Origin of the sequence: Neoactinobaculum massilliense (genome assembly GCF_900604955.1) — a bacterium.
Classification (GTDB): Bacteria; Actinomycetota; Actinomycetes; order Actinomycetales; family Actinomycetaceae; genus Neoactinobaculum; species Neoactinobaculum massilliense.
On record NZ_UWPE01000001.1, the window covers coordinates 978,292 to 1,093,634 of the forward strand.

Below are 115,343 nucleotides of genomic sequence, written 5' to 3' on the forward strand. Positions count from 1 at the left end.
AGGCGGTGCCGGGCCTGCGCGCCTACATTCATCTGGAGCCAATTTCGGACCCGCTCTCCTACCAGGACATTCCCGAAGGCTTCGTGCCCATCGACGGCCAGCCGGACACCCTGTTCCCGGCGGCCTCACGCGTGCACTAGCACCTCCCTCAGCCCCGATCAGGGCCACGGTTAGCGCAGGAAACGCTTGAGCTCCTCAAGCGAGGCTGCATCATCGGCCGCGGGCGCCCCACCGAGGGCACCGAAGCTGCCGCCAAATGCGCTTCCCTGCCGGGTGCGCTGTGCAGCCGCTTCGGCTTCCTGCCGGGCACGCTTGGCAGGGTTCCCGGAACGGCCCTTCTTATTGCCGCTGCGCTTGGCCGCGGCCCGCTTAGCCTTGCGGGAGCCGCCACCGTGTCCACCCGGCATACCGGGATAGCCCTGGCTCATGCGGGTCATGAGCTTGGAGGCTTCCTCAAAACGCGTCAGCAACTGATTGATTTCCGGCACGGACGTGCCAGAACCGGCGGCAATACGCTGGCGGCGGGAGCCATTGAGAATCTTGGGTTGCTGACGTTCCGCGGGCGTCATCGATTGAATAATCGCCTTGACGCGACCAATTGAACTCTCATCCCACTGATCCAGCTGCTTACGGAATTGCCCCATACCCGGCAGCATGCCCATGAGCTTCTTGAGTGAGCCCATCTTCTGGATTTGCTCCAGTTGGACCAGGAAATCCTCCAGGTCGAAGCGGCCCGAGGCCATCTTGGACTGGATATCCTGCGCCTCGGTTTCCGTCCAGGTCTTTTCGGCGCGCTCGATGAGGGAGAGAATGTCACCCATATCGAGGATGCGGCCGGCCATGCGGTCCGGGTGGAACTTTTCAAAATCGGTGAGTTTTTCACCGGTGGAGGCGAACAGAATGGGCGCACCGGTGACGCCTCGTACGGACAGCGCAGCACCACCGCGGGTATCGCCATCCAATTTGGAAATGACGACGCCGGTGAAGCCCACCCCGTCCCGGAAAGCGGTGGCCGTGTTCACGGCGTCCTGGCCCACCATGGCGTCGATGACGAAGAGGATCTCATCAGGATGTACGGCGTCGCGGATATTGATGGCCTGCTGCATCATCTCCTGATCCACGCCGAGCCGGCCGGCCGTATCCACCACAACCGCACCAAAGCCGTGCGCCTCCGCGTAGGCGACGCCGCTGCGGGCCACGGCCACCGGGTCACCAACGCCATTACCCGGCTCGGGGGCCCACACTTCTGCGCCGGCACGTTCGCCAATAACCTGGAGCTGTTGAACAGCGTTGGGGCGCTGCAAATCTGAGGCCACGAGGAGTGTGCGGCGGCCGCCGTTGCCCAGCCACTTCCCCAGCTTGCCGGCCAGGGTGGTTTTGCCGGCGCCCTGCAGGCCTGCCAGCATGATGACGGTGGGGCGCCCGTGCGCCCAGTTCACGTCACGTTCCTCGCCGCCCAGCAGCTCGATCAATTCCTCATTGACGATTTTTACTACCTGCTGGCCAGGATTAAGGGCTTTGGACGCCACCGCCCCGGTTGCCTTTTCCCGCACGGAAGCGGTGAAGGAGCGCACCACCGGCAGCGCCACATCCGCGTCAATGAGGGCGCGCCGGATTTGGGCGACTGTCTCATCAACGTCCGCCTTTGTGAGGACGCCTTTGTTGCGCAAACCCTTGAATGCGCCGGTAATACGGTCAGAAAGCGAATTGAACAATAGTGTGCCTCTCGTCAAACTCCGTGTAGTCTAGCGCGGCGCAGCAGCGGAACGTGTGCGCCGTTTCGCGCCACCGATTGCACGCCTCGTCGCACGATCCCGGCTGCCCTTAGCCCAGCAGCGCATCCACGAAGTCTGCGGGGATGAAGGGCGCGAGGTCATCCGGACCCTCGCCCAGGCCCACCAGTTTGACTGGTACGCCCAGTTCCTGCTGCACGCGGATAATGATGCCGCCCTTCGCCGTGCCGTCAAGCTTGGTGAGCACGATGCCGGTAATACCCGCCACCTCGCCGAATACGCGGGCCTGTTCGAGCCCGTTCTGGCCGGTGGTGGCGTCAATGACCAGCAGGACCTCGCGCACCACGGACTCGCGCTCCATGACGCGCCGGATCTTCCCCAGCTCATCCATGAGGCCCGCCTTGTTCTGGAGGCGCCCAGCCGTATCAATGAGCACCACGTCCGCGCCCGCGGTACGTGCCCGGTGGACGGCGTCGAATGCGACGGAGGCCGGATCCGCACCCTCACGCTCCGAGCGCACCACTTCCACACCCACGCGGCTCCCCCACGTTTCCAGCTGATCCGCAGCAGCCGCGCGGAACGTGTCCGCAGCGCCCATGAGGACTTCCTTGCCGTCCGCACGCAGCAGGCGCGCAAGCTTGCCCACCGTGGTGGTTTTGCCGGTGCCATTAACACCCACGGCAAGGAGCGATGCGGGCAGGTGCGAACCGTCCTCGCCACGCCCGGGATTCAGGTGCAGGGACCGATCCATGTTCATGTCTACGCGGCGCCGCAGTTCCTCGCGCAGGATCTCACGCACGCGCTCCGGATCCTGCGTGCCGTCCACCTTCGTGGCCGTGCGCAATGCCTCCATGATGGAATCCGTGGCCTCAAGTCCCACATCGGCGCCGAGTAGCGTGTCCTCGATTTCCTCCCAGTCCGTCTCCGAAAGGTTGCCGCGGGAAAGAATATTAAGAATCGCGTGGCCGAATCCGCCGGACCGAGCCAGTCTCCCCCGCAGGCGTTGAATGCGCGTACCGGCGGCTTCCGGCTGTTCCTCTTCGACGGCGGTGGCACCCGCGTCCTCGCTGATCCGCTCACCACCCGGCGCGGGCGGAAGCCTATGGGAATTGCGCGCGGCGATCCAGGCGCCGAAGGCCGCCACCACAACGATGACGGCAATAATGATTAGTGCAATGATCTGACCGGTCATGATCCCAGTTTCCCAGGATTCTGTGCCGAACGCCACTAATTAGCGCGGTTATCACCAAGCGGTGGGAACTTCACGGTGGCGTTTGGCCGCCATGGCGCATTCGCCAGCTCCTCCAGGTGGATGCGGCGAGCCACTCGCGCTTGCTCGGGCTCGGCACTCTCCTCCGCCGAATTTCCAGCCGGCACCGCCTCGGACGGCAGAAACTCGGGCTCATCCTGAGCGGTCACGGCGGGCTTTTCACTCACCACCGGGGCAGCGACATCCACGGCGGGTTCCGCCACCGGCCCATCCGGCGCCGTCGTCGTGCCGGAGGCAGCAGCCAGGGAGCGCCGGCGTCGCACCGCCTCTTCGCGGAAGCGCTCGGAGACCGCACGCATGCTATCCGTGAACGCCTGGCTCTCCGAACGAATTCGGTCCCAGTTCTCCTCCACACCCTCCGGGGTGAGGTAGGCCTCCGAATCGGCGGGGAAACTGGCAAATACGGAGCCCACGCGCTCCTCCTCCACCACCACGGAAAAGTCATGGGTGGACAGGCCCTTATCGCGGGCCTCTTCGATGGCCGCGCGCGCGGAATTGCGGGAGGGCCGAGCAACAAAGTAGAGCAGAAGGATGGCACCCACCACGATGATAATGAGCAAAAGAATAGCGAAAATCATAATTCGTTCCGGCTAGCGGACCTCCTCCTTTCGTAGCTCGGACAAACGCTGGGACACCACGGTGGATACTCCGTCCTCACGCATTGAAACTCCATAAATCGTATCTGCAGTTTCCATCGTGCGCTTCTGATGCGTAATGACTAGCAACTGTGATGTCTCCTGCAATTCACGGAAAATACGCAGTAGGCGCGTGAGGTTGACATCATCCAGGGCCGCCTCCACCTCATCCATTACATAGAACGGTGAAGGACGGGCGATGAACGTGGCCACCAGGAACGCAATGGCGGTTAGCGAACGCTCACCGCCGGATAGCAGGGACAGGCGTTTGACGCGCTTTCCCGGCGGGCGTGCCTCAATCTCCACCCCCGTGGTGAGCACGGAATCCGGCTCGGTAAACACCAGGCGCCCGCGGCCCCCGGGGAAAAGGACGCCGAATACGCGCTCGAACTGCTGGGAAACATCCGCGAGCGCCGCCTTCATGATGCGCTCAACGCGATCATCAATATCTCGGACAATGCCAAGCAAATCCGCGCGGGTTTGCTTGAGATCCGCAAGCTGCTCAGAGAGGTATTTGTTGCGCTCCTCCAGGGCGGCCTGCTCCTCCAGGGCCAGCGGATTAATGCGTCCCAGCTTGTCGAGTTCACGTTGAGCGGTTGCCAGCCGCTTTTCCTGTTCGGCGCGCACGTAGGGGCGGGCGGTGCCATCCTCCTGGGGAACCTCGCACAGGGGGCCGAATTCCGCCATCAATGCGTCCGCGTCGGTACCGAGTTCTTCGGCGGCGCGGGCGGCAAGCTGCTCGAAGCGAAGCTGGTGGGTGGCACGGGCGAGTTCGCGCTGGTGAGCGGAATCATCTAGGCCGCGCCGTTTTTCTTCAAGGTCTGTGAGTGCACGCCGCTTCGTGGTGAGCGCGGCGTCCTGCTGGGTGCGTCGCTCAGTGGTGGCCGCACGACGGCGCTGGGTGTCCTCACGTAGCGCCGTGGATGCGGCGAGGGCGCGTCCAGCCAGCGTGCCAATGCGGGTGAGGGACGCGAGCGTGTGTTTGCGGTGCGCGGCTTCACGTTCTTCCCGTTCCTTGCGTTCGCGGGCACGTTGCGCGGCCCTATCCAACGAATCTGCCCGTCCGACGACGCCGCGGAGGCGCTCCTCGGCTGTACGCAGCGCAAGCCGAGCGTCGGTTTCTGCCTTTCGGGCCACCCGGCTGGATTCGGCCGCTCGCGTTCGCTGACTGTCCAGCTCTTTTAGTTCGGCCGCTCCGGCCTCCGGATCAACCTCGGCCTGCTGGCTGGCACGCAGCGTGTCCAGTTCGGCTACACGACGGGCACGATCCGTGGCGATGGCGGCCAGCCGGCTTGCTGAGCGTTCCTCGTTCTTTTTGGCGGCGGCAAGTGATTGGCGGGCGGCGCCCAGTTCGGCCGTGGCGGCGGCAGCGGCCGCATCCCGGGCGGCCAGCTCCGCTCCGGTGCGATCAAAGGCGGCGCGGGCGGATTCTTCGGCCGTGTGCGCATCCTCCAGTCGGCTAGCCGCCAGTGCTGCGTCCGCCTCGGCGTCCGCGAGTTCCTTGGTGGCGTCATCTAAGGCGGTGCGGCGAGCCAGTAGCGAGGCCGCGGACGCCTCGCCACCGCTCACCCGTGTCCGGGTGAGGAGCGCGCCGTCCTTGGTGGCCACGGACGGGGCACCGTGTTCGATGAGGCGCCGGGCCGTCACCAGGTCCTCGGCCACGGCGGTGCCGCGCAGCATGGCGCGCAGCGCGGGGGCGGCCGGACCGCTGAGGTGGACGGCGTCGAGGGCGGGCCGGGCCGCATCGCCTGCGCCTACCTCCGCGAGTGTCACCTGCAACGCGGCGTCGCTCGCGTTATCCTCCGCCGCGTCCTGCCTGCTATCCGCTTCTATACCGGGCTTCTGGTCGGTCACGGTGATCTCGAGGTGGCCGGCCGCTTCCACCGCGGCCGCGCGTAGCAGGTCCACGGCGGTTTCCAGCCCAGTACTCACGCCGGAGGCGGCACCGCCCAGCGCGGTCTCTATGGCGCTCTCCCAGCCGCGCTCGGCCACAATCGCTTCGCTCACCGGCGTGGCGCCGCGGCTGACCGCCCACGCGCTGGCATCCTCGGGTGCCAGCGACAGCTTGAGCGTATCCGCGGTGGCCCGCAGCCGGGCCACGTTTTCTCGCGCCGTGCCCGCGGCCTCGCGCGCCGCGCGCAGCGCCTGCGTAGCCTGGGCAAGCTGGCGCGAGGAGGCCTCATGCGCGGCGGTACCGGATTCGTCGTCGCCCCGCGCCACCGCCTCCTCCTCTAACGCCGCAACGCGCGCCGCGGCCTCTGCGGCACGCTGACCGGCGGCCGTTTGCTCGGCGGTAACCCGCGTCGCTTCGTCATCGAGCGCCTCCAGGCGGGAGGTGGCGGAGGCGATTTTCCCGGCTAGCCGGGCGGCATCTTCGCGCTGGTCCGCAAGCGAACGGGACAGATCCGCATGGCGTCGTTCGGCTGCCCGCTCGCCGCGCTCCGCTTCTTCCCGGGCCGATTGGGCCGCGCTCAGTGCGTCCGTGGCCTCCTCGGTGCGCCTTCGTAGTGTTTCTTCTTCGTCGCGGGCCTCCCGGGCACGCCGCTCCAGCTCCGCGGGGTCCTCCCGCTGGGCGCCTTCCGCGCCGCGGGCGCGGAGAGAATGCTCCCGCTCCGCCGCCAGGTTAGCCAGCGAACGGAAACGTTCTTCCAGTGAGGAAAGCCGCTCGGAGGCGGATATTAGGTCCGATAGTTCGGGAGCCAGCCGTGCCGCCTCATCTTCCAGCCCGGCAATCTCCGTGCGTACCGTCTCCAACGCCGCCGTGAGCGCCGTACGCTCCCGGGCCAGCTTGGCCGCATCGGCCTGCCCGGCATCGAGGCGCGCCTGCGCCTGCGCAATGTCATCGGCGAGTAACCGGGCCTTGGCATCGCGTACGGTGGCCTGCACAATGCCGGCCCGCCGAGCTGCCTTCGCCTGCCGTGCCAGCGGCCCGAGCTGCCGGCGCAGCTCCTTGGAGAGGTCCTCCAGACGGTCAAAGGTGGCCTTCATCGAGTCCAGCTTGTGTAGCGCCTTCTGCTGACGCCGCCGATGCTTGAGCACGCCGGCCGCTTCTTCGATAATGCCGCGGCGCTCCTCCGGTGTGGCAGTGAGCACCTGGTCAAGGCGCCCCTGCCCAATGATGACGTGCATTTCTCGGCCCATGCCGGTATCGGAGAGTAGTTCCTGAATATCCAGCAGGCGTACCTGGTTGCCGTTGATCGCGTATTCGCTGCCGCCCTCGCGAAATAGGGTGCGGGAGATGGTGACCTCGGAATACTCGATGGGGAGGGCGCCGTCGGCATTATCAATGGTGAGCGATACCTCCGCGCGTCCCAACGCCGGCCGGTTGCTGGTGCCGGCAAAGATGACGTCGCTCATAGCGCTGCCGCGGAGGCTCTTCGCACCCTGCTCGCCCATTACCCACGCGAGCGCGTCCACCACGTTGGATTTTCCCGAGCCATTCGGCCCCACGATCGCGTTAATGCCCGGTTCAAAACGAAGGGTCGTTGACGTGGCGAAGGACTTAAACCCACGCAGTGTCAGCGACTTTAAATGCATACGCAGATGTTACCGCGGCTTGGGCACATTCCTGCCATCAGTGCGACCGCCCACGGCAGGGATCCGTGGCCGTGTTAGCGGCGTCGACGCCGGCCGCCCACGCAAGCCGGTCCCGCCCACCCGAGCAGGTCCCAACGTGCGCGTGACGGCGTCGAACCCTATTCAGCACCATCCGGGGCGTGCTTCCCCATGACACGCCGAGCCTCCCCCACCAGCTGGATGGAGCCTGTCACCACCACGATGGGCTCTGTCATGGACTCGTTGCGCTCGCCCGCCTCAGCGAGACCAGCGGCCGTATCAATGGCGCTGAGCAAATCCGCCTCCGTGCGTACGCGGTCCTCACCAAATACGCCGCGCGCCACCTCCGCCAGATCCTCCATGTCCATGGCGCGAGAGGTCCACGGCATACCGGTGATAACCACCTGGTCAAGCACGGGCTCGAGCTCACCGAGGGTGCCCTCCACGTCCTTGTCAGCCATCATGGCCATAACGCCCACGCGATTACCCGGGTAGTACTCCGCGAGCGCGGCCGCCGTGGCCCGGGCACCATGCGGATTGTGGGCGGCATCGACCAGCACGGTCGGCGAGGAACGTACCACTTCCATGCGCCCCGGCGAGGTGGCGGCCATAAGACCGTGCTCCACGATGTCGCCCGGCCAGGACGCGCCGCCAAAGAACTGCTCCACGGCCGTGAGGGCCAACGTGGCATTTTCGCCCTGATAGACACCCTTCAGGCCGAGGGGCACATCCTCGTACCGGGCAGCAGGCGTTTGAATGCTGACTAATTGTCCACCCACCGCGGTCTCGTGGGAAATGACCCGCATATCCTCGCCGTAGAACACCACGGATGCCCCCACCTCATGGGCGCGCTCGAGGATGATGTGCTCCACGGATTCCTTCTGTCGGGCGGACACCACCGAGGCGCCGGGCTTAATAATGCCCACTTTCTCGCGCGCAATCTCCTCCACCGTGTTGCCCAGCCACTGCTGGTGGTCCAGGTCCACGGGCGTGAGCACGGCGACCTCACCATCGATCACATTGGTCGCGTCCCAGCGGCCACCCATGCCCACCTCAATGACGGCCACGTCAATCGGCGCATTCGCGAACGCCCAGTACGCCATGACCACGAACACCTCGAAGAAGCTAAGCCGCGGGCCGCCGGCGGCCTGGGATTCGCGATCCACCTTCTCAATGAACGGGGCCACATCCTCCCAGGTCGAGATGAAATCTGCGCGGGAGATGGACTGCCCATTGATGGCAATACGCTCCCGCACGCTCTCCAGGTGGGGTGACGTGAAGCGACCGGTTTTCACGCCGCGCTCACGCAGCAGGGATTCAATCATCCGCGCCGTCGAGGTTTTCCCATTCGTGCCGGTGATGTGAATGGCATGGAACATAAGCTGCGGGTTCCCCATGATGTCCAGTACACGGCGCACGCGTTCCAGGCTGGGCTGTACCTTGTGCTCGGGGGCACGGGAGAGAATGTTCTGGTAGATGGCCTCCACCTTCGCATCCAGTTCCGCCCGGTCCGCAAGTTCATCAATGGGTTCCGGAGCGGGCGCATTGATGACATCCTCGATCACCGTGGGATCCGGGCCGGCGAAGAGCGGTGAGCGGATGGCATCCTTGAGCGCCCTGTCAAAGCGCTCATCTTCCTCGCGTTCTGCCGCGGTGCGCCCCTGCGCATCGATACCGAATTCGTCGATGCCATCATCATCCGAGGTATCCATTTCCGGGTCCGGCGTGAGTTGCATATTCGGGTCCGGCAGGAAATCTCGCTCCGGATCCCGGGGGTACGCGCGCCTCTGCTGACCGGGCGTAGCCTGTTCTGGCTGGGACTCCTCCGGAATCCCAAACGCATTGTTGCTCACCTGTTCTCCTCCCCGGCGCGCCTTTCGCGCCGAACACGCAACGCGGCCGGCTGCGGGATTCTTCCCGTACCGGCCGCATTTTTATCGTACGACGCCGCCGCGGTCCCGGTCGCAGAACCAGGCGCGTACGAGAGCGCATCCCGGCACCCGGGCCGGGATGCGCCTGTGCTACCTCAACGGCTCAACGAGGGCGTGAATCTCGTCCTCATTGGAGTGCCCGGCGCTCGTCTCCGCATCGGCTGCCGCCTCCACGGTGGCCTCAAGCGCGAGTGTCTCGTGCTTGATGAGGTCCAGATGGGCCTCAACATCCGCCACCCGCGCGGCGGGCACGGTGAGGTGCAGGCGGATACGGTCAGCCACATTGAGGTCATCAGCCTTGCGCTGATCCTGTACCACGCGTACCACATCGCGGGCGTAGCCCTCGGCTTCCAACGCCGGGGTGAGCTCCGTATCCAGGGCCAGATAGGAACCGGATGGCAACTCCGTGGCAACGAGGGTGGGATCCTCGGTGGACACCCGCGTGGTCAGGTTGTACTGGCCGGGCTCAAGGATCACCGGCGGCTCCCCCTCCAGCTGCACCCGTCCGCCGTCCAGCATGGTCCACTGCCCCGCCTTGGCGGCCTTAAACAGCTGCGAGGTGCGCTTGCGCGCCTCGGGAGCCAGTTCCCGCGGTAGTACGGCCAAATCGCGGGAGAGCTCCATGCCGGAGTGCTCCGCGTCCACCAGTTCCACCTTCTTGACGTTCACCTCCGAAGCGATGAGGTCAAGGTAGGGGCGCAGGTCCAGCGTGGTGACGATTCGCATGGCCGCGAGCGGCTGGCGCACACGCAACGAGTGCGTCTTGCGCAGTGAGTGGGCGGCGGAGACCACCGCGCGCACCTCGTCCATTTGCTCGCGAAGCGCCTCATCCCGCCAGTTTTCCGGCAACTCCGGCCAATCCTCCAGGTGGACGGAACGCCCACCGGTGAGTCCCTTCCAGACCTCCTCCGCAAGAAGGGGCAGGAAGGGCGCCACGGCGCGCATGAATACCTCCAGCGCGGTGTAGAGCGTGTCGAAGGCAACCGAATCCTCATTCCAGAACCGGTCACGAGTGGTACGCACGTACCAGTTGGTGAGTAGATCAATGAAGCCGCGCACCTTGTCCGTGGCGGAGAGGATGTCATAGGCATCCAGATCCGCCCGCAGCCCGTCCACCGTCTCTCTGAGGGAGGCGAGCAGGTAGCGGTCCATGATATCCAGCCCGCTCGTATCCTCGCCCACGCGCTGCGCCCGGTACCCCTCACCCTTGTTCGCGGCGTTCGCATAGAGGGCGAAGAAGTAGTAGGCGTTCCAGATGGGGAGCAGCACCTGACGGACGGAATCTCGCAGGCCCTTCTCTGTCACCACCAGGTTGCCACCGCGCACAATCGTGGAGCTCATGAGGAAGAAGCGCATGGCATCGGACCCCACGGAATCGAACATCTCATTGACGTCCGGGTAGTTGCGTAGCGACTTGCTCATCTTTTGACCGTCATCACCCAGCACAATGCCGTGGGACACGGCGTGCTGGAACGGCGCGCAGTCGAACAGTGCGGTGGAAAGCACGTGGAGCGTGTAGAACCAGCCGCGGGTTTGCCCAATGTATTCGGTGATGAAGTTGCCCGGGAAATGATCCTCAAACCACTGTTTGTTCTCAAACGGGTAGTGCACCTGCGCGTAGGGCATGGAGCCCGAATCAAACCAGCAGTCCAGCACGTCGTCGATGCGGCGCATAACGGACTTACCCGTGGGATCATCCGGGTTGGGCCGGGTGAGTTCATCAATGTAGGGGCGATGGAGGTCCACCTCCCCGCTCTTGGGGTTGATGGGCAACCGTCCGAAATCGCGCTTCAGTTCCTCGAGCGAGCCGTACACATCCGTACGCGGGTAGTTCGGATCATCCGAGCGCCACACGGGGATGGGGCTGCCCCAGAAACGGTTGCGGGAAATGGACCAGTCACGCGCGTTCGCGATCCAGTTTCCCCACTGCCCGTGCTTGAGGTGCTCGGGCGTCCAGGAGATTGCCTCGGCGGTTTCCACCATGCGATCACGGAACTGAGACACCTTGACAAACCAGGAGGTCACCGCCTTGTAGATGAGCGGATTACCGCACCGCCAGCAATGCGGGTAGGAGTGCACGAAGCTCTTTACCTGGATAAGCTTGGCGCGCTCAGCCTCCGGGCGGCGAGCGATCGGGCCCGTTTCATCGCGCAGATCCCGGATAATCGGGGCGTTGGCGTCAAACACCTGCAGCCCCGCGTAATCCGACACCTCAGAGGTGAGAATGGCACCCGCGTCCACCGGCACAACAGCCTTAATACCCGCCGCGTTACACACATTCATATCGTCCTCACCGAAGGCGGGGGCAATATGCACCAGTCCGGTACCGTCCTCAGTGGTGACAAAATCACCGGCGATGATGTGGAAGGCCTTCGGCCCGGGCGCGACGTCATCGGGCCGTCCCACGAAATAGTCAAAAATTGGGTGGTAAGCGCGGCCCACCAGGTCCGAGCCCTTGAGGCGTTCCAGTACCTCGGGGTTCTCACCCAGTTCCTTCGCGTAGGCTCCCAGCCGCTCAGCGCCAATCACCACACGCTCACCGGCCAGCTTCCCCTCCGCGGGTTTGACCACCACGTAATCAATGTCCGGACCCACCGCGATGGCGAGGTTGGAGGGAAGCGTCCAGGGCGTCGTCGTCCAAATAAGGGCGTACTCCCCCGTTTCCAGCCGCAGCCCAACCGTGACCGTGCGGTCCTGGCGATCCTTATAGACGTTGTCGTCCATCTTCAGTTCGTGATTGGACAGCGGCGTCTGATCGTGCCAGCAGTACGGGAGCACGCGGAAGCCCTCATACACGAGGCCCTTCTTGTAGAGCTCCTTGAACGCCCAGATCACGGACTCCATGTAGGTGGAATCCAGCGTCTTGTAATCGTGATCGAAATCCACCCAGCGCGCCTGGCGGGTCACGTAGTCTCGCCACTCCTGGGTGTACTTGAGCACGGAGGTGCGGCAAGCCTCGTTGAACTTTTCAATGCCCATCGCATGGATCTCATTGGTGGAGTCAATGCCCAGTTCGCGCTGCGCCTCAAGCTCCGCCGGAAGTCCGTGCGTATCCCAGCCGAAGCGCCGCTCCACGTGCTTGCCGCGCATGGTCTGGTAGCGGCCCACCAGGTCCTTGACGTAGCCGGTGAGCAGGTGGCCGTAGTGAGGGAGGCCGTTGGCGAAGGGCGGGCCATCGTAGAAGACGAATTCATTGGAGCCGTGCTCGCCGGGATCGCGATGATCCACGGAGGCGCGGAAAGTGCCATCTTCCTGCCAGAACGCGAGCGTTTCCTCTTCCAGCTTGGGGAAGGAAGGGGAGGCAATGAGCTCGCCATTGCGGTGGAGGGGGTAGTGCTGAACCACGTGTACTCCTCAACAGTTTGGACATCTGCCGAGGACGACTTTCGCCGCGGTACCACCTCGTTTGCCATTGCTGGCCACTCGTCTGGACGGTAACGAGTCCATCCGCCCGGTTCTACTGGGGCTTTGCCATACGCCGCCCGTTCTTCCGGAAGCTCCCCGGGGATAACCGGATCAAAGCTTTGCTTCAGTGTAGCGTTTTGCGGCCCGCGAGCGTGTGGCGCACGTGGCGTTTTCTACCGGCGCGGCGGGCGTCAGCGTTTTGTATGGCGGTCGCGTTCCCGACGACGCCGGCGCGCGCGAGTTGTCTGAGGTGACGAGGTGCGTTCCACCGACCGGCGCCTTCGGCACCGTTATCCCGCACGGATGCGAAAAGCGGGCTCGCACTGTGCGAGCCCGCTTGACTGTCGATACAGACGGCGCCATACAAAGAGCTGCGCTCCAACCCACTACGGCAGCCGGGGCACCGCTACGCAACGGCGTCGTAACTAGGCGGCGAGCGCCTTATCGGTATGCGCCTCACCCTCCACGGCGTCCGTGGCGATGGTGAGGTCCCGATCTACGGTTTCCGGCGCCCAGATGGAGGCCAGGAGCGTGCATAGCATGGTGAAGCCCAGGTAGATGGCCAGCGGAATCCAGCTTCCAAACTGGAGCAGCAGCCAGGAGCACACCATGGGGGCGATGCCGCCGCCGATAAGCGAGGAGGCCTCGCGCGCAACGGTCACGCCCGCGTACCGGTAGCGGGTGCCGAATAGCTCGGGGAAGTAGGACATCTGTACACCCACGTTGCCGTAGGCCGCGAAGATGTAGCCGAGTACCACGGCCAGGCCCACCAGCAGGGTAGAGCCCGTGCTCAGTAGCCCGAAGTAGGCGAACGGTAGCACCACGCCCAGCGCGGCGATCAGCAGGTACACGGGTTTGCGGCCCAGGTGGTCAGAGAGCGCGCCCCAGCAGAACGCAGACACCATACCCACCACGGCGCCAATCAGCTGAATGTCCGTAATGGCCGAGCGCGGGAAGAAATCCTCGGTGCCGGCCACCACCACGGTGGTGGTCACGAAGGTGACAAAGAAGGTCTGCACCGCGTAGGAATTTGTATTCGGTCCCCAGTTCATGATGGCCACCTGGAGAATGCGCTTCCAGCCGTACTTAAGGGACTGCGCCACGGGCGCCTGCTCGCGGTGCTCCTCCCCGGCAGACTGCTTAAGCTCAGAGAACACGGGAGATTCGGCCAGGTGGCGCCGAATGAGCCAGGCGCCCACGGTCACAATGATTGAGAACCAGAATACGATGCGCCAGCCCCAGGCCAGGAATGCTTCCTCCGGCATGATCCACTGGACGAGAGCGAATACGAAGGTACCAACCACGGTGCCGGCGGCCGCACCCACCATCACCGAGGAGGACAGCCGTCCACGATGCCCGGGGCGTCCCGTCTCCGTGAGGAGGGTTGCCGAGCCGGATTGCTCAGCGCCCGCGCCGAGCCCCTGCAGAACACGCAGCACAAACAGCAGAATCGGTGCCAGCACACCCACCTGAGCGTAGGAGGGCAGCACGCCGATAAGGAAGGTAGCCGTTCCCATGAGCGCGAGGGTCATGACCAGCACCCACCGCCTCCCCAGCTTCTCGCCGTAGTGGGCGAAAATAATGCCGCCAATGGGGCGGGCGAAGAAGCCGACGGCAAATCCAGCGAAGGAGGCGAGGGCGCCGGCTAGCGGGTCCGAATCCGGGAAAAACACGTGCGGGAATACCAGCGCGGCAGCCAACCCGTAGGCGGCAAAATCAAATTGCTCCAGCATGGTGCCGACGCCGCCGGCAATTGCCGCCGTGCGAATATTTCGATTGGAGCGGGCCTCAGAATAAGCTTCAGCCACCGAATTGGGCGTGGTGCTCATAGGATCCTTTCGGAGTTAAAATCCTGTACCCCGCGGGCGCGGCGCGTGGAGCAGCTCGCGTGAGGGGTGACGCCTCGAAATAACCCGAGGCCTTATCGAGGATAATAAGTTACGGAACATATTCCAGGACCGTTAGTCGGTTCTGCCGGCCTCATCGCCGCCTACCTTTTTATGGTGTTCCTGCTAGCCCATCGCACTAGCCACACGCCCCACGGCCCGGCCCGGCGAGCGGCATCGTTCTCACTCCCCATCCGGCTCCCAGGCCCATACCCGGCCGGCACGCCGCCCGGAACGTGCCGGCCGCAACAGCCCCACAACATGCGTTGCACCACAATGACCCGGGTAGAGTTCCACGCATTTCGGACGCACTTCTCACGCGCCGCGGATTGCAGCTACAAAGGAGTATTTTCATGCGTAAACAATTCATTGCGGCGGCAGCCGCACTGATGCTGAGCTTGGCGGGATGCGCGGGAGGCAATGGTGCCGGGAGCGCATCGGCGTCGGCGGATCCGGACGCAACCGTAGCGATCGGCTTCCTTCTGGAGCCCACGGGGCTCAACCCCACCTCGGTGGCCGGCGCCGCCGTGGACCAGGTACTGGTGGACAACGTGTACGAGGGCCTCACGCGCATCAGCGACGATGGTCAGGTGCAGCCGCTGCTGGCCAAGAGCTGGGAGGTAAGCAAGGACGGCCTCACCTATACGTTCCACCTGCAGGAGGGCGTGAAATTCCACGATGGCTCCGATTTTGACGCGCAGGATGTGGTGAGCTCTCTCACGAATGCGGCGGCGCCCAATTCACTCAATCCGGACGCGAAATTGCTCAGCGCTTTTAAGAGTGCCCAGGCCGTGAATACCCATACCGTCACCGTCAGCCTCTCCAAGCGAGACTCCACCTTCCTTGAAACGCTGGCACGCCGGGGCGGACTCATTATTCCCTCAGATAACAAGGTAGACCTCGCCAAGAAGGACAACGGGACCGGCCCCTATACGCTCGGCAAGTGGACCACGGGCAGCTCTATCGAGCTCAATCGCTTTGACGGATACTGGGGACAGCCCGCCAAGAACAAGGTGGCCCTCTTCCGCTACTACAAGGACCAGACCACGGCAGCGAACGCGCTTTCCTCTGGTGAGCTGGATATTTACACCCAGTTCGATTCCGATCTCATCAAGCGCTTCCAGAATGATCCAAATGTGACCACCACGGAGGGCACGGACCAGGCGTGGATGACGCTCGCCTACAACGACGCTCAGCCGCAGCTGGCGGATCAGCGCGTGCGCGAGGCCCTCCGTGAGGGCGTAGATAAGGACGGCCTGCTCAAGGTGCTGGACTCGGCCTATGAGCGGATCGGCTCCATGTCTAACTCCGGGGATCCCTGGAACGATGATTCACTCCTCAAGATTGACGCCTACAATCCGGATCACGCCCGCCAGCTGCTCAAGGAGGCCGGGGCGGAGGGCCTCACGCTCACGCTCAAGGTGCCCACGGTCTACTCCCCGTCCATCGCCGAGTACATTCGTTCCCAGCTTGCAAAAATTGGTGTGACCGTCAACATTCAGTCTATGGAATTCGCCTCCTGGCTCACCGATGTGTATCAGAACCGCAATTTTGACATGACGATGGTGCTGCACACGGATCCGTGGACACTGACCTACTACGCAAACCCCAATTACTACTGGGGATACAACAGCCAAACGGTGCAGGCGGCCGTCACCGACGCGCTGGAGGCGGCCAGCACGGAGGAGCGCAATACCAAGCTCAACAAGGTTGCGCATCTGGTCTCTGAGGACGCCGCCTCCGACTGGCTCTACTCCCCGAAGGCCGTCACGTTCTCCGTGGCGGGCGTCAGCGGTTTCCCGGTGAATCGGACCACCGCCTTCTATCCCGCAGCCGGCATCGAGGTGGCGCGGTAGGGTGCGAGGCCGAGGTGCCGCCTCGTCCGACGTCGGTACGTTACGTAACGTCGGTGCGCCACGTAGGACCGCGGCACCGGCACGGTTACTCATGCACTGCACGAACGCTCACATGTTGTGTCGGACCCAACGGCCATAATGTGAGTGCAGCATACGGACGCGCGAGGAGAGCTCATGAGTAACGTGCCTCAGACCGTGCCGGAGGATCACTCCCCCGGCACGGCGCTGGAAACCCCTGCCAGGCGAGAGGAAAAACTGGCCCGCACGCACTCCCGGTCCTGGAGGATCATGGCGTCCAACGTGGGCTGGGCCATCGTGGCCGTTTTTATCGCCTCCCTGGTGATCTTCTTCGCTCTCCATATCCTCCCGGGTGATCCCGCCTCAATTTTGGGCGGCACGGACGCCACCCCGGAGCAGATTCAACGTATTCGTGTGAAGAACGGGTGGGACAGGCCCATCATCATTCAGTACCTGGCCTGGCTAGGCGGTGTACTCACCGGCAACTTCGGGTCCTCACCATTCTCCGGGCATTCGGTCACCGCGGAGTTAGCCCAGAAACTTCAGATCACACTTCCACTGGCACTCATGGCGCTGGTAATGGCCGTGATTCTGGCACTCCTGGTGGGCGTATTTGCGGCCGCTCATTCCCGGTCTGTGTGGGGGCACGTGGTTTCCTGGCTTTCCCAACTGGGCATTGCGGTGCCCACGTTTGTGCTCGGACTGGCGCTCGTCGTCCTGGTTGCCATTCCTTCCGGTGGCGCCATTCCGGCAACAGGATTCCCGCGCACCGGCTGGGCAGATCCGGGTGCCGCACTCCTATCGCTGCTCCTACCGGCCATCACGCTGGCTATTCCCATGGGCGCGGGGCTCACGCGATTCGTCCGAAGCGCCGTGCTGGAGCAAATTTCTCAGGATCACATGCGCACGGCGCTGGCACAGGGCACCTCGTGGCACCGCGCCGTCTGGGCGCAGGCGCTGCGGAATGCGTGGCTCCCGATTATTGCCGTCGCGGCATTGGACGCCGCCGGACTGCTCATGGGCACCGTCGTGGTGGAGCAGGTATTTGCGCTGCCCGGTGTGGGGCAGTCAATCGTGGCGGCAGTATCTAACCGCGACATTGTCACCGTACAGGGCTTCCTTATGGTTCTTTCCACGGCCATTATCGTCATCATGCTGCTGGCGAATCTGCTCGCCCGCCTTCTTGACCCGCGCGTGAGGATTCAATCGTGAGAACACTCCGCAACCTTCTTCGAAACCCATCCGGGGCAATCGGCGTCGTACTCACGGGGCTGCTCCTACTCGCGTTCCTTCTCTCCTTCCTCTGGACCCCGTACGGCGTAGAGGACGTGGATCCGGCCGCCTCGTGGGCGCCACCGTCCACCCAGCATCTCCTGGGCGCCGATAACCTGGGCCGCGATGTTTTCTCCATGATGCTGGTGGGTAGCCGCGTGACGCTGGAAATCTCGGTGGGGGCGGCACTGATTGCACTGGTTCTCGGCCTGCTGCTCGCCTCCGCGATCGTCTACACCCGGCGGCCGTGGAGCGTGCTATTCGAGCGGCTCACGGATGTGGGGGTGGCCTTCCCCATCCTCATCGTCGCGCTCATCATCGTCACCGCATTCGGCGGATCCACCGCCTCCTCGATGGTGGCCATCGGCCTGGGATCCACACCATCGATGGCCCGCGTGGTGCTACCGGAACTTCGCCGCGCCACCAAGGCGGATTACGTGCTGTTGGCCGCCGCCAGCGGAGCCTCACGCCCGTGGATTCTCTGGCGCCATATTTTCCCTGATCTCACCCCCACCCTCATCGTGGCCGTCACCCAGATCATGGGGACGGCAGCGCTCGCGGAGGCCGGGCTCTCCTATTTGGGCCTGGGCACGCCGCCGCCCACACCGTCATGGGGGCGAATGCTCTCCGCCTTCCAGCAGTACATCTATACGCGCCCGCAGGTAATTTTTGTGCCCGGCCTGGCCATTGTGGCCGTCATTATTGGCTTCAATCTCCTGGGCGATGGACTCAGGGATGTCCTGGACCCGAGGAGTAAAAAGTGAGCCTCTTGACTGTCAAGAATCTGCGCGTGGCATTTGACGGGCAGGAAGTGGTGCACGGCGTCTCCTTCAGCATCGAGGCAGGCGAACGCGTGTGTCTGATTGGCGAATCAGGCTCCGGGAAATCGGTGACCGCGCTGGCCATTGATGGTCTCCTCCCGCCCAATGCCAGCGTGGAGGGATCCATCACCCTCGGCGGCGACGAACTCCTCGGTGCCGGCGAGCGCACCATGCTGGGGGTGCGTGGAAAACGGATCGGCTTTGTATTCCAGGAGCCGCAGACGGCCCTCAACCCGGTGGTACGCATCCGCACCCAGTTGGTTGCCGCGCTGCGTAACCATACCCATCTTCCCCGTTCCCAGTGGCGCGAAACGGCGGTGGAATTAGCGCAAAGCGTGGGTCTCCCGGATCCGGAACACATCGTGGATCGCTACCCGCATGAGCTTTCGGGCGGGCAGCGCCAGCGCGTGGTCATTGCCATGGCCATGAGTGTCCATCCCGAACTACTCATCGCGGATGAGCCCACCACGGCGCTGGATGCCACCGTCCAGGCCCGTATCCTGCGCCTCATGATGGCCTCTACCGCTCAGGCGCACACGGCCATGCTCATGATTACGCACGACATGGCGGTGGCCGGGCAAACGGCCACGCGCCTGCTGGTTATGAAGGATGGACGTGTCATTGAGGCGGGAACCACCGCCGAGGTGCTCCGGCACCCGCAGCATCCCTACACCGCAAACCTTGTCAACGCCGCCCGCACCCTGAGCCTGAGTTAGGAGAGCCCATGGATCTATTCACCCTGGAGCACGTCTCCAAACGCTACGGGGATACCGTGGCGCTGGCCCCGGTGGATCTCACGGTCACCGAGGGCCGTTCGCTCGGCATCATCGGAGAATCAGGCTCGGGGAAAACCACTCTCACCCGGCTCATGCTTGGCCTCTCCGTCCCCAGCTCTGGCACGGTGCGCTATCTCGACCAGCCTGTGGTCCCGGGCCGCTATGGCCCCAGCCGCCTTCGCCGCGAGGTGCAGCTGGTGCTTCAGGATCCGTTCGCCTCGCTCAACCCGCGTATGACCATCGGCCAGATCATCGCTGAGCCGCTCCGTCTCCTTCACGTTCCCGGGAACCGGCGTGAGCTTGTCCGCCGCGCCATGAAGGAAGTGGAACTCGATCCCGCGTGGGCCTCCCGCTACCCGCATCAGCTCTCGGGTGGGCAGCGTCAACGCGTGGCCATCGCCCGCGCCATTGCACCGAATCCGCGCGTGCTCATCGCCGATGAGCCCGTCTCCGCGCTTGATGTCTCGGTCCGCGTCACCATCCTCGCGCTACTGCGAAGCCTCAAGGAGCGCATTGGCCTCACCCTCGTTGTTGTCTCCCATGATCTGGGTATCGTGCAGCATCTGTGCGAGGAGACCATGGTGCTGGTGTCGGGGCGCTGCGTGGAACGTGGCACCACGGATCAGATTCTTCATCGCCCCGTTCATCCCGCCACCCGTGAATTGATCGCGGCCGTTCCGTCCCTGCCGCTATGACGCTGTTTAACGTGCACACACTGGCGGGCATGCGCGTGGCTAATGGCGTGCTGGCGCCGCATTCTCTCCTGCGTTCGTCGGCACCGTTTCGCGGCGGCAACAACGTCGATCCTCTACTGGCCGCGCGGGTGCACGGCATCGTCGATCTGCGCGATCACGCCGAGGCCGCCGTATCAGAACCGTGGGATCGCAGCCGTTTCGACGTGCGTGAAGTACCCGTATTCGCCGATCAGCTGAACGCGGTGGCGTGGGAGGGACTACCGGACCTCTACCGGATTATGACCATCGGGTTTGGTGCCCAGTTAGCCCGAGCGGTGGACACGGTGGCGGAACTGGCCGCTCACGGCGCCGTTCTCATTCACTGCACGGCCGGGAAAGATCGCACGGGCGTGGTGACGGCTCTGATTCTTGCGCTCCTCGGGGCGGATCGGGCCGCCATTGAGGACGATTACACGTGCTCCACCGGGATGCTCGGCGCGGACTACCTGGCGGCGCTACTTGGCGGCGGTGAGATTCCGGGCGAAGCTGCCCACCGCGCCTGCGTGGCCCCGCTTCCTGCGCTCCATGCCGCGCACGACGTCGTTGCGGCCCACGGCGGAACGCTCGCCTACCTGCTGGCCCACGGGTTAGATAGGGACACACCCACCCTGTTACGCGAGCGGCTGGTGGTGGACACCGGCACGGCTGAGGAAGCCCCGCGATAGGCTGACGGCGTGAAAAAGTCCTGGTTCTTTGTGCCGCTGGCCTGTCTGCTCGCGGCCTGCACGCCCGCGACCGGCGGCACGTCGGCGTCCACCAGCGTGTCCCCCACGACAGCTAGTGCAACGTCCACCGCGGCGTCGCCCGCAACGCCAACGCCGGTACCCACCACAGCGGGTGCCGCGCAGCTCGTAGCATCAGTGGCCCCCGCCGAGGGCGGCGGGGCTGCCGGTAGCTACGGCTACACGGTGACGCTCACCAACCGGGGCGGCGAAACAGCCACCATCATGGCGCCCGTCATCGCGTCGCTGCGTGACGCCACGGGCCGCAATCGCTCAAATACGGTGACCCTCGATTTCACGCGGGGCATGCCCACCGCCACCGTGGCGCCCGGCAGCTCCGTGAGCGCCACGCTCATTGTTACCAATGCTCAGAACGTGGCCGATTGCAATCCCCGTGTTGCCTCCAGCCTGGCATTGGAATCCGCATCGGGTACGTACTCGGCGTCGCTGGATGGCCTCAATGTCTACGGGTGCTGGGGCGGCATCGGGGATCTGCTTTCCGCGCCCGCGCAGTAGCACCGCCGTCCAGCCCTACTTGCGCGCCACGGTCCACGAGTTTGCCTGCGCCACGGGACGAATCACCAGCGAATCGATGTTCACGTGCTTCGGACGCGTGAGGGTCCACGCAATGGCATCCGCAATGTCCTCAGCCACCAGTGGTTCGGCAACACCCGCATATACCTTGGCCGCGGCCTCCTCGCTGCCCAACCTCCGTTTGGAGAACTCCTCGGTTTTCACCATTCCCGGGCGGATTTCGATGAGGCGCACGGGTTCACCCACCAGCTCAATGCGCAGGGTGTCCTTAATCATGCGTTCGGCATGCTTGGCGGCCGTGTAGCCGGCCCCGCCCACGTAGGTTTCCTGCGCCGCGGTGGACGTGACAAACACGATGTCGCCGCCCTGCTTGCGCAGCCCGGGCAGCAGTGCCCGGGTCAGTGCCACCGTGGCGAGCACGTTAATGCGGTACATCTCCAGCCAGTCGTCCAGCCTGGCTTCTGCTACCGGGTCCTGGCCGCGAGCACCACCCGCATTATTCACCAGCGCGGTGATTCCGCCCCCATTCAGTACATGGGCCACCAGCGCATCCACATCCGCCTGAACCGTGAGGTCGGCCGGAAATATGTCCGCACCCGTCTCCGCCGCCAGTTTCTGAAGTCGGTCCGCTCGCCGCGCGGTGGCGATCACATTGAAACCCTCAGCCGTGAGCCTGCGCGCCGTCGCCTCACCAATTCCTATACTCGCGCCCGTCACCAGGACACGTCCGCGCTCCGCCATGATTCCTCCTTCGCCTTGCTGCCCCCTATCCTGCCAGCCCCGCACGGGCCGTGGTGCGGGGTACCCGGGTCACGCGGCGTGGGTGCACGCCGTGGGTGGTCATCACGCGGCGCGCACCATCGCCGCCGGCCTGGCCCCACGGCGCGCCCGGCGTTAGTGTGTCGCCATGATCGGATTCATTGGTATTGGGCATCTGGCCGGCTCGATCGCGCGCGGCCTCATCGAAGCGGGTACGCCCGCGGATTCCATTCTTGTTACGGCGCATCACCGCTCCACTGCGGAGGCCTTTGCGGCCCAGACCGGCGTTCTCGTAGCACACTCCAACACGGACCTTGCCGAGCGCTCGGACATCATTGTCCTCGCCGTTCCGCCGAAAACCGTCCCCGGCGTGCTTGACGAGATTCGTGCCGCCGCCCCGCACGCGGTCCTCGTGTCAACGGCGGCCGGCGTGAGCATCGCCTCCATGGCCGGGCACCTCGAGCCCTCTCAGCGCGTGGTCCGCTCCCTGCCCAACGTGGCCGCCAGCGTCCGCCAGTCCATGACCGCTTTGGCTCCCAATTTCGACGACGCCGCTGCCCTCGCCCCCGTACGCGAACTCTTCGAGGCCGTGGGTGCGGTTGAAGTGGTGCCAGAATCCCAGTTCGCTGCGTTCTCCGCCATCGCGGGATGCTCTCCGGCCTTCACGTTCACGTATATCGATGCCCTCGCCCGGGCAGCCGTCAAGCACGGCATGACGAAGAAGGTGGCCACGCGGGTGGCGGCGCAGGCCGTGCTCGGCGCCTCCACGATGCTCATGCAATCGGACGCCTCGGCCGCTGATCTCGCGGATACCGTGCAGTCTCCGGGCGGCTCGACGGTGGCGGGCGTCGTGGCGCTGGAGCAGGCTGGTTTTGGCGCCGCCACCGTGGCGGGCGTTGAGGCCTCCATCAAGCGCGACGGCGAATTGGCGTAAGGCGGGCTGCGTACGGCGTCGTCGTCCCACAGGCTTCGACGCCGACCGCCCACACCCCGGCCGTGCTCACCTCCACGTCACGAAGCACCGTTCCCTCCCTGGAAACGTGTAAGAATGGCGCCATGACTGATTTCACCGAAAAATCCGCACTCCTCGATCACACGGAGGTACCGGATCGCGCAAGCCTGGAGGGCCTCGAGGATAAGTGGGGCACCAAATGGGACGAACACCAAACCTACGCATTCAATCGTGATGTGAACCGGGAGGACGTGTATTCGATCGATACGCCGCCACCCACGGTGTCCGGCTCGCTCCACATCGGCCACGTATTCTCCTACACGCATACGGACGCGATGGCGCGTTTCCAGCGTATGCGCGGCAAGGATGTGTTCTACCCGATGGGGTGGGATGACAACGGGCTCCCCACGGAGCGTCGCGTGCAGAACTACTACGGCGTACGGTGCGATCCGTCACTCCCCTATGACCCAGACTTTGTGCCGCCGCACGACGGCGGGGATGGCAAGTCCATCAAGTACCGGGATCAGCAACCTATTTCTCGGCGTAATTTCATTGAGCTGTGCTGGAAACTAACCCGGGATGATGAGAAGCAGTTTGAGGCGCTGTGGCGCCGGCTGGGCCTGTCCGTGGACTGGGCGCAGCGTTATCAGACCATCGGCGAGAAGGCGCAGCGCGTAGCCCAGCAGGGCTTCCTCCGTAACCTGGAGCGCGGCGAGGCGTACCAGGCGCAGGCTCCTGGCCTGTGGGATGTCACTTTCCAGACGGCCGTAGCACAGGCAGAGCTCGAATCTCGTGAGTATCCGGGCGCCTACCACGCGCTCGCATTCCACGCCGAGAATGAGGATGTAGTGATCGAGACCACGCGTCCCGAGCTGCTGCCCGCCTGCGTGGCCCTCATCGCCCATCCGGATGACAAGCGCTATCAGCACCTGTTTGGCACCACCGTGCGTACGCCTATCTTCGGCATGGAGGTGCCGGTGCTGCCCCACCCGCTCGCGGAGATCGATAAGGGCGCCGGTATCGCCATGTGCTGTACGTTCGGCGATGTCACGGACGTGACCTGGTGGCGTGACCTCAAGCTGCCGCTGCGCCCGGTACTGGGCAAGAACGGACGGATTCTGGCCACCACACCGGAGTGGATTCAGGATGCCCACGGCCGCGAAGTGTACGAGGAAATGGCCGGGAAAACCACGTTCTCGGCCCGTAAGGTACTGGTGGACGCGCTCAAGGAGTCCGGCGAAATGCTGGGCGAGGCCAAGCCCACCTCCCGTATGACTAACTTCTTCGAGAAGGGCGATAAACCCCTCGAAATCATTCCGTCCCGCCAGTGGTACATCCGCAACGGTGGCACCTCCTATATTGAGGAGAACGGAAAGGAACTGCGCGCGAACCTCATCGAGGAGGGCAACACGCTGGAGTTCCACCCGGACTTCATGCACGTCCGCTATGACAACTGGGTGAATGGACTGAACACGGACTGGCTCATTTCACGCCAGCGCTTCTTCGGCGTCCCGCTCCCCGTGTGGTACAAGGTGCGCGATAACGGGGACGTGGATTACGACGCCGTCCTGGTCCCCACCGAGGAGCAGCTTCCGGTGGATCCGACGGTGGATGTGCCGGCGGGATATACCGAGGAGCAGCGCGGACAGGCCGGCGGTTTCGTCGGTGAAGTAGACATTATGGACACGTGGGCCACCTCCTCGCTTTCCGCGGAGATCGCCACCGGGTGGCTGACGGACGATGATCTGTTCAAGAAGACCTTCCCGATGGATGTGCGCCCGCAGGGCCAGGACATTATCCGTACCTGGCTGTTCTCCTCGGTGGTGCGCTCCCACCTCGAATTCGGTGGCACGCCGTGGAAGCACGCGGCACTGTCCGGCTGGATTCTGGATCCGGACCACAAGAAGATGAGCAAGTCCAAGGGCAATGTGGTAACCCCCATCGGCCTGCTGGATAAGCACGGTGCCGATGCGGTGCGCTACTGGGCGTGCTCGGCGCGCCTGGGCGTGGATGCCACCTTCGATGAGCAACAGATGAAGATCGGGCGCCGCCTGGCTCTCAAGGTGCTCAACGCCTCCAAATTCGCCTTCTCCATGGGTGGGGATCAGGTGGATCTGGATGCCTCACACGTGACACTGCCACTAGACCGCGCACTGCTGGCCCACCTGGCGGATGTGGTGGATGAGGCGACAGCCGCGTTCGAGGGCTACGATCACACCCGCGCGTTGGAGGTCACCGAGACCGCGTTCTGGACCTTCACCGATGATTACCTGGAGTTGGTCAAGGACCGCGCCTACGGCGAGGGCGCGGGTGCTGATTCGGCGCGCGCCGCCCTGGCCATCGCCGTGGATACCTTCGTGCGTCTCCTCGCACCATTCCTCCCCTACGCCACCGAGGAAGTATGGCATTGGTATCGCACAGGTTCCGTGCATCGCGCCCCCTGGCCGGCCTCCGCGCCACTGCGCGAAGCCGGCCAGGGTGAGGATCCGGCACTGCTGGACGGTGCCGGGCAGGCACTCACGGCACTGCGCGGAATCAAGAGCGCCAATAAGGTGTCTCAGCGCACCAGTTTCGCCCATGTCACACTGAAGGTGCCGCGCGACCGCATGGAGCTGCTGGAGGCGGTACGCCCTGATCTGGTGAGCGCGGCGCATGTCCGTGACGCACTCACTTTCGAACCGGCGGACGCGGAAGCGCTCACAGCCGGCGACTACCTTCTGGATCCGCCGCAGCCGAAGAAGCCGCGCGAGAAGAAGTAGGGCAAGCATGCTCGGATGACGAAAAGTGGGACGTATCTACTCGGTGCGTCCCACTTTTTATACCTGTGGCGCTATCCTGAACCTACGCAACCGTAACTTAGCGGTCCCGGCACCCATCGTGTCGGGGAGGTGAAAGGCAACCATGTCAGAATACAAACGGCCGGTCAGCTTCCGACCCGGAAAAGTGCACATTACGGATGACATGACCATTCCGTGGCTGTTCCGGAAGATCGCCGCGGAATCTCCCGACCATGTAGTTATTAACGTCAAATCCGAGTACGGCCAGTGGGTGCCGATCACCTGGAGCATGTTCGCGGAGGATATTCGCGCGGTGGCGCGCGGGCTCGTGGCCCAGGGCATTCACCCGGGCGAGCGTATCGCGATCATGTGTCACACGCGCTACGAATTCTCCCTGCTGGATCTCGCCTGCTGGTCGGTAGGTGCGATGCTGGTACCGATCTACGAGACGGACCCCACCGAGGAAGCCCGCTTCATTATCAACGATTCCCACCTGGAGATGGCCTTCGTTGAGGACCAGAACATGTACTCCACGCTCGCCCCCATGCTGGAGGACGTGGACTTCTTTAAGCGCATTGAGGTCATCAACGATGATGCCCTCACGCGCATTAAGGCGGCTGGTTCCGAGGAGCAGGACGCGGAGATCGATCGGCGTATCGCCGCCATGAAGGCGGATGATCTGGCCACCGTTATTTACACGTCAGGCACCACGGGGCGTCCCAAGGGCGTGATGATTTCTCACCGCAACATGCTTCAGGAAGTGTTCAACGGCCCGCTCGATACGGACCTAGGCAATGTGGTGGATACCGGTCACACGCGTACGCTCCTGTTCCTCCCGATGGCGCATGTATTCGCCCGCTTCATCAACCTGGTGTCCATCTACACCGGTGCCGTGGTGGGCTACGCGTCGAACGCGCGCACGCTCATCAATGATATGCAGACGTTCAAGCCCACCTACGTGCTGGCCGTGCCGCGCGTATTTGAGAAGATCTACAACGCGGCGGACGCCCAGAACACCGGCTGGAAGCAGAAGTTGTTCCGCTACTACGCGAAGGTAGCGATTCGTTATTCTCAGGCGCTGGACACGAAGGAGGGCCCCTCCCCCGCACTTAAAGCTGCCCACGCGGCTGGCGAGGCACTGGTGTACTCCATGATCCAGTCTCTGTTTGGCGGCAACCTCACCTACTGCGTTTCCGGTGGTGGCCCGCTGGGCCAGCGCCTTGGCCACTTCTTCCGCGGCGCCGGTATCACGATTCTGGAGGGCTACGGTACCTCTGAAACCTGCGCTCCGGCGACGGTGAACCTCACCGCCGAGCAGCACATCGGTTCCGTTGGACCCGCCTACCCGGGCACCTGGGTGGGTATCGCCGAGGATGGCGAGGTGCTGGTGAAGGGCGATTCGGTCACCACGGGCTACCTCAATGATCCGGAGGCCACGCGTGCCGCCTTCACGGAGGATGGCTGGTTCATGACGGGCGATCTGGGCCGCCTCGATGAGGACGGCTACCTGTGGATCACCGGCCGAAAGAAGGAAATCATCGTGACGGCCGGCGGCAAGAACGTGGCCCCGGCTCCGCTTGAGGACCGTCTGCGTGGGCACCCGCTCATCTCCCAGGTGGTGGTAGTGGGTGACAAGCGCCCGTTCATCGGCGCGCTGGTCACCCTGGACGCGGACATGCTGCCGGTGTGGCTGAAGAACAAGGGCATTGAACCCATGTCCGTCGATGAGGCGCGTCAGGATCCGCGCGTGCTCGCGGCGCTCGATCGGGCCGTGAATTACACGAACCAGATCGTCTCCCGCGCCGAATCCATCCGCAAGATCGTGATCCTGCCGATGGACTTCACCGTGGAGAATGGCTACCTCACGCCGTCGCTCAAGGTGAAGCGCAACCTGGTGCTGCGCGATTTCGCGGACGTTATCGACAACGACATCTACGGCGAGAAAAAGAGCAGCCTGCAGGAAAAGTAGTGGTGCGACGCCGGGGCGGCCTATCCGCCCCGGCACGTTTTTCTGTTTATCCTGCGCGGGCAGAACGGTCGCCCCCAGAATCGCCGCACCCGGACGACGTCGTTCAGGTACGCCCCCGCTACTAGGCGCGCTTACTTCCCACGGTGCCGAGCATTTCCACCGCGGCCTCCCCGCGCACGGCATCGCCTGTTACCACGACCTCCGAGATGTCGCCACGGCTGGGCACCTCAAACATCGGGGCGGCTAGCACGCGCTCGAGAATGGAGCGGAGCCCACGTGCGCCGGTGCCGCGGGCCATCGCCTCCTGCGCAATTTCGCGAAGCGCATCCTCCCGGAACGTCAGCCGCACCCCGTCCAGTTCAAAGAGCTTGACGTACTGCTTGACCAGGGAGTCCTTAGGCTCGGTGAGAATCCGTACCAGATCATCCTCATCCAGCGCGTTAACGGTGGCGACCACGGGCAGGCGTCCCACCAGCTCAGGAATAAGGCCATATCTGTGCAGGTCCTCGGGCTCTACCTCGGCCAGCAGGCGCGGAGAGGCCTCGATATCCCGTAGATCGCTGCCAAAACCGATACCGCGCCGGCCTATCCGCGTGGAGATGATTTCTTCTAGCCCCGCGAATGCACCCGCGCAGATGAACAGAATATTGGATGTGTCGATTTGGATGTAATCCTGCTGGGGATGCTTGCGGCCGCCCTGCGGTGGAACAGCGGCCACGGTGCCCTCAATGATTTTTAGGAGCGCCTGCTGTACGCCCTCCCCCGACACGTCACGTGTGATGGAGGGATTCTCGGATTTACGGGAAATCTTATCGATCTCATCGATATAGATAATGCCCATCTCGGCGCGCTTCACGTCATCATCAGCCGCCTGAATGAGGCGAAGCAGAATATTCTCCACATCCTCACCCACGTAGCCGGCCTCCGTGAGCGCGGTGGCATCCGCGATAGCGAACGGCACATCAAGCATGCGCGCGAGAGACTGCGCCATGTAGGTTTTACCGGTACCGGTGGGGCCCAGTAGAAGAATATTGGACTTGCCGAGGTGAACCTCCGCCTCCCCGGAGTGTGGTTTGGCAACCTCGCGGAGCCGCTTGTAGTGGTTGTACACGGCCACGGCGAGCGTACGCTTGGCGGCCTCCTGGCCTACCACATACTCGGAGAGGAACTTATAAATATCCTGCGGGGTGGGAAGGCTGCCCAACGAGAAATTCGCGGATTCTTCCTTCCCCAGTTCCTCTGCAATGATCTCGTTGCACAGGTCAATGCATTCATTGCAGATGTAGACGCCGGAGCCGGTGATGAGCTTCTTGACCTGACGTTGTGACTTCCCGCAAAACGAGCACTTCAGCATGTCCGCGGCATCAGCAGTTCGCGCCATAATCTCCTCTTCCCGGCCGCGCCCCACATGGACGCCCTTTCATTCCACACCTTTTTCGCCGCGGCGTCACCTATCAGTTCCGGCGTGTGCACAGCGCGGACGGATGGGGATCTGTGCACACCCGCACGGACGGCACTGACAAGACACGCCCCGTCATTGCCCTCCTTCGACCCTGCCCCGGCTATCCGGGCGCGGTAGAGCCTTATCGGTCGTCTCTTGCGCGTCCGTTGGGGTGGCTCCGCGCACGGTAGGGCCACCTCGGGGAACGCTACATTGACGACCTCAAAACCGGGGTCGCTCCCCGCGCGGCGAGCCACCCTCGCGAGCAGCCCGTTCACCGAAGCGCGATTCGTAACTATTTGCGCGCGGCGGGCCGGGCCGTCAGTTGACGGTGGGCTTGGCGGTAATCTGCTTGGCTCCCTTGCGAGAAGCCAGTACCTGATCCACCAGGCCGTAATCCTTTGCCTGCTGAGCGGTGAGGATCTTGTCACGCTGAATATCCGCCCGCACGCGCTCCGGATCCTGACCGGAGTGGGCCGCCAGCGTGTTGATGAGCCAGTCCGTCATGCGGTCCACTTCATCGGCCACAATCCCAATATCCGTGGCCTGTCCCTGCATACCCTCCATGGCCGGCTGGTGGATAAGCACCCGCGCGTTGGGAAGAGCGAGGCGCCGTCCCGGAGCACCAGCCGCCAGGAGTACCGCCGCGGCCGACGCCGCCTGCCCCAGCACCACGGTTTGGATCTCGGGCTTGATGTACTCCATTGTGTCGTAGATCGCGGTAAGAGCCGTGAAGGAGCCGCCCGGCGAGTTGATGTACATGGTGATGGGTGCATTCGGATCCTGCGCCTCCAGCACCAGGAGCTGCGCCATGATGTCATCGGCCGAGGCATCATCCACCTGAACACCGAGGAACACGATGCGATCCTCGAAGAGCTTGGCGTAGGGATCCTGCCGCTTGTAGCCGTAGGGGGTGCGCTCCTCAAAGTTGGGAAGCACGTAGCGGGATTCCATCCGCGGAGCCACTCCGCCCGCGAGGGGACGAACCACGCCCATTGCGTTGAGATTGGTCATTTAGTTCTCCTCCTTGTGCGTGCCGGAGGGCATATTGTCGCTGGGCTGGATAATGTGGTCGATGAACCCGTAGTCCAGTGCCTCCTGGGCGCTGAACCAGTGATCGCGATCCGAGTCCTTGAGGATCTCCTCGAGGCTGTGGCCGGTGTGCTCAGCGTTGAGCTGCGAGAGTTCTTCCTTCATCTTGAGGATGAGGTTCGCATTGATGCGAATATCGGCGGCAACGCCGCCGGCACCGCCCGAGGGCTGATGCATAAGTACACGCGTGTGCGGGGTAATGTAGCGCTTCCCCTTGGTGCCCGCGGACAGCAGGAACTGTCCCATCGAGGCCGCCATTCCCATCCCCACGGTCACAATGTCCGGACGCACCAGCTGCATCGTGTCGAAGATGGCCATGCCGGCCGTCACCGATCCTCCCGGCGAGTTGATATAGAAGTAAATATCCGCATCCGGATCCTCAGCGGAGAGGAGCATCATTTGCGCGATGATCTGGTTTGCGTTGTCATCCTTAACCTCTGATCCGAGCCACACGATGCGGTCTCGGAGCAGGCGCTGGTACACGGAGTCCGTGAGCCCCATGCCACCGCCCTGCATATCGGCCATGCGAGGTGCACTAGTCATTGAAATCCTTTCCGTGGCGGGTGGGCCCGCATTCCTGTGGAGTCCCCAAACTCCGCGCCGTCCCACTGACTCTAACGGGCGCGAGCCGCGTTTCATCCTGCGGGGCGCTATTTTTCGCTGTTGGCACATGGCAAGGCGGGGAGGAAGTAGCCTTCCTCCCCGCCCGCATGAAACCTGCCGTTAGGCTAGCTTCTCCAGCTTCTCAATGAGCGTCTTACGCGCCTTCCCCGCCTTTTCGGCGGCCAGCACACGCTCGCGCTCCGCGGCATCCGCATCCTGCGCGTACGCCACTACCTCGTCCACCTTGTGATCCGAGGGATCAAACGCAGCCGCTTCGGCGTCGGACGTAGCATCCTCAGCCTTATCGGCCCCGGCGGCCTTCGCGGAAGCCGACGCCGTGAAATCAGGATGCTCTACTTCACCTTCGGGACGCTCCCCCACCACGGCGGCCACATCCACCTCGTTGCCATCCGTATCCTTGACGGTGGCCAGACGCAGTGCAGCAATGAGCGCCTTACCGCGAGCGAGCTCACCGGAGAATACCGGGAGCTGACCCGTCTGGACCGCGGCATTGATGAACTTGTTCGGGTCCATGCGGTAGTTCTGGGCCTGCTGAAGGAGGAACTGGAACAGCTCGTCCTGGTTCACCTGAATATTGAACTTCTCCGCCATGACATCCAGCATCAGCTGGCTACGGAGATCATCGGCGAGCTGGTCGCGGATCTCTTCACCGTGCTTATCATCGGCCTCCAGACCGTCAGCCTTGAGGTGCTGAGCCACCTGGTCGTCAATGATCTTCTTTGAGAGCGGCACATCCACGGCCTTGTTCAGCTGCTCCAGAAGGCCGTCACGGGCCAGCAGGATCTGGGCCTGCTCGGCGTCGCTTTCTGCCTTCTTGCGCAGATCCGCACGCAGCTCATCCATGGTGTCAAACTCGGAGGCCATCTGAGCGAAGTCGTCGTCTGCCTCGGGCAGCTCCATCTCCTTAACGCCCTCAACCGTGAGCGTCACTTCGGCCTCTTCGCCGGCGTGATCCCCGCCCACCAGCTTGGTGGTGTAGGTGGTGGTTTCCCCGGCCTTCATGCCGGACAGCTGCTCATCCATACCGTCCAGCATGTTGCCCGCACCGATGGTGTAGGAAACGCCGGACACGGAGTCAACTTCTTCGCCGTCAATAACCGCCTTGAGGTCGAGGGTGACGGAATCGCCATCCTTGGCCTCGCGCGTGACGGGCTTGAGCGTGCCGAACCGCTTACGCAGATCCGTGAGGCGCGCCTCCACGGCGGAATCCTCTACCTTCGCCGGATCCACTTCCACCGTGAGGGTGGCGGGATCCGGAATAACGATGGCCGGCCGCACATCCACGGTCACGTCAAAGCCGAAGGCTTCACCGGAGGTACGGGATTCCGGCACGCTGGTGACGTCCACCTCGGGGGTACCGAGCGGATGCAGATCATTGTCCGTCAGCGCCTGCTGGTAGTAATGATCAATCGAATCATTCACGGCTTCCTGCACAATGGTGCCGTATCCGATCTGCGCCTCCAGCACACGCTCCGGCACATGCCCGCGGCGGAACCCGGGAATCTGTACCTGATTGCCAATCTTCTTGGCCGCCTTATCAACTTCGGGCTGGAACTCGTCGAGAGCCACTTCCACGGTCAGCTTGACCTGGGTGGGCTCGAGCTGTTCGTAAGAGCTCTTCACTTGCGCCTCTCCACTCACACTGGGGACTACTATTGTCCGATCGATTCCGCGGCAATGCCGCCTTCCTGCGCCCGCGCTGGGCGCGGACATACGGGGTAATCTTACACGCCGGCGCGCCGCCCTGAGCGCGGAAAGGCGCACATTCCTCGCCCGGTTGCTAACGCTCCTCTTTCCGCATGGCACGTAGAGGGTGCTCCCCCACGTTTCCGGGCCGTCCTGATAGTCCCACGCCCGTCCGGAAATGCTCACTAGCCTACAAATGTGTAGTGGCGTCGGTGCCGCGGAATCGGGAGGAGACGGGTGTCAAAAAGGTTGACGGTGGGTGACATCATGGCACTCCCGAGCTTCTCACGGTGCCGAGTGGTGGCCGGCATGGACAGCCTGGACCGCCCGGTCGATTCCGTGACCGTCGCCGACATCCTTGATATCGCGCACTGGTTGAACACGAATGATTTTGTGCATTGCGTGGGGCGTGTGGTGGCGGGCCTGAGCCCCGAGGAAACCGAGCGCACCCTTCTCACCTGGGTGAAGAGCCTTATCGACGCCGGCGCTTCCTGCCTCGCTATCAAACTGGGCCGGTACATCGACGAAATTCCGCCCTCGGTTCTCGCCCTTGGTAATGAGCGCCACTTTCCTATTATTACGCTCCCGGAAGACGCCACCCAGGCCAGCGTGACCGGCGCGATTTACGGTGCCCTCGTGCGGTTAGAAACCGAGGCATCCACCACGGATGACGCACAAACACGCCAGGTCTCCCAGCTTCTTGAGTCGCTCTATTCAGCATCAGAGGTAGGCGAGGTCCGTTCCCTCGCGGCACAGCTGGGACTCGGCTCCCCTTCGTCGATCGTGGTGGGTTTCATCATGCCGCGAACCGTTGGCGCCTTTCAGCTATCGGAGGCGGACGTCCACCACGTGAGGTCATACATTGAGGAGCACGCGGATGCTGGTATCAGCACCTACGTGGCACGCGTGAATGCCGGCATCGGACTGCTCTGCTTCCTCAACGACGCCGGTGCCGGTGGCGAATCGTCCTCCCCCGCGGCCGGTGGTCCTGAACGTCTTCAGGGTGCTATTGCGAAATACTCCTATATTCTCTCGGCGCTCGACTCCGAGGAGCGGCCGGCCATTATTGCCGGTATTGGAACAGTGGCGAATGGTATTGCAGGCATGATTGACTCCGCCCGGCGCGCACGGGAAACGATCACAACCATGCGTAACGTAGGGCTCAAGGGGCCGGTCATTGCCTATAACGAACTCGGCAAATATGCGTTACTGGCGCTGCTATTACGCGATCCGGAAGCCTGCGCGGATTACGTAACAATGACCATTGGGCCGCTGCTGGAGAAAGACCGCAATTCGGGTACGGATTGGACGGAAACGCTACGCGTCATGCTGGAGGAGAACATGTGTTTCCGCTCCGCAGCCGGGCGTCTCCTCATGCACCCGCACTCGGTCCGCTATCGGATGGAAAAAATATCTGACCTTATCACCGTGAGTCTCACTACCTTCGACGGCAAGGCCGCCGCCTGGGTGGCACTCCAACTAGCTGAGCACCTGGGCCTCACCTCGAAGCCTTAAAAACCGGACACCGCTTAGTAGGTCACGGCGGGTGGATCAATGATCCACCCGCCGTGATATCGCACCTAGGCCCGAGCCTGCGGAAGGTGACCCTCCAGGAACGTCACCAGTTCATGCTCCACATCGGCACGAGATTCCGGTTCGTTGTGCACCTCGTGACGCATTCCCGGATAAACCCTCGTTCGTATATCCCACATACCGTGCTTCCACATGAGATTTGCAAGGTGGTAGGCGCCCTCACCATAGTTGCAGACGGGATCCTGGTCACCGGCCACAATAAGAACCGGTAGATCCACCGGCAGTGTATCCGCATAGTTCTCGGCGCCCACGAACTGGTAGAGCTGGTAGAAGTCCAACTCAAAGCGTTCGCTGGTCGCTATACCGGCGTTATCTAGCGGATCAGCCAGGGAATCCATAACGATGGGCAGATAGGAAGCCATCCACGAGCTGGGGTGAGCATTCTTCCCGTAACGCTCGGTCCACCCGGCAAATGCCCGGAATAGTGGAGAATCCAACCTAATGGGCTGCTCGCCGCCCGATTCCTTCACGGATTTCTCAAGATCCTCCACAATATCCAGGCTCACACCGGGCATCTGTTCCGCAACGCCGCATAGCACGAGTCCGTCCATGTCAGCCCCGTACTCAGCCGTGTAGGCGCGGGCAATCATTGACCCCCACGAGTGCCCAAACACGAAGAAGGGCAGCTCAGCATGGTCTTTGCGCACAATGTCCGTGAGCGTGCGCTCATCATTGATATAGGTTTTCCACCCCGTTTCGCCTGTATCCATGATGGTGTGGTTCATCTGGGCTGTCTTTCCATGCCCTACATGATCATCCGCAGCTACGATAAAACCGCCTCCGTGAGGGTTTGGATCATATGCGCATAGCGGCGGGAATGTTCGCCAAATCCGTGAATCACCTGAACAATGCCCACGGGCGCCTCAACCGGGTAGTAGATCCACCCGTACACCGAGTCCCGCTTGTTGAATGAGGGAAACGTTACTTCCTGCAATGCCATAATTCGCTCCTTAGAGCACTTGAGAGCACGTGCCACCTACCCAACCTGCAGGCGTTAGCGAACTCGCCACCCTGCATTGCGATGACCATAACACCGTCGAAGGATGCACATATCGTTCTGCGCATGCTCGGAAGCTGCACGTTTGCTCACCGAGAGTAGCCCGCACCAGGACCCGTCACGCGACCGGCACACTCACCCGCGCGGCGCCTTCCTTTTCCCGCGCAAGTGCGCCTCGGCGGCATCGATGCTCGCCCACCCGTATGCACGGACGGTCGCGTCTAATTGTTCAATCACCAGGTTTTCTCCACTATCAAAGGCATCCTGTTCCCGCTTCACGAGGAGCCTCAGCGTGCGTGCCGAGAACGTGGAGTATTCCCCCTCCAGGTAGGTTTGCGCGCTGGTCTCGGGATCTCCTTGGCGGCCCGTGAGCGGACGGCCGCGCCCTCGGAGCAGCGGATATTTTTCTGCCGCTTCTCGATCCCACACCAGGTGTAATGCCGCGAGTTCGTGGACAAGGCTCTGCACCTCCTCGCTCACCGGCGGCAGTAGGTGAGCAATCTTCGCGTACTCTTCCGGGAAGGTGACCTGCTCCATTCGGCCGTATTTCTCCGTCATGAGGTTGCGCCCCATCGCCTGTGCATCCCGGAGATCCTGCAGGTAGCTTTCGAGCACCGCGTTGTTCCACGTTGCCGCCTGCGCCTTCCGCATAATCTCAAAGGTGCCCCGCTGCGATTGACAGTCGGCCGGCCCACCCTCATTGGGCGCCGTAGAGAACATGTCCCATTCAATATCAATAACCTGCTCCAGCAGGTCTGGGTCTAGTTTTTCCATGAGTTCATCTCCCGTAGGTCCGGTTCAATGATGAGGGAGCGAATGGTGCGGGCATGGTCCACGAGGAAGTCACCCTTCCGGTCCGAAAGCCCCTGCACGCGGAGCTCCTGCACCACTAGCGCCGAAATTTCCTCAATTTCCCGGGTGGCCGACGGCGCCCCAAATGCTTCCGCAAGAAGTTCGGCTACCCGGAGGCCGCCAATTGGCAGTTCCCGCAGTGCCCGGTGTGCCCACTTGTAATAGGGGGTATAGCGCCTATTGAGTAGGAACATCATGGATATGGCCGCCTCCGCGAACCTCGCGAGCGCCAGGTTGGCCGCCACCGGCTCCCCGTGCCGGAGGCACCGACCATAGTTGTACTGGCCCGCCTGTCCCATAATCAACGCGCGTTTTTCAATCAACTTGCGCCGAACGTCGTCGGGATAAAAACCGGAGAGCACCTCCCGGTACCGCGTGAACCTGCCCCCGCCGTCGTAAAACACGCGACCATTCGTGGCCGCCGCCAGGTTGTGCTCGGGGATCGCGTACCACTCCTGCCACGTGTGCGGAGCGAATTCGGTACCGGTGTAGCGAGAGTAGAAGGCGTGTATCTCGTGGCAGTCGATACGCTGGTTGTCCTCCAGATGCACACTCGCGGCCACCCGCTCCGCAACCGCTCCCGTGCCTTCCGGATACCAGACCACCAGGCGGGTCTGGCTATCGTGGTCGGCGGACACGGCGTCGTCGTACCCAAACGCATCGGACCCGTCCCCTACCAGCCCGACGGCCAGGTAGGGGTAGAGGTCCGGGAGATTCTCGGAGAGCTCACGCTGGACATCCAGCATCCACCAGGCTTCGGCGCGCTCTAGCCCCTGCACATAGTCATCCACCGCTAGGCCTCCTCTAGGAGCGAGCGCGCATAGGCGAGGTTTTTGGCTACCACCCGCGTATTTGAGCCATCGGGACCAAACATGGTCACGGCTTTCGCGTACACCTTCTCGAATTCGTCCACGGCCTGCTCCGTTTCGCCCAGGCGCAGGTGGATGGCCGCGAGGTTTTGCAGGGCGCCGACGGCGAGCATGGAGTCCGGCCCGGCCACTTCGTTGTAGATGCGCAGCGCCTTGTCCGTGTTGTCTCGTGCGGCCTCAAGCTGCCCCTGCTGGAGATTGACGGAGGCCATATTGGCGTAGGTTGTGGCAATTTCGTTGCGGTGCTCGCTGCCCGCGAGGCGTTCCAGGGCCCGGTTGAAGTAGTCGAGCGCCTCGTCAAAACGGCCCTGCTGGCGGCGAATAATCCCCAGCGTATTGAGCACGGTGACCGCAAGCACGTGCTGCGGGCCGACGGTACGGGTGTAAATCTCCAGAGCACGGCGGCAGTACTGTTCCGCCTCCTCGTATCTCCCCGTCATCCAGTAGAGACCAGCAATATTGTCCAGCACGGTGGCAAAACTGGGATCCGCCGGGCCAAAACAGCTGGCCGCCTCCTCCTCCACCTTCTTGTAGGTTTCCAGCGCGTCCTCATAGCGGCCGAGATTGCGGTACAGCGCGCCCAGTTGGTCAAGCGCCTGCACGTACTCCGGACTCTCTCCGCGCCCGCAGCACATGTATTCGTAGGTTTCTACCAGCTGACGTGCCTTGGGAACCATGTCCGCGAAACGGTTTTCCCGCGCGAGGGTATCGAGCTCCTTTCGAAGCTCCGCTACTCGAGTATCCGACATATTGTTTCTCCTTTGAAACTAGCCAGCGCCGCGACTGCGCCCCGCCAGCCTGATCGGCCCATGGTGGGCCGCTAGAACGGGGTGTCATCACCCACGTAGGCGCGCAGCCCCTTGGCCCGGAGCCACCCGCCAATCTCGTCCATATGCTCCGGCGTGGGGGACTTCATGTCCTTGGCGCGGTATACCATCCCCAGCTGGTCATACTTGGAGGCACCGAGCCGGTGGAACGGCAGAATATTCACTTCCTTCTGCCCAATGGACCGTATGAAATCTGCCGTGGCATCGATATTCTCCCGATCGTCGTTGAATCCCACGATGATGGGGATGCGAAGAATCTGCCGCAGTTTGCCCTCGTGTGCCATATCCGCGATGCGCCCGATGTTCTCCAGAATCACCCGGTTCCCCATCCCGGTACCCTCGCGATGCTTTGCGGGATCCATGTGTTTAATGTCGTTGAAGGCGAAATCGACGTGCTCGTAGATGGGCTCCAGGTGCGCCCACGGGGCCTGCGACGCCGTCTCGACGGCCGTGTGAATGTATGACTCCTGGCAGCGGGTGAGGAGGTTGACCACAAAACGCCACTGCATGGCCATTTCACCGCCCGAGAGCGTCACGCCGCCACCATCACCCCAGTACCGGCGATCACGCTCGATAACGCGCATGAGTTCATCCAGCGTGTACACCTTTCCGGCCACGTCCAGGGCATCGTGGTAGCAGAGAGACACACACGGCTTGTCCACGCAGCGGTCGCACTTGGAACGATCAAAAACGGGGTAACCGCCGGGTTCGGGTAGCGAGATGGCGTCGTAGGGGCAGATCTTGCGATCGATGCATTCGTAGCACTTCGTGCAGTCCGTTTCCCGGAACATGAGGGAGCGCTGCATTTTTAGGCTCTCCGGATTGCAGCACCACCAGCAGTGCAGCGGGCATCCCTTGAAGAACACGAGCGTACGTCCACCGGGACCGTCCTTGGTGGAAAATCCCTGCACGTCGAAGATCAGCGCCTCATTGTCCGGGTCCAGGCGACGTGGCTTGGGAAAGGCGGGAATCTTTTGGACGACGCCGGTGGCCGCGCCGTTCGCGCCGTTCTGCGCCTCCGTCCCCCTGAGATCAAGCGTCGTCATGGCTACTCTCCATTCTGGCCGGCACCGGTATTCGCCTGCGCCGCGAGATAACGCTCCCCGGCTGTTTTGGCGAGCATGATCGCCGCGGCCGCGATGGCACAGAATACGGCCAAGTAGATGAACACCACCGTGAAGTTGGAGCCGGTAGCGGCAAGCACGTAGCTGGCCAGCAGCGGGCCGATGATGCCACCCACGAAGCCATAGGCGGTGAAGATGGAACCGAAAATGGTGCCGAAGTTCTTCAGGCCGAACAGATCGGTGGCCAGCGGGGATGTGATGGCAAACAGTGTTCCAAAGGCGAAGCCCACCAACGCCACCTCGATGGCTAGCAGCACCTGAGAGGTAGTGAACGGGAGGGCCAGGTATCCGAGCGCCGCGGCCACGAATGTGACACAGCCGAGCGTGTTGCGGCCGATCTTGTCCGAGACGGCGCCGGCAATAATCCGGGACACGCCGTTCGTAATGTTGTAGCAGGAAAGTAGAAGGATACCCAGGCCAGCCGCCTGCTCAACGGTCAGTCCCTTCGAGGCGAAGGAGGCACCGTAGGCGGTGGAGAGCGTCACCATGGATACACCGGCAGCACCCATAAATGCCCACGCCACCCAGATCCAGCGGAACGGTGCGGACTTCACGGCATCCTTGACCTCAGCATCGCGTCCAAGGGTGGCGTTCGGATCGTTTCGGACGGATTCATGCCGTGCCTTCAGGGCCGCAAGCACGCCGGGCCTGAGTCCGGCGCGGTCGGGCAACTGGGTGACCGCGATGGAGAATGCGTTGAATACGCACAGCAGCGCAATGAGGCTCCAGTTGAGGCCCACGTACCCGAGCTTTTTGATCATGAGACCAAAGATCGGGGCCATCACTGCGCCAGACCCACCGAACATTAGGTTGACGAAGCCCGTGGCCAAGCCGCGCTTGTGCGGGTAGTAGTGCTGCACCACGGCGAGCGAGGGCCCATACACGAAACAGGACCCGGTGCCGTTGAGGAAGCCCCACAGGTAGAGCGCCCACAGTGAATGGGGCAAGGCGATGAGCAGGAGGCAGCACACCACAAGGATGGCCGTGCCAATCGCGTAGGTTTTCCGGGTGCCTAACCGCATGTGCCACTTCCCGGCGAAGAATGTAAATACGCCAAGCGACACCACAACGAAGGTCATCACCCACCCGAGCGGGCCCTCGTCACCGCCGGTCACCTGCGCGGCCCATGTGCCTCGGAGTACACCGGGTAACGCAAAGATCATGGCGCCAGAAAAGAACGTGGACACGCCTGCGCCTAACAGAGCCAGTAGCGAAACTCTGCTAAGTCCAGCATTATCGGGTGACACCCCACGTGCGGCATGGGCGCTCATGGGAACTCCTTTCACATTGATGTGAATTACTTACAAATAAAAGTGTGCGGGAGGGGCGCATAGGCGCCCCTCCCGGTGCTGTTACATCTCTTCGTACTCGGTGCGAGCAATCAGCTCGTCCTGAATTGGCTTGGCCACCTCAACCCAATACTGGGTAAAGCCGGCCACGCGGATGAGCAGGTCGCGGTATTCCTGCGGCTTCTTCTGCGCATCCTTGAGCATGCGGGAATCCACCACGTTGAACTGGATGTGGTAGCCGCCCTGATCCATGAACTCCTTGATCATCTGCAGCATCTTGCGGGAGCCCTGGGTGCCCTTGATGGACGCCGGGTGCATCTTCATGTTGAGCTGTGTGTTCTTGAAATTCGTGTGATCAATGACCGTGGCGGAGTTAAGCACCGCGTAGGGGCCATTCGTGTCGGTGCCCGGGTACGGGGACTGTCCACCGTCGGCCAGCGTCACGCCCGCAAGGCGCCCATCAGCGGACGCAATATCCGCCTGACCGAGCGGTCCGTGAGTAGAGGTGGAGAGCATGGAGCCCACCCACTTGTGGCCAAACACGTCGGTGACGGCCTCGGCCGCGTCCTTGAACGTCTGCGCCACATCCACGTAGATGTTGTCCACATACCTGTCATCATTACCGAACTTGGGGGCGCGCAGGCACAGCGCCTGGATACGCTCCCAATCAGGGTTGGAGACGGACTTGACCTGGTCCAGCATCGAGAACTTGCCCGTCTTGAGCGCGGACTCGTACCCAAAGTTGTTGAGGAGCGCGTCGCGGAGCTCATCGAGGGAGAATGCGTGCTCATCAAACACATTCTTCTTGATGGAGGCGAGCGAGTTCGCCACGTTCACCTGGCCGGTAATCCAGGTGGTGAAGCACCGGTTGTAGCGATTCCCCTGGTGATCGATATCGGCGCCCTTCTCCAAGCAGTCGGCCGTCATAGCGGAGTAAAGCATGGGCTGGTCAATCTCGAAGGCGGACTTCGTCTTGAAGTTGTACAGCTCCTCAAATACGCGCGTTACCTCCTTGAACTTATAGTCAAAGTCCTCATAGAGCTCCTCGTACGTGGAGAAGGTCTTGTGCTCCGCCGGGAACACGCGCACGCCGGTACGCGGGTCAACGCCGTCGAACAACACCAGCTCCAGGATCTTGGGCACGTTAATGAAGTTGATGCCGGAGGCCGAATAGGCACCGGCCCCCACCTTCCCCTCCTGAATGGCACCCGGCTGAATCTCCAGGCAGCCGCCCACGGACCAGGACCGCGCATCCTCAAGTGTGATGCCCTCGTCACGGAAGTACTTCATGCAGTACTCCACGCCCACGCGGTTGGATACCCAGGCGGGCATGCCCGAACCCGTCTTATTGCATTCGATCGCCTTCATAAGGAATTTCTCAGACAGCTTGCCGTCATAGAGCACGGTGAGTGTCGGGGAAACAGTGGGGCAATTGATAGCGGCCTCGAGGAAGAGGTACTCAAGTTCGTTATCGCCGGCGCTACCATCCGGGTTCTGCCCGCCCAGGCAAATGTTGTTGAAGGTGTTGCCGGAGAGAATGCCCGTGGTGGCCGTGGAGGTTGCGATCTCCAGCTCCGTGTACTTCACGCGCATGCACTCGAGCACTTCAAGCGTCTGCTCCCGGCTAATCTTGCCCTCATCCATGTCCTTCTTCCAGTACGGATAAAGGACGGCGCCCAGACGCCCCGGCGAGAACCCAAAACCCTGCATCTCGTTGTACACCTCGAGGTGTGCGGACCAGTGCAGCTGTACGGCATCCATGAAGTTCCGCGGCGGCTTCTCGGCGATCCAGTACAGGCGCTCCGAGATGTCCTCAAACTCCTTCTTCTGCGCCGCATCCGCTTCCGCCTCGGCTAGCTCAGCCGCCTTCTTGGCGTACTTGCGGATCCACACCTGCACACCCTCAATGGTGGCGATGGTGCCCAGCCAGAACGCGACCTTGTCCACGTTCTGTCCGTCATGCGATTCCTTCTCAATGTATTCGCGGCAGCGTTCCTTCATGCCCTCGAAGCCCACCGTGAAGAGGAGGGCGAAGGAGTTGACGGAGCGGCCGTGGCGGTTGCCGTACTCCATATCGGAGCTCATCAAAACCGCGTTCTTGAAATTGACCAGCTTCTGGTACTCGGGGTGCATCTCACCCCACATGTAGGACGTTTCCTCCACGGAGGCGTTGTTCCAGTAGCGACACGTCTCGAGCAGTGCGTCGTATTCTTCACGCGGGAGTCCGTAGCGCTTCGAGATAGAGATGAGCTCATCCGTATCGTGCGCCACCACGCCGCCGCCTTCGGAGAGGATGGTGACTTCCTCGAGGGCCGCGTTCGAAGCATGCCCGGCATCATGCTGCTTACGCTCGTCGTCGCGCAGGATGGCGGTGTTCGCGGTCCACGGCACCAGGGAGGCGCCACGCACGTACTTGTTGCGGCTCATGACGATGAGTTCACCCTTGCGGATGGCCGGCTCCAGATGGCTGAACGCCTCCTTCATGGCCAGGCCACGGCGCAGGAACGGATGCCGTCCCTTATTGGCCTCCCACCCCTTCGTGTACCAGATGGGGAAGGTGGAATCGAGCATGAGCTTGGCGTCGTAGTAATCCTGCAGGAGCTTCTTGGCGCGGCTCAGCGTTTTCGGCTTGACCTCGCGATCGCTCATCTCCGCGGGGCGTTCACCATAGGCGAAGAGCAGTCCGCTCTCGTCCGGTTCTGTCGCTGTAGTAGACATTATTGCTCCAAACCTCTTTGTCTGAGACTGGCCCTGGATCTCCAGTGCCTACTGAGAACGATATGAGGAGCTCAGCGGGCGGTCATCGGCCAGCGCGGCCAAGGTTCCCACCCCGATTTTTGGACTCACCGCACAACGATTGTCCGCAGCACACAAATTCTTGCCATGCTAGCGGGCTCTTGTCGCGCTAGCATGCTTTCTTCCCGTGCTAGCGGGCTCTCCGGCCGCCCGGAAGCTACGCAGGGACGCACCCACTACGGCGTCGTGATAGAAAAACTACCTTCCACGTCATGGCGACCCTGGTATAGTAGCCGCGTCGGATGGTGAGTGGCACGCATTTCCGGTATTTCATTACCTCGCCGGGCGCCCTCCCCCGATTACGAGTGAACCTACAGGTGGTTCGCGTAAAGGACGGAATTTCGCATGAAACGTGAGCGAACCAACGCTCGTCGCACTCAGGCGGGCCGGGCCGAAGCGCGGGATGCCCGCAAGCGCCTGAACGCCGAACGAAAGGCGGAAAAGGCTCGCCTCAAGGCGGAGGATATGCGCCGCAGGCGCCGCCTTCGCCGGGGCGACGTGACCGTGGTGGAAGAATCCACGCTCAAAAAGGCCATTTTTGGCTCCGTCGTAGGAAACATTATGGAGTGGTACGACGTGGGCGTATACGGCTATTTGGCCGTCATTCTGGGCCAGCTGTTCCTTCCCGGTGCCTCCTCGGCCGTACAAAATCTATTTTCGCTCGCCGTATTTTCCGTGACATTTATTGCCCGGCCCGTGGGTGGCGTTATCTTGGGACAGCTCGGTGACAGGCTGGGCCGCAAGGAAGTACTTGCCTTCACGCTGACAATGATGGCGCTCGCCACCACGCTGATCGGTATCCTGCCCACCTACGCGGCAATCGGTGCCGCCGCCCCCATCCTGCTCATCGCGCTCAAGCTGATTCAGGGCTTCTCCACCGGTGGCGAATACGCGGGCGCCACAACCTTTATTACCGAGTACGCGCCCGATAAGAAGCGCGGATTTTATTCGTCGCTCCTGGACTGGGGCTCATATATGGGCTATTCCATTGGCGCCGCGCTGGTGTCCACGCTCCAGCTCACGGTCACCGATGATTTCATGAACTCCTGGGGCTGGCGTATCCCGTTCCTCATCGCACTCCCGATGGGCGCCATTGCCCTTTACTTCCGCACCCATATTGAGGACACGCCCGCCTTCGTGGACTCGCAGGGCAGCGCCGGGGCGGAGAATGACGAAGGCTCCGAATACGAGGTGCGCATCACCGACATTCGCGAGGCCGCCAAAGATGACACGCAGGACAGCCCGAAGAGTGTGGCCGCGCTGGTGCGCACGTACTGGCGCGAACTACTGACGGCCTTCTTCCTGGTAGCCTCCGCCAACACCATTGGGTACGCGCTCACCAGCTACATGCCCACCTACTTGACGTCCACCATGGGGTACGACGCCGCACACGGCAATTTGCTCACCCTGCCAATTCTGCTGCTCGTGGCCTTCATGATCCCCTGTGCGGGCTGGATCTCGGACCACACCGGCCGGCGTGTGGTGATGTTCGCCGGTATGATCGTGGCAATCGTGGGTGCGCTGCCCGCTTTCAAACTCATCAACCTCGGGCACAATTGGGCCACCATCCTGGGCCTGTTCCTGCTGGCTCTCCCGGTGGCACTACTCATCGGCAATCAGTCCTCTACCCTGCCCGCCATGTTCCCCACCTCCTCCCGCTACGGCGGCATGGGCATTTCCTTCAACCTGGCTATTGCCCTGCTGGGTGGTACCGCCGGCCTCATCATGGAGGCCCTGGTGACCGCCACCGGCAATCAATATGCACCCGCCTGGTGGATCATCTTCCTGTCCGTCATTGGGCTGGTTGCCACCACGCAAATCAAGGAATCCGCGCGGCGCCCACTGCCCGGATCGATGCCCTCGGTGGAAACACCCGAGGAGGCCGAGGAGTTGGTAGCCACCCAGGAGGAGAACCCGGATGTGGATGTGGAGAGCATTTTCGCCCATGCCCCGTTCCGCGTGATCTCCGAGCAGCCCACTGTCAAGGAGGCACTAGCCGAGCTTGAGGTGGCACGCGCGAATGAGCGTGAAGCCCGCGAGGCGCTCCGCCAGGCGCGCAAGGCCACGGCCAATGCGGTCACCGCCGTCAAACTCGCCAAGCGCGAGGACCACGAGATTCGACGGGCGGACCGGCGCGGGTTGCGGGCACGGCTTCCCCGCCTCCACCGGAGCCACGCGGCCGCCGGCACGGGCGTGACAATTTCTTCCGCGCACGAAGGTTCGGCCGCGACAGACAGTTCCGTGGCAGACGAGCAGTCGACGACGCGCGGCCACCGCCAAGCAGCGGCGGATTCACAGGACACCGGCTCCAGCGCTCCCACCGGGGCAGCGCCTAGCACACCGGCAAATTCGCAACCGGCCGCGGGTGCAGAGGCGAGGCAAGGCGGCGCTCCCGGCAGCGATTCGCAGCCGGCTGAACCTGAGGAACGGTCAGAGTAGTGCATAGGTGCCCCGCCGGTGGCGGGGCACCTTTCTGTGTTACGTAGAGGCAGGCATCCGCGACTGCGATGGTTTGATCCTCATGCGTGCAGGAGGGCACGCAGGAGCGTGGCTCTCCTCTCCAGGTACTCACTCGCGCTTGGCCAACCGGCGTCAAAATCGATGGAGCCATCCGGATCGATAATATCCAGGACGCGTTTCCGACCTATATGCCGTTCCGCGAGCTCGCATAGCGCCAGGTCTTCGAATGCATCGCGCAGCATTTCCGAGCGAAGTGAGCCGAGAGGCTCTCCATGCGCCCCGGGATAGAGGATGAAGGCATCCCCCGAGATCAACGATCCGCCCGCGGATGTGTCGATGAATGGATGGATCGGCCGCACCGACAGTGCCGCATTGTAGAAGTTCAACGCCCAGTGTAGAAAACCTTTGACCTGAAACTTGTACATGTGCCAACCGATCATCCGATGACGAATGCCGCGCTGAGCAATGAAGCGATTAGCGACCCTGCGGTCTTGAGCCACGCAGTAGTAAACCCACGTGGGTGTGACGCCCGATTGACGGAACGCCCGAACGGCATTCGTCGCTACGACGGGTGTCTCAACGGCGCTGGCGAATAGTGGATCAGAGACCGCGTCAAGAATATGCGAGCCTTCCAGCAGGGAACGAACCAATTTTTCCGCCAGTTCATAGGACTCGTGGGTACTTTGGTTGGGTTCGTCAGAAATATGGAAGAACACGTGGTCAGTTCCAAACGCGTCATCCAAGAACTTGCGCACGAATGGCACCAGCTCCGTGAGGAAGAACCGGTACTCCCGGTCCTGCGCATTCGTACCCCAACCGAACATCGGTTCCGGCCCGCTGCCACAATCAACCCAAAACTGAGGGGCAAACTTTGCACCCCATTGGGTGAACAGGTGTGGTACTTCGACAGACGAGTATCCCATCCTTCGCATCAGGTCAATCCAGCGGTCGGCACGGCGGGTGCCGAACTGATAGTGTCCATCGCCCGTGCGCGTGATCTCAAGTAATTGAGTGGGGGTTCTGTAGTGACAGGGCGCCGTGTCCACCGGAGGTGTCCAGAGCGGCATCATTACGGAATTAAAACCCGTGTACCGCGCCGCTTCAAGGAACTGTTCGATGACACGCCAGTGCTTTTCACCCCACACATCCGTCTGATAAACGTGCGCCAGACTGTCGCAGTGAAACCATGTTGTGATGGTTGCCGTTGTTTCCGGTAGGCACCCACCTACCGTTGTAATGGGCAGCTCAGCGTCAATGATGTTTTTCTCGCGAGACGGATCCGAAAGCCGTACGCGGACCGACGTCGCCGGCAGGCCCACCCGAATCCAGATGCTGTGCCATCCCGTGTGCTGACGGACAATGTCGTAGCACCGCCCGTCAGAATCCGTCGGCGAGAGCAGTTCAAGGAGATCCGGATAGAGTCCAGCCTGATCAGCTATGTTGGCAGCGCTATCCGGCGTGAAGCTCGGGATCTGAACCGGAACTAATCTCACCTGAGATACGTCCACCGATGCGTCCGAGGCCACCTCCAATTTCAGATGTGTGTCATCAAGACCGGGGCTTGTATCGAGCCACGCCACCTGGAAGCAGACGCGCTGCCCCGCTACGCCCATGAGCGGGGTGTTCAGTGCCGGAGGCGCATCCCAGGGCGCAACTTTCGTCAGGCAATCAACCAATTCTCCGCGAAAACGATCAGTCATCCCTTAATCCCCGATAGCGCGATCCCTTGCACGAAGCTCTTCTGCATGAAGCAGTACACCAAGAACGGAACCGTAAAGGCAACAACCGAACCCGCCATCACCATGCCGTACTGCGTGAGGAACTTTCCGGACAGTTGAGCCACCGCGAGCGTCACTGTCTTCGCCTCATCAGAGGACAGTGTGATCAGCGGCCAGAGAAAATCGTTCCACGCATTGAGGAAGGTAAAGATGGCCAGGGCCACCAGTACCGGTCGAATGAGCGGAACAACAATGCGCACCAGAATCCGAAAGTCAGAGGCCCCATCAATTTTCGCCGCCTCCAGCAGGGATTTCGGTACCGAGGACATGAACTGGCGAATAAGGAACACGCCAAATGCCCCGATAAAGGGGATGGCCAAGGAGAAATAACTCCCCAGGATTCCCATTTTCTTGAACATGAGAAAAAGCGGGATCATGGTGACCTGGCCGGGCACCATCAGCGTGAGGAGATAGATCCAAAAGATTTTCTCAGAACCCGGAAACTTCTTAAACGCAAAACCATACGCGGCGAGCACGCAGATAAGCACATTCATCACGATGGCCAGCAATGTAACTATCGTTGAGGTCAGCAGGGCCTTCCCCAGTCCCTGCGCCGAGAAGAGATGAATGTAGTTGTCAAGGGTGAACTTATCCCACGAGATTTTGAAATCCAGCGTGGTGGTTTTCTGCAGGCTCGTAACGAGCATCATTCCAAACGGTAAAATACACAGAACAACCATCAGTGCGATAAACGCGTCAAAGAGATAGCGCAGGAGTTTTCCCATCAGTCCTTCTCCTTCATGATGCGGTTCTGAATGACCGAGGCGGCAATGATGAACAGCATGAGGATCATCGCGATAGCGGACGCATAGCCCATTCGGAAGTTCTCGAAACCGGCCTGATAGATCAACATCACTATTGTTGTGGTGGCGCCACCCGGTCCCCCGCCCGTCATGACGTACACCAGGTCAAAGACTTGGAAGGAGCCAATAGTCGCGAGAATAAGGCACAGCAAAATAATCGGGCGAAGGCTCGGCAGAGTGATGTTGAAGAACTGTTGTAAACGTGAGGCGCCGTCAATTTCCGCCGCCTCGTAGTAATCACGCGGAATATCGAGCACTCCCGCGTAGAAGAACACCAGATAGTACCCGATCCCCTTCCACACGGATACCAGTGCAACGCTCAAGAGCGCCATCCCGGGATTCCCAAGGAAGTTAACCGTGTTTAGTCCTAGCGCGGACAGCCAAATATTGAAGAGACCTGAATCTGCCGCGAGCAGGTACTTCCACACGGCACCTACAATCACCAGCGATGCAATCGCGGGGACAAACAGCAGGGAGCGCATAATACTTGAGAGCCGCCTATGCTTCGTTTTAGACAAGACTTCTGCAATACCCAGTGCAATGAGCAGCTGTAGCGGCACCGAAATCACGGTGAAAATAATCGTGATTTTTAGGGCATTCCAAAAGTTTGCGTCAGCAAAGAGGTCTTTGTAGTTATCGAGTCCGGTGAACTGCGGGCTAGAGAAAATATCGTAATCGGTGAATGAAAAGTAGATCGAACAGATAATGGGTACAACCGCAATGACCAGAAGAATGAGGAATGACGGCGCAACATAGAGTGCACCAGACCACCGGCTGATGCGCGACCGTCGAGTATGACGTTCCTGTTGAGACATGACACACTTCCGTGACAGCCCGGAGCGGCGGGGAGTCGTAGCGCTGCGGGTGACAACCGCCGCGACCCCCTGCGGCCCTAGTTACTTATTGAGAAGCTCATTGGCCTCCGCGGCGGCATCCTTGCATGCCTGCTCAGGGGTCTTCTTACCGTTGAGCATCTGCTGAAGGTTCTTATAGAGAACCCGGTACGCGGCACCCGCGTTCACCTGATTGGGCAAAGAATGGAGCTTTTCCGCCTCGTCGGAATAAACCTTTGCGAACTCTTCCGGGTACGTCGATTTCTCGTCAGCTCCCACGGGAGCGAAATTCGCCTTTTCATGGAATTTCGCCATCTGTTCCCCAGAGGTGATGAAGGAGATCAGATCGTAAGCAAGCTGAGGATCTTTTGCCTGCTTAAAAATCGAGAGGCAATCGGCCGCCATGAATGTCCCGTAGTCAACGTCCTTGAGCGAGGTGGTGAAACCATAATTGATTCCGTCCTCTTTCCATGAGGGCGCGGACTGATCAGAACCAATGATGAACGCAGCCTGGCCATTCGTGAACTGATTGGCTGTCGTTTCGTCCGTTGTGCCGGTGGCATTGGGAGAAATGATTCCAAGATCCTTGAGCTCATTAATATAGGTGGCCGCCTTGATGACCTGGGGAGAGTCAAAGAGAGTCTTGGTTCCATCATCGGAGAAGAGCTTTCCGCCCGCTTGCCAGACGAACGGGAAGAACAATCCATTCATCACACCGGGATCATCGCTCCCCCACGGCGCTGCCAGAGGCTGGAATCCAGCATTCTTAATCTTGGTGCCAACGCTCTTGAAATCTTCCCAGGTCACCGGGATCTGGTCCACCCCGGCTTTGGCGAGAACATCTTTGTTGTAGACAAGTAGTCGCGCACCTCCCGCAACAAGAGGAATACCGTATTGTTTTCCGTCTATCTGGCCCTTATCCAGGAAGTAGAAGTTGTCCTTCTGTTTGCTGGTCACCATGTCTGTCATATCGACCAGTTGACCCTTTGCTACATAATCGGCCATCAGATTGGTGTAGGTGTAGGCAACATCGGGACCATCGCCGGAGGCGACACCGGTGAGCAACTTGGTCTCATAGTTATCCCATGGGACAACCGTGACCTTAACGTCAACGTTATGTTCCTTCTCAAATGGAGCCACGATGCTATCCCACAGCGCCTGGTCCTCATTGTCCGACGCGTTAGGAGCCATCCAGAGGTTAATTACTTCTGTATCTCCACCCGATTTTGCACTATCTGACGACGAGCAGGCCGCCAGCGGGACGCACGTCGTTATTCCGAGGATGAGAGCAGTAATTTTCTTAAAGGTTTGCCGCTTCATTGCTTCTCCTTTGAAACCGAAATCTTGCGACAAGAACGTGCTTTCGCACGCGAGTTTATGGCAACTATAGCAAATTGTGCAACATGGTTTCACAAGGGGGCTTTAGAACGTGCAGCGAAGCCTTAGCGCCCTTCTACTCCTTAGCACATACGACGTCGAAACGGGCCCAATCACGCGGCTAGTGCGTCAAAATCAATGAGCTTCTGCGCAAGTGCAGTCAAGCCTCCAACAATGGGTTGACTCTCGGCGGGAGCGAAATACACCTCCGGTGCGATGCGCGAACGCTGCTGCACCTCCGCTGTGAGGCGAGTCTTAAACTCGGGACCACAATCAACAATGGCACCACTGATGCACAATGCGTCGGGATCAAACATATCCACAAGTTCACTTAACGGGCGGGCGAGCAGCTCACCCAGTGTCTCTATGAATTCCCTGTGCGCGCCGGGCTCATTCCCAACGGTTTTATAGTATTGACGCAGCCCCTGGCGCTCTTCAATCGCCCGTAGATACGCGCTCACCTGTTGCCACTCGGACGTACTAGACAGGCTAATCTCACCGGCGGCTCCGTGCGCTCCTTCCCAGATATGGCCGCCCACTACGAGCGCTAATCCCACCGCTTCCGAGCAGTGCAATGCAATGATTGAGGATGGGTCAAGGCTCAGTTGCTGGCGCAAGTACGAATCCATCCAGATGGCCGCTACTTTCGCGTCATTGCAAACGATTACTTTGGTCGGAGCGCTAAAGTAACCCGCCAGTTCACCCATCCAGGCCCGATCATTGAGAAGTCGATACCCATCCGAATGAATATCCCCACCGGGCGTTACAATCCCGATAATTCCAACGAGAACGTAGGGCACACGGTGAGGACCCGCAATCTTGGCCAGTTGGCTGCCCACCCCGTATATCGCCTTAAGTACATCCTTGGGGGAGGCAATGGGCGCGCTGAAACTTGCCACCTTCGCCCCCACAGAATTGCGAAGTTGCCCGGCGCATTGGCTATAGCCGACGGAGATGACTGCACTCCAATCTCGATCGGAGAGCCGCCTATACACCTGAGCCGGCCGCCCATTTACCGACGTAGCCGCAGGCGCCTCACATTCGATGACGCCCGAGTCAATCAATCTTGTCAAGGCCTTCGTTACCGTGGGCCGAGAAAACCCGGTGGCATGGACAAGATCAGATACTGACTTCCATGAGTTGCCTGCCGAGAGCGCCCGCAAAATTGCGTATGAGGAGGGCGGGAATGATGCCTGACCGTCCGCCAACAGCAGGTCTCGGAAGGGTACAGACAGGCTTCCCGTGGTATTCATGAAACGCAAGCATACCCGGCACTCAGCCGCCGAATGCCGAAGAATAAGCCCCCGCCGAATTGACAACCAACTGGGATGCTGAGTGCCCGAGCAGTCCCGCTGTAGTTCTCGGTACGCGTTTTTGAAAGGGCTCCAACACCCGCTTAATCCCGGGCATGCACTAAATGGAGCGAGTGACGGGAATCGAACCCGCGTCATCAGCTTGGAAGGCTGAGGTTCTGCCGCTGAACTACACTCGCGTACTGATTCAAGATACCAGACAGCCGCGTCCGCCCGTGCGTGATGCGCCCGACACCTGCGCGCCGCGCGCTCTCCTCCGGTATTATGGCCGGGTCACGGGATATAGCGCAGTTTGGTAGCGCACCCGCTTTGGGAGCGGGGGGTCGCGGGTTCAAATCCCGCTATCCCGACCAGGCTTGTCACGGCGTCATTTTCACCAGCTAACTTGCATTTTTCTTCACCAGCCCGCTTGCAATCCGCATCCGCCCAGTTTTGTGCGTACACGACCATATAAAAGCGGGCCCCTACCCATCGGTAGAGGCCCGCTTCTGCGCGTTACTTATGCATTCGCGTGACGCCGCACCATCAGGAGTGCTGCGCCGGCCGCGAGGATCGCAAGAGCCACGCCACCCAGCACACCCGCGGTGCTACCGGTGAGCGGAAGGGTATCGGAGCCGCCCGGCGTCGAATTGTTGCTCGCTACAACGTTCGACGTCGAGGTGTCGCTCTGCTGCGCCGAGGGCTGCTCGGATGCCGCGTTCGTGGCGTCCGTCGTGGCAGTCTCAGCTGGAGTACCTGTCACCGAAGCATTATCGGACGGCTGCTCCGAGGGCGCCTCCGAGGTGGGCGTGGTATCCGGCGTCGGCGCCTCGTCCGACGGCGTCACCGCCGGAGTGGTCTCCTCCGTAGACGGCGTGGTTGCCTCATCGGACGGCTGCTCGGTAGGCGCCTCCGAGGTGGGCGTGGTATCCGGCGTGGTTGCCTCATCGGAGGGCGTCACCGCCGGAGTCGTCTCCTCAGTCGAAGGCGTCGTTGCCTCATCGGACGGCGTCGAAGTTGGGTTCTCTTCGCCCGTCGTGGGATTGACAAACGTGGCGGTCAGCAGATTCTGGTAGCTGCCCGTGATCGTCTGTCCATTCTCCTCATATTCAGACACGAAAATGTTGAGGGATTCCTTCGCCGGATCCACGTCCACCAACTGGACGTCCTTCGGGCCCGAGGCCGTGGTTCCGGTCAGGATGTCATAGGCATTGCGCATGGCCGTGCGGTGTGTCTCATCCGTGAAGACGGCAGAGTTCAGATCCGAGCCAGTGTCGCCATCGGTGTAATACCAAATGGCTTCCTGGGTGACGTAACGGAATTCGGTGTCGGTGAGGCCGAGCATGTCCTGGAGACCAGCGGCGTCATTCGGATATCCATTCTTGATCACGCGGAGCACGTCCGCGTGAATATCTGCGCTTCGCGCATCTGTGGCGAATCCGGTCAGATCCTCACCGTAGTGACGTACATAGCGTAGCCCAATACCGCGATCAAAAATGCTCACGTTCGGATCATTCGGCTTGCTGTACACCAATTCCGGGATTGTCTCGTGCATATTGAAGCAGTATGCAACAACAGCCTTACCACCATTCTCCGGTTCCACGGCCAGAGGTGAGACCACGTTGGTCTGCTGCTGGTTACCGTCCCCGTAGGGCGGCAGAGCGGAAACCGAGTCATCCGCATAGCCGATGTACTTGGTAGCGGTATCAACCGCCGCATAGGCAGCCACCAGCGGTGCGCCGGTGAGCGCTGCTATGACGGCCAATGCGAGGGCCACCAGCCACGTCTTCCTATTAGTCCTCATTACACTCCCAAAAGTTATCGCCGCGATTCTGTATTAAACGGCGAGAAGAAACTGCGGTACCGAGTAATGATAAGTGTCAGGCCATATCGACGGATTGATCAGTGATCCGAAGCATTCGCGTCTATTAACATTTTGCTTGCGTTAAAATGCAACTTTTTCCACCTCTCACCTGCCTCTCTCGCAAATGTTCACATTTTCATCTATCTTGCGTCGAACCTCACATATTCAACGCCGAGTTTGAAGGGGTGCAAAAAGGCCCGATGCCGAAGCATCGGGCCTTAGAGCGCTACTTAGTTAGTCCGAAAGCAGCCCGGACTGATACGCCTTCGCCAGCTTGCGGGGAATGCGCTTGGTCTGGCCATGCACCTTCACCGACTGGAGCTGCGTGAGCTCCGCCTTCCACTGGGAGCGGCGAGAGTGGGTATTGCTACGGGACATCCTGCGCTTGGGTACTGGCATGTTCCGCTCCTCTCTACGATTTCACTTGGCCGTTTGCGCGGCCGGACTTTGGTAACAGCCAAGGCCGTTACACACGAGTAATTACTCTACCGCATCGCACCACCTAGGTCACGCTCGCACTTCTCTTCCCCGCGAGCAGTTGCTCACAACGCGAGATAATCGCACTATGGACCTGGTACTCGCACCGCATACATCGATTCGCATCGAAACCGAAGTAAAGCGCTCACGCTTCATCACCGCACTTGTCCGCGTGGACTCCGAGGCACAGGCCCGCGCCGTTATTGCCGCCGAACGGGCGGCCTACCCCGATGCGCGTCACCACTGCATCGCATACGTGATTGGAGTTCCCGGGGCCGAACCACTCCGGCGCTCGTCGGACGACGGCGAGCCCTCGGGCACCGCGGGCCGCCCGATGCTTGACGCTCTCGTGGGAGCCGGCGTCGCGGACGTCGTCGCCGTGGTAACACGTTACTTCGGCGGCACACTACTGGGTACGGGCGGACTGGTGCGCGCCTATGGGGCTGCCGTGCAGGGAGCGCTCAACCAGGCATGCTTGTTTATCCGTCGCCGTGTCCCCGCCTATGTGGCGACGCTCCCCCATGCGAGCGCCGGCCGCTACCTCGCAGCTCTGGCGGCCGCCGGATTTGCCACACACACCAGCTACGAGGCCACGGGCGTACGCATCCGCGTAGCTACCTCTCGGCCGGACGAATTAGCAGCGCTGCTAGCCGAGCAGTCCTCCGGACACGTCGAGCTGGCGGCGGACGGCGAAGAAACCATCGAGGAACCTGCACGCCAGTTATAGCAAGCGCCGTCGGATCCTTGCAAAGCCCCGTCCCCATCGTGCTACGGTGAGCCTGTCAGCTATTTCGAGGAGGTCGGCATGCAGCGTTTCAACGCCACCCGCGCCTGCCGCCTCACCTGTATCTGGAGCGTTGAGCTTTAGCCCCACCCCGGCGCCGTTCTTGACGCTCTTTTGCGGTATTACACCGCTAGCCGGACCACCACATATTTAAGGAATAGCTATGACCATTTATCAGAATGCTACGGAACTTGTTGGCCACACTCCCCTGGTTCGCTTCTCCACCTTTGAGGCAGAAGGCGGCGCCGAACTTGTTGGAAAGCTGGAATTCTATAATCCGGCAAACTCCGTGAAGGATCGTATCGCCGTGGCCATCGTGGACGCGGCGGAGAAATCGGGTGCTTTGAAGCCCGGTGGCACCATCGTGGAGGGCACCTCCGGCAATACGGGTATCGGCCTCGCCTGGGTGGGCGCGGCACGCGGCTATCGCGTCATCATCACCATGCCTGCCTCGATGTCCGTTGAGCGCCGCGCCCTGGTGCGGGCTTATGGCGCCGAACTGGTGCTTACGGACCCGGCCGCCGGCATGAAGGGCGCCGTCGCCAAGGCTCAGGAGATCGCGCGCTCCACCGAGGGCGCCATTCTCGCCTCGCAATTCTCCAATGCGGCGAACCCGGCCATCCATGAGGCCACCACCGGTGAGGAGATCTGGGCGGATACGGACGGCAAGGTAGATTACTTCATCTCCGCTTTCGGCACCGCGGGCACGGTGACCGGCGTCGGCCGCGCCCTCAAGCGCCACAATCCTGACGTGAAGGTGATCGCCGTGGAGCCGGCAGAATCTCCACTCCTCTCCGCAGGCCACGCGGGATCTCACAAGATTCAGGGAATCGGGGCGAACTTCGTGCCCGACGTCCTGGACCGTGGCGTGATCGATGAGTTTCTCACGGTCACGTCCGACGCCGCCCTGGCCACCGCGCGTGCCGCCGCTCAGCAGGAGGGACTCCTGGTAGGCATTTCCTCTGGCGCAGCACTCAAAGCGGCCCTCGATGTGGCGGCGCGGCCCGAGGCCACCGGTAAGCGCATTGTATTTATTGTGCCGGATTTCGGGGAGCGCTACCTCTCTACGCCGCTCTTCGAGGGGTATCGGGACTAGCAATAGGCCGCCGGCCCGGCACCGGCCGGTGGCCCGGGAGGGAACCATGGGCATCGTAAAGAGCATGCGGGAAGATCTGTGGACCGCTCGCGCTAAAGATCCCGCCGCACGCACGGGCCTCGAAGTGGCCCTCGCCTATTCCGGTGTGCATGCGCTGTGGACATACCGAGCAGCGCATGCCCTCTGGGAAGCGTCGCCGCACCTGCGCACGCCGGCGCGGCTACTCTCCCAGGCGGCCCGTGCCCTCACCGGCATTGAGATTCATCCCGCCGCACGCATTGGCCGCCGCTTTTTCATCGACCATGGCCAGGGCGTAGTGATTGGAGAAACCACGGAAATCGGTGATGATGTGACCCTGTATCACCAGGTAACACTGGGTGGAACCTCTCTTGACCACGTCAAGCGCCATCCCACCGTGCACGATGGTGCGGTCATCGGCGCGGGCGCGAAGGTGCTGGGCCCCGTTGATATCGGCGCTCATGCGCAGGTGGGAGCAAACGCGGTGGTTGTCAAAGACGTGCCCGCGAGCGCCACGGCCGTGGGTGTACCGGCAAGAATCCGCCGTTAGGCGACACAAAAATATGGCGGCCCGCCCGGGCCGCCATCATGCCGCACGCGTTATGCGGCCCCGCGATCACTCCGCGGATCCGCCGTTCTCATACGCCGCAATCTTCTTGATGCGACGAATATGACGCTCTCCTTCGGAGAAGGGGGTTTCCAGGAACCACTTGATGAGCTGGAGCGCCTCCTCCTTCGAGTGCTGCCGTGCACCAACGGAGACGACGTTGGCGTTATTGTGTTCACGGCCAAGCTTCGCCGTATCCTCATTCCACGCAAGAATGGCCCGGATACCCTTCACTTTATTGGCCGAAACCTGCTCGCCATTCCCGGAACCGCCAATCACAATGCCGAGCGAACCCGGATCCGCGATCACGCCCTCAGCGGCGGCGATGCAGAACGCCGGGTAGTCATCATCGGAGTTATAGGTCTCGGCGCCGTGGTCAATGACCTCATAGCCCGCCTTGGCGAGTTCCGCCTTGACGTATTCCTTTAGTTCAAATCCAGCATGATCCGTGCCAATATGTACGCGCATATTTCTATTCTTCCTGAGCCCTTTGGCACACAACAACAACTTTGGTCCCCTTTCGCGGAAAGGCGCCCCGGCGGGCTCACGTCTCCGCGCGCCGCGCCGCATCCCGGAGCAACGTCACCACGTGCTCCACGACGTCGTCGCCCCCGGCGGCCGCGCACGTCCGGCGGTAAAGAAATACGTTGAACCGCGGCACACCCGGCCCCACCACGGCGAGGCGATGCACGCCCGGCGGATCAGCAGAGGCAATCATGGCGGTAAGGAAACCAATGCCCGCCCCGGTTTCAATGAGATGTTCGAGATTATCCAGCTGGTTGGTTTCCGAGGCAATGCTCAGCGGCATGCCCGTGCGGGCCGCCAGATCCTCAAGGGCCTTCCGCTGTAGAAAATCATTCGTGAAGGTGACGAAAGGCGCGGTGACGAGCGCGGGCAGGTCCGCGGCGTCGATTCTGCTGATGCGCGCCAATGGATCGGTCCCTCGTACCACCAGGTCGAATGGGAAGGAGGCGATACGCTCGGTCGCCACTCCGGGCACCCGAAGCTCCGTTTCCGTGGCAGCCACTACGCCCACGTCCAACCGGCCGGCGCGAATCTCCGAGAGCATCAGCTCAGAACCGAACGTCAGGATGGTGACGGGCTCGGCCTCCACAAAGGCATCAAGCGCATCCATCCGGCCGCCGAAGTAGTAGTTCATAATGATCGGCGGGAGGCCAACGCGAATGCGATGGCTGGCGCGCAGCGCCCCCAGTTCCTGGTCGAGGGCGTCAAATTCGTCCCGAATAGCCTTGGCCCGGCGGTGTACCAGTTCACCAGCGCGCGTGAGTTCTACCGCGTGTGAAAAACGGCGTCGTACCACTAATTCGGCACCCAGCTGGCACTCTAAGCGGCGAATTGCCTGGGACACGGCCGGCTGAGACACGTCAAGAACTCGGGCAGCCTCCGTGAAACTACCCGAGTCCACCAGCACCAGGAGGGTCTCCAGATCCCGGTTATTCTTGACGAGAGTCACGCGGCCCCTCCCAGGGGCGGATGCTAGTAGCGCGGATCCCACACCGCCGCGTCCAGCGCCGCATCAATATCCGGCACCTCAACCCGATTGATTCCTTCCTTGAGTACCTGAACCACCACCGCACGCGCCACGTTGCGCGTGATCGCGGTGAGCTCCGAGACGGGCGGTAGCACCGCCGCACCCGGCACGCTTGTATCCACCATATCCGCCAGTGCCCGGGCTCCCTCAAGTAGCATGCCGCGACTGACCACCTTTGCCACGGGCACCATGGCCCCCAGTGCGATGCCCGGGTACATGAGCGCGTTGTTACCCTGCCCGATGGTGTAGGTAACACCGCGGAATTCCACCGGATCCGACGGTGTACCCGTCACCACGGACGCGGTGCCCTTCGACCACGTGATCACATCCGCGGCCTTGGCTTCCGCGAGTTCCGTCGGGTTGGAAATGGGGGCAATGAACGGGTGGGCGGCATGCTTGCACATCGTGCGTACCACCGTCTCAGTGAACGCACCCGCATCGGTGGAGGTACCCACCAGGGCGGTGGGACGAACAGCATCAACCACAGCCGCGAGGTCATGCCGATCCACGCCCTCAAACTCCTCCGGTTTGCGCGCATAGCGCTGCTGGCCCTCGGTGAGGCCCGGCATGCCGTCAACTACCAATCCGTCCCGATCCACGGCATACACACGCTCGCGCGCCTCCTCCGGGGTCAGGCCGCCAAAGCCCACCATGCCGTCCACGATCTGATCAGCGATGCCGATGCCCGCGCTGCCAGCGCCGTAGATGAGCACGCGCACATCCTTATATTCCAGCCCGGCCAGGCGGCGGTTCGCTTCGAGGGCACCCAGCACGGTCACGCCGGTGCCCTGAATATCGTCATTGAGCGTCATCACAGAATCGCGATACTTTTCCAGGATGGGTGCGGCGGTGGGCCGGCCGAAGTCCTCCCAGTGCAGCAGCGCCTTCGGCCAGATATCCAGCACCGTCTTGATGAAGGAGTCCACGAAGGAGAAGTAGGCGTCCCCTCGCACACGGCCCCCACGCATGCCCATGTAGCGCGGGTCCTCGTTGAGCTCGGCACGGTCCGTCCCAGCGTCAAGCATGACAGGCAGGATCTCATCCGGATTCATGCCGGCGGCCGCCGTGTAGACGGCCAACTTGCCGGTGAGAATCTCCGCGCCGTTCACACCCCAGTCACCGATGCCCAAAATGCCCTCGGCGTCCGTCACCACCACCAGGCGAATATCTCGATCCTCCGCGAACTGCCGCAGGGACCGCTCCACGTTCTCCGGCTCCCGCACGTTCACGTAGGCCACGCGGCTGCCAAAGTAGTGCTCGTTGTATCCCTGGATCGACTGGGCCACCGTGGGGGCATAAACGATCGGCATGTACTCGGTGAGATGCTTCCCCATTGAGTAGAAGTAGAGCCGCGTGTTGGAATCCAGCACGCTCATAAGGTAGAGCCGCTTGGCCAGCGGCGTGGGTTGGGTGAGGAAGCGCTCGTAGACCATGGCCTCCTGCTGGTCGATGGTGTGGACGGCGGCAGGCAGCAGCCCGTCAATCCCCAGCTCTTCACGCTCTTCCCTGGTGAACGCGGTTCCCTTGTTCTGCATGGGGTCGGCCAGCACGGCCTTTCCGTTGCGGATCATGATGTGTCCTTTCATTACTGGAGCAAATAGTTGTGTAGTTCTTGTAGGCGCGTCAGCATCAACGTCAGCGAACGACGTCGTAGAAATCGCGCCGGTTTCATACGCGCCGTCCTCTATACCAGGCCGATCACCTGCCACCAGGAGAGCGCGGCGAGAATCCAGATGATGAGGGTGACCACCGCTACCACCGCGCCCGCACGGAAGAACTCGCTGGTCTTCAGGTAGCCGGAACCAAAGATCAGGGCGGCAGGGCCGGAGGCGTAATGGGTCATGGCCCCCATGAGCGCGGAGATAGCACCAAGCATGAGCGCCGCTACCATAGCCGGCACGCCCGCACCCACCATGACGGAGACGAACAGGGCGTACAGGGCCACAATCTGCGCCAGCTCTGAGGCAAATAGATAGTGGAGCACCATGTACACGGCCGAGAGAATAATGAGCACCCACACCCACGGCAGGTCACCGACCACGCCAGCGATGGTGTCGCCCAACCACTTAATGACACCAAGAGTGTTGAGCTGCCCGGCCATGCCCACGAGAATGGCGAAGAACATGAGCGTGTTCCAGGCGCCCTTGTTGGCCGCAAGATCACCCCAGGCGAGCACGCGGGTGAGCAGCAAAACGGATACGCCAAGAAATGCGACCGTAGTCGAATTGATGTGAATAAGGGAGCCGAGGGACCACAGCAGCAACATCGCAATGAATGTGACCAGCATGATCACTTCGCCTCGCTTCATCGCCCCGAGCTGGTGAAGTTCGTTGCGCGCCGACTCGCTGCCACCGGGCATCTTCTTCAAGGTGGGCGGCACTAGCCGGTAGCAGATAAGCGGCACAAGAATGAGCGCGATGATGCCCGGGACCAGGCCCGCGAGCGCCCACGTGCCCCAGGAGATGTTGATGTCTTGATCCGCGGCGAGCGCCACCGCCACGGGGCCGCCGGCCATGGCCGTCATGAACATGGCGGAGGTGACCGCGTTGACGTTGTTTGCGGTGGCCGTGAGAAATGCGCCCAGCCGCTTGCGGGAGGGTTCGCTGGCGGGGGTGGAATCTGCAACCTCGCTGATGGAGGTAATAACCGGGAAGAGGATGCCGCCCAGTCGCGCGGTATTGGAGGGTGTGGCAGGTGCCAGCACCAGATCTGTGGCCGCCAGTCCGTAGGAGACACCCAGCGAGGAGTTACCCAGCCAGGAGAGGAAAAGGAGAGCGATACGCCGGCCCAGACCCGTCTTGACGAAGCCCTGCGCGATGAAGAATGCAGCGATAATAAGCCAGATGGAGGAGCTACCGAATCCGGTGAACGCCTCTGTTCCCGGCGCCATGGTGCCGGTCACCATCGCTACCGTGAGGCCGATGATGGCCACCGCCGCCGTGGGGAGCGGTTGCAGGATCAGAAACAGAATCGTGGCCACGAAGATCCCGAGCATGTGCATGCCGCGGGGATCTACACCGGCCGGCACGGGGAGGAAGTAAAGCACCAGTCCGATCGCGAGGATCGCCACGGAGCCGCCCACGTTCTTTCGGAGTTGACGCGCTCTGGCCGCGCGCGCCTGAGGCGTCATTGCCTCAGTGTCAGTTGGAACCGCCATTGGTTGCCATCCTTAGGTCGAGAAGAACCGATTGGCTCCAATATGCTGCACACCACATTTTTCAGCAAATAGCCACAGCGAATCGAAGTATAAGCGTTAGTTATATAGACGACGCCGTGGGGCGCACTCGGTACCCACCGGATACGTACATGACGAGGTCGAGTGGTCGCCTACTAGCGGGACCCGCACCCACGTGGTTGCGATTACATCCGCGGGTGCCTCCCGAAGACCGCAAGCCTCTCCCCGCCAATACCGTCACGCACTCACGTGGTGAACAGGTACGAAGAATGTCGGTGGGCACCGATAGCATGGCCCCATGGCACTGAGTGAACAGATGAACAGGATCCTGGACGGGCGGGATAGCGCCGTTCGCCTACAGGACGATTTTTTCTGCGCCGTCAATGGCACCTGGTTGAAGAATGCAACCTTCCCAGCAGATCAGTCTCGATTGGGCAGTTTTATTGTGCTCCGCGATGAGGCGGAGGCACATGTGCGCGAGCTGCTGGAGAGCGGAGAAGCCTCCTCCGCAGCCGCGCAAAAAGCGGTGGATTTCTATCGTTCCTGGATGGATACGGACCGGCTCAATGCGGCGGGTGTGGAGCCGATTCGCGGCCAGCTCGATGCGGTGCAGGCCGTCTCGACCAAGAATGAGCTGGCGGGACTCGTTGGAAAGCTGTTGCGCGAGGGCGTCTCCACCTTCTTCGGTGTGGACGTGGATTCCTCCTTCGATGATCCGGACCGCAATCAGGCCAGTATCTATCAGAGCGGCATCGGGCTCCCCGATGAGGCCTACTATCACAAGCCGGAACACGCGAAGGTACTCGAGGCCTACAAGCAGTACGTGCCGGACATGCTGGCACTGGCCCTCGGGTTTGATACGACGGAGGCGAGCCGCCAAGCAGACATCATCATTGGGCTTGAAACCAAGTTCGCTTCCTTCCATACCACGCTCGTGGACCTGCGTAACCCGGTCAAGATGAACAACCCGCGTACTATCGCGCAGCTGGTCGAGGAGAACCCCGGCTTTGACTGGACGGGAGCACTCGCCGCGGCGGGCTTTGCGCTGGACGCGGCGGACAGCGTCGTCGTCCTTACCCTGGAAGCCGCGCGCGGCGGGGCGCAAACCTGGGCAAACACCGCCCTCGAGGACCTCAAGATCTATACCACGTGGCGCATACTCCAGGCTGCGGGCGGTTTCCTCACCGAAGCGATCGATAAGCGACGCTTCGATTTCTACGGACGCGTGCTCGAGGGCACCACGGAGCAGCGGGCGCGATGGAAGCGTGGCGTGCAGCTGGTTAATGGTGCGCTTGGTGAAGCCGTGGGCGAGCTCTACGTATCAAAGTATTTCCCGCCTTCAGCCAAGGCCAAGATGGAACAGCTGGTAGCAGACCTCCTGGAGGCCTACCGCCGCTCCATTCTGGCACTCGACTGGATGAGCGAGGAAACAAAACAGCAGGCCATTAAAAAGGTGGATTCCTTCAACCCGAAGATCGGCTACCCGGACCACTGGAAGGACTACTCCGCACTCAGCGTGGGGCCAGATCTCCTTGCGAATGTGCAAGCCACTAACCGCTTCGAGTTCCAGCGCAGCATCGACAAGCTGGGCAAGCCGGTCGATCGCTCCGAATGGCTCATGAATCCGCAAACCGTCAACGCCTACTACAACCCGCAGTGGAATGAGATCGTCTTCCCCGCGGCCATTCTTCAGTTCCCATTCTTTGATCCGGACCGGGATGCGGCGCTCAACTATGGCGGCATCGGTGCGGTCATCGGTCATGAAATCGGACACGGCTTTGATGATCAGGGCTCACAATTTGACGCGCGCGGCGCCCTCAATAATTGGTGGACAGACACGGACCGGGCAGAGTTTGAGAAGCGCACCGCTGCCCTGGCCCAGCAGTATGACCAGTTTGTGCCCAGCCAGTTTGAGGATGCGGAGGACGCCCCGCACGTGAACGGCAAGTTGACGCTCGGTGAAAACATCGGTGACCTGGGCGGGCTCTCGATCGCGCTCAAGGCCTACGCGATCTCGTTGGAGCGCGAAGGAAAGAAGCTGGAGGACGCGCCCATTATTGACGGGTACACCGGCACGCAGCGCCTCTTCCTCTCCTACGCCCGCATCTGGCGTTCGAAGGCGCGCGACGAATGGATGCGCCAGCAAATCGCGTTGGATCCCCACTCCCCCGAGGAATTCCGCGCCAACGGCGTAGTCCGTAACGTGGATGCCTTCTATGAGGCCTTCGGGGTGAACGCCGGGGACGGGCTCTACCTGGCACCCGAGGAGCGTGTACACATCTGGTAACGGCCCGGTGCGGTACGACGCCGCAGCAGCCAGCCCGGTATACGCCATACCCGTGGGTATGGCGCATACCGGGCGGTCCTCGCCCACAAATTCGTGTGGGCGTATGGGCACGTGCATGCCTGTGGACCTGTGGACCTGCGGACCTGTGGATAGCTTCGGCGGAAAGCAGCGACGATCAGCCACACTGTGGCCATGCACACAGAACCAACAGATCAGGATGCCCGTCACCTTGGCTGGCAGATTCCGCTTCTCACGCGGGCGGAGTTCCATCAGCTGGGTTGGTCCCAGCGCGAGATACGGGATCGGGCCGTGCGCGTGTGGCGCGGCTACTTCGCCTCCCTTGTCGAATGGCGCCGGCTGAGCCCGCCCGCGCGGCACATCGCACAGTGCCGTGCCGCGGCCCAGCAGGCACGCGGGCCCTTTGCGTTCAGCCACGGCACCGCCGCAATACTCCACGGTCTCCCGCTACTCCCCGTACCCGAACGGGTCAACGTGATGCTGCCAAGCACATCCCAAAAAGGATTTTCCGGCGCGCAGGTACATCGCAGCGTGTGGGATAGGCAGCCCGAACTCATCAACAGTGTGCTACCGGTGGTTTCGCTGGCTGAGACCGTGGTGGATTGTGCCCACGCGAGGCGCCTGGCCACGGCACTGACGGTGGCGGATGCGGCTCTTCGCCAGGCCGCATCCCTGCACCCCCATGATCCAGACGGTGCGGCGGACACCCTCCACCGGCATATGCGCACACTTCTCAGGGAAAAGCCTCACCGGCCCGGATGCGGTGTGGCGAAAGTGGCACTGGCCGAGGCCAGCAGATTGGCATCATCCCCGGCCGAATCCGCCGCCAGGGCCGCGATCATTGTGGCTGGGCTTCCCCGCCCCGTTCTTCACTGCCGGCCAGGTCCGGGGTGGGATTTTCCGCTCGCCTACCCGTCCAGCCGTGTGGGCATAGAAATCCTCACTGATACCGAGGCGCCCAGCGAAGAGGCCGTCGCCGCGGCGAAGGCTCACGAGCTCGCGCTGGCGAGCGCGGGCTGGCGGGCCGTCCGCACCCATCCGGCTGAGCTCTACGTGAATCCACGCGCTTTCGTCACGCGCCTCCACGGTGCACTCCTGTCCGCACGTACAGCTATCACGTAGGCTCGCCCTTCACGCATGGACCGGCCGGCCTCTCTCCGTAGAAGAGGCAACCGCCCGATGGCCTATACGCACGGACCGGCCCAAAACCGGCGTCGAACAAGCACCCATCCACCCACTAAGCACCCGGAACCCCGTTTCTCGGCCCCGGCTAGACTGTCCAGGAGCGCGGGTGGTCCGCGCGGACGGATCGGCGCATCGATCCCATGCGACTTGAAAGGATGCACATGCCCGGAACAAATCTCACTCGGCAGGAGGCGGCGGAACGCGCGGCGCTCGTGCAGACGGAGGCCTACCGGATTCACCTGGACCTCACCACGTCGGAGGACACGTTCGAATCCACCACGGAAATTGACTTTACGGCGCAACCCGGTACCTCTACATTCCTCGACCTGATTGCCCACCGAGTGCGGCGCGTGTTCCTCAACGGCGATGAACTCAACCCGGCGCTCTATGAGGACTCCCGCTATCCACTGCCGCACCTTCAGGAGCACAACACGGTGCGCGTGGAAGCGATCATGGATTACTCGCACACGGGTGAGGGCCTGCATCGCTACGTGGATCCAGCGGACGGGGAGGTTTACCTTTATTCGCAGTTCGAGGTGGCCGATGCGCGGCGTGTATTCGCGAATTTTGAGCAGCCGGACCTCAAGGCCACCTTCCAGTTCACCGTTGATGCTCCGGCAGGATGGCGCGTGTTTTCTAACGCCCCCACCCCGGAACCGGTGGACCTACGCGACGGCGTGAGCCGCTTCGAGTTCACCCCCACCGAGCGCATGTCCACCTACCTGACGGCCGTGGCGGCCGGCCCCTATGAGGGCACCACGGATGTTTACCACTCGGTGGATGGCCGCGAGGTGCCCCTCGGCGTGTGGGCGCGAAAGTCGCTTGCCCGGTACCTCGACCCCGAGGAACTGTTCACCATCACCCGGCAGGGCTTCGAGTACTACGAGAAGAACTACGGCCACCCCTACCCGTTCCGCAAGTATGACCAGCTGTTCGCCCCGGAGTACAACGCGGGCGCCATGGAGAATCCGGGCCTGGTGACCATCGTGGAAACCTATGTGTTCCGCACCAAGCCCACCGCGGCCATCGTGGACCGGCGCGCCATCACCATCCTTCACGAGCAGGCGCACATGTGGTTCGGCGATCTGGTCACCATGAAGTGGTGGAATGACCTCTGGCTCAACGAATCCTTCGCCGAATTCATGAGTCACCTGGCCGCCGTGAACAACACCCGCTGGAGCGAAGCATGGATCACGTTCCTCGCCTCGGAGAAAACCTGGGCGATCTCACAGGATCAGCTCCCCTCCACGCACCCAATCGCCGCGAATATCCGCGATCTTGAGGATGTGCTGGTCAACTTCGATGGCATCACCTACGGCAAGGGCGCCTCCGTGCTCAAGCAGCTGGTGTTCTACGTGGGCCTGGATAACTTCCTGGCCGGCGTGCGCAACTACATTCAGAAGCACAAGTGGGCCAACGCCACGCTGCAGGATCTCCTTTCCGAACTGGAAGCTACCTCCGGCCGTGACCTGTCGGAGTGGACCGCTCTGTGGCTTCAGGAGTCCGGCGTCAACACGCTCACCCCCGTGGTTGAGGAGGAGGGCGGCGTGGTGTCCGCCCTCACCATCAAGCAGTCCGCCGATGAGCACGCCTCGCTGCGGCCCCATCGCCTCATCGTGTCCGGTTATGACGTTAAGGATGGCCGTGTTCTTCGCACCAGCTCCGCCGAACTGGATGTGGCGGGCGAATCAACGCGGGTGGCGGAATTTGCTGGGAAGCCGCGGCCGGCCATTATTCTGGTCAATGATGAGGATTGGGCCTACGCCAAGGTGCGGCTGGATCCTGTGTCCCTGAAGAACGCCGTGGCCCACATTGACCAGTTCGACGATCACCTGGCCCGCTCCATCGTGGTGTTCTCCGCCTGGGACATGCTGCGCGACGGCGAACTTGACGCCCCCCACACCTACGCGGATATCGCGCTCAAGGTCATCAGGGATGAGACGGATGGCACCGTGTTGCGCTATGTCCTCTCCGAACTGTCCACGGCCGTGAACTCTTACTCCGATCCGGCCTCACGCGCTCAGTTCCGGTCGGCCGTGGCCACGCGCCTCTTTGAACTCCTCGATGCCGCCCCGGCGGGTTCTGATTCGCAGCTTCAAATTGCGCGCACGGCCTTCCAGTTCGCGGTGACGGATGCTCAGCTTGATCGCGTGGCGGGGATGCTGGACGGTCGCGGCGTACCGGAAGGGTTCGACGTCGACCAGGACGTACGCTGGTCCATTCTCACGGCCCTGGCCGCGGCCGGCCGCGTGGGAGCGTCGGAGATCGACGCCGAATTCCACCGCGACCCCAGCTCCTACTCCCAGATTGGCCAGGCGCAGGCCACGGGTGCGCTACCGGATGAGACGATCCGCAAGAACGTCTGGCAGGAGATTCTCTATCCCTCCTCCAATACGCGGCAGCGCAACCTTGCGCTGGGCATGCGGTTTGCTTCGGCGCAGTCCGTGGCACCCTATGCGGAGCAGTACTTCGCTGAGGCGAAGCGCATGTGGGATGACAATTCCGTGGAGATTGCCTCCAACATGCTCAACTACGCCTATCCGCAGCAGCTTGCGGGGCGTACGGATCTGGGTGTGGACCTGCTGGCACTGGGTGAGGCGTGGCTTGCTGAGTCCGACGCCGCACCGGCCGCGAAGCGGTTGGTTTCCGAGGTAGTGAATACTACGCGACGCGCCGTGCGCAACCAGCAGGTGGACGCGAACCGAGCGAAGTAGCAGCGACGGTGGCGGGGCCCACGGGCCTCGCCACCGCTATATCTCAAGTATGAATGCGGGTTCGCCCGCTTCGATAACTTCCGAGATGCGAGCTACCCGCCCGCTGCTCGCCACCACGGCACTGGTGAGCACGCGGAGGGGGCTGGCATTCCAAATCATGAGCGGCTGGCCGGCCGCCACCTCCGTACCCACGTGGGCGAGCGGAATGAATGCGGCGTCGGGCTCATCGGCGCCGAGCAGCACGGCGATCTGCACAGCTGACGCCTGCGGACCCGGGGCGGACGCCTCCTGCGCGTCTATCCGATCCGCAGTGCTCAGTATGTCAGCGCGCCCGGCGGTCAGCCGGGTGACCCGGCCCGCAACCGGCGCCACGACGGTGAGTCCGCCGGCCAGCGGCTCAATGCCAATGCCTGGCAGCATGGCGAATGCCTGCTGTTCGCCCGGTTCTTCTCCGCGCGCAGCTGCGAAAGCCACCAGGTCCCGCAGCCCGCCCGCAACCGGCGCCAGCACCTCGAGGGTGCGCGCCTCGCCCCCGGCGACAGGACGTGAAACCTCGTCGCGCTCAGCGTCGTCGGACCCTACCGCGCGCTCCACTTCACCGGCACCTCCCTCGCCTCTCATTCGGCCGTACTCGGCGACTGCTCCGAACGGTAGGCATCCAGCAGCGCGTTCAGTGGCCCGTTGCTCGGGAAGTCCTCAAGCAGCACCACGTGTCCATCGGCGTCGGCTAGAGGCACCCGCCAGTTGGGGTATTCCTGGTCCGTGCCCGGCTGGTTTTGTACACGCCGCTCACCCACGGCGTCTGTCACCGCGATGGCCTTCAGCTGGGCGGGCGTACGCGCAATAAATTGGTGCATGGCCAGCACAATCTCTCGGTCCGTCGGATCCTCCCCGAGCAGTCCCTGAATTCGGAGAGCAGCTTCCAGCCGTTCCTTTTCCTCCCTGGTTCGTGCCAGCACGGTTTCTACCGGTTCTACCAGCAGCCCGAGGCGCTCCCGCAGTTCCACATGTGTCCCGGCGAGGTACCCGGCAGCCGGAGGCAAATCGTGGGTGTCCACGGTGGTGAGGGTATCTTCGCGATATTGCTCGGGGATCTTAAACCCGGAATCAGTTTGCTCAAATAGCATGACCGAGGTGCCCAGTACACCGCGCTCCGACAGGAACTGGCGCACGGAGGGCTCCACATTGCCCAGATCCTCGCCCACCAGCGTGACACCGGCACGCTGCGCCTCGAGCAATAGCACACCCATCATGGCTTCCTGGTCATAGTGCACGTAGGTGCCATCGGCCGGTGAGTGGCCCGCGGGGATCCACCACAGTCGGAAAAATCCCATCACATGATCAATGCGTAAAGCACCCACGTTTCGCATGACCGTGCGCACCATATCTCGCACCGGCCTGTAGTGGAGCCGGCGCAACGCCCGGGGATTAAACGGAGGCTGGCTCCAATCCTGGCCCTGCTGGTTGTACATGTCCGGCGGGGCGCCCACGCTCACGCCGGTGGCAAACGCCTCGGGCATCATCCACGTATCCGCGCCGGCCGGATGCACGCCGACGGCCAGGTCCCCCATCACGCCGATACCCATCCCGGACTTGCGCGCCTGCACCTGAGCGGCATGGAACTGTGCATCCACAATCCACTGGAGCCAGGCATAAAAATCTATCCGGTCCGCGTAGGCGGAGCGGTTGGCCTGTGCCGCGGGCGCCTGGGGATTCTCGAAGCCGGCGGGGAAGGCCTCCGGATACGCCTCCGTCAGCGCACACCAGTAGGCGAAGTTCTCCAGCCCCGCCCCCTCCCGGCGTCGGAACCGTTCGAAAGAACGCTGCCGTGCCGCCGAACGGGGTTGCCGGTAAATGACATCCAGCGCCGCTTTTTTCGCAGCCCAGAGGGCGTCCCGATCAATGAGCGTGTTTCGGGTAGAGGCAGCCTTGGGTGCCAGCCCCAGCCGCTCGACGAGCCCGCGTTCCTCCGGCGGCAGGTAGGCCACCTCACGGATGTCCTCCGGGCGGATATAGATGGGATTGAAGAACCGGCGCGTCACAGGCAGGTAGGGAGATTCGGCCATATGACCGGCGACCTGCGCCGAGTGCACAGGGTTGATGAGAATAAATTGAGCACCCCGCGAGCCAAAGAAACTGCCCAGCTCCGTCAGGTCCGCGGCATCGCCAATGCCCCAGGATTGCGCGGAGCGGATGGAATATAGCTGAGATTGGACTCCCCACCCGTCAACGCCACGCTCTTTCGGACTGGCAAGCCGCCGAGGCACCACGATGAGCGGCGCCATATCCGTACCCGTCACTTCATCCCCGCCCGGCTTCGTAACACGTGCATGCAACGTGTGACATCCAAGCGGCAGGTTCGAGGGGAGTATGAAAGAGGCCTGCCCCACCAGATGCCCATCCACCAGGCGGGGCTCAGTGAAGTCATCAATCTGCGAGATATGCCAGGCCGGCCCGCCGCTCTCTAATTCCGCATCCACCGTGACGCCATAGCCGTGCGGCACATGGATCTGAATTGATTGCTCCATGTTCTCCCGGAGTACGGTCACCTCGGGCAGCACACTTCGCCACGGTTCCAATTCCGCATCTTCAATTGCCTGCCGGGCGGCCTCATCCGTGGTTGCGTCCACGCCCAGGGCCGCAAGCACATCCACAAGCGTTTCGCTGGGTACCTGAACCCGTTCCCCACCAAAACTCCAGTAGGAGGCATCCACCCCGTATGCGGCCGCGAGTCGGGTTAGCAAATCCCTGGTTGCGCTCATGCGTACTCCTTTCGGGGCGGAAAACCCGCTGATCATCCAGTTCACCCTATGACTCTTCTGTGAATCTTCCATATTTTTTCACGGAGTGGACGCGGGTCCGAAGTCCTTCGCACCTGGCGCGCCCGCTGTACCGTCCTACACCGCCTAGCAGGCGAACGAGGCCGAGGGTTCGGAAGTGAACTTGGTCCCGCGTGGTGCGTACGGACCGCCGTACGACGTCGCACGGGTTGCCGAGCCCCAACGGCGCGTAGGGCGAAGAGAGGCCGTTGAATATGCCGGCGGGCCATACACCTGAGCAACACCACTGCTGCAATACTCGGCCTGGACCATAACGGCCACGTAGGATGACGAGCATGACCCTGTATTTTGACGACGATTCGCATATCCCCGTCCCCGTGACGCACACCGAGCCCGTGGCCAGTTTGCTGCGGAGTCTCGCACTAGAGCGCGTGGATGAGAACACCTATCGCGGCGAATCTGTAGTACGCGTGACGCCGCGCGTCTACGGCGGCCAGGTGCAGGCGCAGGCCGTCATGGCGGCCGATGATCACGTGCGGCGCACGATGGGTTTGGGAGAAAATGACCGCCTGGCGCACTCGATCACGGGCGCATTCCTGCGTCCCGGCGATATCAACATTCCCATTGATTTTCAGGTTATGGACCTCCATGACGGGCATTCTTTCTCCACGCGCACCGTGATCGCGCGGCAGAAGGATGAGATTATTTTCGAGGCCCGTGTATCGCTGCAGGAGCTTCAACCCGGACCGAGCATCAAGGAGGAGGCACCGAAGGACGTGCCGGCCCCCGAAGAGGTGCCGTCCTCCGTGGACTTTTTCGCCTCACTCCACAACAAGATTGGCAACCTGCAAAATGCGTGCAACGGCATCGACCTGCGCCACGTCAATGGTGATGTTTACGTGCACCCCGCAAAGTCGCGTGAGCCCCGCCAATACGTGTGGATGCGTACGCGCTCCCGCATGCCGGAGGGTTCCTCCCGCACACTACAGCGTGCGATGCTCGCCTACGCGGCAGACCAGATCATGCTGGAGCCCGTGATGCGCGGGGTGGGCGTGAGCTGGATGATGCCCGGCGTTGCCCTGGCCACGCTGGATCACGCCATCTGGTGGCATCGTAATTTCGACATCTCCGATTGGATCCTGGCCGACATGTACAGCCCTTCCGCGCAGAATGGCCGCGGGTTGGGACTCGCGAAGTTCTACCAGGATGGCAGGCTCATCGCCACCATGGCGCAGGAAGGCATGGTACGCCGGAACACGGAACGCACCATTGAGCAGTAGAGCGACACGTTGAGAGGTGTCACTCGGGAGACTGCTTCCGGTGATGTGCTGCAAGCGCATGCACATGAACTAATTGTTGTGGCCAGTGCGCATGCACTGGCCACAACAATTACCCGAGCCGGGGCTAATCCGCCTACTCGCGCTTGAGTCTGCGATGCGTACCAACGCCGGGCCGCAGCGCATCTTCGCCCAACCGCTCCACACGGTTCTTCTGGTAACCGGCGAAGTTTCCCTCGAACCAATACCAGTTTGCCGGATCCTCTTCCGTGCCCTCATAGGCCAGGATGTGGGTGGCCACGCGGTCCAGGAACCAGCGATCGTGGGTAATCACCACGGCGCAACCCGGGAATTCGAGGAGTGCATTTTCAAGCGAGGAAAGCGTCTCCACGTCCAGATCGTTTGTCGGCTCGTCCAGCAGCAACAGATTCCCGCCCTGCTTGAGCGTGAGCGCAAGGTTCAGCCGATTCCGCTCACCACCGGAGAGCACGCCGGCCTTCTTCTGCTGGTCCGGCCCCTTAAAACCAAAGGCTGCCACATAGGCGCGAGACGGCATCTCCACCTTGCCCACCTGAATGTAGTCAAGGCCGTCGGATACTACCTCCCACAGAGACTTTTCCGGATCGATGCCGGCACGGTTCTGATCCACGTAGGAGATCTTTACCGTCTCGCCCACCTTCAGGTCACCGCCGTCGAGCGGCTCCAGGCCCACGATCGTCTTAAAGAGAGTGGTTTTCCCAACCCCATTGGGTCCGATAATGCCCACGATGCCGTTGCGCGGCAGGGTGAAGGACAGATCATGGAAGAGCGTGCGTCCGTCGAAGCCCTTCTTCAGATCGTGTGCTTCAAGAACCACGTTGCCCAATCGCGGCCCCGGCGGAATCTGGATCTCCTCGAAGTCTAGTTTGCGGGTCCGCTCGGCCTCAGCCTCCATCTCCTCGTAGCGTTCCAGACGCGCCTTGGACTTGGCCTGGCGTCCCTTCGCTGAGGAGCGCACCCACTCGAGTTCGCTCTTCAGGCGCTTGGCCAGCTTTGCGTCCTTCTTACCCTGAATCTTCAGACGCTCCTGCTTGGTCTCCAGATAGGTGGAGTAGTTGCCCTCATAGGGGTAGAGCCGGCCGCGATCCACTTCCGCAATCCATTCGGCCATGTTGTCCAGGAAGTAGCGATCGTGCGTAATAGCAATCACTGCACCCGGGTAGTCCCGTAAATGCTTCTCCAACCAGTCCACAGATTCCGCGTCCAGGTGGTTGGTGGGCTCGTCCAGCAGAAGAAGATCGGGCTCCTCCAGCAGCAGCCGGCACAGTGCCACGCGGCGCCGTTCACCACCGGAGAGCACATTGACCGGCGTGTCCCCCGGAGGACACTGCAGCGCCGCCATGGCCTGTTCCAGCTGAGAATCCAAATCCCACGCATTTTCCGCGTCGATCTTGGCCTGAAGCTTGCCCATCTCATCCATGAGCGCGTCAAAATCCGCCTCTGGATTGGCCATCTCCTGGCCGATCTCATTGAACCTATGCAGGTTGGCGATGGTTTCCTTGCGTCCCATCTCCACGTTCTCAAGAACCGTTTTGTCCTCATCCAGCGGCGGCTCCTGAAGCAGGATGCCCACCGTGTAACCGGGGCTGAGCTGGGCGGTGCCGTTTGACGGCTCGTCCAGCCCCGCCATGATCTTGAGGATGGTGGATTTGCCCGCACCGTTTGGACCCACCATGCCGATCTTCGCGCCGGGAAGGAACGCCATGGTGACGTCATCAAGAATCGTTTTATCGCCCACGCGCTTGGAGGCGTGGATCATTTGGTAAATATATTCAGCCACGTACTTTCCTTGGATAGTTCACGGTTTAGCCCGCGCCTAGTCTACAAGGCGGGATCCGTACGCGGCCTGTTCCCCTAAAACGGTGGCGTTTTCGCCTCCGGCGTTGGTGAGGAGGAGGCGACGGAGGCGGCAACGCCGGCTGGTCTACCGGCACCCACCAGCTCGGGTTCCTGTGCCTCAGCTTCATTCGATTCCGCCGTGTCATTCGCCTGCTCGCTCACGGATGCACTCGCCGCACCGTCCTCGTGAGTTTTCGTGAAAGCCACGATACCTGTAGTGAGTTCCACACCCAGTGAGTCGGCTAGGACGGTGAGCCGAACGTGTTCATGACCATCCTTGTCCGTCCATGTTTGCGGGGAGAGGCGGCCGCGCACCAGTACGGGATGGCCACGGCGCACGCTGGACGCTGCATTCTTGCCGAGGCGGCCATAGCACCGCACCGTGTACCACGTGGTGCTCCCATCCTTGAATTGCTTAGCACTGCGTGAGTAGAGGCGCGGCGTACACCCCACGTTAATCTGGGTAACCTTGCCGCGCTCACCGTTGTCATATACCACGGGATCCGCCCCTGCGTACCCGCGCACTGTCACCACTGTGTCATTGACCATTGGGATCTCCTTTGTTTGAGTGGTGATCCCAGTCTCGCGAATGCGGGAGCCTCCTAAATGTACGGTCGCGTCGCCTGTGGATAGCAGCGGCACGCCACGCTCTGTGCACCGCCGTGGGTACAGCAGGCCCGAACCCACCAACTCCTAGTCCCCGAGCAACGCCTCTCGCACCGTGCCGTATCGTTCTAGTACCGCCTGAATTGGCGCAACGAGATCCTCGGTCACCGCACGCGAAATGGCCTCCCGCGCATCGGACGCGTACTTCTCGGCGGCTCTACGCGATTTGGCACGCTCATGCAGTACCCCCGCATAGCAGAGCACCAACCCCGCAAGCACGGCAGCCACGAGCAAGATCCAGGACCCGTGCGCGCCCGCCATGGCTGCGGCGCCTGCTACCACCAGCACCGCCGCGAACGCCACCCACAGCCAGGGGAAACGCCCGGGCTTCGGGGCGGGGATGGATCGGAGTGCCGTCCCTACTCGGCGTCGTAACGCCTCCGGACTGGCGGCGGCCGCAGCCACACGCTGGCGCCAGACGGTGGGCAGCCCGTGACTCGCCTTATCCACCCAACTTTCCCGCGCCGCGCTCACCACGGGCAGTGACGGCTGCTCCGGCTTAGGCAGGGCGCGCCGGCGGGCTCCGGATTCAGAGATCGCGGAAACAATGGAAGGAATGCCGGAGGCATCGTACAGCGTGGTGATAACAGGTTCGGAATCTTCGGCGGTGAGATCCGGCGAAGCAGACTCGTAGCCCGCCCCCAACCGGCGGCGAGTGGCGCGCAGTTCAGCAGCCGCCGTCTGCTCGGCGGAATCCTCCGCGGCCGCGGCCCGCCGGATGTGTGCCCACAACTCGCTCAGCCCCGTCTTCTTGAGGGCGGAGACAGCAAAGACCTCAATACCCTCCATACCGTCTGCGGCAAGCAGGCGCCGCACATCTGCCAGCAACTCCTCCTCGCGGCCGCGGGGAACGGTATCCATCTGGTTAACGGCCACAACCATGCGCCCCGCTCGCTCGCGCATAGCGGACAGGTAGCTGGCGTGAATGAGATTGTCGGCGTATTTTTGCGGATCCAGCACCCACACAATGAGATCCGCGAGCGGCAGGATCCGGTTCACCACACCAGCGTTGGATGCCGCCACCGAATCGTGGTCAGGAAGGTCAAGGAGCACCAGGTTGTCGGCAGTGTGCTCCGGCGTGGTGAGAATGGAATTACCGGAGATACGCCGATCGCGCGGCACACCGAGCGTGTCCAGCAATTGCTCCGCGCCCGTGGCCCATACGCACGCGGTGGGTTGCATGGTGGTGGGCCGAATCTCCCCGGCGTCGGCGAAGCGGAGCCCGGTGAGCGCATTGAAGAGCGTGGATTTACCGGACCCGGTACCGCCGGCCAGCACGGCAACGGTGACGCCGAGGCCCTGGTCACGCCGCCGCCTGGCATTTTCTGCCTCGCTCCGTGCCCGCTCCAGGAGGTAGGGCTCAAATACGTCCGACCCTTCCGCCATGGCCGTATCCAGCCGAGCCAGTTCATCGTCAAAATTTGCCATTGCTCTCCCTAAAAGTTTTCGCTGAATTCGGCGGCGCGCAGCCGTAGTTCACGCCCGTTGCCCACCGCCACGGAGCCGAGGGACCGCACATACGTATCGACGACGCCGTCCACCGCGCCCGCGAGCCGCTCGGCCAGGTCCTCCCGCGCTTCCCGCACCGTGGTGACGCCCAGACCGTCCCGGGCGATGCGTTCGGCTCCACTAACACCGGCGGCGGCCGTGCCAAGCAGCGAGGCGCGGCCAGCCGGACCGAACCACGGATGATGTGCCGGCACACTATCTGCTACCAGACCCTTGATGGTGGAACGCCAGGAATCGAGGGCATGCCTACCCGCAGCGTCAAGATTGAGTTCATCCCGCGCCCGCTCCACCAGTGGCGTCACGTCAAGGGGAATATCCTGCCACGCCGCCGCAATACTATCCGCCACGCCTTCGAGCGCTGCACGCAGGGCCACCGCGATCGCATCCTGCGCCGCGGAGAACACCGCGGTCATGGCTGCATCACGCCGCGCCTGAGCGCCACGTTGTAGCCAGCGTGGACCTACCTCGGCACTGACCCCGGACAGCACGCCACCACTGGAGGCGGCCGTCAGCCATGCCGCCGTGGGCGCGCCGCTACCAAACTTTCCCCGCCGGGCAGATCCGCGTAATTCCTCGGCCGCTTTCCCAGCCGCCGTCGCCGCGGCGCCCTTCAGCTGATCAATGACGGTCGCCTGCATGTCGACAGCCTCGGAGAGCGTTTCCAACTGCTCGGCCATCCCGGGCAGCATGGCGGCGGTGGTGGTGTCCGCGAGCGTATTTGCATATCCGCTGGATGCCAATTGCAGCAACCGGGCGCGCAGCCCATCCACCAGTCGCGCCGTGAGCAGGCCCTCATGCGGGCCCGCATCCGCCACCGTGAGCAACGGCGACTGGCCCAGCCCCGCATCCCGCAGCCGGGCGGTCAAATCCTCCACCACGGCGGCCTCGGCATGGCGCGTCAGCCGATTAATCACAACCGCGGTGGACGCCCCACGAGCATGGGCATCCCGCAGCACATCCCACGAATAGGAATCCCCGTAGCGTGACGGCGTGGTGACAAATATCCACAGATCCGCCGCATCAAGCAGACGGCGAGCCAGCTCACGGTTGTGCTCCTCCACCGAATCAAGGTCAGGGGCATCCACCAGTACGACGCCGGGGATCGCACCCGGGAGCGTCTCCGCGCGTCCCAATTCAAGGAGAGCATGGCCCCTCATGTAGGGAGCGTCCACCGGATGCATAGCAATGACGGGCATGCGGGTGGTGGGCCGCAGAACGGACGCCGGCGATATTTCCCTGCCTACAAGGGAGTTGAAAAGGGTGGATTTTCCGGCACCGGAGGAGCCTCCTAGCACCACAATGACGGGCAGATTCTCATTTTCGAGATGCGGAAGGACGCGCGTGCGCAACTGAGTAATGAGGCGGGCACGAGATTCTTCCAGTTCATCCGCCCCCGGTAGATCAAGGGGCAGGCGCGCACCCTCAAGCGCTGCCAGGGTGCGCTGCGCCAACGTTGCTAGCTCCTCATTCGACTTCACCCGTCTATTGTGTCTCACCTCGCCCACATTTGGCGCACCGTCACCCGTCGTACTCGTCGCACCAGTCGTACACGCCTCATCAACCGATAAGCGCCGAGCCATGCCGGCGTCACTGCGGATATCGTCAGGCAGGCGTGGGTGAATACCCGGGTCACCCCGGCGGCCGGCACATCGATCACCCGGAGGCCCCGCCGAGAGCCTCACGTCCGTCGCGGTTCCGCGCGGCCCGCCCCACGGTTACACTGGAGCCCACGCCTCCGTAGCTCAGTGGATAGAGCAGCGGACTTCTAATCCGCGTGTCGTGGGTTCGATTCCCACCGGGGGCACCACCGAGTGCCGGGGCTGGTACGCGCGAGCACCACGGGTGCCCGGGCCCCGCGATACCGGTTCCCGCCGCGTAGACTGGCCCGCGTGAGTAACCAGAATTTGAATAATCCCATCGTGTGGATCGACTGCGAAATGACCGGACTGCAGCTCGATGTTGACGAGCTTGTGGAGATTTCCGTGGTGATCACGGACTCGGAGCTCAACCCGGTTGACGAGGGCATTGACCTTATTATTAAGCCCACCCAGCGCGCGGTGGACAATATGAATGATTTTGTCACCAAGATGCATACGGCCTCCGGACTCATCAACGAATGGGAGGACGGCCTTCCGCTGGCGGAGGCGGAGCAGAAGGTTCTCGACTATGTGAGCGCGCGCGTACCCGAGGGCAAGGCGCCTCTCGGCGGCAATTCGGTAGGAACAGACAAGATGTTCCTAGAGAAGTACATGCCCAAGCTGGTGAGCTACCTGCACTACCGCATTGTGGACGTGTCATCCATTAAAGAGCTCTCCAAGCGCTGGTATCCGCGCGTGTACTTCAACCTCCCGGAGAAGAATGGGCATCACCGCGCGCTCGGGGATATCTACGATTCCATCGATGAGCTTCGTTACTATCGCGCCACCCTCCTGCCCGCGGGTGAGGGCCCCACGCAGGAGGACGCCGCAGCCGTGGCAAAGCAGGTGGCCGGCTTCACCGAGAAGCTGGCGGCTCGGGAAAAGTAGAAATCAATCACCTGTCATAGGACCGGTGGGTGGTTGGCATTTGCCAGCCACCCACGTTTTGCCGCCACACGGGTGGCCACCAGTCCCGCTGCCGCTCAGCTAAGTGTTAAGCCACCCGCTTGTTGCGCTCATAGCGCCGCGCGTGATCCTTCACGCCCGCGAACCGGTATGGCGCCCCGGTGACGTGCGGCGTGGCGTAGTCGCGGGAGTCCACGTGCCGCTCCTCATGGAGCGCCCGGTACGTCGAAAAATCAATTTTTTCGCGGCTAGCAAGCGTCGCGTCGATGGCGGCACCATCCACGTGCTCCGCATATCGCGCGGCGGGCCGCCCGACGAAGAATTCAGACACCGCCCCACTCCCGTAGCTGAATAGGCCGATGCGTTCCCCGGCCAGCCCGGAATCGTGCGTCAGCAGCGACACGATTCCCCAGTAGAGAGCGGCCGTGTAACAATTACCCACCTGGGCGCTGTAGTGAAGGCCGGCTTCAATAATCTCGTCGCCACGCCCATCCCCCGTGTAACTCATGAGCTGCCGATGCGCTTTACGAGCCATTTTCTGGAACGGCTGGTGGTGCACGAAACGCGCAAAATCTGTACTCTTCACCCCCGGGTTACGCGCCGCAAAATCATCCCACGCCCCCGTGAACGCATCCAAGTAGGCATCCATCGATAGGTGACCGAGCACGAACGGCGTCGACGAATCGTTCGGACGCCAAAAGTCATTAACGTCCTTCGTGTACACGCCCGTTTTCTGCTCGATGGCCATGATTCGCGGGGATGCACTCACCATCATCGCTACGGCACCGGCGCCCTGGGTGGGCTCCCCGGGCGAGTCGATGGCGTAGCGTGCCACGTCCGAGGCCACCACGATCACGCGCTCCTCGGGGTTACGCGCCACGAGGGCCAATGCGCACTGAAGCGCGGCGGTGCCCCCGTAGCACGCCTCTTTAAACTCCACCGTACGCACGTGTTCGGGCAGTCCCAGCAAACCGTGCAGGAATACGCCCGCCGCTTTGGACTGGTCCACGCTGCTTTCGGTGGCGAAGAAGATGGAGCGCACCTCATCCGTACCGGTCCGCCCGATCAGCTGCGCCACGGCGTCGGCAGCCATGGTCACCGTGTCCTCATCCGGTGCGGGTACGGAGAAATGCTGCTGTCCGAGCCCGATGGTGTACTTGTTCGGATCCACGCCGGTCGCCTCGGCCAGCGCGGGGAGTGGCAGCCGATAGTGCGCGGTTGCCACGCTTATTGCGTCGATACCTACGTTCACTTTTCTTCCCTCCCCTGTTCCGCGGCACCGGCACTGCGCTCCGGTACCACATTCTTTTCCGACGACGCCGCCCGCCGGCCCGCCTGCCCCGCGCCACCGCGCTCATATGTCCGGTGGGCGTTCATGAGCTCGCCCTGGTTCGTTTGAGCGGCCAGCAGGGAAAGTTCGCCGCACGCAACCGCACCGGCCGTGATAACGGCGAGCCGGCGCGCGTTGGCCCCCGGCGCGCGGTTCTCGCGAAGGCCCAGGCGCTCCATGGCATGGTTCACGTGGTCCAGATCCTTGCCATTACCGACGGTTCCCACGATGAGGTGGGGCAGCGTACAGGAGAAGTAAAGATCTTCCCCGCGCAGCTCCGTGTGGGTAAATCCCTGGCTACCCTCGACAATATTCGCCGCGTCCTGCCCGGTGGCCAGGTAGACGGCCAGGAGCATATTCGCGTAGTGCGCATTGGCGGAGCGGAGCGCTCCCGCCACGGATGACCCCACCCAGTTTTTCTGATAGTTGAGGGCATTGATACGTGCCGCGGTGGTGTGCAGGCGCCCCTCCACCACATGGCGTGGAATGCAGATATCCACCACCACGGAGCGGCCCCGCCCCAGGATCCCGTTAATTGCGGAGGGTTTCTTATCAATGCAGGTATTGCCGGAGATGGACCCGTAGGCCAGCTGATCATCCCAGCTGAGCACAGTGGACATCATCGCTTCGGCGGCCTGGGTGGCCATGTTATGACCGGATGCATCCCCGGTGGTGAACGCGAAGCGAACATAGAGAAGGTTGCCCACTATGTCCGTGTGAATATCAATGAGTTTGGCGAAGCGAGAACCTGCCTCAACCACGGCCTCAAGCTCGTCCCGGCGAGCCGCAATGCGCTGAGCGGTAGCCGCCGCGTGGGCCCCGCTACGCGCCACAAAAATGACGGACCTGGTCATGCGCTCGTCCAGCACGGTGACCTGATAGCCGCCCTTCACCATGCGGCTTACGTCCGCGCCACGGTTACAGGATGGCCAGAGCGGGGATTCATAGGTGGCCAGCGGCACCTCGATTTCTTCGGTCGCCTCGCCCGCTCCCAGCCCCGCACTGGTGATGCGGATGGGTCCGATCCACTTGGTGGGAATTGCCGTCACGGAATCCGGCCGCACCCGTTCCGCTCGCCTCGCCGCGCGCTCTTCTTCTGTATTCACCCGAGCTAGCCTACCGTCATCCACCATCTGCCGATCTGGGCGGACCGGCATGGCCACTTCCCGGCCCTACTTCCAGTCCGGCCGCACGGTAACCGTGAGATCAAGCGGGATAATGCCTTCGTTTTGCCACTGGCGGTACACGGCGTCCAGGTCCGTGTCCTCATTAATCACGGCAATACCGCAGTCCCCACCTCCGGCACCGGAGCTCTTTGCGGCACCCCCCAGTTCTTCCACAATGTTGCCCAGCCGCTCAAGCAGCGGTGTTTCAATGCGTATTCCGGATGCCCGCGCCAGCCGCCGCAGCAATCCGCGAGCGCGCCTGACCGCCGCATCCACGTGTTTTCCGGCGCGGAGTGCCTCGGCCAACGTCATAACGGCGGCGTCGGAGGCGGTGAGGAAGCCGGGGAAATAGCGTCCGCGAGAACGCGACTGCACACCGGAGACCAGATGCTCGGTGGAAGCCGGCGAACCCGTCCACCCCACTAGTAGCCTTTCAGCGCTAGGGCCTGGCAATGGTGTTATCTCAAGCGGGTCCCACCCTGAATGGTGAAGGAGGTCCGTCACGCTGAGATATCCGCGCGCCTCTTCCAGCGCCGCCCGGTCCGGCGACCGGTAGAGCAGCCATCCGCCATAGGTGGAGGCCGCCACATCCCCACCGGAGGCCGCCGGTGCACGCCGCGTGACAGCGAGGAGCCCCAGCTGATAGCGCTGCAGGTCCGTGAGTCCCAGCTGATAGAAGCGATTGAGGGCATCCACGATTGCCACGGTCACGGCGGCCGAACTGCCCAGCCCGAATTTGCGCCCGTCCGCATCCGCCAGGTCCGAGGTGATTTCAAGATTGTAGTGCCGGGCCGCAAGCCCGCGTTCGGCCCGCAACTGCTCCACGGTGGAAATTGCGTGGGACACGTAGTCACCGTTCATATCGCTGAACACGGGACGATTATCGTGGTGACGCCAGTAAATGGTAGAAAATCCGGTGCCCTCCGAATGAACCCGGCCCGTGTTTTCTGTTTCCTCCAGCGTGACGGTGATGTACCGATTGACAGCCACCAGAATGGCCGCGTGTCCCGGTTCCACCACCGCGTATTCGCCTGCTATGTACAGCTTCCCGGGCGCCTTCACGCGCAGTATGTCACTCATTCCTCGCCCCGGGTTCCAGCCGTGCGCCCTCCCCGGGGCCGCACACCGTCACGTCACCGTATTCGCTGAGCCCTGTAGCCACCGCGGCGGCGTCGTCAGGCGTTGTCAGGACGACGACGTTGGCGCCGGCATCCGCGGTCCCGTATGCGGCCAGTCCGTCCTCACGTAGCTGGCTGACGGCGTCGAACACTTCAACGGAGGCGGGCGTGAGGTAGCGGATCACGGGGGCCGAAGAGGCGATGAGGCCGTGCATGCGCCACGCCGAGGACTCCGTAAGCGCGCCGATCCGTGCGAAATCTCCGGCGGCGCAGGCCTCCACCATTTCCTCGCTCATGGCCCGGGTGGTGCGCACCCACGCCTCATAGTAGGGCGAGGTCTCGCGCGAGATACGCATAGCCTCCCGGCTGGACACCTTCTTGCGTGTTTTGGAGAGCGGTACCACCACCATGCGCATCTCGGGCGCGGGGATTGGTTCCGCAAACGAATCCGCGTCCGTACCGGCGTGCCAGAGCGCCACCCCGGACACGATGGATCGCGCGGCCGAACCGGAACCCCGACGGGCCAAACGGGAGAGATCTCGCGGGCTCAGATCCAGGCCGTAGGCGTGGGCTGCCGCCAGTGCGAGCGCCGCGAACCCGGAGGCGGAGGATGCCAAACCGGCACCCGTGGGTGCCTCGTTGACAGAGCGTACGGCCGCATGGGGTTGGTGGCCCCCCGCCCACTCTCGGACGACGTCGAGGAACGCGCTCACGCGAGCCGTTTCTTTCTCGCTCGCCGGGCGCCCATTGAGCTCGAAGGAATCCTTCGCCGCCGGCTCAATGTGCGTGGTGGTGGGGTACTGATCAAGTGTCAGAGATACCGACGGGGCCGCGGGCAGAATGAGATCCTCATCCGCTTTACCCCAGTATTTGATCAGCGCGATATTCGGATTGGCCTGGGCACTTGCACGTCTCAATCGATGGGCTCCAACCAGGTGGCCCAGGCACCCTTTGCGCCGGCACCGCGTAGTACGCCGGCGATTCGTTCGGCTTCGGGAAGAGTAGGCGCTAGCGCGAGGATGCATCCGCCAATACCGCCGCCGGTGAGCTTGGCTCCCATTGCGCCGGCACGGCGAGCCGTATCGACCAGGTGGTCCAACTCCGGGGAGGAGACACCAATGGCGCGCAGGAGGCCGTGAGCACGGTTCATCTTGGCCCCGATGGCCGCAAGGTCTCCATCCTCAAAATCGGCTACGGATTCCTCCGCCACGCGCGCAAGTTCACCTATCGCCGCATCCACGCGGGGATCTGCCGCTTTGCGCTGGGCCACACCGGCCACAGCCTCGCGAGTGGCGCCGGGCACGCCCGTGTCCGCAATAACGAAGTAGAAGGCACCGCCCACTCGAATTGGTTCCACATTCGGCTTGCGGTAACGGAAAATCTGGGTGGACTGGACAGCGTGGGCATCCATACCCGAAGGGTTACCGTGCGCTACCCGCTCCCCCACCTGCGTGAGATCGAAGAGCTCCGTGGCATTTGGATCCTGACCGGCCGCGTGAGCGACCGCCTCCACAATGGCGGAGGCCACGGCCGCCGAACTACCAAGCCCGCGCTCATAGGGAATATCCGAATAAATCGCAATCTTCGCGCCGCTCTTTGGGGCGAACATGTTGAGAGCCGTACGAATGGCGGCAACAACCGGGGCGAGGCGGCGTGGTGCCCGCTCCAAGGGCCCCGTGTATAGCTCCGACTCAATTGTTGATGCCGCGGGCGTTAGGGTGGCATTCACGGTGACAGGTAGTACGTTGACCGGGAACGCAATAGCAGGCGCGCCATACACCACCGCATGTTCGCCGAAAAGAATTGCTTTTCCATGGGCACGGCCTACACCGCGGCCCAGTTTCGGCATCTGCGTGAGCGTATCCGCCCCGCGCATTTCAAACTGTTGCACACAGGCTCCTCAACAGACAAATGGTGACATCCATGCTAGCGGATGTACGCGTGTGCGAACCGCGGCATGGGGCACAACCTGTCAAGTTTCAACTTAATGCTTAATGAAGCCGGCGAGTACTAGCGCCGCTTTCCACCGCTAAACTGTAGCGCCCGTAGGAATAACCGGGTGGCTGACGAGATTCGAACTCGCGACCCCCTGGACCACAACCAGGTGCTCTGCCGACTGAGCTACAGCCACCATTGGCGCGTGAGCGCCGGAAAACAACTATAACGCATGAACGCCGTTTGCTCCCGCCCCATCCAGGTGAGACGGGACACGCTCTACCAGGACGCACGCACGGCAATGGCGTCGGCAAACTTCTCCAGATTTTGCGGATCAGCGCTGAGATACAGCGAACTATCGATGAGTGAGATCTCCATGAGATAGAACTCGTTCGGGTCATCCTTAGCGGCGGGCACCAGGTCCACCCGGTCAAATAGCATCAGATGATCGCGTCCGGTACGTTCACGGATCACCTCGTGGAGCACCTGCCGTACGCGCTCAGCCCACACAAGTTCATGCTCCGAAGGCGGGCGGTTGTTGAGCACGTTTTCCACCTTCACTTCGTTTTCATTGCGGTAGCGCGGGTGGAGCATGGCCTGTTTTTCTACGCGGTAGGAGACAATGCCGTTGAGGAACACGAGGGAAACTTCGCCCGTCTGGTCAATCGCATCCAGGTAGCGCTGCACCATCACCGAACGCCCATGCCGCAGTTCATGCTGAGCGTGAAGGATCGCCTCTGAACGTGAGGTTGCGTCCGTGGCCGTGTATCGCCCAGTTCCGCGGCCGCCGGAGGATACCGCCGGTTTCACCACAAAATCGCCGTCGGCCGGGAAACGTGTATGCACCTGATGCTTGGAGTAGTGCGCTTCGGGCTCCAGCCAGGTGGTGGGAATGGTGGGGAGGCCATGTGCCGCCAATTCCCGCAGATAGTGCTTATCGGAGTTCCACTCCACCAGTTCCGGCTGATTAAGGAGGCGGGGCACACTGGCCGCCCACTTCCGGAACTTATTGACGTGACGCGCGTAGTCGCGCGCGGAACGAATCACCGTGAGGTCGGAGGCGTTCCAATCCACGTCCGGATCATTCCACACAGCTACGCGCGGTTCGATACCGCGCTGCCGGAGCGCGTCCGGAAGCCCCGCCTCATCCTCGGTGAGGTTGGGAAAGTCCGCGCTAGTCACAAGAGTCACAATCGGATCTGCCACACGGGGAGTCTACATGGGAACCAAATAGAGGGGGCCGAGACGGGAGAACTTCTCACCCACCGGAACCTTCTAGCTCCGGTCGAGTCTCTCGTCCGACCCCAAACTATTGGCGTGCTTAACCAGCGCCGGCGGCGCGTCGCGCACATAGCCCAGTCCCAGCCTCTCACACCAGATCAGGGGGGGGGCAGGCAGCCGGACGCCTCAGCTACCCACCCACTTCGACGTCGGGCTAGGAGCAGGCTATTTCGCCGGGCCAATGGCGACCTTGCGTCCCTGCGAAGCAACACTGGTCTTGACAGACACGGTAAGTACACCGTTGGTGAGGTCCGCTTCAGCCGAGGATGCATCCACCGGCGAATCGAAACTCATGTCGCGGCTGATGGAACGCGTGACCTTGCCATCCTTAGATTCCTTGGACTGCGAGGCCTTCAGCGTGACGTGGTCCGGGTACACGTTGAGATCCAGATCCTCCGGTGCGAATCCCGGCACATCAAAGGTGAGCTTGTACCCGCCGTCGACAGACTCCATCTCCGACCGATACACATCCTGGACCTGCCGTGCATCGCGTGCCGAATCCATCATGCGCGTGGGAACGGCGAAGAAACCCTCCCATGGCGTCAGCATCCGGTCCATTGCACGAGAAAGATCGTTGTAAGCCATTTCCATACCTCCTGAAATCTCCGAGGCGTGCCCACGATGCCCGCCTCGTTCCTTACATTGACGCTAACGCTGCCCGCGCACATTTATTTCCAAATTGCTACGTTCGCTCACACTCTTTCTTGAGCGTATATGGCTCATCTTTACGACGCCGCAGCGCGCTATTACCGCCCCGCGACGAGGTGCGTGGTTGCGGAATAGTCGGCGCGTATCGGGCCATGCCACACACAGCCGCGGCACGTAATCACGAGGCGCGTCAGGTTCGCCCGCTTGTCAATTAGCAAACGCAGGTGGCAGGATGCTAGTGGACGTACGCAGTTCTGACGCCACGCTCCAGGGTGCCACTGAGGAAGGAATAGGTCCGATGGAATATACGGCTACCGCGCATTTCGCTACCAACATCGACGTAGATGACGTGATCGAAATGTTCGCTCCTTACCACGGAGCAATCGCCGACAGTCGGGATGGATACTGCGCCGTCTATACCGTCGAGGCCGCTACGCTGAGTGACGCCCTCACAGAGGCAATGACCATCGCCAGCAGGGCCGGCACAGTCTATGCCCTCGGCGCCGAGTCGACAGATTTTACGGACGACCAGTTGAAGCATGGTCAACTTCCACCACTCGTTTCAGTCACGGAAGCAGCCGAATGGCTCGATATCAGCCGGCAGGCCGTAAACGAGCGTCTTCAGGCCGGCACACTTCCCGGCAGTAAAGTGGGAAACACGTGGGTCATTCCTCTGTATGCGGTTCTCGCCAACTTGGACGACTAGAAGCAGGCGTGGCATGCTCAGGCTGCCATCCTGTAGCTCGCACATAAGGGCTGTCCGGCCCCGGCTTGTGTTTCAGCATCGTTTGCCGCTCACTTCCGAGGGCGGCGAACCCACATCTGCCGGCGCTCTCGCGGCCACGCCCCCAGGTTCGCCCCCATGGTCAAGTAGAGGGATCTCCGGACTGCCCCGGCACACAAACCACCAAGGCTTTCCCTATATGTGATGATCCACGCAATATTAGCGATCAAACAATCGCTAATCCGGAGGCGTTCTCCTACCTTACGATGACAAAAAAGCCGCCTTGCGGCGGCTTCGGTAAATCCTTACTCAGACCTCTTTCGGCCTGACGCAGGCGTTTCACCATTGGTGCACCGCCAGGGACTCGAACCCTGAACCCACTGATTAAGAGTCAGTTGCTCTACCATTGAGCTAGCAGTGCCAACGGATGAATAGCTTAGCCCAAGCGGGCGCCCCAGCGCAAACCCTTTCGAGAGCACATTCGTGTATGCCTCCTCACATAGGCCCGAGGATATCCCCTAAACCGCAGGAATTCGCCCCATGGTTCCACCTCACCCCGAGAGAACAGAACCATGCACTACGTGCCGAGCGGCGTCGTCGACACACAACAAGCATGGAGAGCACGGGCCGCGCTTTCGGAATTTGTCGGAGGCATGTGAGAACCTAAGAACGTGGAACCGCAGCTCAACATTGCCCTAGACCATCTCGAGGATCAGTACGGCCTCAATCCGCCGGAGGATGCCATTGCCGATGCCTTCATTGACTGGGCGGAAAGCACGAGCCGGCCATTGTATTCCCACCAGGAGGATGCCCTACTGGCCTCACTGGCAGGAGAACATCTCATCGTGGCCACGCCCACCGGCTCCGGTAAATCGATGATTGCACTCATCGCCATCTTTAACGCGCTCGCGCACGGGCAAACCGCCTATTACACGGCACCGCTCAAGGCGCTTGTTTCAGAGAAGTTCTTTGAGCTGGTCAAGGTGCTCGGCGCGGACAATGTGGGCATGGTGACGGGTGACGCCTCCATTAATGGTGCCGCCCCGGTGATTTGTGCAACCGCAGAGATCGTGGCAAATATGGCACTGCGAGAGGGCAACAGCGCGGATATCGGCACGCTGGTTCAGGACGAATTTCATTTCTATGGAGATCCGCAACGCGGTTGGGCATGGCAGGTTCCGCTGCTAGAACTGACAAACACCACGCAGGTGCTGCTCTCCGCCACGCTGGGTGACACCTCGTTCCTACAGCGTGACCTCAAGGAGCGAACCGGCCGGGACGTGGCGCTTATTGAATCCGCGGAGCGCCCCGTCCCCCTTGACTTCGAGTACTCCTATAAGCCCACGGGCGAGCTTCTCCACGAACTGGTGCACAGTGGTCACGCCCCCGTCTACGTGGTGCATTTTTCTCAGCGTGCCGCCGTGGAAACGGCGCAAACCCTTCAGTCCTTTGCGCTGGTAACCAAGGAGCAGAAAGAAGCCATCCGGGAAGCCATCGGAGATTTCCACTTTTCCGCCGGCTTCGGAAAAATACTCTCCAAGCTCCTGCGGCAGGGCATCGGCGTGCACCACGCCGGCCTACTCCCCCGCTACCGCCGGCTGGTGGAACGGTTAGCACAACGCGGCCTCCTCCCCGTTATCTGCGGCACGGACACGCTAGGCGTCGGGATCAACGTGCCCATCCGCACCGTTCTTATGACATCACTCGCCAAATTCGACGGCACCAAGCGGCGGCGTATCAGCGCCCGCGAATTCCACCAGATCGCGGGCCGGGCGGGGCGCGCCGGCTTTGATACGGAAGGCACGGTGGTAGTCCAAGCTCCCGAATTTGAAATTGAAAACGCCCGCATGGAGGAGAACGCGCTGGCACGGGCGGGCGGAGACCCGGCGAAGAAAAAGCGCGTGCAGAAAAAGAAGGCACCGGAAGGTGAGGTGCTGTGGAGCGAGAAAACATTCCGAGACCTCCAGAAGGCCCAGCCGGAAACGCTCACCAGTCACCTGCGCATCACGCATTCCATGGTGCTCAATATGCTTCAACGTGACGGGGATAGCGTAGCGGCGCTCTTCGAGTTGCTCCGTAATAATCATGAGCCGCGGCGCGAATCAAACCCGCTGTTACGCCGCGCAATCGAGATTTACAACTCACTCCACCGTGCAGGCGTGGTGGTGCACATGGACATGAAATGGCACCGCGCCCACCCGGACCAGTCCGTCATTCAGTTTGCACGTGAGGTGCCGGAGGATTTCGCGCTGAACTCGCCACTGGCTCCGTTTGCACTGGCCGCGCTGGATCTGCTGGACAAGGATTCGGACACCTATGCGTTGGACGTCATCTCGGTCATGGAGGCGGTGCAGGAGAATCCCACCCAGGTGCTCAAGGCCCAGGAGCGTAAGGTCCGCGGTAATCTCATCGGCCAGTTGAAGGCAGCGGGCGTGGGTTATGAGGAGCGCATGGCTGAGGCGGATGCTGTCTCCTGGCCCAAGCCCCTCAACGAGCTTCTCACCGGTGCACTGGAGATTTATCGCCAAACAAACCCGTGGGTGGATGATTACGTGCTCACCCCGAAATCCGTGGTGCGGGAAATGATTGAACGGGTACAAACGTTCTCCGAGTTCATTTCATCCCTTGACCTCCAGCGCAGCGAGGGCGTGGTGCTGCGCTACCTCACGGACGTCTACAAGGCGCTGCGCCAAACCGTCCCGCTGGAGGCCCGCACGGATGAGCTTGAGGACATGACGGAATGGCTGGGTGCCCTCATTCGGTCCGTCGATTCCTCCCTCCTGGACGAGTGGGAAGCCATGCGGGACGGTCAAATCAGCGAGGCCGAGGCGCGCGAACTATCAGCGGAATTAGGGGTCGACGCCGATGTCACCGCGAGCGCCGTCACCTCGACGGCTCTGGGGTCCAGCGGTTCCGCAACCGCCGCCTCGGCCGCCGGCGCGGCGGGTTTGGGCTCGGGCGGCAGTCAGGAACTCGCGTTCGGAGCGGACGCCGAGGGGCACGTTGACTTCTCTCGCAACCGGTATGCGATGCGGCGTTCACTCGCCGCCGTCATGTTCAAGCGAATCCTTGCCATTCAGTTTGAGGATTACGACTATCTGGATGAGACCGCCGGCGCGCCCCTGTGGGCGGGTGCCACCACGTGGAACGGCGATGCCTGGGAGGAGGCCACCGCCGCCTACTTCGATACGTACGAGGCCATGGGCACGGACACTCATGCACGTTCGGCGGACTTTCTGCGCGTCAATCCGGCACCCGATACCGCAGACTTTGTGCGAGCCGGCGTGCCGGATGACATAGCCGAAGAATGGGCGGCCAGCGGACGGTACTGGCTTGCGCGCCAGGTGTTCGACGACGGCGCGGGTGACGGCTCGTGGGGTTATTGGGCGCGCGTCGATCTGGATGCCAGTTCCCAGCAGGGGCGGGCCGTGACCTCGGTGATCTCAGTAGGCGAGTTATAAAGCTGATGATCGCCGCCACGGTACACCGCCCGGCCCTATGGCGAAGCAAATCACCCCCGTCACACGCCTAGGATGGTGTGTATGGATTTCAGCAACACCATTCCCAGTGTGGAGGAGATTCCCGCGCGACTCACCGCGGTGGTGGAGGATCTGCGCGGGACCGAGGACAAGCTTGGCTTACCGGTAGGGACCGTGCGCCTCGAGTTGGCGGTGAAGTATCAATCCGTACCCCGTATCCGTGCCGCCCTCGATCACGGCGGCCGATTCATCGGTCACAATATTCTGCAGCAGCTGGAGGCCACGGAATCGGAACTTACCCCGGCCGGCCGGACAGCACCGGAGGGAAACGCCACCGGTGCCACCGCCGTCGTCGGACATGACGCGGCCGATTGGAACGGACAGGACGCAACCGCGCCCGCCCGCGCCGGTGAGCCGCCGCATTGGACCCACGTGATCGGTCACGTTCAGTCCAATAAGGCAGCAATTGCGCTCGAATGGGCGGATTGCATTGAAACGCTGGATTCGGCGCGGTTGGCGCGGCGCCTTGATCGGCTCCAGGGCGAGCGCATGGATGCGGGCCTGGCCACCGGGCCATTCTCCGTCTACATCCAGGTCAATTCTTCGGGCGCCGAATCCCAATATGGGGTGACGCCGGATGACGCGCTTTGGCTGGCTGATACGGTTGCGGACCTGCCGCACCTGCGCCTCGCCGGCCTCATGACCATTGGCGCCCATACGGAGGATCCGTCTGATATCGCGGCCAGTTTCCGCACCACACGGCAGCTACGAGACCGTATTCGTGGTGACCAGCCCACCTGTACCGAACTCTCCATGGGCATGACGCAGGACCTCGAAATCGCCGTAGCGGAAGGCTCAACGGTGGTTCGGATCGGGCGCGCCGTCTTCGGGCCCCGTCCGCGGCCGTAATCCCAGCGGCGTCGGCCTGCGGGCAACGCGCCTGCATTCTGCTAACCACCATCCCAAGGGCTGCCCGGTTTCGTGGATACCCACTGTCCACCATCCGGACCTCCCACTACTCCCACTCTCCTTCCGTCCGACAATCCCTATAACCCCAATGGGGATCTGGATGGAAGGAGAAGGCCATGCCACGCAAGATGAAGGCCGCCGCTACGCTGGCAGCCGCCCTCGCGCTGACGTTCACCGGGTGCGCCTCCACGGGCGGCAATTCGGGCGCCTCAAGCAGCGCGGGTGGGGCAACGATGTCCTACGGAACCACCATGTCAGCCGTAGCCCTGGACCCGGCAGGATCCTATGATGACGGCTCATTCATGGTTCAGTATCAGGTATTCCCGCTACTATTCGATAGCGAAGCGGGCGGTGACGGAACCCCGAAGCCGAATATTGTCGAATCGGCGAAGTTCACGTCACCCAACGAATACACCGTCAAGCTCAAGCCCAATCTGAAGTTTGTCAACGGCCACGCGCTGACGGCCTCGGACGTGAAGTTCAGCTTTGACCGCATGCTGAAGATCAACGATCCCAATGGCCCCGCGTCGCTGCTAGCCGGCATCAGCGCGGTCGAAGCCCCGGATGACACGACGGCCGTATTCACCACGAAGACGGCGTATGACCAGACCATTCCCGGGGTCCTCGTCAGTCCGTCGTCCCTCATCCTCGATGAGGAGGTTTTCCCGGCGGACCGGCTTGCCACTGACCAGGAGATTATCGAGGGCAAACCCTACGCGGGCCAGTACTCCATCGATTCCTACAAGAAGAACGAGCTGGTCTCCTTCAGCCCCAACTCCGACTACCAGGGGCTAGCCGGAGTAGCAAAGAACGCCGGCATGACAATCAAGTACTACGCCGATACCTCGAACATGAAGCTGGACATCGAGAACGGTGCGATTGACGCGGCGCTTCGTACGTTCTCGGCCACCGACCTCCAGGACCTGTCCAAGAACAAGAACCTCAATGTAACCTCCGGGGCGGGCGGAGAGATCCGTTACATCACCTTCAATTTGGACACGATGCCCTACGGTGCCAAGACGGCCGAGGCCGATGCGGATAAGGCCAAGGCCGTTCGGCAGGCTATCGCGGACTCCATTGATCGCAAGGCCATCGCCTCCGACGTATTCAAGGACACCTACATTCCCCTCTACTCCTTCGTGCCCGATGGGGTCGGCGAGAAGAATGAGGTGCTCAAGGAGGCCTACGGTGACGGTCAGGGTGGGCCGGATGCGGACCGCGCCGCCAAGCGTTTGTCCGACGCCGGAGTGGCCACTCCCGTAGAGATCAAGCTTCAGTACACGCCGGAGCACTACGGCCCCTCCTCGGGGGACGAATACGCGGCCATCAAGCAACAGCTTGAGGATACGGGCCTGTTCAAGGTGGATCTTCAGTCCACCGAGTGGGTTCAGTACACCTCGGACCGGGCGGATGACGCCTATCCGCTGTTCCAGCTCGGTTGGTTCCCCGATTTCCCGGATCCTGATAACTATCTGACGCCGTTCTTCTCCGAGAACTCGTTCCTGCTCAACCACTATGACAACGCTGAGGTACGCAAGCTTCTCAGCCAGGAGGTTGGCATCGACGATCAGGCTGAGCGGACGGGTGTGTTCAGCCAGATCCTCGCGCAGCTCACTGACGATCTGCCCACCCTGCCTCTCCAGCAGGGCGAGCAGGCCATTGTTTCGCAGAAGGATGTCAAGAACGTCAAGATGGATATTTCGCAGAAGTACCACCTTGGCGCGATGTACAAGTAACACCTGGTGTGCGGCGGGCGGCTACGCCCGCCGCACTTTCCGAACGGCCGGGCGGGCCACAGCGTAGGTGGACACGTCCACCCTTCTAGGAGACACATGAGCACACAAGAATCAGCCGTATCCATTCCCGCGGTGGGGAATAGTAAGCAGCGGCGTGGCGGCGGACTCCTCCGCTACCTCGTGACAAGGTTTCTGCTTATCATCCCCACCGCCTTTATCCTCGTCACCGTCGTATTTTTCCTCATGCGCATAACAGGCGATCCCATCACGGCAGCTCTGGGCGACCGGCTTCCCGCTGACCAACTCGCCGCCCGTGTTCATGAGGCCGGCTACGATAAACCGCTTCTCACCCAATACTTCGATTACCTCGGACAGGTGGCACGGGGAAACTTGGGCACAGCCGTCACCGACAACATGAGTGTGGGATCCATTCTCTCCACCTATGGTGTGGCCACCCTCGAATTGGTCATTGTGTCAACCATTATTGCCCTCGCCATCTCGATCCCGCTGGGCATGTATGCCGCGCGCCGCCGTGATTCGGTGCCGGACGCGGTTGTCCGCGTGGCGGCCATCCTCGGGTACGCCACGCCGGTATTCTTCCTCGGCCTTCTCCTCAAGCTTGTGTTCTCCGTTAACGCCGGCGTTCTACCAGCATCCGGACGTATCTCCACGGCGGGTCAGCTCACCATGGACGCGATTCAAAACCCAACCGGGCTCTACATACTTGACGCCCTCCGGCTCGGGGACATGACACTCCTTGGCGACGCACTCTCACACGCACTGCTACCCGCATTCGCGCTGGGCATCCTTCAGGCGGGTGTATTCCTCCGGCTTGTACGCACAAACATTATTGGCACCTTCGAGCAGCCCTACATTGAATCGGCGCGCTCACGCGGCGTATCCGAACGGCGCCTGGTCAGGCGCCATGCCCTGCGCCCGGCCCTCATTCCCATCATCACGGTGATGGGAATGCAAATCGCCATGAGCCTGGGAGGCGCGGTGCTGACCGAAACCACCTTCGAGTGGAAGGGGCTCGGTTACATCCTTGTTGACTACATGACCAAACGCGACTTCGTGGCTGTTCAAGGAATCGTTATTCTCATCGCGCTCATTGTGGCGGTTACTAATTTCCTCGTGGACGTTGTTGCCGCATTTATTGACCCGAGAGTGAGGTACTGATGTCCACCACTTTGTCCACCAACAGGCGTTTCTCAGTCAAGAATCTCCCGATCATCGCCCAGATTCGTACCTCGGAAGGCGTCCAGCGCTTCATGCTGGTTGCCGGCGTGGCCATTACCGCCCTCGTTATTCTCATCGCGATTCTTGCGCCGCTCATCGCGCCATACTCCTGGTCCCAAACGAAAGCCAATGGCGTGGCCTTCGGAACCCAGCAGGCGCCGTCGGCGTCGAACATATGGGGAACAACCGTGTCCGGCTATGACGTATTCTCCCGCGTGATCTGGGGATCGAGAACCGCGGTGATCGTCATTATCTGCTCGCTCCTCGCCTCCGCCATTATCGGCGTGGTGGTGGGGCTTGTATCCGGCTATCTGGGCGGCTGGCTTGACCGTATGCTGGTCATGGTCGCGGACGCCATGTATGCCTTCCCTTCGCTGCTGCTCGCGATCGTCCTCTCGATCATTCTCACCGGCGGCCAATCTTCCTACTGGGGCGGAATATTTTCGGCGGCCGGTTCCATCACCGTGGTGTTCGTGCCGCAATACTTCCGCGTAATCCGCGCCGAGGCGATCCGGCTCAAGGCCGAACCCTTCGTCGAGGCCCCGCGCGTCCTGGGGGCAAGCACGCCCTCCATAATGTTCCGGCACGTGCTGCGAAACGCCACCCGCTCGCTGCCACTCCTCATGACGCTCAACTGTTCGGAGGCCGTTTTCACGCTCGCGGGGCTGGGATTCATAGGCTTCGGCATTGAACCCACAGCCGCCGCCGAATGGGGCTATGACCTCAATCGCGCCATCTCGGACGTGACGGCTGGCATCTGGTGGACAGCCCTCTACCCGGGCCTTGCCATTGTCCTCACCGTCCTCGGCATCACCCTCATGGGCGAATCCCTCAACGATCTAGCCGATCCGCGGTTGCGACGCCGGCGCGGCGCAGTGCCCCAGGACGAGGACACCGCACAGAGCGAGCCTCACCTCGTTGATATCTCCACGTCCACCGCGCGCCACTACGTTGTCCGTGAGCCTGGGGAGACGCTGCCGGGTGTGCCCCTCCCACCCGCCGATACGCCCTCACGCGCCGCCGATCCGCTCCCAGAGCTTAAGGAGGAATCATGACAGATGATGCACTTCGTATGAGGATTTCACACCTCGCCGTGGACTTCGCCACCGACGGTGGCACCGTCCATGCCGCCCGCGGCGTATCCCTCACCCTCAAGAAGGGCGAAATCATGGCCCTCGTGGGCGAATCTGGTTCCGGCAAGTCCGTCACCGCGCGCAGCATTCTGGGTCTCCTCCCCTCCACCGCGCAGGTATCGGGAACCATCGATCTTGATGGCGTCAATGTGGTGGGACTCCGCGGCCGAGAATTGCGAACCGTCCGCGGCAGTAGGGCAGCAATGATTTTCCAGGAGCCCTCCGGCTCCCTCAACCCCGTCTACCCCATCTGGTGGCAGATTGGCGAGGGGCTGCGTGCCCACCAGCCGAAAATCACCAAAAAGGAGATCAAGAAGAGGGCGGTGGAGGTGCTGGACGTGGTGGGCATTCCTGATCCGGACCGCCGAATCACCATGTACCCCCATGAGTTTTCGGGCGGGCAAAAACAGCGCATCATGATTGCAATGGCGTTGGCCATGGGTGCGGATACCATCCTCGCCGATGAGCCCACCACGGCACTCGACGTCACCGTCCAGGCCGAAATTCTCGATCTTCTTCGCGGCATCCGTGACCGCTACGGCACCTCCATTCTTCTCATTACCCATAACATGGGCGTGGTGGCAGACCTCGCGGACACGGCCGCCGTCATGTATCACGGCCGCATTGTGGAACGCGCCGACATCCAGGAGCTGTTTGACAATCCGGTTCACCCATACACGAAACAGCTGCTTGCCGCCGTTCCACGCGTGGGCGCCGCCTCGCTTTCCGCCCGTCTTACCGAGCAGCAGCGTAGCGAAATCGCTTCACGCCCTGAAATTGTTGCGGCACGCGGTCTGGAGGTGACCTACCCCGGCCGCCTCGGGAAACCGGGCTTCCGTGCCGTTCGCGGGGTAGATTTCACCATTCATCAGGGCGAGGTGTACGGGCTGGTGGGCGAATCCGGTTCCGGCAAGTCCACTATTTCCCGCGCTATTGCAGGCCTTGAGCGCGTATCCAGCGGTTCCCTGAAGGTGGACGGTTTCGAAATGAACGGATTCCGCGAGCGTGATTTCCGTCCGCTCCGCAAGAATATCGGTTTCGTTTTCCAGGACCCGGCCACGTCTTTTGACCCGCAACTCACGGTGGGCCAGGCTATTGCCGAACCGCTGCGTATCCACCGGAAGGACCTGACCAAGGCCGAGGTGTGCAAGCGCGTATTAGAGCTCCTGGACGCCGTTGAGCTACTCCCCTCCTACGCGGAGCGCTTCCCGCATGAGCTCTCCGGAGGTCAGCGCCAACGAATTTCCGTGGCCCGTGCGCTTGCACTCAACCCCAAGCTGGTCATTGCGGACGAGCCCACCTCCGCCCTCGACGTATCCATTCAGGCAAAAGTGCTTGATCTGTTCCGCTCGCTGCGGCAGGAACTTGGATTCGCGGCCCTCTTCATCACCCATGACCTCGCGGTTGTGGATATGGTGGCGCATCGCGTCGGCGTGCTACATCGCGGGAAGCTGGTGGAGGAGGGCATCACCTCCGAGATTCTTTCCCACCCGAAGGACCCCTACACGGTGAAGCTGCTTGATTCGCTACCGATTCCCGATCCGGCTGCGCAGCGCGAGCATCGTCTTACGCGCCAGCACGCCTGACGACGCCGCTAGCTCGCTGCTCCCTCCACCTGCGGCAGTTCGGTTCCCGCCGTGGGGTAGGACGGCTGGGCGCCTAGAGATGTGCACGCATAGGCGCCCACTCGCGCGGCAAAGCGGGAGGCCGCCTCGAGGGTGTCACCCGCCGCCATCCGGTAGGCGAGGGCACCAACAAATGCGTCACCGGCGCCCGTTGTGTCCACGGCGTGGATACGCGGAGAAGGTACCTCAAGTGTGCGGCCGTTTTCGCTTACCAGCGCGCCGCGAGCGCCCAGGGTCATAACGACGGACCGAATGCCTTCCGCACGAAGCGCGGCGACGGTTCCCTCCGGATCCGTCTCGAATCCGTGGCCGCCCAGCATGGCGAGGACAAGAGCGCCCTCATGCTCGTTCACCACCAGTGGATCCGCTTTCGTCACCACCGCCCTGTCCACGTCAAGGACCGGTGCGAGATTGACGATAAGCCGCCCTCGGGCGAGCACCGCGGCACGCTCGATTCCTTCACGTGGGATTTCTCCCTGCAACACCACCACGCGTGCCTGCTCAATTGTGGCCGCGCGGGTTTCCACCGTGCTCGCCACCATGGAGGCGTTCGCACCCGGGATCACAATAATGGTGTTTTCACCTGCCGCGTCCACGGTCACTACGGCGAGGCCGCTGGGACCATCCACCGTTGTCACCTCGTCCAGCGCTACCCCGGAGTCCCGCAAGCGTGAGAGGGCTACGTGGGCAACGGCGTCGTTTCCCACCGCGCCCACCATGGCAACATCCCCGCCGAGGAGCGCCGCGGCAACCGCCTGATTGGCGCCTTTCCCGCCGGGCGCATACGTTCCGCCTGTGCCGTGCAGGGTTTCGCCGGGTTCGGGGTGCCGTTGTACGTGAAGTTGGAGGTCCGCATTAATGGAGCCAACCACCGCAATGCTGTGTGCCATGAGATCCTTCTTCCGCTGACGTGTACAGTCTCGCACATCGTCGCGCGCTCACCATGGCACCCCGCTCGCGGCACCGGACTGGCGCATAAGCCCGGTGGCCGGCCTCGGCTCCGGCCGGCCTACCTAGCCGGTCCGGTTCTATCGCCCTAATCGATCCTGTACATCCAGTTGTGCGGATCGGCGATGGTGCCGTACTGAATGCCCGTCAGCGTGTCGTACACGCGCTTGGCCACGGTGGAATCCTTGAGCTCCAGCCTGAACTCCTGACCGTTGGCATCCGTGCCGGAGAGGGACCCGATGGAGGTGACCACGGCCGCCGTACCGCAGGCAAACATCTCGCTGATGGCACCCGAACGGATGTCGGCCACCACGTCGTCGAATACAAGGGTTTCCTCGGCAGCGTCCACTCCCGCATCATGAGCCAACTGGAGGATCGAGGAGCGCGTATTGCCGGGCAGAATATTGCCGGTGAGGCGCGGGGTGCGCAGCCGGCCGTCGCGATAAACAATGAACACATTCATGCCACCCAGCTCGTCAATGGTGGTGGAGGTGGCCGCGTCAAGGAAGAGCACCTCGTCGTAGCCTTCGCGGGCTGCGCGGAGCTTCGGGAGGAGCGACGCCGCGTAGTTTCCGCCCGTCTTGGCGGCGCCCATGCCACCGGGGCCCGCACGATGGTAGTCCCGCTCTACCCACAGGTTGATGGGCTGGAACCCGTTCGGGAAGTAGGCTCCCGAGGGCGAGGCGATGAGGAAGTACTCGAAGCGCTGTGCCGAACGGACCCCCAGGAAGGATTCGGAGGCGAACACGAATGGGCGCAGATAGAGGGATCCGGGCTTATCGGGCACCCAGGCGGCATCCTGACGCGTCAACGCGGTGATGGAACCGAGGAACGCCTCCACCGGGAACTCGGGGATGGCCAGCCGTCCGCTCGAATAGTTCATACGGAGCGCGTTGTAGGTGGGGCGGAAGGTCCAGAACGAGCCGTCCTCATGCCGGTACACCTTGAGGCCTTCGAATACCTCCTGCCCGTAGTGGAGTACGGCGCCGGCTGGATCCAGCGCCGTGGGGCCGTAGGGCACCACCCGGTAATCGCCCCAGCCTTCCTCCGCCGTCCAGGTGGCGCGGCCCATGTGATCGGAGAAGTACACACCAAAACCAGGGTTAGCGAGAACCTTCGCCCGTTCCTGCACCGAAGCCGGATGTGGGTTTTCTTCCACGCGGTAAGCCGTGACCACCTCGGCTGCACTGGGTGCTGGGCGTCGAGATTCTGCTTCCATCTGCTCCACGGATTCCGGGATCATGTTTCCTCCTAGTTTGGCTACCCCGAGTCTAGAAACCTCGCCGCCCGGCTGCTTGCCACCCACAGTATGTGGACACGGGCCTGCAGCGCGCGTGGTTCCGTGAACAGGTGTCGATGCTGGTGGCCGAGTGCCGCCCGCAAAATGCCATCCGGGCTTCCTCATATGATCCCGGCTCCCGAAGGCCAGCCAGGTCCCGAAAGCCCGCCGAACCCCGGAAACCGCTTATCCCACGGGTCCGCGCCGGCGCCACCCTGTGACCTCATTCCTAACGGTTTGCTGGCGGCCGGCCGATAATTGGGCGTCCGCGGCGGTTCAAGTGTGAGGAGATGGAGTGAGAACTCCGGGTATCGCAGTTCTGGGCGGCGCACGTGTGCCCACGGGTAGTTTTGGCGGTGTTTACAAGGATGTACCTGCCTATCAGCTGAGCGCGGCGGTGATTGGAGCCGCGGCACAGCGGGCTGGCATCGCGGTGACGGACGTGGACGAGTTCGTGATCGGGAATGTGGGGCAAACCGGGCCGGACGCCTATCTTTCTCGTCGCGCTTCCCTGGCGGCGGGTGCGAGTCAGGCGTCGCGGGCCTACGCGATTAATCGGCTGTGTGGAAGCGGGCTGCAGGCCCTATGGAACGGCGCACTCGACCTGCTCACGGGCGAGGCGGATACGGTCATCGCCGGCGGCGTGGAATCGATGAGCCAGCAGCCTTTCCTCGATTATTCGCGCGGCGGTTTCAAACTGGGCAACCGCACCCTCATCGATGGCACCATGTGTCTTATCACCGACCCCATGCTGGGCGTGCCCATGGGCATGACGGCCGAGCGCGTGGCTGAGCGCTACCACATCTCCCGCGAGGATCAGGATGCCTTCGCCGTGGAGTCTCAACGCCGCGCCCAGGCGGCTATCAAGGCCGGAGCTTTCGACCGCGAGCGTATCCCGTTTACGGTTCACACCCGTAAGGGTGACACGGTGGTGACGGAGGAGGAGCATCCGCGTGCTCACGTCACCATGGAGCAACTAGCGAAACTGCGACCCGTGTTTAAAGAGGGCGGCACAGTGACGGCCGGTAATGCCTCCGGTATAAACGACGGCGCCGCGGCACTTACGTTGACACGGATGGATACCGCCCACTCGCGTGGTCTCGCGCCACTGGCGGAACTGGTGGCCTTCACCAGCGTGGGAATCGACCCGGCGCTCATGGGTTTCGCCCCCACACTGGCAATTCCAAAGGTGCTGAAGAAGGCAGGCCTTAGCCTCGGGGACATCGGCTGGATTGAGCTGAATGAGGCCTTCGCTTCCCAGGCCGTAGCCGTCATGCGGGAGGCACACCTGGATCCGGAAATCACCAATCCGCTGGGCGGCGCCATTGCGCTTGGCCACCCGCTGGGCGCAACGGGCGCGGCACTTGCGCTGCGCGCCATCCTGGGCGCGCGGGCCACCGGGGTGGAGTTCTCTTTGGTGACGCTGTGCATCGGTGGCGGGCAGGCGGTAGCGGCAATTTTCCGCAGCCTGTAGGCCCCGCCGGACGCGGAACCAGGCATCGTGGCCGCCGGGCGGGTCTGGCACGGAGCTTGGCACCCCGCTCACGGAGCTAAGCGGTGGCGATCCTCACGGCCGCCCGGCAGGTAAAAGAGCACCCCGCCAGACCCGAAGCCGAAACTAGGCCCTGCGCCTGGCGTACAGCTGTGCCACATCCGCGGCGGCGCGGTCGATTGGCGCGTCCGCGCGCCGTTCCCGTTCCTCACGCAGCCGCGGCGCACCCGCCGCCACGTCGTTCACGAACGCCTGGGCGAACGCTCCGGTATGCACGGCATCAAGTGCGGCCGCCATGCGATCCTGCTGTCCCTCCGCGATGGCGGCGGCTGCCGTGTAATCACCGAATTCATCCACGGTGGAACGGGCGCCGTGAATCCCCGCCACGCCGCCCTCGGCAAACGCGTGAGCTGCCCCGGCCAGGGCACGGCTCACGGCGAGCTCAGCGATCTCGGGGGTGAATCCGCGTGCTTCGAGCGCTCCATAGGCGTCCTCAAGCAGCCGGGCCACCCCGCCGGTGACGGCCTGGGAGGCGAAGAGAGACGCCTCCGTCTGTTCGGCAAACGTGGTTGGCACCGCTCCCCCGCGGGTTCCGCCCACGGCCTTCGCGTAGGCGAGCGCCACTTCCCACGCGGCCCCGCTGCCATCCTGTTGCACGGCCACCATGGCCGGCACGCCGCGTCCACGCTCGAACTCGCCCCGAACGTCCTCGGCGGCGCCCTGGGAGGCGACCAGTACGACGTCGTGCGTACGCGACGGACGAATAAAACCGAAGTGGATAGCGAACCCGGCACCCAGCACAATCGCCACATCCCGGCCCAACGCCGGTTCGACCTGCACCCACACTTCACCCTGTTCCTGAACGGGCGTCAGTATTGCCACGGCATCCGCACCGGATGCCGCTTCGGCCGGCTCCACCACCGGGAAGCCGTAGTCCTGCAGCTCCGCGATCGCCGCCGTATCCCCGCCCGCACCGATCACCACATCCACGCCGGAATCTCGCAGATTAAGCGCATGGGCCCGCGCGAGCACCCCGGTGCCCATCACCGCAACCCGGCCCTGAATCGGGGCAAGGTCCACGTCGTCGTCAAAGTACAGTTCCTCCACGGTGATCCTTCCTAGCGCCGCTGATCCAGCTCCTGACTCACCCGTTCGGTGAGCGAGCGGGCACCGCGCCCAATCGACACGGTACCCGACTGCACCAGTTCTTTAATCCCATACGGCTTGAGTGCCATCAGGAACGCGTTAATTTTCTGGTCCGAGCCAGTGAGTTCAATGGTGATCGCATCCGCGGCAACATCTACAACGTGGGCGCGAAACATCTCCACAATCTGCAGCACATAACCGCGCCTCTCATCCGTGGCCGCCACCTTGACCAGGAGGAGACTGCGCAGCACCGCATCATCCGGCTCCAGCTCCACCACTTTGAACACGTTAATAAGCTTATTGAGCTGCTTAATGATCTGCTCCAGCGGCGCCGGCTCCGCCTCCACCACCACGGTGATGCGGGAAATGCGAGGATGCTCCGTATCCGAGGCGGTAATGGACATAATGTTGTAGTCCGAGCGCGCGAACAATCCCGACACGCGCGTGAGGACACCGGGTGCGTTTTCAGCAAAAACGGCGAGCGTGTGGCGGCTCATTCATCCTCCTCGAAACTGGGGCGCATCGCGCGAGCCTCGGCAAGCACGCTGTCGGGGAGCTCGTCACCGACCACGGGCCACCGATCCGTCACCCGCGTGGTACGAAAATCGACGACGACGGGGCGGTCTCGCACGCTCATTGCCCACTGAATTGCGGGGTCGACGTCGTTCGGGCGCTCCACCCGCTTGGCCGCGCCGCCCAGCGCCACGGCCAACTCGGCAAAATCGGGGATCCTGCTACCCGTGAAGTCCGGTTCGGCATTATCGATGAGGGCCACCTTGACCGGCGCGCTCTCCGCCCGGGCACTGGCCAGCTCCTGTGCGGTGCGCAGGAAGGACCCCTCGCCGTCGATCGCCCAGATGGCCGCGCCAGGTTGACCAATTTGCGCGCCGATGGCGGCGGGAAGCGCAAAACCCTGGGTGCCCGCGCCCGCGGCGGCAATCCACTGCCCGGGGCGTTCAACCGGGAGGAAGTGAGCAGCCATAAGCTGCTGTCGGCCCGTGCCGGTCACCCAGATTGCATCTGGCGCCAGTTTCCCTAGCCGGTCCAGCACGTACTCGGGGCGGATGGCGCCGCTGTGCACATTCGGGTACCCGGGCGGGAATGCGGCCCGCAGGCCATCCAGATATTCCCACCACTTTGTATGGTCCGCGCAGCGCTTGTGGGAACGGAAAGCCGCTGTGATCGCGGGTAGCGTTTCTTTGGCGTCGCCAACAATGGGCACGTCCGCCTCTCGAACGCGGGAAATCTCTGCCGGATCAATGTCTACGTGAACTATCTGGGCATCCGGGGCAAAGCGGCTGAGCGCGCCGGTCACCTGCTCCGCAAAACGCGCCCCAATTGCCACGATGAGGTCCGCCTGCTGCAACGCCGCCACCGCCGGCACCGTGCCATAGCGCCCGGGCATGCCCAAATTGTGCGGATGGGCTGACGGAAACGCGGAGCGCCCGGCAAGTGTGGTGACCACGGCGGCGCCCGTCGCTTCGGCTAACTCCGCGAGCTCCCCGGTTGCCCGGCCGCTCACCACCCCGCCGCCCACGTATAGCACCGGGCGGTGCGCACTGGCTAGCCGTGCGCCGGCGGATCGCACCTGCCGTGCATTCGGTGTTGTCACCGGGTGATAGCCCGGAAGATCAATGGGAGCCGGCCATTCGAAGTGGGCTTTCCCCAGGAGCGCTGAGCGGGTGATATCCACCAGCACGGGCCCGGGCCGGCCGGTGGAGGCCAGATAGAATGCCTCGCTCACGGCGGATGGTATTTCCTCGGCGCGAGTGACCAGTAATGAGTGTTTAGCGACAGGAATGGACACCCCAACAATGTCCGCCTCGTCCATGGAGTCCTTGCCCACGGCGGCGAAACCAACGCGGCCCGTGATTGCCACGAGGGGAACCGAATCGGCCATCGCGTCAAGCAGTGGGGTCACAAGGCTGGCGGCACCCGGGCCAGAGGCGGTGAGCACCACCCCCACCTTGCCGGTAGCCTGCGCGTAGCCTTCTGCCGCGAGTCCCCCACCCTGCTCCTGGCGCACGGTCACCGCGCGAAGGCTTTTACTTGTATGCAGCCTGGCGAACGCGGGTGCAGCCAGATCCCCGGGGAGACCGAATACGGTGTCCACTCCTAGCAGTTCCAGGGCGCGGATGAGTGCCCAGCCGCCCGTGCCGGCGCCGTGAATGCGGATGGCAGGGGCGTCAGTAGCTACGTCCGCGGGCGTTGGAGTATGTGCCACAGCTCCACCTTTCCGCGCCATCGCCGGGCGCTTTGAATGATTCTATCGCGATGGTAAGGGCTGAGAAACGTCCTCACCCACACTCGCGTTCGCCACGACCGGCGATGAGGGCACGGCCACCCCTGCGCTCACCATGACGTCAGCATCGGCCACCATATCCATGCTCTCCACCGCAACCGTATCGCCGTCTGCACCGAGCAGGGCCGCATCTCGACGGCGTCGTCGCTCCGCCACCCGCTCCGGCCGATGCTTCGCCTCCCAGATATCGCCCACCAGACCGGGCACAACGCCGAGCAGTAGCGCCGGCGCCACCCAGCCAAGCCCCTGGCCGTACAGCGGGACCCAGCCAATTGCGCGGCTCAGCACCGTCCCACCCACGTGGAAATCCGCGAGCGTCTCAAGCGCCGAGCAGCCCACCGTTACCCAGATAGGGAGTACGAACAGCCAGTGGAACACGGCGTGCCGGCGCACGAGTGCCTCAACGATTGTCATCAGGATGAGCACAATCGCCGGCGGATAGATGAAAGCCACAACCGGCGCTGCCACTTTCAGGACCGTCTCAAGGCCCTGCGTGGCCAGACCGAAGGAGAGTAAGGAGAAACAGACGCACCAGGTGTGGTAGGAGATGCGCGGCCAGAGGGTATTGAAAAACTCGGAGGTGGCGGCCGTCAGTCCAACGGACGTGGTAAGACACGCAAGTAGCACGATAAGCGAGAACACCGCCTGTCCGCCGACGCCGATCGCCATGCGCGCCGCCGAAGTCAGCAGGTCTGCCCCGTCCTCGAATTGGCTACCGTCCGGCATCTTCGAACCGATGAGACCAAGCCCCACGTACACGGCGGCGAGTAGTCCCCCGCCCACGAGGGCAGATCGAACCGTGCCACGGACAACTTCCCCACCCGTGGCACCACGGCCACGAAGCGCCGTGATCACCACGATGCCGAACGCCAGGCCCGCGATGGAATCCATCGTCAAATACCCCTCAAGCAGTCCAGCCGCAAAGGGTGCCGTCGCATACTTTTCCGTTGGCACGCCTTCCGTACCCGGGAAATTCACGAGGGCCACCGTCACCAGGATCACTAGGAGCACCACCAGTGCCGGGGTAAGGAACTTCCCCAGCGCATCCGACACCCCATTCGGGTTCCAGCAGAGTGCCAGGGTGACGGCGAAGAAGATGCCGTTGAACGCAGCAGACGCCCACGCCGAATCCCAACCGGTCAACGGCGTGATGGCCGTAGCAAAGCTCACCGCACCTGTGCGCGGTAACGCATAAAAGGTGCCGATGGAAAGATACGCCAGGATTGGGAACACCACCCCGAACACCGGCCCCACCCGGTTAGAAAGGTCTTTCACGGAGTGCCCCGACACCGCAATGGCAATGACACCCAGCGCTGGTAGCGCCACTCCCGAGCATAAGAAGCCCACAATCGCCGGCCATAGATTCGTTCCCGCGTCCTGCCCCAACAGCGGCGGAAAGATGAGATTGCCTGTGCCGAAGAACATTGAGAACAGCATCAGCGACGTGATGATCAGGGAGGACGAGCTGACTCGCCCAGCCCTGTGCGACTTCTTGGACATAACCTTCAGACTAAAGAACATGAATGCTGTTAGTCCCGGCTGTCCATATAGTGGCCAGGCGATTCGTGGGGTGTGGGTGTGAAAAAGAGGGGGGTGCTCGCATGAGCACCCCCCTCTGGGGTTTGTGGGCGGCGGTGTCTTACTCTCCCACACCCTATCGAGTGCAGTACCATCAGCGCGTTGCGGGCTTAGCTACCGGGTTCGGAATGGGACCGGGCGTTTCCCCACAGCCATGACCACCGCCACAAGCATGGATCACCACAACCCTGCCGACTAGGCGTGGGGGCCGTGAATCGTATAGTAGACGCGAACAACAAGAAAGAATCGTGTAGGTTTTCGGCCATTAGTACCGGTCAGCTCCACCCTTTACAAGGCGTCTACTTCCGGCCTATCCATCCCATCATCTCTAGGAGGCCTCACCCAACCCCACAGGGCTGGTAGGAGAACTTATCTTGAAGCAGGCTTCCCGCTTAGATGCTTTCAGCGGTTATCCCTCCCGAACGTGGCTAACCAGCCGTGCTCCTGGCGGAACAACTGGCACACTAGAGGTTCGTCCATCCCGGTCCTCTCGTACTAGGGACAGCCCTTCACAATTCTCCAACGCGCGTAGCGGATAGGGACCGAACTGTCTCACGACGTTCTGAACCCAGCTCGCGTACCGCTTTAATAGGCGAACAGCCTAACCCTTGGGACCTACTCCAGCCCCAGGATGCGACGAGCCGACATCGAGGTGCCAAACCATTCCGTCGATATGAACTCTTGGGAAGGATCAGCCTGTTATCCCCGGGGTACCTTTTATCCGTTGAGCGACAGCGCTTCCACAAGCCACTGCCGGATCACTAGTTCCTACTTTCGTACCTGCCCGACATGTCTGTCTCACAGTCAAGCTCCCTTGTGCACTTACACTCACCACCTGGTTACCAACCAGGCCGAGGGAACCTTTGAGCGCCTCCGTTACTTTTTAGGAGGCAACCGCCCCAGTTAAACTACCCACCAGGCACTGTCCCTGACCCGGATCACGGGTCGAGGTTAGAAGTGCAACACGGCCAGAGTGGTATTTCACCAATGACTCCACACCCACTAGCGTGACTGCTTCACCGTCTCCCACCTATCCTACACAAGCCGTACCGAACACCAATACCAAGCTATAGTAAAGGTCCCGGGGTCTTTCCGTCCTGCTACGCGAAACGAGCATCTTTACTCGTAATGCAATTTCACCGAGTTCATGATCGAGACAGTGGAGAAGTCGTTACGCCATTCGTGCAGGTCGGAACTTACCCGACAAGGAATTTCGCTACCTTAGGATGGTTATAGTTACCACCGCCGTTTACTGGGGCTTAACTTCCCAGCCTCACACCCACAAGGAGTGCTCACCAGTCTGCTTAACCTTCCAGCACCGGGCAGGCGTCAGTCCGTATACATCGCCTTACAGCTTCGCACGGACCTGTGTTTTTGATAAACAGTCGCTTCTCCCTAGACTCTGCGACCCTCAACCCCACATACCCGCACGGGGCATGCCAAGTCTCAGGTCCCCCTTCTCCCGAAGTTACGGGGGCATTTTGCCGAGTTCCTTAATCATGATTCACTCGCACGCCTTAGTATTCTCTACCAGACCACCAGTGTCGGTTTCGGGTACGGGCGGTTCAAACCTCGCGTCGATGCTTTTCTCGGCAGCCCAGGATCATTCACTACCCCATATACTGGGTCCTCATCAGGCCTCACCCACACGTCTCCCGGATTTACCTAGAAAACGGGCCACACCCTTGAACGTGCCAAGCCATAAGACACGCTGAACTACCACTCTGCGTCACACCTGTTACCACGCTTGCGACCCGTACTTCGGACCCCACGCCGCCCCGCCCACCCATACAAGAAAAATCCTGCACAGGACAGACAGTTTGGGGTGGTTAGCATCAACACGGACCACACGGACGGTTCTCTACCGGTACCAGAATATGAACTGGTCACCCATCGACTACGCCTGACGGCCTCGCCTTAGGACCCGACTAACCCAGGGCGGACAAGCCTGCCCCTGGAACCCTTAGTCATACAGCGGACGGGATTCTCACCCGCCTCTCGTTACTCATGCCTGCATTCTCACTCGCGTCCAATCCACAACCCATCACCAGGCTGCTTCACCTCGAACACGACGCTCCCCTACCCAACACCACCACAAGGATGATGATCATTGCCGCGGTTTCGGCGGTGTACTTCAGCCCCGCTACATTGTCGGCGCAGAATCACTTGACCAGTGAGCTATTACGCACTCTTTCAAGGATGGCTGCTTCTAAGCCAACCTCCTGGTTGTCACAGCAACTCCACATCCTTTCCCACTTAGCACACACTTAGGGGCCTTAACCGGCGGTCTGGGCTGTTTCCCTCTCGACCATGAAGTTTATTCCCCACAGTCTCACTGCGCTGCTACCTGTCCCTGGCATTCGGAGTTTGGCTGATATCAGTAACCCGACAGGGCCCGTCCACCATCCAGTCGCTCTACCTCCAAGGCAGACCACAACACGCTGCACCAAAATGCATTTCGGGGAGAACCAGCTATCACGGAGTTTGATTGGCCTTTCACCCCTACCCACAGCTCATCCCCTCCATTTTCAACTGAAGTGGGTTCGCGCCTCCACACGCTCTTACACATGCTTCACACTGGCCATGGGTAGATCACCCCGCTTCGGGTCTAGAACACGCAACTACCGCCCTTAACAGACTCGCTTTCGCTACGGATACCCCACACGGGTTAACCTCGCCACGCATCACTAACTCGCAGGCTCATTCTTCAATAGGCACGCCATCACCCCCACACAGGAGCTCTGACGGATTGTAGGCGCCCGGTTTCAGGCACTATTTCACTCCCCTCCCGGGGTACTTTTCACCATTCCCTCACGGTACTATCCGCTATCGGTCACAACAGGTATTCAGCCTTACCACATGGTCATGGCAGATTCACACGAGATTCCACGAGCCCCGTGCTACTCGGGAACACATCAACGCAGCCCAGGCAATTCCAGTTACACGGCTCTCACGCTCTCCGGCAGGCCTTCCCAGACCCTTCACCTATCACCCAGGTTTATCACTACGCACCCCAACGTCGGTCAGGATAAAGACACGTCCCACAACCCCCAGCATGCACCACCCGACGGCTCAACACACACACTAGGTTTAGGCTCCTCCGCTTTCGCTCGCCACTACTCACGGAATATCTACTCCAGCAGGTACTAAGATGTTTCACTTCCCCGCGTTACCACCACCCCCCTATCAATTCAGGAGGCAGCGACCAGGCATCACCCCAGCCAGGTTTCCCCATTCGGACACCCTCGGATCAAAACTCGCTAGCCAATTCCCCGAGGCTTATCGCAGGCTACAACGTCCTTCTTCGGCCCATCATGCCAAGGCATCCACCGAACGCCCAACACAACCTACAAACAAAATCTAAAGATGCTCGCGTCCACTATACAATTCACAACCACCACACCAACACCACGCACAAACACACACATAACGCGCGCATCCACACATGGATAGTCACAGGGCCAGTAACCCAGAACCTGACAGCATGAAGACCAGAGAGCATCCACACACAAACCACACAAACACAGGCCACACCAAGCAGCCCATCATGGTTTCAATCCTTAGAAAGGAGGTGATCCAGCCGCACCTTCCGGTACGGCTACCTTGTTACGACTTCGTCCCAATCACCAGCCCCACCTTCGACCGCTCCCCCCACAAGGGTTAGGCCACGAGCTTCGGGTGTTGCCGACTTTCATGACGTGACGGGCGGTGTGTACAAGGCCCGAGAACGTATTCACCGCAGCGTTGCTGATCTGCGATTACTAGCGACTCCGACTTCATGGGGTCGAGTTGCAGACCCCAATCCGAACTGAGACCAGCTTTAAGGGATTCGCTCCACCTCACAGTATCGCCACCCTCTGTACCGGCCATTGTAGCATGCGTGAAGCCCAAGACATAAGGGGCATGATGATTTGACGTCATCCCCACCCTCCTCCGAGTTAACCCCGGCAGTCTCTCGTGAGTCCCCGGCCAAACCGCTGGTAACACGAGACAAGGGTTGCGCTCGTTGCGGGACTTAACCCAACATCTCACGACACGAGCTGACGACAACCATGCACCACCTGTCTACCCGCCCTAAAAGGGCCACACCATCTCTGGCATGTCCAAGTAGATGTCAAGCCTTGGTAAGGTTCTTCGCGTTGCATCGAATTAATCCGCATGCTCCGCCGCTTGTGCGGGCCCCCGTCAATTTCTTTGAGTTTTAGCCTTGCGGCCGTACTCCCCAGGCGGGGAACTTAATGCGTTAGCTACGGCGCAGACCCCGTGGAAGGACCCCACACCTAGTTCCCAACGTTTACAGCATGGACTACCAGGGTATCTAATCCTGTTCGCTCCCCACGCTTTCGCTTCTCAGCGTCAGTAATGGCCCAGTGACCTGCCTTCGCCATCGGTGTTCTTCCAGATATCTGCGCATTCCACCGCTACACCTGGAGTTCCAATCACCCCTACCACACTCTAGCCTGCCCGTACCCACTGCACGCTCAGGGTTAAGCCCCAAGTTTTCACAGCAGGCGCAACAAGCCGCCTACAAGCTCTTTACGCCCAATAATTCCGGACAACGCTCGCGCCCTACGTATTACCGCGGCTGCTGGCACGTAGTTAGCCGGCGCTTCTTATCCAGGTACCCTCAACCCCAAGAACACTCAAGGCCTTGTTCCCCAGCGAAAGAGGTTTACAACCCGAAAGCCGTCATCCCCCACGCGGCGTCGCTGCATCAGGCTTCCGCCCATTGTGCAATATCCCCCACTGCTGCCTCCCGTAGGAGCCTGGGCCGTATCTCAGTCCCAATGTGGCCGGTCACCCTCTCAGGCCGGCTACCCGTCACCGCCTTGGTAGGCCATCACCCCACCAACAAGCTGATAGGCCGCGAGCCCATCCCCCCTCAGAAAAACCCTTTCCAACACCCCACATGCGTGGGACGCAGAATATCCAGTATTAGACCCCGTTTCCAAGGCTTATCCCAAAAGGAAGGGCAGGTTACTCACGTATTACTCACCCGTTCGCCACTCGTGTACACCCCAACAAGTTGAGGCGCCTTACCGTTCGACTTGCATGTGTTAAGCACGCCGCCAGCGTTCGTCCTGAGCCAGAATCAAACTCTCCACAAAAACCAGAAAGCCAAAACGACTCACAAAAACAACAAACCAACCAACCCCCACAAAAAGGAGCACAGCCAGCCTGTTCTTACTCTCAAAAGTCAACACACTATCAAGCACTCAACCACCACCCCCACACCCCACACACCCAGAACAACCCCAAGCACACAGGAAGGAGAAAACACCACCCCACAGCACCACCCAGCCACCCCCAAAGGGAGAAAACCAAGCACCACCACAAGGCGACGAAGCACAAGCATACCCACCACCCCCACCACCACACAACACCACACAACACCACACAACACCACAAACCCATGAACCACACCACACCCCACAACCACCAATCACCCAATAGACAGCATCATCTCAAAATACAAAATAAGGCCCACCCACAATGTGGGCGGGCCTTATAAAACGAGCGCGATCGCTAACTCAACGGTGCACAGTCCTAGTACGCATCTACAACACGGCGATCGACCGCTCCAACGTTTCTCCCACGTACTGGAGCCATTCCTCCCGACTACTGACCTGAGGGAACTGCTGACGCAGATGCCGCGCCGGCAGCCCAGGCGAGTATTCGACCACGTGCAGCGGGACTCGAGGAACTGCGGTTGCATCGATAGTGCCCCGATCGACGTCGGCGGTGGGACGCGCTACGCGTTCTTCACCCGAATGCGCAACAACACCTTCGTCTCGATCAGCACGCACAACTATCGGCAAGCTCTCCCACACGGCGGCGGGCCCTACCCCAAGGAAGAACGGAAACTCTGCCACGAATGCCTTCCGCCCCAGATAGGTTGAGAACACCGGCTTCCGAAGCGCCTCAGCAATCTCCTCCCCGTGCTCCTCACTGGTGATGCGCACGATGAATTCGGCGTCGGCAAGGTAGGTGCGTTTAGTGATGCTTGTGCCGTGCTGCGCGTCAGGCGTGTAGACCAGGCCGTTGCCGCGTGCTTTACTCGCACTCTGCCCAAGCATGATGAAAAGGCGCGACCGAAAATCTTCCTCCGAATCTCGCCTGTTGATGGTCTGGAAATCATCCGTCAGGGCGCCATCGGCATCCACTCGAATGCTGAAGTCGAGTGTGGAGAGCCACTCCGGCCACTGCCCGCGGCGCGCACCGAGTGCCCCCGCAATCAACCCTTCCAGCCCCGAGCGTGTGGGTATCCGCTCCGTTCGAACAAAATTGCCCGTCACAGTGCTGCCCGCCCAGGATTGCAGCGGACCCGCGAGGCGTAGATAAATCGACTTACTCACTGCGAATCCACCGCACTACCGCGTCGATGAGTTCACGCTTGGTAACCACCGAGGTGCCGGTAAATTCGTTCGCCAGGCCTTCATACGTACCCGTGACCAGCGAGAGTTCGCCGAAGTTATCCGGATCGAAGCGCCGTGCAGCCGCGTACTGACGCGCCAGCTCGGACACGGTCGGCGCGAGGTATCCGCCGTCCGATGCAGCCTCCACCGGGGTATCGAACCCGTAGGCCACCCGGTACTTCTGTTCTTCGGCGAGCACCAGTGCCGGCTGGACGTATGGCGCCGTCGAGTGCTCCTTGCCGCGCGGCAGGCCGTACAGAATTGCGTCCACCAGCAGGCCCAGCTTCTCGTCCGCTCCCGGAAGGTCCCAGCCTGACCAGCTTTCCTTGAGCTGGTCACGGTCAATTGTGATGGCGCGATAGAACACACCGCTGGTGAACTGAGTCGTGCCGAGGAAGGTTGCGCCAGATTCGCGCTCCCGAACTTTTACGTCATCCACCGTGGAGAAATAATCAGCTTCAATTACTGCCTGATGAGTGGTCACAGCTGGGGAGACCGACAGCGCCGCCTCGGTACCAAATTCCGGAGAGTTGGCGAACATCCGGCCGAACGCGGCGATCGCCAGTGAACCCGTAGCACCCTCGGTCATATAGGCGCTCGCGTCCACCTTATCTGTGGCTCCGCCGCCAACGCGATCAGCCACCGTCTTAGCGGCTGTAGCCAGTTCCTCGGAGCTCAGCCACGCCGAGCGGTCACTACCGCCCTCGCTCTCGCCACCCTTGGTGAGCTGACCGATGATCTTTGCGGCTTCCTTTTCAGTTTTCTTCTTGTCGAGCGAACCGTCAAGCTCAAGCGCCGCCGCCGCGACCTCGTCCGCGAGCCGACCTGAGCGGACCGAGAGGTCCATGCTCTGGTTCTCATAGATGGTACGAATACCGCGCTTGATCGCCTGCGAGGACAGCATGGCTCGGAGAACGCCTCCCTGAAGGATGCGCTTCGGGGAGCCCGCATCATCGCGGTTGAGATTGGAGTATGGAAACTCCTGGGCCAGGTGGATTGTCAGATTACGAGCCATTGATTTCTCCTTGATGTGGTGGGGATTAGAAGTAGTCGGTTGGTTGAATGGTTGCCGCCGGTCTAGCGCTCACCATCTGTAGGTTCACTAGGTTCTTGGCCGACGTCGCCTGCAGCTCCGTCCTTCAAGCTTCCGGAGTAGAAGTCCCGCAGGATTCGAGTACGCACCTCGCGCGACGCCGCGGAGGTCCCGTTGCCCCACTGCAGGAGCGTCCGGGTGAGGTCAAAGTAGTCGACAGCGGGTGGTTCGCCCAGTTGGACGGCGAGGTCGAAGATGCGGCGCAGAGTGGCTGCCGCCTCCTCTACGGTGAGGGTATGGATGGTTGCTAACCGCGTGCCTATGAGCCCTGGGTCCTGAAGCAGGTCAAATCCCGTCTTGCCACTTCGTTCCAGTTCCACGCGGCAGGCCCATATTCCTACCGAGGCGCGCCGCCCGTCGTTCGGCCGCTGCGGCACGGACAGGTACTCGGCCGCCATGGCGAGGCTGCGCAGCAGCGCTGTGCGTGTCGCCGCAGAAGCCCCGAGGCTGAGAACGGGCAGGACGTAGGGATACGCCCAGGTCTCAGTGGCCGGCGTGATGCCCTTGCGCAGCGCCGCACGTTCGCGGCGAAACTCGGGCTCATTGCGCTGCGCCAGTATGGTGGCCAACAACGGCCCCCAGGCCTCAGCGGTTTTCTCGCGTTCAGTCATCGTTCTCCTTACCCTCCGTCAGCTCCCCGTTTGCGGGTTCCTTCCCATGCTTCCTTAGTATCCCGTTCACCCGGCCTGCCAGGTTCGCTCGCGCCGCGTAAACCTTGCCCAAATCCTTCGATCCGAAGGGCGCAACCACGGCGTCAAACGCACCTAGTACGGCACGCCGAAGTGTCTTGTACGTACCTTCCGGCAAGCGCCGTTCCGTTCGGCTTGCGAGCCGCACGATCTCCTCATACACAGGAGCAACCTCACGCCAGTAGGTGGTGCTCACATCGGCGTCCGGCACACCGAAGTTAAAGAGCGTCCCTCCCGGAAACTTGGCTGACTGACCGTCGCCCTTTGCACCGCCTTGACCACCTTTACGGAAAGGACGCACCACTACGCGCTGCAGATCAAGCAGAAGACGGGCATCGTTCTTGATCGCGAAAGCCATGCGAGCGGAAGTAGCCATTCGCCATTCATCCTCATTTGGACGGACAACCTCAGAAAGGCGGATACTCGGAGAACTGGCAGTTCCGGCAATATGGTGTCGAATAAACACCACCCGCGCAGATTCCGCATCGGGCGCTAGCACGCGCCCCGAGGATCGAGTGAGAGCGTCCTCTAGCCGACCTTCCGCAGCCCATTCGACCGCCAGCTCCGTCGCGTCGCGGCCCACGTCAATGCGCTGTGCCTTGAGTGCACCGTCAAACCCGGGTAGGTACAGGTAGAACGGATCCGCTTCGTTGCGCTGGTCCCACCATGCCTTGCGTGTTTCCTTCGTGGTTCCCATCTCCGGGACATACCATGCGGCGGGAATTCCACCCACGCGCGTTCCTACCAGGTTCCCGGCAGCATCCCAGCACGTGGCGGAGGTATTAGAGCTCCAGGTGGCTCGCCAGAGCGGATGATGGCCAGTGGGAACCACCGATTTCTCACCCGTTCGATCAACCCAGGCCGGCAGCCCATCGCCTTTTACCCACTCATGCGGAATCATCATGAGCAGCGTGTGCAGCAGGGAATCACCGCGCCAGATCAGTTCGGTGGCACTCATCTTGGAGTAATAGCGAATTCCGGGCGCTCCCATCTGCGGCTTATCCCCGTCATACCCGCCATTTCCAGCCATCGAGTAATGCTGATACACCGCGAGCGCCAGCGTAGCGGGCCCCACCGTGAGGTGGTCGGGCTGCGCCACCCGTAGATCCCAGAAGTCCTCACCGGTATCCGGCGGCATTGACGGAAGCAGTTTCTTCACCGCTTGATCGCCAGGGCCGATCCGCCGCGCGGTATCTTTCTTCCCTGCTGGCGTGAGCACGGGCCGCTGCATGAATGGCTGTACCGGATCGTCGAGATCAGCCCCGGGCTCGAGCACGGCCATAGCCTGCCCAATAGCATCCTCACTGAGCCCGTGCACGGCCAGGCGTTCGGGATCGTGGACGCGGCCCGTAGCCGGATCTGCGCCGTCGTACCGCAGTACCACCGCGGTGACCGCAGCCAGCACACGCAACTCTGTACCCACCACGTAACCAGGATCAGACGCCTGAAGGTGAATGGCGGGATCGTGAGCCTGGCGTAGCACGTCCCGTACCGTCATTGGTCCAGCCGTGGTACGCACCCAGGCAATCTCAGTCAATGCGTTACGCACCGGCACCTCCACACGTCGTCGTAATAGGATATGTCTGAACTTTACCTTTTCAACGACGATCGAGGGCACCATGACCAGCACACTGTTCTTCACCCGGCTCCCAGCCCATGTGGCGCTCGCCCGCGGAGCCGAGTTTCACGCCGGCAACCCGTCACTGCTCGCACAGCCGCAATTCCGGCATCGCGCGGTCATGAGCCTCTTCCCGAGCGTTGATTCCTCCACGCCGCGAAGTGAACTGGGCGTGCTGTTCCGCCTGGACCATGTGCCCGGCCAGGCGCCGTACTTCCTTATCCAGTCGCGGGTTCGCCCCAGCGTGGAAGTGTCCGGCGTGGACGTCAAGGAAGCACCCCTCCCACATGTGCCAGCGGGTACCACTATCCGTTTCCGCGTGGCCGTCAATGCCGTGCAGCGCAAGGGAAAGAAGAGCGTGGAAGAAGGTACGCGGGAAGGGAAGGCAACGAAGGTCAATTCCATTCCGTTCGACGCCGATGCCACCGGCGAGCTTCCCGGTATCACCGAGTGGCTCTCCGCGAAGCTTTCACCGGCACTCACGCAGGTCACGATTCTCAATCACACGCGCGAATTACTCGGGAAGCCACGACGCAAGAAGGGAACCACCAAGGGTTTTGTGCTTCAGGTGGACACCATTGACGGCGTTGCGCAGGTTGGAGACGAGTACGCGCTGCACGCGCTGCAATTG

Annotated in this window: 84 protein-coding genes, 5 tRNA genes, 3 rRNA genes and 1 pseudogene (2 of these 93 only partly in view); 32 read left to right on the forward strand and 61 right to left on the reverse strand. The window is 62.0% G+C overall.

Annotation, left to right across the window (positions count from 1 at the left end):
- Window positions 1-140, forward strand: partial view of a cation diffusion facilitator family transporter gene (locus tag EIH27_RS04265; protein ID WP_241152964.1) — the end only. 814 nt of this gene lie to the left of the window's left edge; the window shows 140 of its 954 coding nt (coding positions 815-954); its start codon lies off the left edge, out of view; its stop codon occupies window positions 138-140.
- Window positions 141-170: 30 nt separating this feature from the next.
- Here the strand turns inward: EIH27_RS04265 and ffh are convergent, their stop codons facing one another.
- The 7 genes from ffh to EIH27_RS04300 all read right to left on the reverse strand — a co-directional run bounded on the left by ffh (window position 171) and on the right by EIH27_RS04300 (window position 14,358).
- Window positions 171-1,715 carry a signal recognition particle protein gene (ffh, locus tag EIH27_RS04270; RefSeq protein WP_124039699.1) on the reverse strand — a complete coding sequence of 515 codons (1,545 nt, stop codon included), beginning with the start codon at window positions 1,713-1,715 and terminating at the stop codon, window positions 171-173.
- 109 nt (window positions 1,716-1,824) lie between these two features.
- Window positions 1,825-2,925 (reverse strand): signal recognition particle-docking protein FtsY, encoded by a 1,101-nt coding sequence (gene ftsY / locus EIH27_RS04275; protein ID WP_124039700.1) that lies wholly within the window; start codon window positions 2,923-2,925, stop codon window positions 1,825-1,827.
- Window positions 2,926-2,960: 35 nt separating this feature from the next.
- Complete coding sequence (locus tag EIH27_RS04280) at window positions 2,961-3,581, reverse strand: hypothetical protein (protein WP_124039701.1); 621 nt, start codon at window positions 3,579-3,581, stop codon at window positions 2,961-2,963.
- A gap of 12 nt (window positions 3,582-3,593) precedes the next feature.
- On the reverse strand, window positions 3,594-7,175 hold the full coding sequence (gene smc / locus EIH27_RS04285; protein WP_124039702.1) for a chromosome segregation protein SMC: 3,582 nt from the start codon (window positions 7,173-7,175) through the stop codon (window positions 3,594-3,596).
- Between the two features lie 158 nt (window positions 7,176-7,333).
- Complete coding sequence (locus EIH27_RS04290; protein ID WP_241152965.1) at window positions 7,334-9,046, reverse strand: bifunctional folylpolyglutamate synthase/dihydrofolate synthase; 1,713 nt, start codon at window positions 9,044-9,046, stop codon at window positions 7,334-7,336.
- A 168-nt stretch (window positions 9,047-9,214) separates the two neighbouring features.
- The gene (gene ileS, locus EIH27_RS04295) at window positions 9,215-12,469 is read right to left on the reverse strand and encodes an isoleucine--tRNA ligase (RefSeq protein ID WP_124039703.1); all 3,255 of its coding nucleotides are present in this window, start codon (window positions 12,467-12,469) and stop codon (window positions 9,215-9,217) included.
- Between the two features lie 485 nt (window positions 12,470-12,954).
- On the reverse strand, window positions 12,955-14,358 hold the full coding sequence (locus EIH27_RS04300; protein ID WP_206424878.1) for an MFS transporter: 1,404 nt from the start codon (window positions 14,356-14,358) through the stop codon (window positions 12,955-12,957).
- A 410-nt stretch (window positions 14,359-14,768) separates the two neighbouring features.
- On the opposite strand from EIH27_RS04300, the gene EIH27_RS04305 reads away from it, so the two are divergent.
- The 7 genes from EIH27_RS04305 (at window position 14,769) to EIH27_RS04335 (ending at window position 21,130) form a co-directional block, all read left to right on the forward strand.
- Entirely contained in the window at window positions 14,769-16,271 is a 1,503-nt protein-coding gene (locus EIH27_RS04305) for an ABC transporter substrate-binding protein (protein WP_124039704.1), read from the forward strand.
- Between the two features lie 174 nt (window positions 16,272-16,445).
- Entirely contained in the window at window positions 16,446-17,501 is a 1,056-nt protein-coding gene (locus EIH27_RS04310; RefSeq protein WP_206424879.1) for an ABC transporter permease, read from the forward strand.
- Window positions 17,498-18,325: an ABC transporter permease gene (locus tag EIH27_RS04315; RefSeq protein WP_124039705.1), complete on the forward strand. Its 828-nt coding sequence runs from the start codon at window positions 17,498-17,500 to the stop codon at window positions 18,323-18,325. The genes EIH27_RS04310 and EIH27_RS04315 overlap by 4 nt, the downstream gene beginning before the upstream one ends.
- Window positions 18,322-19,098 (forward strand): ABC transporter ATP-binding protein, encoded by a 777-nt coding sequence (locus tag EIH27_RS04320; protein ID WP_124039706.1) that lies wholly within the window; start codon window positions 18,322-18,324, stop codon window positions 19,096-19,098. The genes EIH27_RS04315 and EIH27_RS04320 overlap by 4 nt, the downstream gene beginning before the upstream one ends.
- Before the next feature lie 8 nt (window positions 19,099-19,106).
- Window positions 19,107-19,853, forward strand: coding sequence for an ABC transporter ATP-binding protein (locus tag EIH27_RS04325; protein WP_124039707.1), 747 nt, complete (start codon window positions 19,107-19,109; stop codon window positions 19,851-19,853).
- On the forward strand, window positions 19,850-20,557 hold the full coding sequence (locus tag EIH27_RS04330) for a tyrosine-protein phosphatase (RefSeq protein WP_124039708.1): 708 nt from the start codon (window positions 19,850-19,852) through the stop codon (window positions 20,555-20,557). Before EIH27_RS04325 ends, EIH27_RS04330 begins: the two co-directional genes overlap by 4 nt.
- A 9-nt stretch (window positions 20,558-20,566) precedes the next feature.
- Window positions 20,567-21,130: a DUF4232 domain-containing protein gene (locus EIH27_RS04335; protein ID WP_124039709.1), complete on the forward strand. Its 564-nt coding sequence runs from the start codon at window positions 20,567-20,569 to the stop codon at window positions 21,128-21,130.
- 15 nt (window positions 21,131-21,145) lie between these two features.
- Here EIH27_RS04335 and EIH27_RS04340 read toward each other — a convergent pair whose 3' ends face one another.
- On the reverse strand, window positions 21,146-21,889 hold the full coding sequence (locus tag EIH27_RS04340; protein WP_124039710.1) for an SDR family NAD(P)-dependent oxidoreductase: 744 nt from the start codon (window positions 21,887-21,889) through the stop codon (window positions 21,146-21,148).
- Window positions 21,890-22,055: 166 nt separating this feature from the next.
- On the opposite strand from EIH27_RS04340, the gene proC reads away from it, so the two are divergent.
- From proC to EIH27_RS04355, 3 genes are all read left to right on the forward strand, one after another.
- Complete coding sequence (proC, locus tag EIH27_RS04345; protein WP_124039711.1) at window positions 22,056-22,841, forward strand: pyrroline-5-carboxylate reductase; 786 nt, start codon at window positions 22,056-22,058, stop codon at window positions 22,839-22,841.
- Between the two features lie 122 nt (window positions 22,842-22,963).
- A complete protein-coding gene (gene valS / locus EIH27_RS04350; protein ID WP_124039712.1) occupies window positions 22,964-25,618 on the forward strand; it encodes a valine--tRNA ligase in 2,655 nt (884 codons plus the stop codon).
- 142 nt (window positions 25,619-25,760) lie between these two features.
- A complete protein-coding gene (locus EIH27_RS04355) occupies window positions 25,761-27,605 on the forward strand; it encodes an AMP-dependent synthetase/ligase (RefSeq protein WP_124039713.1) in 1,845 nt (614 codons plus the stop codon).
- Between the two features lie 121 nt (window positions 27,606-27,726).
- Here the strand turns inward: EIH27_RS04355 and clpX are convergent, their stop codons facing one another.
- From clpX to tig, 4 genes are all read right to left on the reverse strand, one after another.
- Window positions 27,727-28,986, reverse strand: a complete 1,260-nt coding sequence (gene clpX / locus EIH27_RS04360) for an ATP-dependent Clp protease ATP-binding subunit ClpX (RefSeq protein ID WP_124039714.1) — start codon at window positions 28,984-28,986, stop codon at window positions 27,727-27,729.
- A 381-nt stretch (window positions 28,987-29,367) separates the two neighbouring features.
- Window positions 29,368-30,042, reverse strand: coding sequence for an ATP-dependent Clp protease proteolytic subunit (locus EIH27_RS04365; RefSeq protein ID WP_241153001.1), 675 nt, complete (start codon window positions 30,040-30,042; stop codon window positions 29,368-29,370).
- 18 nt (window positions 30,043-30,060) lie between these two features.
- On the reverse strand, window positions 30,061-30,681 hold the full coding sequence (locus EIH27_RS04370; protein ID WP_124039716.1) for a ClpP family protease: 621 nt from the start codon (window positions 30,679-30,681) through the stop codon (window positions 30,061-30,063).
- 180 nt (window positions 30,682-30,861) lie between these two features.
- A complete protein-coding gene (tig, locus tag EIH27_RS04375) occupies window positions 30,862-32,385 on the reverse strand; it encodes a trigger factor (protein ID WP_124039717.1) in 1,524 nt (507 codons plus the stop codon).
- A gap of 300 nt (window positions 32,386-32,685) precedes the next feature.
- Here tig and EIH27_RS04380 point away from each other — a divergent pair, with 300 nt between their 5' ends.
- Entirely contained in the window at window positions 32,686-33,963 is a 1,278-nt protein-coding gene (locus tag EIH27_RS04380; protein WP_124039718.1) for a PucR family transcriptional regulator, read from the forward strand.
- A 65-nt stretch (window positions 33,964-34,028) separates the two neighbouring features.
- On the opposite strand, the gene EIH27_RS04385 is transcribed toward EIH27_RS04380, so the two are convergent.
- From EIH27_RS04385 to EIH27_RS04415, 8 genes are all read right to left on the reverse strand, one after another.
- Window positions 34,029-34,871 carry an alpha/beta fold hydrolase gene (locus tag EIH27_RS04385; RefSeq protein WP_206424905.1) on the reverse strand — a complete coding sequence of 281 codons (843 nt, stop codon included), beginning with the start codon at window positions 34,869-34,871 and terminating at the stop codon, window positions 34,029-34,031.
- Window positions 34,805-34,981: an alpha/beta hydrolase gene (locus EIH27_RS07885; RefSeq protein ID WP_206424880.1), complete on the reverse strand. Its 177-nt coding sequence runs from the start codon at window positions 34,979-34,981 to the stop codon at window positions 34,805-34,807. The genes EIH27_RS04385 and EIH27_RS07885 overlap by 67 nt, the downstream gene beginning before the upstream one ends.
- A 192-nt stretch (window positions 34,982-35,173) precedes the next feature.
- The gene (locus EIH27_RS04390; RefSeq protein WP_124039719.1) at window positions 35,174-35,812 is read right to left on the reverse strand and encodes a DUF4125 family protein; all 639 of its coding nucleotides are present in this window, start codon (window positions 35,810-35,812) and stop codon (window positions 35,174-35,176) included.
- Window positions 35,800-36,681 carry a DUF4037 domain-containing protein gene (locus EIH27_RS04395; protein ID WP_124039720.1) on the reverse strand — a complete coding sequence of 294 codons (882 nt, stop codon included), beginning with the start codon at window positions 36,679-36,681 and terminating at the stop codon, window positions 35,800-35,802. The genes EIH27_RS04390 and EIH27_RS04395 overlap by 13 nt, the downstream gene beginning before the upstream one ends.
- Before the next feature lie 2 nt (window positions 36,682-36,683).
- Complete coding sequence (locus EIH27_RS04400; protein ID WP_124039721.1) at window positions 36,684-37,508, reverse strand: tetratricopeptide repeat protein; 825 nt, start codon at window positions 37,506-37,508, stop codon at window positions 36,684-36,686.
- 71 nt (window positions 37,509-37,579) lie between these two features.
- Entirely contained in the window at window positions 37,580-38,632 is a 1,053-nt protein-coding gene (locus EIH27_RS04405) for a glycyl-radical enzyme activating protein (RefSeq protein ID WP_124039722.1), read from the reverse strand.
- A 2-nt stretch (window positions 38,633-38,634) separates the two neighbouring features.
- Window positions 38,635-39,897 (reverse strand): MFS transporter, encoded by a 1,263-nt coding sequence (locus tag EIH27_RS04410; RefSeq protein WP_164461594.1) that lies wholly within the window; start codon window positions 39,895-39,897, stop codon window positions 38,635-38,637.
- Window positions 39,898-40,062: 165 nt separating this feature from the next.
- Window positions 40,063-42,717, reverse strand: a complete 2,655-nt coding sequence (locus tag EIH27_RS04415) for a pyruvate formate lyase family protein (RefSeq protein WP_124039724.1) — start codon at window positions 42,715-42,717, stop codon at window positions 40,063-40,065.
- Between the two features lie 423 nt (window positions 42,718-43,140).
- Between EIH27_RS04415 and EIH27_RS04420 the strand changes: the two genes are divergently transcribed.
- Complete coding sequence (locus EIH27_RS04420) at window positions 43,141-45,234, forward strand: MFS transporter (protein WP_124039725.1); 2,094 nt, start codon at window positions 43,141-43,143, stop codon at window positions 45,232-45,234.
- A gap of 80 nt (window positions 45,235-45,314) precedes the next feature.
- Here EIH27_RS04420 and EIH27_RS04425 read toward each other — a convergent pair whose 3' ends face one another.
- The 7 genes and pseudogenes from EIH27_RS04425 to EIH27_RS04450 all read right to left on the reverse strand — a co-directional run bounded on the left by EIH27_RS04425 (window position 45,315) and on the right by EIH27_RS04450 (window position 51,538).
- Window positions 45,315-46,955, reverse strand: coding sequence for a DUF4091 domain-containing protein (locus EIH27_RS04425; RefSeq protein WP_124039726.1), 1,641 nt, complete (start codon window positions 46,953-46,955; stop codon window positions 45,315-45,317).
- The gene (locus tag EIH27_RS04430; RefSeq protein ID WP_124039727.1) at window positions 46,952-47,758 is read right to left on the reverse strand and encodes a carbohydrate ABC transporter permease; all 807 of its coding nucleotides are present in this window, start codon (window positions 47,756-47,758) and stop codon (window positions 46,952-46,954) included. The genes EIH27_RS04425 and EIH27_RS04430 overlap by 4 nt, the downstream gene beginning before the upstream one ends.
- Window positions 47,758-48,651, reverse strand: a complete 894-nt coding sequence (locus EIH27_RS04435; protein WP_124039728.1) for a carbohydrate ABC transporter permease — start codon at window positions 48,649-48,651, stop codon at window positions 47,758-47,760. Before EIH27_RS04435 ends, EIH27_RS04430 begins: the two co-directional genes overlap by 1 nt.
- A gap of 81 nt (window positions 48,652-48,732) precedes the next feature.
- Window positions 48,733-49,989, reverse strand: a complete 1,257-nt coding sequence (locus tag EIH27_RS04440) for an ABC transporter substrate-binding protein (RefSeq protein WP_124039729.1) — start codon at window positions 49,987-49,989, stop codon at window positions 48,733-48,735.
- Window positions 49,990-50,159: 170 nt separating this feature from the next.
- Window positions 50,160-50,945 carry an ROK family protein gene (locus EIH27_RS04445; protein WP_164461595.1) on the reverse strand — a complete coding sequence of 262 codons (786 nt, stop codon included), beginning with the start codon at window positions 50,943-50,945 and terminating at the stop codon, window positions 50,160-50,162.
- Between the two features lie 153 nt (window positions 50,946-51,098).
- Window positions 51,099-51,497, reverse strand: a pseudogene (locus tag EIH27_RS08155) (hypothetical protein); the annotation flags it as partial.
- Window positions 51,465-51,538: transfer RNA gene (locus tag EIH27_RS04450), tRNA-Gly, on the reverse strand. The pseudogene EIH27_RS08155 and the gene EIH27_RS04450, both read right to left, overlap by 33 nt.
- Window positions 51,539-51,635: 97 nt before the next feature.
- Here EIH27_RS04450 and EIH27_RS04455 point away from each other — a divergent pair.
- Window positions 51,636-51,712: transfer RNA gene (locus tag EIH27_RS04455), tRNA-Pro, on the forward strand.
- Window positions 51,713-51,858: 146 nt separating this feature from the next.
- Here EIH27_RS04455 and EIH27_RS04460 read toward each other — a convergent pair.
- Window positions 51,859-53,142, reverse strand: a complete 1,284-nt coding sequence (locus EIH27_RS04460; protein ID WP_124039731.1) for a thioester-forming surface-anchored protein — start codon at window positions 53,140-53,142, stop codon at window positions 51,859-51,861.
- Window positions 53,143-53,436: 294 nt separating this feature from the next.
- Window positions 53,437-53,601 (reverse strand): 50S ribosomal protein L32, encoded by a 165-nt coding sequence (gene rpmF / locus EIH27_RS04465; RefSeq protein ID WP_124039732.1) that lies wholly within the window; start codon window positions 53,599-53,601, stop codon window positions 53,437-53,439.
- A 166-nt stretch (window positions 53,602-53,767) separates the two neighbouring features.
- Between rpmF and EIH27_RS04470 the strand changes: the two genes are divergently transcribed.
- The 3 genes from EIH27_RS04470 (at window position 53,768) to epsC (ending at window position 56,127) form a co-directional block, all read left to right on the forward strand.
- Complete coding sequence (locus EIH27_RS04470) at window positions 53,768-54,406, forward strand: YigZ family protein (RefSeq protein WP_124039733.1); 639 nt, start codon at window positions 53,768-53,770, stop codon at window positions 54,404-54,406.
- A 220-nt stretch (window positions 54,407-54,626) separates the two neighbouring features.
- A complete protein-coding gene (gene cysK / locus EIH27_RS04475; RefSeq protein WP_124039734.1) occupies window positions 54,627-55,559 on the forward strand; it encodes a cysteine synthase A in 933 nt (310 codons plus the stop codon).
- A 46-nt stretch (window positions 55,560-55,605) separates the two neighbouring features.
- The gene (gene epsC / locus EIH27_RS04480; RefSeq protein ID WP_124039735.1) at window positions 55,606-56,127 is read left to right on the forward strand and encodes a serine O-acetyltransferase EpsC; all 522 of its coding nucleotides are present in this window, start codon (window positions 55,606-55,608) and stop codon (window positions 56,125-56,127) included.
- A gap of 66 nt (window positions 56,128-56,193) precedes the next feature.
- Here the strand turns inward: epsC and EIH27_RS04485 are convergent, their stop codons facing one another.
- From EIH27_RS04485 to EIH27_RS04500, 4 genes are all read right to left on the reverse strand, one after another.
- Window positions 56,194-56,652 carry a ribose-5-phosphate isomerase gene (locus EIH27_RS04485; RefSeq protein ID WP_124039736.1) on the reverse strand — a complete coding sequence of 153 codons (459 nt, stop codon included), beginning with the start codon at window positions 56,650-56,652 and terminating at the stop codon, window positions 56,194-56,196.
- A 76-nt stretch (window positions 56,653-56,728) separates the two neighbouring features.
- Window positions 56,729-57,658, reverse strand: a complete 930-nt coding sequence (locus tag EIH27_RS04490) for a LysR family transcriptional regulator (RefSeq protein WP_164461596.1) — start codon at window positions 57,656-57,658, stop codon at window positions 56,729-56,731.
- Window positions 57,659-57,681: 23 nt separating this feature from the next.
- The gene (locus EIH27_RS04495; protein WP_124039738.1) at window positions 57,682-59,307 is read right to left on the reverse strand and encodes an NAD-dependent malic enzyme; all 1,626 of its coding nucleotides are present in this window, start codon (window positions 59,305-59,307) and stop codon (window positions 57,682-57,684) included.
- Window positions 59,308-59,420: 113 nt separating this feature from the next.
- Window positions 59,421-60,893 (reverse strand): DASS family sodium-coupled anion symporter, encoded by a 1,473-nt coding sequence (locus tag EIH27_RS04500; protein WP_124039739.1) that lies wholly within the window; start codon window positions 60,891-60,893, stop codon window positions 59,421-59,423.
- Between the two features lie 316 nt (window positions 60,894-61,209).
- Between EIH27_RS04500 and EIH27_RS04505 the strand changes: the two genes are divergently transcribed.
- From EIH27_RS04505 to pepN, 3 genes are all read left to right on the forward strand, one after another.
- The gene (locus tag EIH27_RS04505; RefSeq protein WP_124039740.1) at window positions 61,210-63,198 is read left to right on the forward strand and encodes a M13 family metallopeptidase; all 1,989 of its coding nucleotides are present in this window, start codon (window positions 61,210-61,212) and stop codon (window positions 63,196-63,198) included.
- A gap of 192 nt (window positions 63,199-63,390) precedes the next feature.
- Window positions 63,391-64,338, forward strand: a complete 948-nt coding sequence (locus EIH27_RS04510; protein ID WP_124039741.1) for a hypothetical protein — start codon at window positions 63,391-63,393, stop codon at window positions 64,336-64,338.
- A gap of 224 nt (window positions 64,339-64,562) precedes the next feature.
- Window positions 64,563-67,115 carry an aminopeptidase N gene (gene pepN / locus EIH27_RS04515; protein WP_124039742.1) on the forward strand — a complete coding sequence of 851 codons (2,553 nt, stop codon included), beginning with the start codon at window positions 64,563-64,565 and terminating at the stop codon, window positions 67,113-67,115.
- 36 nt (window positions 67,116-67,151) lie between these two features.
- Here the strand turns inward: pepN and EIH27_RS04520 are convergent, their stop codons facing one another.
- Together EIH27_RS04520 and malQ are read right to left on the reverse strand one after the other, a co-directional pair.
- A complete protein-coding gene (locus EIH27_RS04520) occupies window positions 67,152-67,736 on the reverse strand; it encodes a hypothetical protein (protein WP_124039743.1) in 585 nt (194 codons plus the stop codon).
- Window positions 67,733-69,877, reverse strand: coding sequence for a 4-alpha-glucanotransferase (gene malQ, locus EIH27_RS04525; protein WP_124039744.1), 2,145 nt, complete (start codon window positions 69,875-69,877; stop codon window positions 67,733-67,735). The genes EIH27_RS04520 and malQ overlap by 4 nt, the downstream gene beginning before the upstream one ends.
- A gap of 353 nt (window positions 69,878-70,230) precedes the next feature.
- Here malQ and EIH27_RS04530 point away from each other — a divergent pair, with 353 nt between their 5' ends.
- On the forward strand, window positions 70,231-71,175 hold the full coding sequence (locus EIH27_RS04530) for an acyl-CoA thioesterase (RefSeq protein ID WP_124039745.1): 945 nt from the start codon (window positions 70,231-70,233) through the stop codon (window positions 71,173-71,175).
- A gap of 133 nt (window positions 71,176-71,308) precedes the next feature.
- On the opposite strand, the gene ettA is transcribed toward EIH27_RS04530, so the two are convergent.
- The 4 genes from ettA to EIH27_RS04550 form a co-directional block, all read right to left on the reverse strand.
- Entirely contained in the window at window positions 71,309-72,991 is a 1,683-nt protein-coding gene (ettA, locus tag EIH27_RS04535) for an energy-dependent translational throttle protein EttA (RefSeq protein WP_124039746.1), read from the reverse strand.
- Between the two features lie 74 nt (window positions 72,992-73,065).
- A complete protein-coding gene (locus tag EIH27_RS04540) occupies window positions 73,066-73,599 on the reverse strand; it encodes a single-stranded DNA-binding protein (protein WP_124039747.1) in 534 nt (177 codons plus the stop codon).
- Between the two features lie 144 nt (window positions 73,600-73,743).
- Window positions 73,744-75,144: a GTP-binding protein gene (locus EIH27_RS04545; RefSeq protein WP_124039748.1), complete on the reverse strand. Its 1,401-nt coding sequence runs from the start codon at window positions 75,142-75,144 to the stop codon at window positions 73,744-73,746.
- Window positions 75,145-75,152: 8 nt separating this feature from the next.
- Window positions 75,153-76,703 (reverse strand): GTPase, encoded by a 1,551-nt coding sequence (locus EIH27_RS04550; RefSeq protein WP_164461597.1) that lies wholly within the window; start codon window positions 76,701-76,703, stop codon window positions 75,153-75,155.
- Window positions 76,704-76,956: 253 nt separating this feature from the next.
- On the opposite strand from EIH27_RS04550, the gene EIH27_RS04555 reads away from it, so the two are divergent.
- Together EIH27_RS04555 and orn are read left to right on the forward strand one after the other, a co-directional pair.
- Window positions 76,957-77,032: transfer RNA gene (locus EIH27_RS04555), tRNA-Arg, on the forward strand.
- An 82-nt stretch (window positions 77,033-77,114) separates the two neighbouring features.
- Window positions 77,115-77,750, forward strand: coding sequence for an oligoribonuclease (orn, locus tag EIH27_RS04560; protein WP_124039750.1), 636 nt, complete (start codon window positions 77,115-77,117; stop codon window positions 77,748-77,750).
- Window positions 77,751-77,856: 106 nt separating this feature from the next.
- On the opposite strand, the gene EIH27_RS04565 is transcribed toward orn, so the two are convergent.
- The 8 genes from EIH27_RS04565 to EIH27_RS04600 all read right to left on the reverse strand — a co-directional run bounded on the left by EIH27_RS04565 (window position 77,857) and on the right by EIH27_RS04600 (window position 85,183).
- Window positions 77,857-79,020: a hydroxymethylglutaryl-CoA synthase gene (locus EIH27_RS04565; protein WP_124039751.1), complete on the reverse strand. Its 1,164-nt coding sequence runs from the start codon at window positions 79,018-79,020 to the stop codon at window positions 77,857-77,859.
- Window positions 79,017-80,204, reverse strand: coding sequence for a hydroxymethylglutaryl-CoA reductase (locus EIH27_RS04570; RefSeq protein WP_241152966.1), 1,188 nt, complete (start codon window positions 80,202-80,204; stop codon window positions 79,017-79,019). The genes EIH27_RS04565 and EIH27_RS04570 overlap by 4 nt, the downstream gene beginning before the upstream one ends.
- A gap of 66 nt (window positions 80,205-80,270) precedes the next feature.
- Entirely contained in the window at window positions 80,271-81,344 is a 1,074-nt protein-coding gene (locus EIH27_RS04575; protein ID WP_124039752.1) for a phosphomevalonate kinase, read from the reverse strand.
- A complete protein-coding gene (gene mvaD / locus EIH27_RS04580) occupies window positions 81,337-82,299 on the reverse strand; it encodes a diphosphomevalonate decarboxylase (RefSeq protein WP_124039753.1) in 963 nt (320 codons plus the stop codon). The genes EIH27_RS04575 and mvaD overlap by 8 nt, the downstream gene beginning before the upstream one ends.
- Window positions 82,296-83,273: a mevalonate kinase gene (gene mvk, locus EIH27_RS04585; protein ID WP_241152967.1), complete on the reverse strand. Its 978-nt coding sequence runs from the start codon at window positions 83,271-83,273 to the stop codon at window positions 82,296-82,298. Before mvk ends, mvaD begins: the two co-directional genes overlap by 4 nt.
- A gap of 167 nt (window positions 83,274-83,440) precedes the next feature.
- Window positions 83,441-83,513 (reverse strand) — tRNA-His (locus EIH27_RS04590).
- 83 nt (window positions 83,514-83,596) lie between these two features.
- Window positions 83,597-84,523 (reverse strand): ATP-grasp domain-containing protein, encoded by a 927-nt coding sequence (locus tag EIH27_RS04595; protein ID WP_124039754.1) that lies wholly within the window; start codon window positions 84,521-84,523, stop codon window positions 83,597-83,599.
- Between the two features lie 240 nt (window positions 84,524-84,763).
- A complete protein-coding gene (locus EIH27_RS04600; protein ID WP_124039755.1) occupies window positions 84,764-85,183 on the reverse strand; it encodes an Hsp20/alpha crystallin family protein in 420 nt (139 codons plus the stop codon).
- A 361-nt stretch (window positions 85,184-85,544) separates the two neighbouring features.
- Between EIH27_RS04600 and EIH27_RS04605 the strand changes: the two genes are divergently transcribed.
- Window positions 85,545-85,952 carry a helix-turn-helix domain-containing protein gene (locus EIH27_RS04605; RefSeq protein WP_124039756.1) on the forward strand — a complete coding sequence of 136 codons (408 nt, stop codon included), beginning with the start codon at window positions 85,545-85,547 and terminating at the stop codon, window positions 85,950-85,952.
- A 364-nt stretch (window positions 85,953-86,316) separates the two neighbouring features.
- Here the strand turns inward: EIH27_RS04605 and EIH27_RS04610 are convergent.
- Window positions 86,317-86,391, reverse strand: a tRNA-Lys gene (locus EIH27_RS04610).
- A gap of 250 nt (window positions 86,392-86,641) precedes the next feature.
- On the opposite strand from EIH27_RS04610, the gene EIH27_RS04615 reads away from it, so the two are divergent.
- The 6 genes from EIH27_RS04615 (at window position 86,642) to EIH27_RS04640 (ending at window position 96,112) form a co-directional block, all read left to right on the forward strand.
- Window positions 86,642-89,431 carry a DEAD/DEAH box helicase gene (locus EIH27_RS04615; protein ID WP_124039757.1) on the forward strand — a complete coding sequence of 930 codons (2,790 nt, stop codon included), beginning with the start codon at window positions 86,642-86,644 and terminating at the stop codon, window positions 89,429-89,431.
- Window positions 89,432-89,512: 81 nt separating this feature from the next.
- A complete protein-coding gene (locus EIH27_RS04620) occupies window positions 89,513-90,358 on the forward strand; it encodes a YggS family pyridoxal phosphate-dependent enzyme (RefSeq protein ID WP_124039758.1) in 846 nt (281 codons plus the stop codon).
- A 176-nt stretch (window positions 90,359-90,534) separates the two neighbouring features.
- Complete coding sequence (locus EIH27_RS04625; protein ID WP_124039759.1) at window positions 90,535-92,154, forward strand: ABC transporter substrate-binding protein; 1,620 nt, start codon at window positions 90,535-90,537, stop codon at window positions 92,152-92,154.
- 96 nt (window positions 92,155-92,250) lie between these two features.
- A complete protein-coding gene (locus EIH27_RS04630; RefSeq protein WP_124039760.1) occupies window positions 92,251-93,333 on the forward strand; it encodes an ABC transporter permease in 1,083 nt (360 codons plus the stop codon).
- Window positions 93,333-94,448 carry an ABC transporter permease gene (locus EIH27_RS04635; RefSeq protein WP_124039761.1) on the forward strand — a complete coding sequence of 372 codons (1,116 nt, stop codon included), beginning with the start codon at window positions 93,333-93,335 and terminating at the stop codon, window positions 94,446-94,448. The genes EIH27_RS04630 and EIH27_RS04635 overlap by 1 nt, the downstream gene beginning before the upstream one ends.
- Window positions 94,445-96,112 carry a dipeptide ABC transporter ATP-binding protein gene (locus tag EIH27_RS04640; RefSeq protein ID WP_124039762.1) on the forward strand — a complete coding sequence of 556 codons (1,668 nt, stop codon included), beginning with the start codon at window positions 94,445-94,447 and terminating at the stop codon, window positions 96,110-96,112. The genes EIH27_RS04635 and EIH27_RS04640 overlap by 4 nt, the downstream gene beginning before the upstream one ends.
- A gap of 8 nt (window positions 96,113-96,120) precedes the next feature.
- On the opposite strand, the gene EIH27_RS04645 is transcribed toward EIH27_RS04640, so the two are convergent.
- Entirely contained in the window at window positions 96,121-97,041 is a 921-nt protein-coding gene (locus EIH27_RS04645) for a ribokinase (protein ID WP_124039763.1), read from the reverse strand.
- A gap of 146 nt (window positions 97,042-97,187) precedes the next feature.
- A complete protein-coding gene (locus tag EIH27_RS04650; RefSeq protein WP_241152968.1) occupies window positions 97,188-98,342 on the reverse strand; it encodes a branched-chain amino acid aminotransferase in 1,155 nt (384 codons plus the stop codon).
- Between the two features lie 331 nt (window positions 98,343-98,673).
- On the opposite strand from EIH27_RS04650, the gene EIH27_RS04655 reads away from it, so the two are divergent.
- Window positions 98,674-99,852 (forward strand): thiolase family protein, encoded by a 1,179-nt coding sequence (locus EIH27_RS04655; RefSeq protein ID WP_124039764.1) that lies wholly within the window; start codon window positions 98,674-98,676, stop codon window positions 99,850-99,852.
- A 144-nt stretch (window positions 99,853-99,996) separates the two neighbouring features.
- Here EIH27_RS04655 and EIH27_RS04660 read toward each other — a convergent pair whose 3' ends face one another.
- The 11 genes from EIH27_RS04660 to EIH27_RS04710 all read right to left on the reverse strand — a co-directional run bounded on the left by EIH27_RS04660 (window position 99,997) and on the right by EIH27_RS04710 (window position 114,736).
- Entirely contained in the window at window positions 99,997-100,977 is a 981-nt protein-coding gene (locus EIH27_RS04660; RefSeq protein ID WP_124039765.1) for a ketol-acid reductoisomerase, read from the reverse strand.
- 11 nt (window positions 100,978-100,988) lie between these two features.
- The gene (gene ilvN, locus EIH27_RS04665; protein WP_124039766.1) at window positions 100,989-101,513 is read right to left on the reverse strand and encodes an acetolactate synthase small subunit; all 525 of its coding nucleotides are present in this window, start codon (window positions 101,511-101,513) and stop codon (window positions 100,989-100,991) included.
- Complete coding sequence (locus EIH27_RS04670) at window positions 101,510-103,240, reverse strand: thiamine pyrophosphate-binding protein (RefSeq protein ID WP_241152969.1); 1,731 nt, start codon at window positions 103,238-103,240, stop codon at window positions 101,510-101,512. The genes ilvN and EIH27_RS04670 overlap by 4 nt, the downstream gene beginning before the upstream one ends.
- A gap of 42 nt (window positions 103,241-103,282) precedes the next feature.
- Complete coding sequence (gene brnQ, locus EIH27_RS04675; RefSeq protein WP_124039768.1) at window positions 103,283-104,818, reverse strand: branched-chain amino acid transport system II carrier protein; 1,536 nt, start codon at window positions 104,816-104,818, stop codon at window positions 103,283-103,285.
- 126 nt (window positions 104,819-104,944) lie between these two features.
- Window positions 104,945-105,062: ribosomal RNA gene (gene rrf, locus EIH27_RS04680) — 5S ribosomal RNA — on the reverse strand.
- Window positions 105,063-105,142: 80 nt separating this feature from the next.
- Window positions 105,143-108,249, reverse strand: a 23S ribosomal RNA gene (locus EIH27_RS04685).
- Window positions 108,250-108,460: 211 nt separating this feature from the next.
- Window positions 108,461-110,004 (reverse strand): 16S ribosomal RNA (locus EIH27_RS04690).
- Together the 16S, 23S and 5S rRNA genes form the textbook arrangement of a ribosomal RNA operon.
- Before the next feature lie 450 nt (window positions 110,005-110,454).
- Window positions 110,455-111,252 (reverse strand): type I-E CRISPR-associated protein Cas5/CasD, encoded by a 798-nt coding sequence (gene cas5e, locus EIH27_RS04695; protein WP_124039769.1) that lies wholly within the window; start codon window positions 111,250-111,252, stop codon window positions 110,455-110,457.
- Window positions 111,245-112,327 (reverse strand): type I-E CRISPR-associated protein Cas7/Cse4/CasC, encoded by a 1,083-nt coding sequence (gene cas7e / locus EIH27_RS04700; RefSeq protein ID WP_124039770.1) that lies wholly within the window; start codon window positions 112,325-112,327, stop codon window positions 111,245-111,247. The genes cas5e and cas7e overlap by 8 nt, the downstream gene beginning before the upstream one ends.
- 62 nt (window positions 112,328-112,389) lie before the next feature.
- Window positions 112,390-113,016: a type I-E CRISPR-associated protein Cse2/CasB gene (gene casB, locus EIH27_RS04705; protein ID WP_124039771.1), complete on the reverse strand. Its 627-nt coding sequence runs from the start codon at window positions 113,014-113,016 to the stop codon at window positions 112,390-112,392.
- Entirely contained in the window at window positions 113,009-114,736 is a 1,728-nt protein-coding gene (locus EIH27_RS04710) for a type I-E CRISPR-associated protein Cse1/CasA (protein ID WP_124039772.1), read from the reverse strand. Before EIH27_RS04710 ends, casB begins: the two co-directional genes overlap by 8 nt.
- Between EIH27_RS04710 and EIH27_RS04715 the strand changes: the two genes are divergently transcribed.
- Window positions 114,714-115,343: the 5' portion of a type I-E CRISPR-associated protein Cas6/Cse3/CasE gene (locus tag EIH27_RS04715; protein WP_124039773.1), read on the forward strand. The gene runs 63 nt beyond the window's last position; only the first 630 of its 693 coding nucleotides appear in the window; its start codon is at window positions 114,714-114,716; the stop codon falls past the right edge of the window. The two genes, EIH27_RS04710 and EIH27_RS04715, sit on opposite strands and share 23 nt — an antisense overlap.

Bases quoted from the DNA above. Each gene is read 5' to 3' on its own strand.
- ftsY (WP_124039700.1), bottom strand. From the start codon at position 2,925: ATGACCGGTCAGATCATTGCACTAATCATTATTGCCGTCATCGTTGTG.
- EIH27_RS04280 (WP_124039701.1), bottom strand. From the start codon at position 3,581: ATGATTTTCGCTATTCTTTTGCTCATTATCATCGTGGTGGGTGCCATC.
- smc (WP_124039702.1), bottom strand. From the start codon at position 7,175: ATGCATTTAAAGTCGCTGACACTGCGTGGGTTTAAGTCCTTCGCCACG.
- EIH27_RS04300 (WP_206424878.1), bottom strand. From the start codon at position 14,358: ATGAGCACCACGCCCAATTCGGTGGCTGAAGCTTATTCTGAGGCCCGC.
- EIH27_RS04305 (WP_124039704.1), top strand. From the start codon at position 14,769: ATGCGTAAACAATTCATTGCGGCGGCAGCCGCACTGATGCTGAGCTTG.
- EIH27_RS04310 (WP_206424879.1), top strand. From the start codon at position 16,446: ATGAGTAACGTGCCTCAGACCGTGCCGGAGGATCACTCCCCCGGCACG.
- EIH27_RS04325 (WP_124039707.1), top strand. From the start codon at position 19,107: ATGGATCTATTCACCCTGGAGCACGTCTCCAAACGCTACGGGGATACC.
- EIH27_RS04330 (WP_124039708.1), top strand. From the start codon at position 19,850: ATGACGCTGTTTAACGTGCACACACTGGCGGGCATGCGCGTGGCTAAT.
- EIH27_RS04340 (WP_124039710.1), bottom strand. From the start codon at position 21,889: ATGGCGGAGCGCGGACGTGTCCTGGTGACGGGCGCGAGTATAGGAATT.
- proC (WP_124039711.1), top strand. From the start codon at position 22,056: ATGATCGGATTCATTGGTATTGGGCATCTGGCCGGCTCGATCGCGCGC.
- valS (WP_124039712.1), top strand. From the start codon at position 22,964: ATGACTGATTTCACCGAAAAATCCGCACTCCTCGATCACACGGAGGTA.
- EIH27_RS04355 (WP_124039713.1), top strand. From the start codon at position 25,761: ATGTCAGAATACAAACGGCCGGTCAGCTTCCGACCCGGAAAAGTGCAC.
- clpX (WP_124039714.1), bottom strand. From the start codon at position 28,986: ATGGCGCGAACTGCTGATGCCGCGGACATGCTGAAGTGCTCGTTTTGC.
- EIH27_RS04365 (WP_241153001.1), bottom strand. From the start codon at position 30,042: ATGGGCGTGGTTCGTCCCCTCGCGGGCGGAGTGGCTCCGCGGATGGAA.
- EIH27_RS04370 (WP_124039716.1), bottom strand. From the start codon at position 30,681: ATGACTAGTGCACCTCGCATGGCCGATATGCAGGGCGGTGGCATGGGG.
- EIH27_RS07885 (WP_206424880.1), bottom strand. From the start codon at position 34,981: ATGGCATTGCAGGAAGTAACGTTTCCCTCATTCAACAAGCGGGACTCG.
- EIH27_RS04390 (WP_124039719.1), bottom strand. From the start codon at position 35,812: ATGGAAAAACTAGACCCAGACCTGCTGGAGCAGGTTATTGATATTGAA.
- EIH27_RS04400 (WP_124039721.1), bottom strand. From the start codon at position 37,508: ATGTCGGATACTCGAGTAGCGGAGCTTCGAAAGGAGCTCGATACCCTC.
- EIH27_RS04405 (WP_124039722.1), bottom strand. From the start codon at position 38,632: ATGACGACGCTTGATCTCAGGGGGACGGAGGCGCAGAACGGCGCGAAC.
- EIH27_RS04415 (WP_124039724.1), bottom strand. From the start codon at position 42,717: ATGTCTACTACAGCGACAGAACCGGACGAGAGCGGACTGCTCTTCGCC.
- EIH27_RS04420 (WP_124039725.1), top strand. From the start codon at position 43,141: ATGAAACGTGAGCGAACCAACGCTCGTCGCACTCAGGCGGGCCGGGCC.
- EIH27_RS04425 (WP_124039726.1), bottom strand. From the start codon at position 46,955: ATGACTGATCGTTTTCGCGGAGAATTGGTTGATTGCCTGACGAAAGTT.
- EIH27_RS04430 (WP_124039727.1), bottom strand. From the start codon at position 47,758: ATGGGAAAACTCCTGCGCTATCTCTTTGACGCGTTTATCGCACTGATG.
- EIH27_RS04435 (WP_124039728.1), bottom strand. From the start codon at position 48,651: ATGTCTCAACAGGAACGTCATACTCGACGGTCGCGCATCAGCCGGTGG.
- EIH27_RS04440 (WP_124039729.1), bottom strand. From the start codon at position 49,989: ATGAAGCGGCAAACCTTTAAGAAAATTACTGCTCTCATCCTCGGAATA.
- EIH27_RS04460 (WP_124039731.1), bottom strand. From the start codon at position 53,142: ATGAGGACTAATAGGAAGACGTGGCTGGTGGCCCTCGCATTGGCCGTC.
- rpmF (WP_124039732.1), bottom strand. From the start codon at position 53,601: ATGCCAGTACCCAAGCGCAGGATGTCCCGTAGCAATACCCACTCTCGC.
- EIH27_RS04470 (WP_124039733.1), top strand. From the start codon at position 53,768: ATGGACCTGGTACTCGCACCGCATACATCGATTCGCATCGAAACCGAA.
- cysK (WP_124039734.1), top strand. From the start codon at position 54,627: ATGACCATTTATCAGAATGCTACGGAACTTGTTGGCCACACTCCCCTG.
- epsC (WP_124039735.1), top strand. From the start codon at position 55,606: ATGGGCATCGTAAAGAGCATGCGGGAAGATCTGTGGACCGCTCGCGCT.
- EIH27_RS04485 (WP_124039736.1), bottom strand. From the start codon at position 56,652: ATGCGCGTACATATTGGCACGGATCATGCTGGATTTGAACTAAAGGAA.
- EIH27_RS04495 (WP_124039738.1), bottom strand. From the start codon at position 59,307: ATGATCCGCAACGGAAAGGCCGTGCTGGCCGACCCCATGCAGAACAAG.
- EIH27_RS04500 (WP_124039739.1), bottom strand. From the start codon at position 60,893: ATGGCGGTTCCAACTGACACTGAGGCAATGACGCCTCAGGCGCGCGCG.
- EIH27_RS04505 (WP_124039740.1), top strand. From the start codon at position 61,210: ATGGCACTGAGTGAACAGATGAACAGGATCCTGGACGGGCGGGATAGC.
- EIH27_RS04510 (WP_124039741.1), top strand. From the start codon at position 63,391: ATGCACACAGAACCAACAGATCAGGATGCCCGTCACCTTGGCTGGCAG.
- pepN (WP_124039742.1), top strand. From the start codon at position 64,563: ATGCCCGGAACAAATCTCACTCGGCAGGAGGCGGCGGAACGCGCGGCG.
- EIH27_RS04520 (WP_124039743.1), bottom strand. From the start codon at position 67,736: ATGAGAGGCGAGGGAGGTGCCGGTGAAGTGGAGCGCGCGGTAGGGTCC.
- malQ (WP_124039744.1), bottom strand. From the start codon at position 69,877: ATGAGCGCAACCAGGGATTTGCTAACCCGACTCGCGGCCGCATACGGG.
- EIH27_RS04530 (WP_124039745.1), top strand. From the start codon at position 70,231: ATGACCCTGTATTTTGACGACGATTCGCATATCCCCGTCCCCGTGACG.
- EIH27_RS04540 (WP_124039747.1), bottom strand. From the start codon at position 73,599: ATGGTCAATGACACAGTGGTGACAGTGCGCGGGTACGCAGGGGCGGAT.
- EIH27_RS04545 (WP_124039748.1), bottom strand. From the start codon at position 75,144: ATGGCAAATTTTGACGATGAACTGGCTCGGCTGGATACGGCCATGGCG.
- EIH27_RS04575 (WP_124039752.1), bottom strand. From the start codon at position 81,344: ATGAGTGACATACTGCGCGTGAAGGCGCCCGGGAAGCTGTACATAGCA.
- EIH27_RS04600 (WP_124039755.1), bottom strand. From the start codon at position 85,183: ATGGCTTACAACGATCTTTCTCGTGCAATGGACCGGATGCTGACGCCA.
- EIH27_RS04605 (WP_124039756.1), top strand. From the start codon at position 85,545: ATGGAATATACGGCTACCGCGCATTTCGCTACCAACATCGACGTAGAT.
- EIH27_RS04620 (WP_124039758.1), top strand. From the start codon at position 89,513: ATGGATTTCAGCAACACCATTCCCAGTGTGGAGGAGATTCCCGCGCGA.
- EIH27_RS04625 (WP_124039759.1), top strand. From the start codon at position 90,535: ATGCCACGCAAGATGAAGGCCGCCGCTACGCTGGCAGCCGCCCTCGCG.
- EIH27_RS04630 (WP_124039760.1), top strand. From the start codon at position 92,251: ATGAGCACACAAGAATCAGCCGTATCCATTCCCGCGGTGGGGAATAGT.
- EIH27_RS04635 (WP_124039761.1), top strand. From the start codon at position 93,333: ATGTCCACCACTTTGTCCACCAACAGGCGTTTCTCAGTCAAGAATCTC.
- EIH27_RS04640 (WP_124039762.1), top strand. From the start codon at position 94,445: ATGACAGATGATGCACTTCGTATGAGGATTTCACACCTCGCCGTGGAC.
- EIH27_RS04645 (WP_124039763.1), bottom strand. From the start codon at position 97,041: ATGGCACACAGCATTGCGGTGGTTGGCTCCATTAATGCGGACCTCCAA.
- EIH27_RS04650 (WP_241152968.1), bottom strand. From the start codon at position 98,342: ATGATCCCGGAATCCGTGGAGCAGATGGAAGCAGAATCTCGACGCCCA.
- ilvN (WP_124039766.1), bottom strand. From the start codon at position 101,513: ATGAGCCGCCACACGCTCGCCGTTTTTGCTGAAAACGCACCCGGTGTC.
- brnQ (WP_124039768.1), bottom strand. From the start codon at position 104,818: ATGTCCAAGAAGTCGCACAGGGCTGGGCGAGTCAGCTCGTCCTCCCTG.
- cas7e (WP_124039770.1), bottom strand. From the start codon at position 112,327: ATGGCTCGTAATCTGACAATCCACCTGGCCCAGGAGTTTCCATACTCC.
- casB (WP_124039771.1), bottom strand. From the start codon at position 113,016: ATGACTGAACGCGAGAAAACCGCTGAGGCCTGGGGGCCGTTGTTGGCC.